General features: G+C 48.2%; 105 protein-coding genes, 6 tRNA genes and 2 pseudogenes (2 of these 113 cut by a window edge). 63 read left to right on the top strand and 50 right to left on the bottom strand.

The annotated features are described in order from the left end of the window. The 4 genes from AC3CIC_RS14135 to nadC form a co-directional block, all read right to left on the bottom strand. Window positions 1-494, bottom strand: partial view of a type II secretion system F family protein gene (locus AC3CIC_RS14135; RefSeq protein WP_488514908.1) — the 5' end (the start) only. Its footprint begins 730 nt before the window's first position; 494 of the gene's 1224 nt are visible here — the first part of the coding sequence; its start codon is at window positions 492-494; the stop codon falls past the left edge of the window. A gap of 11 nt (window positions 495-505) precedes the next feature. Further along, entirely contained in the window at window positions 506-2200 is a 1695-nt protein-coding gene (gene pilB, locus AC3CIC_RS14130) for a type IV-A pilus assembly ATPase PilB (protein WP_488514907.1), read from the bottom strand. A gap of 16 nt (window positions 2201-2216) precedes the next feature. Continuing rightward, window positions 2217-2621 (bottom strand): pilin, encoded by a 405-nt coding sequence (locus tag AC3CIC_RS14125; RefSeq protein ID WP_488514906.1) that lies wholly within the window; start codon window positions 2619-2621, stop codon window positions 2217-2219. 230 nt (window positions 2622-2851) lie between these two features. Continuing rightward, window positions 2852-3757 carry a carboxylating nicotinate-nucleotide diphosphorylase gene (gene nadC / locus AC3CIC_RS14120; RefSeq protein WP_488514905.1) on the bottom strand — a complete coding sequence of 302 codons (906 nt, stop codon included), beginning with the start codon at window positions 3755-3757 and terminating at the stop codon, window positions 2852-2854. Window positions 3758-3952: 195 nt separating this feature from the next. On the opposite strand from nadC, the gene ampD reads away from it, so the two are divergent. The 8 genes from ampD to acnB all read left to right on the top strand — a co-directional run bounded on the left by ampD (window position 3953) and on the right by acnB (window position 19452). Further along, complete coding sequence (gene ampD / locus AC3CIC_RS14115; RefSeq protein ID WP_026024084.1) at window positions 3953-4495, top strand: 1,6-anhydro-N-acetylmuramyl-L-alanine amidase AmpD; 543 nt, start codon at window positions 3953-3955, stop codon at window positions 4493-4495. 311 nt (window positions 4496-4806) lie between these two features. Then, the gene (gene pdhR, locus AC3CIC_RS14110; RefSeq protein WP_016960730.1) at window positions 4807-5580 is read left to right on the top strand and encodes a pyruvate dehydrogenase complex transcriptional repressor PdhR; all 774 of its coding nucleotides are present in this window, start codon (window positions 4807-4809) and stop codon (window positions 5578-5580) included. Between the two features lie 128 nt (window positions 5581-5708). Continuing rightward, the gene (aceE, locus tag AC3CIC_RS14105) at window positions 5709-8372 is read left to right on the top strand and encodes a pyruvate dehydrogenase (acetyl-transferring), homodimeric type (protein WP_394211628.1); all 2664 of its coding nucleotides are present in this window, start codon (window positions 5709-5711) and stop codon (window positions 8370-8372) included. A gap of 13 nt (window positions 8373-8385) precedes the next feature. Next, entirely contained in the window at window positions 8386-10284 is a 1899-nt protein-coding gene (aceF, locus tag AC3CIC_RS14100) for a pyruvate dehydrogenase complex dihydrolipoyllysine-residue acetyltransferase (protein WP_488514904.1), read from the top strand. 241 nt (window positions 10285-10525) lie between these two features. Next, the gene (gene lpdA, locus AC3CIC_RS14095) at window positions 10526-11956 is read left to right on the top strand and encodes a dihydrolipoyl dehydrogenase (RefSeq protein WP_016960727.1); all 1431 of its coding nucleotides are present in this window, start codon (window positions 10526-10528) and stop codon (window positions 11954-11956) included. A gap of 393 nt (window positions 11957-12349) precedes the next feature. Then, on the top strand, window positions 12350-13993 hold the full coding sequence (locus AC3CIC_RS14090; protein WP_488514903.1) for a methyl-accepting chemotaxis protein: 1644 nt from the start codon (window positions 12350-12352) through the stop codon (window positions 13991-13993). Window positions 13994-14359: 366 nt separating this feature from the next. After that, window positions 14360-16630, top strand: coding sequence for a patatin-like phospholipase family protein (locus AC3CIC_RS14085; RefSeq protein WP_488514902.1), 2271 nt, complete (start codon window positions 14360-14362; stop codon window positions 16628-16630). 224 nt (window positions 16631-16854) lie between these two features. Beyond that, window positions 16855-19452, top strand: a complete 2598-nt coding sequence (gene acnB / locus AC3CIC_RS14080) for a bifunctional aconitate hydratase 2/2-methylisocitrate dehydratase (protein WP_026024083.1) — start codon at window positions 16855-16857, stop codon at window positions 19450-19452. 161 nt (window positions 19453-19613) lie between these two features. Here the strand turns inward: acnB and AC3CIC_RS14075 are convergent, their stop codons facing one another. The 3 genes from AC3CIC_RS14075 to AC3CIC_RS14065 all read right to left on the bottom strand — a co-directional run bounded on the left by AC3CIC_RS14075 (window position 19614) and on the right by AC3CIC_RS14065 (window position 23381). Continuing rightward, window positions 19614-20747, bottom strand: a complete 1134-nt coding sequence (locus tag AC3CIC_RS14075; RefSeq protein ID WP_488514901.1) for a glycerate kinase — start codon at window positions 20745-20747, stop codon at window positions 19614-19616. Between the two features lie 29 nt (window positions 20748-20776). Continuing rightward, window positions 20777-22135 (bottom strand): GntP family permease, encoded by a 1359-nt coding sequence (locus AC3CIC_RS14070; RefSeq protein ID WP_394211619.1) that lies wholly within the window; start codon window positions 22133-22135, stop codon window positions 20777-20779. Window positions 22136-22253: 118 nt separating this feature from the next. Beyond that, window positions 22254-23381 (bottom strand): sugar diacid recognition domain-containing protein, encoded by a 1128-nt coding sequence (locus AC3CIC_RS14065; protein ID WP_488514900.1) that lies wholly within the window; start codon window positions 23379-23381, stop codon window positions 22254-22256. A 163-nt stretch (window positions 23382-23544) separates the two neighbouring features. Between AC3CIC_RS14065 and AC3CIC_RS14060 the strand changes: the two genes are divergently transcribed. From AC3CIC_RS14060 to AC3CIC_RS14050, 3 genes are all read left to right on the top strand, one after another. After that, window positions 23545-23922, top strand: a complete 378-nt coding sequence (locus tag AC3CIC_RS14060; protein WP_016960719.1) for a YacL family protein — start codon at window positions 23545-23547, stop codon at window positions 23920-23922. Between the two features lie 283 nt (window positions 23923-24205). Beyond that, window positions 24206-24544 carry a P-II family nitrogen regulator gene (glnK, locus tag AC3CIC_RS14055; RefSeq protein ID WP_002537421.1) on the top strand — a complete coding sequence of 113 codons (339 nt, stop codon included), beginning with the start codon at window positions 24206-24208 and terminating at the stop codon, window positions 24542-24544. A gap of 20 nt (window positions 24545-24564) precedes the next feature. Next, entirely contained in the window at window positions 24565-25794 is a 1230-nt protein-coding gene (locus AC3CIC_RS14050) for an ammonium transporter (protein ID WP_394211614.1), read from the top strand. A gap of 127 nt (window positions 25795-25921) precedes the next feature. On the opposite strand, the gene AC3CIC_RS14045 is transcribed toward AC3CIC_RS14050, so the two are convergent. From AC3CIC_RS14045 to AC3CIC_RS14035, 3 genes are read right to left on the bottom strand one after another with little or no spacing between them, the layout of a single operon-like run. Then, a complete protein-coding gene (locus AC3CIC_RS14045; RefSeq protein WP_102396143.1) occupies window positions 25922-27286 on the bottom strand; it encodes a TRAP transporter large permease in 1365 nt (454 codons plus the stop codon). After that, window positions 27286-27951: a TRAP transporter small permease gene (locus AC3CIC_RS14040; protein ID WP_488514899.1), complete on the bottom strand. Its 666-nt coding sequence runs from the start codon at window positions 27949-27951 to the stop codon at window positions 27286-27288. Before AC3CIC_RS14040 ends, AC3CIC_RS14045 begins: the two co-directional genes overlap by 1 nt. 56 nt (window positions 27952-28007) lie before the next feature. After that, window positions 28008-29012: a DctP family TRAP transporter solute-binding subunit gene (locus AC3CIC_RS14035; RefSeq protein ID WP_488514898.1), complete on the bottom strand. Its 1005-nt coding sequence runs from the start codon at window positions 29010-29012 to the stop codon at window positions 28008-28010. Between the two features lie 197 nt (window positions 29013-29209). On the opposite strand from AC3CIC_RS14035, the gene AC3CIC_RS14030 reads away from it, so the two are divergent. From AC3CIC_RS14030 to AC3CIC_RS13995, 8 genes and pseudogenes are all read left to right on the top strand, one after another. Further along, entirely contained in the window at window positions 29210-30118 is a 909-nt protein-coding gene (locus AC3CIC_RS14030) for an alpha/beta fold hydrolase (RefSeq protein ID WP_488514897.1), read from the top strand. Further along, window positions 30115-31506, top strand: coding sequence for a 3-isopropylmalate dehydratase large subunit (gene leuC, locus AC3CIC_RS14025; protein ID WP_488514896.1), 1392 nt, complete (start codon window positions 30115-30117; stop codon window positions 31504-31506). Before AC3CIC_RS14030 ends, leuC begins: the two co-directional genes overlap by 4 nt. A gap of 1 nt (window position 31507) precedes the next feature. Next, window positions 31508-32107, top strand: coding sequence for a 3-isopropylmalate dehydratase small subunit (gene leuD, locus AC3CIC_RS14020; RefSeq protein WP_488514895.1), 600 nt, complete (start codon window positions 31508-31510; stop codon window positions 32105-32107). A gap of 26 nt (window positions 32108-32133) precedes the next feature. Next, entirely contained in the window at window positions 32134-33015 is an 882-nt protein-coding gene (locus AC3CIC_RS14015) for a LysR family transcriptional regulator (RefSeq protein WP_129494415.1), read from the top strand. A 75-nt stretch (window positions 33016-33090) separates the two neighbouring features. Next, window positions 33091-33348 (top strand): annotated as a pseudogene (locus AC3CIC_RS14010) (ammonium transporter); the annotation flags it as partial. Window positions 33349-33516: 168 nt separating this feature from the next. Further along, a complete protein-coding gene (locus AC3CIC_RS14005; protein WP_016960717.1) occupies window positions 33517-34533 on the top strand; it encodes a Fe(3+) ABC transporter substrate-binding protein in 1017 nt (338 codons plus the stop codon). A 74-nt stretch (window positions 34534-34607) separates the two neighbouring features. Then, the gene (locus tag AC3CIC_RS14000) at window positions 34608-36239 is read left to right on the top strand and encodes an ABC transporter permease (RefSeq protein WP_488514894.1); all 1632 of its coding nucleotides are present in this window, start codon (window positions 34608-34610) and stop codon (window positions 36237-36239) included. After that, a pseudogene (locus AC3CIC_RS13995) lies at window positions 36236-37263 on the top strand (ABC transporter ATP-binding protein). The gene AC3CIC_RS14000 and the pseudogene AC3CIC_RS13995 overlap by 4 nt, the downstream one beginning before the upstream one ends. 99 nt (window positions 37264-37362) lie before the next feature. Here AC3CIC_RS13995 and AC3CIC_RS13990 read toward each other — a convergent pair. Beyond that, window positions 37363-37968 (bottom strand): TetR/AcrR family transcriptional regulator, encoded by a 606-nt coding sequence (locus AC3CIC_RS13990; RefSeq protein ID WP_488514893.1) that lies wholly within the window; start codon window positions 37966-37968, stop codon window positions 37363-37365. Between the two features lie 245 nt (window positions 37969-38213). Between AC3CIC_RS13990 and hpt the strand changes: the two genes are divergently transcribed. After that, window positions 38214-38747: a hypoxanthine phosphoribosyltransferase gene (hpt, locus tag AC3CIC_RS13985; RefSeq protein WP_016960713.1), complete on the top strand. Its 534-nt coding sequence runs from the start codon at window positions 38214-38216 to the stop codon at window positions 38745-38747. Window positions 38748-38811: 64 nt separating this feature from the next. Here the strand turns inward: hpt and can are convergent, their stop codons facing one another. Further along, a complete protein-coding gene (gene can, locus AC3CIC_RS13980; protein WP_394211607.1) occupies window positions 38812-39462 on the bottom strand; it encodes a carbonate dehydratase in 651 nt (216 codons plus the stop codon). A 210-nt stretch (window positions 39463-39672) separates the two neighbouring features. Here can and AC3CIC_RS13975 point away from each other — a divergent pair, with 210 nt between their 5' ends. The 3 genes from AC3CIC_RS13975 to AC3CIC_RS13965 are packed head-to-tail and all read left to right on the top strand — an operon-like array spanning window position 39673 to window position 43033. After that, on the top strand, window positions 39673-41325 hold the full coding sequence (locus AC3CIC_RS13975) for a SulP family inorganic anion transporter (protein ID WP_488514892.1): 1653 nt from the start codon (window positions 39673-39675) through the stop codon (window positions 41323-41325). A 17-nt stretch (window positions 41326-41342) separates the two neighbouring features. Beyond that, complete coding sequence (locus tag AC3CIC_RS13970) at window positions 41343-42266, top strand: ABC transporter ATP-binding protein (protein WP_016960710.1); 924 nt, start codon at window positions 41343-41345, stop codon at window positions 42264-42266. Further along, the gene (locus AC3CIC_RS13965; RefSeq protein ID WP_394211605.1) at window positions 42263-43033 is read left to right on the top strand and encodes an ABC transporter permease; all 771 of its coding nucleotides are present in this window, start codon (window positions 42263-42265) and stop codon (window positions 43031-43033) included. The genes AC3CIC_RS13970 and AC3CIC_RS13965 overlap by 4 nt, the downstream gene beginning before the upstream one ends. A 115-nt stretch (window positions 43034-43148) precedes the next feature. Here AC3CIC_RS13965 and panC read toward each other — a convergent pair whose 3' ends face one another. The 7 genes from panC to sfsA form a co-directional block, all read right to left on the bottom strand. Continuing rightward, window positions 43149-44027, bottom strand: a complete 879-nt coding sequence (panC, locus tag AC3CIC_RS13960; RefSeq protein WP_016960707.1) for a pantoate--beta-alanine ligase — start codon at window positions 44025-44027, stop codon at window positions 43149-43151. A gap of 14 nt (window positions 44028-44041) precedes the next feature. Beyond that, window positions 44042-44836, bottom strand: coding sequence for a 3-methyl-2-oxobutanoate hydroxymethyltransferase (gene panB, locus AC3CIC_RS13955; RefSeq protein WP_016960706.1), 795 nt, complete (start codon window positions 44834-44836; stop codon window positions 44042-44044). A 51-nt stretch (window positions 44837-44887) separates the two neighbouring features. After that, the gene (folK, locus tag AC3CIC_RS13950; RefSeq protein ID WP_016960705.1) at window positions 44888-45370 is read right to left on the bottom strand and encodes a 2-amino-4-hydroxy-6-hydroxymethyldihydropteridine diphosphokinase; all 483 of its coding nucleotides are present in this window, start codon (window positions 45368-45370) and stop codon (window positions 44888-44890) included. Continuing rightward, a complete protein-coding gene (gene pcnB / locus AC3CIC_RS13945; protein ID WP_488514891.1) occupies window positions 45367-46758 on the bottom strand; it encodes a polynucleotide adenylyltransferase PcnB in 1392 nt (463 codons plus the stop codon). The genes folK and pcnB overlap by 4 nt, the downstream gene beginning before the upstream one ends. A 104-nt stretch (window positions 46759-46862) precedes the next feature. Further along, the gene (gene gluQRS / locus AC3CIC_RS13940; protein ID WP_488514890.1) at window positions 46863-47735 is read right to left on the bottom strand and encodes a tRNA glutamyl-Q(34) synthetase GluQRS; all 873 of its coding nucleotides are present in this window, start codon (window positions 47733-47735) and stop codon (window positions 46863-46865) included. A gap of 78 nt (window positions 47736-47813) precedes the next feature. Then, window positions 47814-48263, bottom strand: a complete 450-nt coding sequence (dksA, locus tag AC3CIC_RS13935) for an RNA polymerase-binding protein DksA (protein ID WP_016960702.1) — start codon at window positions 48261-48263, stop codon at window positions 47814-47816. A gap of 120 nt (window positions 48264-48383) precedes the next feature. Further along, window positions 48384-49106, bottom strand: coding sequence for a DNA/RNA nuclease SfsA (gene sfsA, locus AC3CIC_RS13930; RefSeq protein WP_017007180.1), 723 nt, complete (start codon window positions 49104-49106; stop codon window positions 48384-48386). A 161-nt stretch (window positions 49107-49267) separates the two neighbouring features. On the opposite strand from sfsA, the gene hrpB reads away from it, so the two are divergent. Both hrpB and mrcB read left to right on the top strand, forming a co-directional pair. Continuing rightward, window positions 49268-51727 (top strand): ATP-dependent helicase HrpB, encoded by a 2460-nt coding sequence (gene hrpB / locus AC3CIC_RS13925; RefSeq protein WP_488514889.1) that lies wholly within the window; start codon window positions 49268-49270, stop codon window positions 51725-51727. A gap of 11 nt (window positions 51728-51738) precedes the next feature. After that, window positions 51739-54081: a penicillin-binding protein 1B gene (mrcB, locus tag AC3CIC_RS13920; protein WP_488514888.1), complete on the top strand. Its 2343-nt coding sequence runs from the start codon at window positions 51739-51741 to the stop codon at window positions 54079-54081. 116 nt (window positions 54082-54197) lie between these two features. Here mrcB and AC3CIC_RS13915 read toward each other — a convergent pair. Further along, window positions 54198-54273, bottom strand: a tRNA-Thr gene (locus AC3CIC_RS13915). Between the two features lie 73 nt (window positions 54274-54346). Beyond that, window positions 54347-54422, bottom strand: a tRNA-Phe gene (locus AC3CIC_RS13910). Between the two features lie 369 nt (window positions 54423-54791). On the opposite strand from AC3CIC_RS13910, the gene AC3CIC_RS13905 reads away from it, so the two are divergent. From AC3CIC_RS13905 to AC3CIC_RS13850, 12 genes are read left to right on the top strand one after another with little or no spacing between them, the layout of a single operon-like run. Continuing rightward, window positions 54792-55070: an STAS domain-containing protein gene (locus AC3CIC_RS13905; RefSeq protein ID WP_016959641.1), complete on the top strand. Its 279-nt coding sequence runs from the start codon at window positions 54792-54794 to the stop codon at window positions 55068-55070. Window positions 55071-55100: 30 nt separating this feature from the next. Continuing rightward, complete coding sequence (locus tag AC3CIC_RS13900; protein WP_016959640.1) at window positions 55101-55460, top strand: response regulator; 360 nt, start codon at window positions 55101-55103, stop codon at window positions 55458-55460. 22 nt (window positions 55461-55482) lie between these two features. Further along, window positions 55483-57540, top strand: coding sequence for a chemotaxis protein CheA (locus AC3CIC_RS13895; RefSeq protein WP_488514887.1), 2058 nt, complete (start codon window positions 55483-55485; stop codon window positions 57538-57540). Between the two features lie 9 nt (window positions 57541-57549). Then, window positions 57550-58056, top strand: a complete 507-nt coding sequence (locus AC3CIC_RS13890) for a chemotaxis protein CheW (protein WP_016959638.1) — start codon at window positions 57550-57552, stop codon at window positions 58054-58056. A gap of 9 nt (window positions 58057-58065) precedes the next feature. Further along, entirely contained in the window at window positions 58066-58539 is a 474-nt protein-coding gene (locus AC3CIC_RS13885; protein WP_016959637.1) for a chemotaxis protein CheW, read from the top strand. Between the two features lie 5 nt (window positions 58540-58544). After that, on the top strand, window positions 58545-60932 hold the full coding sequence (gene aer2, locus AC3CIC_RS13880) for an aerotaxis transducer Aer2 (RefSeq protein WP_488514886.1): 2388 nt from the start codon (window positions 58545-58547) through the stop codon (window positions 60930-60932). Window positions 60933-60934: 2 nt separating this feature from the next. Continuing rightward, complete coding sequence (locus AC3CIC_RS13875; protein ID WP_488514885.1) at window positions 60935-61786, top strand: CheR family methyltransferase; 852 nt, start codon at window positions 60935-60937, stop codon at window positions 61784-61786. Between the two features lie 44 nt (window positions 61787-61830). Beyond that, window positions 61831-62472: a chemotaxis protein CheD gene (locus tag AC3CIC_RS13870; RefSeq protein ID WP_488514884.1), complete on the top strand. Its 642-nt coding sequence runs from the start codon at window positions 61831-61833 to the stop codon at window positions 62470-62472. Further along, complete coding sequence (locus tag AC3CIC_RS13865) at window positions 62472-63515, top strand: protein-glutamate methylesterase/protein-glutamine glutaminase (protein ID WP_488514883.1); 1044 nt, start codon at window positions 62472-62474, stop codon at window positions 63513-63515. Before AC3CIC_RS13870 ends, AC3CIC_RS13865 begins: the two co-directional genes overlap by 1 nt. After that, window positions 63508-64674 (top strand): methyl-accepting chemotaxis protein, encoded by a 1167-nt coding sequence (locus AC3CIC_RS13860; protein WP_488514882.1) that lies wholly within the window; start codon window positions 63508-63510, stop codon window positions 64672-64674. The genes AC3CIC_RS13865 and AC3CIC_RS13860 overlap by 8 nt, the downstream gene beginning before the upstream one ends. Before the next feature lie 8 nt (window positions 64675-64682). Continuing rightward, window positions 64683-64982: an STAS domain-containing protein gene (locus AC3CIC_RS13855; protein WP_488514881.1), complete on the top strand. Its 300-nt coding sequence runs from the start codon at window positions 64683-64685 to the stop codon at window positions 64980-64982. Window positions 64983-65025: 43 nt separating this feature from the next. Continuing rightward, a complete protein-coding gene (locus AC3CIC_RS13850; RefSeq protein WP_488514880.1) occupies window positions 65026-66717 on the top strand; it encodes a PP2C family protein-serine/threonine phosphatase in 1692 nt (563 codons plus the stop codon). Between the two features lie 275 nt (window positions 66718-66992). Here AC3CIC_RS13850 and AC3CIC_RS13845 read toward each other — a convergent pair. The 7 genes from AC3CIC_RS13845 to mutY all read right to left on the bottom strand — a co-directional run bounded on the left by AC3CIC_RS13845 (window position 66993) and on the right by mutY (window position 70180). Beyond that, window positions 66993-67068: transfer RNA gene (locus tag AC3CIC_RS13845), tRNA-Asn, on the bottom strand. A 52-nt stretch (window positions 67069-67120) separates the two neighbouring features. Further along, a tRNA-Phe gene (locus AC3CIC_RS13840) sits at window positions 67121-67196 on the bottom strand. A gap of 36 nt (window positions 67197-67232) precedes the next feature. After that, window positions 67233-67308, bottom strand: a tRNA-Thr gene (locus tag AC3CIC_RS13835). 47 nt (window positions 67309-67355) lie between these two features. After that, a tRNA-Phe gene (locus tag AC3CIC_RS13830) sits at window positions 67356-67431 on the bottom strand. A gap of 136 nt (window positions 67432-67567) precedes the next feature. After that, window positions 67568-68710 (bottom strand): membrane-bound lytic murein transglycosylase MltC, encoded by a 1143-nt coding sequence (gene mltC / locus AC3CIC_RS13825; protein ID WP_026024012.1) that lies wholly within the window; start codon window positions 68708-68710, stop codon window positions 67568-67570. A 90-nt stretch (window positions 68711-68800) separates the two neighbouring features. Next, window positions 68801-69073, bottom strand: coding sequence for an oxidative damage protection protein (locus AC3CIC_RS13820; RefSeq protein WP_017004548.1), 273 nt, complete (start codon window positions 69071-69073; stop codon window positions 68801-68803). A 15-nt stretch (window positions 69074-69088) separates the two neighbouring features. Then, a complete protein-coding gene (gene mutY / locus AC3CIC_RS13815; RefSeq protein ID WP_488514879.1) occupies window positions 69089-70180 on the bottom strand; it encodes an A/G-specific adenine glycosylase in 1092 nt (363 codons plus the stop codon). 212 nt (window positions 70181-70392) lie between these two features. On the opposite strand from mutY, the gene trmB reads away from it, so the two are divergent. The 3 genes from trmB (at window position 70393) to AC3CIC_RS13800 (ending at window position 72958) form a co-directional block, all read left to right on the top strand. Beyond that, window positions 70393-71109 carry a tRNA (guanosine(46)-N7)-methyltransferase TrmB gene (trmB, locus tag AC3CIC_RS13810; RefSeq protein ID WP_016959557.1) on the top strand — a complete coding sequence of 239 codons (717 nt, stop codon included), beginning with the start codon at window positions 70393-70395 and terminating at the stop codon, window positions 71107-71109. 99 nt (window positions 71110-71208) lie between these two features. Then, on the top strand, window positions 71209-72129 hold the full coding sequence (glsB, locus tag AC3CIC_RS13805; protein ID WP_488514878.1) for a glutaminase B: 921 nt from the start codon (window positions 71209-71211) through the stop codon (window positions 72127-72129). Window positions 72130-72193: 64 nt separating this feature from the next. Beyond that, a complete protein-coding gene (locus AC3CIC_RS13800) occupies window positions 72194-72958 on the top strand; it encodes a DUF2884 family protein (protein WP_394211576.1) in 765 nt (254 codons plus the stop codon). Between the two features lie 139 nt (window positions 72959-73097). Here the strand turns inward: AC3CIC_RS13800 and AC3CIC_RS13795 are convergent, their stop codons facing one another. The 8 genes from AC3CIC_RS13795 to AC3CIC_RS13760 all read right to left on the bottom strand — a co-directional run bounded on the left by AC3CIC_RS13795 (window position 73098) and on the right by AC3CIC_RS13760 (window position 79974). Beyond that, window positions 73098-75050: a DUF3857 domain-containing transglutaminase family protein gene (locus AC3CIC_RS13795; RefSeq protein ID WP_488514877.1), complete on the bottom strand. Its 1953-nt coding sequence runs from the start codon at window positions 75048-75050 to the stop codon at window positions 73098-73100. Between the two features lie 68 nt (window positions 75051-75118). Then, a complete protein-coding gene (gene hemW, locus AC3CIC_RS13790) occupies window positions 75119-76270 on the bottom strand; it encodes a radical SAM family heme chaperone HemW (RefSeq protein WP_394211572.1) in 1152 nt (383 codons plus the stop codon). Between the two features lie 6 nt (window positions 76271-76276). Then, window positions 76277-76876 carry an XTP/dITP diphosphatase gene (locus AC3CIC_RS13785; RefSeq protein WP_017004545.1) on the bottom strand — a complete coding sequence of 200 codons (600 nt, stop codon included), beginning with the start codon at window positions 76874-76876 and terminating at the stop codon, window positions 76277-76279. A 121-nt stretch (window positions 76877-76997) separates the two neighbouring features. Beyond that, complete coding sequence (locus AC3CIC_RS13780) at window positions 76998-77435, bottom strand: DUF4426 domain-containing protein (protein ID WP_017004544.1); 438 nt, start codon at window positions 77433-77435, stop codon at window positions 76998-77000. A 60-nt stretch (window positions 77436-77495) separates the two neighbouring features. After that, the gene (gene yggU / locus AC3CIC_RS13775; RefSeq protein WP_488514876.1) at window positions 77496-77798 is read right to left on the bottom strand and encodes a DUF167 family protein YggU; all 303 of its coding nucleotides are present in this window, start codon (window positions 77796-77798) and stop codon (window positions 77496-77498) included. Between the two features lie 3 nt (window positions 77799-77801). Further along, the gene (locus AC3CIC_RS13770; RefSeq protein WP_029486341.1) at window positions 77802-78371 is read right to left on the bottom strand and encodes a YggT family protein; all 570 of its coding nucleotides are present in this window, start codon (window positions 78369-78371) and stop codon (window positions 77802-77804) included. A 9-nt stretch (window positions 78372-78380) separates the two neighbouring features. After that, the gene (gene proC / locus AC3CIC_RS13765; protein ID WP_017004542.1) at window positions 78381-79199 is read right to left on the bottom strand and encodes a pyrroline-5-carboxylate reductase; all 819 of its coding nucleotides are present in this window, start codon (window positions 79197-79199) and stop codon (window positions 78381-78383) included. Between the two features lie 67 nt (window positions 79200-79266). Beyond that, entirely contained in the window at window positions 79267-79974 is a 708-nt protein-coding gene (locus tag AC3CIC_RS13760; RefSeq protein WP_017004541.1) for a YggS family pyridoxal phosphate-dependent enzyme, read from the bottom strand. A 26-nt stretch (window positions 79975-80000) separates the two neighbouring features. Between AC3CIC_RS13760 and AC3CIC_RS13755 the strand changes: the two genes are divergently transcribed. Both AC3CIC_RS13755 and AC3CIC_RS13750 read left to right on the top strand, forming a co-directional pair. Continuing rightward, window positions 80001-81038: a type IV pilus twitching motility protein PilT gene (locus tag AC3CIC_RS13755; protein WP_016959546.1), complete on the top strand. Its 1038-nt coding sequence runs from the start codon at window positions 80001-80003 to the stop codon at window positions 81036-81038. A 2-nt stretch (window positions 81039-81040) separates the two neighbouring features. Next, the gene (locus AC3CIC_RS13750) at window positions 81041-82156 is read left to right on the top strand and encodes a PilT/PilU family type 4a pilus ATPase (RefSeq protein WP_016959545.1); all 1116 of its coding nucleotides are present in this window, start codon (window positions 81041-81043) and stop codon (window positions 82154-82156) included. Window positions 82157-82189: 33 nt separating this feature from the next. Here AC3CIC_RS13750 and ruvX read toward each other — a convergent pair whose 3' ends face one another. The 7 genes from ruvX to metK form a co-directional block, all read right to left on the bottom strand. Next, window positions 82190-82618, bottom strand: coding sequence for a Holliday junction resolvase RuvX (gene ruvX / locus AC3CIC_RS13745; RefSeq protein WP_017004539.1), 429 nt, complete (start codon window positions 82616-82618; stop codon window positions 82190-82192). Window positions 82619-82628: 10 nt separating this feature from the next. After that, the gene (locus AC3CIC_RS13740; RefSeq protein ID WP_017004538.1) at window positions 82629-83192 is read right to left on the bottom strand and encodes a YqgE/AlgH family protein; all 564 of its coding nucleotides are present in this window, start codon (window positions 83190-83192) and stop codon (window positions 82629-82631) included. A gap of 143 nt (window positions 83193-83335) precedes the next feature. Further along, window positions 83336-84283 carry a glutathione synthase gene (gene gshB / locus AC3CIC_RS13735; protein ID WP_017004537.1) on the bottom strand — a complete coding sequence of 316 codons (948 nt, stop codon included), beginning with the start codon at window positions 84281-84283 and terminating at the stop codon, window positions 83336-83338. A 13-nt stretch (window positions 84284-84296) separates the two neighbouring features. Beyond that, window positions 84297-85028, bottom strand: coding sequence for a 16S rRNA (uracil(1498)-N(3))-methyltransferase (gene rsmE, locus AC3CIC_RS13730; protein ID WP_026024010.1), 732 nt, complete (start codon window positions 85026-85028; stop codon window positions 84297-84299). An 83-nt stretch (window positions 85029-85111) separates the two neighbouring features. Further along, complete coding sequence (locus AC3CIC_RS13725) at window positions 85112-85822, bottom strand: endonuclease (RefSeq protein ID WP_488515919.1); 711 nt, start codon at window positions 85820-85822, stop codon at window positions 85112-85114. 129 nt (window positions 85823-85951) lie between these two features. Continuing rightward, window positions 85952-86443, bottom strand: a complete 492-nt coding sequence (locus AC3CIC_RS13720) for a SprT family zinc-dependent metalloprotease (protein WP_488514875.1) — start codon at window positions 86441-86443, stop codon at window positions 85952-85954. Between the two features lie 106 nt (window positions 86444-86549). Next, complete coding sequence (gene metK, locus AC3CIC_RS13715; protein WP_017004535.1) at window positions 86550-87704, bottom strand: methionine adenosyltransferase; 1155 nt, start codon at window positions 87702-87704, stop codon at window positions 86550-86552. Window positions 87705-88104: 400 nt separating this feature from the next. Here metK and tkt point away from each other — a divergent pair, with 400 nt between their 5' ends. The 7 genes from tkt (at window position 88105) to gcvH (ending at window position 96647) form a co-directional block, all read left to right on the top strand. After that, the gene (gene tkt / locus AC3CIC_RS13710; RefSeq protein ID WP_488514874.1) at window positions 88105-90102 is read left to right on the top strand and encodes a transketolase; all 1998 of its coding nucleotides are present in this window, start codon (window positions 88105-88107) and stop codon (window positions 90100-90102) included. 184 nt (window positions 90103-90286) lie between these two features. After that, on the top strand, window positions 90287-91315 hold the full coding sequence (gene epd, locus AC3CIC_RS13705) for an erythrose-4-phosphate dehydrogenase (RefSeq protein ID WP_488514873.1): 1029 nt from the start codon (window positions 90287-90289) through the stop codon (window positions 91313-91315). A 69-nt stretch (window positions 91316-91384) separates the two neighbouring features. Beyond that, a complete protein-coding gene (locus tag AC3CIC_RS13700; protein WP_488514872.1) occupies window positions 91385-92548 on the top strand; it encodes a phosphoglycerate kinase in 1164 nt (387 codons plus the stop codon). A 226-nt stretch (window positions 92549-92774) separates the two neighbouring features. Further along, entirely contained in the window at window positions 92775-93851 is a 1077-nt protein-coding gene (fbaA, locus tag AC3CIC_RS13695) for a class II fructose-bisphosphate aldolase (RefSeq protein ID WP_016960320.1), read from the top strand. Window positions 93852-94022: 171 nt separating this feature from the next. Next, on the top strand, window positions 94023-94928 hold the full coding sequence (mscS, locus tag AC3CIC_RS13690; protein WP_017006243.1) for a small-conductance mechanosensitive channel MscS: 906 nt from the start codon (window positions 94023-94025) through the stop codon (window positions 94926-94928). 238 nt (window positions 94929-95166) lie between these two features. After that, on the top strand, window positions 95167-96000 hold the full coding sequence (mscS, locus tag AC3CIC_RS13685) for a small-conductance mechanosensitive channel MscS (protein WP_016960318.1): 834 nt from the start codon (window positions 95167-95169) through the stop codon (window positions 95998-96000). Window positions 96001-96254: 254 nt separating this feature from the next. Further along, complete coding sequence (gene gcvH, locus AC3CIC_RS13680) at window positions 96255-96647, top strand: glycine cleavage system protein GcvH (protein ID WP_016960317.1); 393 nt, start codon at window positions 96255-96257, stop codon at window positions 96645-96647. A gap of 73 nt (window positions 96648-96720) precedes the next feature. Here the strand turns inward: gcvH and AC3CIC_RS13675 are convergent, their stop codons facing one another. From AC3CIC_RS13675 to ygfZ, 4 genes are all read right to left on the bottom strand, one after another. After that, a complete protein-coding gene (locus AC3CIC_RS13675; protein ID WP_026023849.1) occupies window positions 96721-96924 on the bottom strand; it encodes a DUF1107 family protein in 204 nt (67 codons plus the stop codon). Window positions 96925-97139: 215 nt separating this feature from the next. Continuing rightward, the gene (locus AC3CIC_RS13670) at window positions 97140-98075 is read right to left on the bottom strand and encodes a LysR family transcriptional regulator (protein WP_488514871.1); all 936 of its coding nucleotides are present in this window, start codon (window positions 98073-98075) and stop codon (window positions 97140-97142) included. Beyond that, window positions 98072-98563 carry an aminoacyl-tRNA deacylase gene (locus AC3CIC_RS13665; protein WP_488514870.1) on the bottom strand — a complete coding sequence of 164 codons (492 nt, stop codon included), beginning with the start codon at window positions 98561-98563 and terminating at the stop codon, window positions 98072-98074. Before AC3CIC_RS13665 ends, AC3CIC_RS13670 begins: the two co-directional genes overlap by 4 nt. Further along, a complete protein-coding gene (ygfZ, locus tag AC3CIC_RS13660) occupies window positions 98553-99533 on the bottom strand; it encodes a tRNA-modifying protein YgfZ (RefSeq protein ID WP_488514869.1) in 981 nt (326 codons plus the stop codon). Before ygfZ ends, AC3CIC_RS13665 begins: the two co-directional genes overlap by 11 nt. A gap of 189 nt (window positions 99534-99722) precedes the next feature. Here ygfZ and AC3CIC_RS13655 point away from each other — a divergent pair, with 189 nt between their 5' ends. The 3 genes from AC3CIC_RS13655 (at window position 99723) to AC3CIC_RS13645 (ending at window position 102306) form a co-directional block, all read left to right on the top strand. After that, window positions 99723-99983, top strand: coding sequence for an FAD assembly factor SdhE (locus tag AC3CIC_RS13655; protein WP_016960312.1), 261 nt, complete (start codon window positions 99723-99725; stop codon window positions 99981-99983). Beyond that, entirely contained in the window at window positions 99955-100362 is a 408-nt protein-coding gene (locus tag AC3CIC_RS13650; protein WP_488514868.1) for a protein YgfX, read from the top strand. The genes AC3CIC_RS13655 and AC3CIC_RS13650 overlap by 29 nt, the downstream gene beginning before the upstream one ends. 135 nt (window positions 100363-100497) lie before the next feature. Beyond that, on the top strand, window positions 100498-102306 hold the full coding sequence (locus tag AC3CIC_RS13645; RefSeq protein ID WP_488514867.1) for a methyl-accepting chemotaxis protein: 1809 nt from the start codon (window positions 100498-100500) through the stop codon (window positions 102304-102306). A 106-nt stretch (window positions 102307-102412) separates the two neighbouring features. Here AC3CIC_RS13645 and nadB read toward each other — a convergent pair whose 3' ends face one another. Further along, a complete protein-coding gene (nadB, locus tag AC3CIC_RS13640) occupies window positions 102413-104029 on the bottom strand; it encodes an L-aspartate oxidase (RefSeq protein WP_016960309.1) in 1617 nt (538 codons plus the stop codon). Between the two features lie 469 nt (window positions 104030-104498). On the opposite strand from nadB, the gene rpoE reads away from it, so the two are divergent. The 11 genes from rpoE to acpS all read left to right on the top strand — a co-directional run bounded on the left by rpoE (window position 104499) and on the right by acpS (window position 113488). Then, complete coding sequence (rpoE, locus tag AC3CIC_RS13635) at window positions 104499-105077, top strand: RNA polymerase sigma factor RpoE (RefSeq protein ID WP_016960308.1); 579 nt, start codon at window positions 104499-104501, stop codon at window positions 105075-105077. A gap of 30 nt (window positions 105078-105107) precedes the next feature. Continuing rightward, window positions 105108-105758, top strand: coding sequence for an RseA family anti-sigma factor (locus tag AC3CIC_RS13630; RefSeq protein ID WP_488514866.1), 651 nt, complete (start codon window positions 105108-105110; stop codon window positions 105756-105758). Window positions 105759-105762: 4 nt separating this feature from the next. Continuing rightward, on the top strand, window positions 105763-106755 hold the full coding sequence (rseB, locus tag AC3CIC_RS13625; protein ID WP_488514865.1) for a sigma-E factor regulatory protein RseB: 993 nt from the start codon (window positions 105763-105765) through the stop codon (window positions 106753-106755). Beyond that, window positions 106752-107246: a SoxR reducing system RseC family protein gene (locus AC3CIC_RS13620; RefSeq protein ID WP_016960305.1), complete on the top strand. Its 495-nt coding sequence runs from the start codon at window positions 106752-106754 to the stop codon at window positions 107244-107246. The genes rseB and AC3CIC_RS13620 overlap by 4 nt, the downstream gene beginning before the upstream one ends. Before the next feature lie 76 nt (window positions 107247-107322). Beyond that, window positions 107323-109119: a translation elongation factor 4 gene (gene lepA, locus AC3CIC_RS13615; RefSeq protein WP_488514864.1), complete on the top strand. Its 1797-nt coding sequence runs from the start codon at window positions 107323-107325 to the stop codon at window positions 109117-109119. Between the two features lie 23 nt (window positions 109120-109142). Beyond that, window positions 109143-110042 carry a signal peptidase I gene (gene lepB, locus AC3CIC_RS13610; RefSeq protein ID WP_488514863.1) on the top strand — a complete coding sequence of 300 codons (900 nt, stop codon included), beginning with the start codon at window positions 109143-109145 and terminating at the stop codon, window positions 110040-110042. Between the two features lie 11 nt (window positions 110043-110053). Next, entirely contained in the window at window positions 110054-110728 is a 675-nt protein-coding gene (gene rnc, locus AC3CIC_RS13605; RefSeq protein WP_016960302.1) for a ribonuclease III, read from the top strand. Next, entirely contained in the window at window positions 110725-111639 is a 915-nt protein-coding gene (gene era, locus AC3CIC_RS13600) for a GTPase Era (protein WP_016960301.1), read from the top strand. Before rnc ends, era begins: the two co-directional genes overlap by 4 nt. A gap of 27 nt (window positions 111640-111666) precedes the next feature. After that, window positions 111667-112380: a DNA repair protein RecO gene (gene recO / locus AC3CIC_RS13595; RefSeq protein ID WP_016960300.1), complete on the top strand. Its 714-nt coding sequence runs from the start codon at window positions 111667-111669 to the stop codon at window positions 112378-112380. Beyond that, window positions 112377-113108, top strand: coding sequence for a pyridoxine 5'-phosphate synthase (pdxJ, locus tag AC3CIC_RS13590; protein ID WP_016960299.1), 732 nt, complete (start codon window positions 112377-112379; stop codon window positions 113106-113108). Before recO ends, pdxJ begins: the two co-directional genes overlap by 4 nt. Further along, on the top strand, window positions 113108-113488 hold the full coding sequence (gene acpS, locus AC3CIC_RS13585; RefSeq protein ID WP_016960298.1) for a holo-ACP synthase: 381 nt from the start codon (window positions 113108-113110) through the stop codon (window positions 113486-113488). Before pdxJ ends, acpS begins: the two co-directional genes overlap by 1 nt. Window positions 113489-113563: 75 nt before the next feature. On the opposite strand, the gene AC3CIC_RS13580 is transcribed toward acpS, so the two are convergent. Both AC3CIC_RS13580 and AC3CIC_RS13575 read right to left on the bottom strand, forming a co-directional pair. Further along, a complete protein-coding gene (locus AC3CIC_RS13580; RefSeq protein WP_016960297.1) occupies window positions 113564-114799 on the bottom strand; it encodes a beta-ketoacyl-ACP synthase in 1236 nt (411 codons plus the stop codon). Next, window positions 114796-115343, bottom strand: the 3' portion of a protein-coding gene (locus AC3CIC_RS13575; RefSeq protein ID WP_488514862.1) for a 3-ketoacyl-ACP reductase FabG2. 178 nt of this gene lie beyond the right edge of the window; the window shows 548 of its 726 coding nt (coding positions 179-726); its start codon lies beyond the right edge, outside the window; its stop codon occupies window positions 114796-114798. Before AC3CIC_RS13575 ends, AC3CIC_RS13580 begins: the two co-directional genes overlap by 4 nt.

The raw sequence follows: 115343 nt of genomic DNA, 5'->3' as shown, positions 1-115343 counted from the left end.
CGGGTATCCTCACTCTTTTCACGATACACGCAGATGCGCGCAAATATTTGTTCTAAACGACCCGTTTGCTCACCCGTTGCCACCAGATCGCAGTAGAACTGATCAAACAGCGTTGAGCTTGACTTCATTGCCTGCGATAACGAGGAACCTGCTTCAATATGGCTATAAATTTGGCCGATGATCAGCTTCATTTCAGCCTTCTTTGATCCTGTTTTCAGTAGTTGCAGGGTTTCTCCCAGTGGCACACCTGCTTCTAACATGGTGGCCATTTGTCGCGTAAATAGTGTGATGTCTTTAGCATTGGCGGTGTTGCGGCGCTTTACCCATGAAGACGGCGAGCGACGCTTGATTTTGATGATGCGAACCCGCTGCTCGGTTAATGAATTTCGGGCATCTTGTTCATTGTAAGCAAGTAATTGGCCTTTGACTTTGGCGCCTTTGGCGGTCGTGCCGCGCCACTGGAATGAATAAAGCTTGCGGGGTTTTGAGGCCATGGTAATTCCCTTTACAGACTAATAACGCGTTGAAGTTCTGCGAGGCTGGTGATGCCTTGATTGAGCTTTTCAATACCGGAAAGCGAGAGCGTGAGCATGCCATTATTGAGGGCGATAGTTTCAAGTTGCGAAGCCGATGCGCCGTTACCAATGGCTTCAGATAGCGTGCGATCGATACGCATCACCTCGTAAATGCCGACTCGGCCAATATAGCCATTATTGCAATGGTCACACCCTTCCGAGTTAGCTTGATAAACGTGATTCAACATTAAGCTGGGGTAGAGCGGCGCCAAAGCGGTCAGTTGGTGATCATCGACTTCGTGAGGCACTTTACAGTGTTGGCATAAACGACGCGCCAGACGCTGGGCGATGATCAATGTCAGTGATGCCGCGAGGTTATAAGGTGCGACCCCCATATTCGCTAGGCGGGTAATGCTTTCTGCCGCCGAGTTGGTATGCAGTGTTGATAACACCAAGTGTCCGGTTTGTGCGGCCTTAATACCAATTTCAGCGGTTTCAAGATCGCGCATCTCACCTACCATGACGACATCGGGATCTTGACGAAGGAAAGCACGCAGCGCCGTGGCGAAATCGAGCTTGATGTCGTTATTAATATTGACCTGATTGATGCCGGGCAAGTTGATTTCTACCGGATCTTCCGCAGTAGAAATGTTGCGCTCGGCTGTGTTGAGGTATTTGAGCCCTGTGTACAGCGACACGGTTTTGCCGCTGCCGGTTGGGCCAGTCATCAAGATCAGCCCTTGGGGTTTATCCAGCGCCGTTAGGTAATCTTGTTTTTGTATTTCGCTATAACCTAGCGAATCAATATCCAGTGCCACACTGCCGCCATCCAATATTCGTAGCACCACCTTTTCGCCAAACAAAGTCGGCAAAGTGGAAACACGCATGTCGATAGATTTGCCGTCCGCCAGCGTTAGTTTAATCCGCCCATCTTGTGGTAATCGGCGTTCAGCAATGTTGAGCTTGGCGAGAATTTTTAAACGAGTCGAAAGGCGGCGTGAAATGCCCACTGGCGGCGTGCCGTGGGTTTGCAATATGCCGTCTAAACGAAAACGAATTTGGTAGCGCTGTTCAAACGGTTCGAAATGAATATCAGAGGCTTGCTTGCGCACGGCATCCATTAACACTTGCTGAATATAACGGCTAACAGGCGCTTCGTCGGTGACCAGTTCATCGGCGTTGGCATCGTCATCGAATTGAGCAAGATCGGCGAGTTCTGAATCACTAACAGATTTTGAATCGCCTTGGCCTGATGCTATCTGCTTACCATAGAGTTTTCGAATCGCGCCCACCAGTTGTTGATGGTCAACCAGAACGGGTTTAATTTGGAGGCCAGTGGTAAAGCGGAAGTCGTCTTGGGCTTCGAGGTTGCTAGGGTCGCTAATAGCCAGTTGTAACTGATTGTTCTCGATTTCAAGCGGTAACGCCTGATGCCGCAGTATTAGATCAGGATTATTAATCTTCTCGGTGGTAAATGTAAAAGGGTAGTCTGAAATTGACTTGATTGGCTCGTCAAAAAGCCGAGAAAGCACTTGTGCCAGCTCTGCACCCGAAAAAAAACCATTTGCAATGATCGCAGCAGGCACAGACGAAGATGTCTGTGCCACTTGGTTTTTGATGATTTCAAACTGCACCTTGCTAAGGCGATTTGCCCGATGAAGGATGGATGCAAGGTTGTTAATCAAGGTATTTAGTCGAAATTTATGGATTCAAAGTTGCATCTCTTGTACATCCATCAATAGTCAAATTCGCGGTCCTTGCCCCAAATGTACATGCCCAAACACCATTTGCATCGCGTGCATACTGTGCAGTAAATAAGCCCGCCTCAGTTATTTGCAGCGTACCGGTTACAGTTGCTTGAGCTTGCACAGTCACACCGTTCAGTTCGCCAAAGTCACCTAGGTCTGCGGCTACGGGAAAGTTATCGCCTTCTTGTATGCTAGTTTCTATTACTGTTCTGAGACTTTTTAGGCTAGCAACCCCAGCAGTTACGGTGCTTTGTTCTTGGAAATCACGATATGCTGGAACCGCAATCGCCGTCAACGCACCAATAATCCCAACAACAATCAATAGCTCAATCAAGCTAAAACCTTTTTGTTTTTTCATTGCCTTTTCTCTCCGTTTTTATGTGCAGCAAAGTGCTGTAGTGGGCTCACAATACGGCGGATTAAGTGGCTAAAACAGCGGATAAAAAGCGATTTTCGAGGGATGAGTTGTCTTTTTTGTAACTGAGATGTTTGTCAGTTCTGGCGGTGTGATTGAGGAATTAATAATGCAGACATAATGTCTGCATTATTAATAATTTAGCGTGTTTTTTGTTTAATAAATTAGGCGTGTTATTTTAAACGCATCGACAGATCCATCGCGCGGATGTGCTTCGTCAGTGCGCCCACAGAAATGTAATCTACACCCGTCTCGGCAAACTCTCGAAGGGTATCTAAGGTCACGTTGCCGGACACCTCTAACGCGATGCGACCTTGGTTCAGCGTCACGGCTTCACGCATCATGTCTGTGGTGAAGTTATCCAGCATCACAATGTCTGCGCCTGCATCAATGGCTTGTTGCAGCTCTTCTAAGCTTTCGGTTTCCACTTCAACGGGTTTACCGGGGTTGAGCGCTTTGGCAGTAGTGACTGCACCTTGAATGCCACCACAAGCAATGATGTGGTTCTCTTTAATAAGGTACGCGTCGTAAACGCCGATACGGTGATTAAAACCGCCACCACAGGTCACGGCATATTTCAGCGCATTGCGCAGGCCGGGAATGGTTTTGCGGGTATCCAGCAAGCGAGTTTTGGTGCCAGCCAGTTTTTCAGCATAACGCGCGGTTTCTGTTGCGCAGCCTGACAGGGTTTGAATGAAGTTCATGGCGTTGCGCTCGCCCGTGAGCAGGGCGCGGGCAGGGCCGCTTAATTCACACAGCACTTGGTTAGGTTCAACCTTGTCGCCATCTTCTACTTTCCACGTGATGCTGACTTCACCGCCTAACTGGCGAAAAACTTCATCAGCAAATGCTCGGCCACAAAATACGCCGTGTTCGCGGGTAATAATGGTCGCGGTAGAGTGAGTGCTGGCAGGGATCAAGCTGGCAGTGATGTCGTACGTTGCATCAACGCTGCCGCCCAAGTCTTCTTTTAACGTATCGGTGACACAACGAATAATGTCGTCATGCAGGTGTTCTTTGAGGTAGGCCAATCGGGTTCGGCTATCATGAATGCGTGACGCGTTAGCTTGTTCTGACATGGTGGTTCCATCACTGATAAATACAGAATATAGACAGGCAAAGCCTGAACGTGTTGTGTGCAAGTTTACCTGCGAGGGAATGAGATTGCGAGGCATGCATTTTTTGAAATCAACCGGTTTAATTGCTAGGGATCTGGTGTGAATACGCTAAAATACAAAGCACTTGTTTACACGGATGAAACACAGAATCATTTCATGCTGACGATTACCCACCACCTTTTGGACAGCGCTTCCTATCTACCCTCCCCACACTGCAACGACAGGCCAGTTTCTGACGATGTGTCATTGCTTGTGGTGCACAACATTAGCTTGCCGCCCGGCGAGTTTGGTGGGCCTTACATTGAGCAATTTTTCCAAGGTGAACTAACCTGTAACACGCATCCGTATTTTGATGAAATTCGTGATATGAAAGTCTCTGCGCATTGCTTGATCAAGCGAGATGGCAGCGTGGTGCAATTTGTTCCGTTTAATCGACGAGCTTGGCATGCCGGCGTATCCGTGTTTGAAGGACGAGAGCAGTGCAATGATTTCTCCATTGGCATTGAGCTTGAAGGGACTGACGACCTGCCGTACACCGATGTGCAATATCAAACACTAGGGAATGTTGCCGCCGCGGTAATGCACCATTATCCCGCGATTACTCAAGAACGTATCACAGGGCACCAAGATATAGCGCCGGGAAGGAAAACGGATCCAGGTCGGTCATTTAACTGGAAGACGTTTCGTGATCACTTATAAAAAATTAAAAACAGCCTAATAGCGTAATGCTGTGTTGACGAGACTGCGTCTTAAATGAAACCACAGTGAAATCGCTAGTCTATTTTCATTGGCTTGACCAAATAAATTGGTCTGACCATTGCGAGTTTGTTGATTAATTGCCATCCCGAGTCTAATTGTAATTTCTATGACGCAAATCAAGTTTACGGTGGACACTTAAGCCGCATTCTGGTAACTTTTTACCTGTTTTGTAATTGGTCTTACCAATTGACAATGTCGGTAAATGGGAAAGGACGCGCAGGCACTCCGGCGCCAAATAACGAAGAAGAACGATGGCTATACAACGGATTCGTCAACCCAAACTGTCAGATGTTATAGAGAAAGAGCTTGAAAGCCTGATTCTAGAAGGGACGCTATCGCCGGGGCAGAAATTGCCACCAGAGCGAGAGTTAGCGAAACAATTTGATGTTTCACGCCCTTCTGTTCGAGAAGCGATTCAGCGATTAGAAGCTAAAAAGCTACTGACTCGAAAACAAGGTGGTGGCACATTTGTTAGCGAGCGATTGTGGCAGAGATTTTCTGAGCCGCTGATTGATTTGCTCGCAGAGCACCCAGAAAGCCAATTGGATTTACTGGAGTCTCGGCACGCTCTAGAAGGGGTTTCCTCTTATTTTGCGGCATTACGAGGCACAGAAGAAGATTTAACGCGAGTGTGTCATTGTCACGATAACATTCGCGAAGCTCAGCAACTCGGTGATATCAAAGCCGAAGCCGCTGCGGTTATGCAATACCTTATCGCGGTGACAGAAGCGTCACACAACGTGGTATTGCTGCACATTATGCGCAGCTTGGCGCCGTTGCTAGAGCACAACATTTTACAGAATTTTGAACTGCTGAATCGACGTGAAGATGTCGTTGATAAAGTCAGTAAACACAGAGCAAACATTGTGCAAGCGATCACGGCTGGCGAACCAGAAAAAGCCCGTCAGGCATCGCATGCGCATTTAGCATTTATAGAAGAAACCCTGTTGGATCTGGGTAGGGAAGAAAGTCGCCGTGAGCGCTCTCTTCGCCGGATTCAACAACGCAAGGACGAGTCGGAATAGCGCGTCCTGAGAGCTTTGTCAGTGTATGTGTCCAATAGGACAACGCCGAAGTAGCTGTCAGGATGCGTTTTTTCAGCTGCGATAACATTAGTTTTGTACGAGTCAATCAACGAAAGGATAGAATCGCCATGTCTGAAGTCATGAAAAATGACGTGGACGCACTTGAAACTCAAGAGTGGTTAGAAGCTCTTGCATCAGTCGTTCGTGAAGAAGGTGTAGAACGTGCCCAGTTCCTACTTGAGCAAGTTATGGAAAAGGCACGCCTTGATGGTGTTGATATGCCAACAGGCATCACCACCAACTATGTGAATACCATCCCTGCGGATAAAGAACCAGCATATCCAGGTGACGTAAACCTGGAGCGTCGTATTCGTTCTATCATTCGTTGGAACGCGATCATGATCGTGTTGCGTGCATCGAAAAAAGACTTGGATCTTGGCGGCCACATGGCGTCTTACCAGTCTGCATCTGCATTCTACGAAGTATGTTTTAACCATTTCTTCCGTGCACCTAACGAGGTGGATGGTGGTGATTTGGTTTACTACCAAGGTCACATCTCTCCGGGTATTTACTCTCGCGCGTTTGTTGAAGGCCGCTTGACTGAAGAGCAGCTGGATAACTTCCGTCAAGAAGTTGATGGCAAGGGTATTCCTTCTTACCCGCACCCGAAACTGATGCCTGAGTTCTGGCAGTTCCCGACCGTTTCTATGGGTCTGGGTCCTATTTCTGCTATCTACCAAGCGCGCTTCCTGAAGTATCTTGAAGGCCGTGGCTTGAAAGAAACTGGCGCTCAACGCGTTTACGCATTCTTGGGTGACGGCGAGATGGATGAGCCAGAATCACGTGGCGCGATTTCATTCGCTTCTCGTGAAAAACTGGGCAACCTATGCTTCCTGATCAACTGTAACTTGCAGCGTCTTGACGGCCCAGTCATGGGTAACGGCAAGATTATCCAAGAGCTTGAAGGCCTATTTAAAGGCGCTGGCTGGAACGTTATCAAGGTTGTTTGGGGCAGCGGTTGGGACAAACTGCTGGCGAAAGACACCACAGGTAAACTGCTTCAGTTGATGAACGAAACCATCGATGGTGATTACCAGACGTTTAAGTCTAAAGATGGCGCGTACGTTCGTGCGAACTTCTTCGGTAAATACCCAGAGACGTTGGCATTGGTCGCAGACATGACTGACGAAGAGATCTTCGCGCTGAAGCGTGGTGGTCATGAGCCGTCTAAGTTATTTGCCGCATTCAAAAATGCCGAGCAAACCTCTGATCGTCCAACCGTTATCCTAGCGAAAACCGTTAAAGGTTACGGCATGGGTGAAGCGGCAGAAGGCAAAAACATTGCACACGGCGTGAAGAAAATGGACATGACGCATGTTCAACACCTTCGCGATCGTCTGGGCCTGCAAGAGCTTGTGTCTGATGAAGACATGAAAGCACTTCCTTACTTGAAGTTGGAAGAAGGTTCAGCAGAGTACGAATACATGCATGCACGTCGTAACGCGCTGCACGGTTATACGCCTAAGCGTTTGCCTAAGTTCTCTGAAGCACTTGTTATTCCAGAAGTGGAAGAGTTCAAACCACTGCTTGATGAGCAGAAGCGTGACATCTCTACCACCATGGCGTTTGTTCGTACCCTGAACATCCTCCTGAAAAACAAAGGTATTGGTAAGAACATCGTTCCTATCATTGCCGACGAAGCACGTACTTTCGGTATGGAAGGTCTGTTCCGTCAAATCGGCATTTACAACCCATCAGGCCAAGAATATACGCCTGAAGATCGCAGCGTCGTTTCTTACTACAAAGAAGCAACCTCTGGTCAGGTTCTGCAAGAAGGTATCAACGAACTGGGCGCCATGTCTTCATGGGTCGCTGCAGCAACTTCTTATAGCACCAATGATTTGCCAATGATCCCGTTCTACATCTACTACTCAATGTTCGGCTTCCAACGTGTTGGCGACATGGCGTGGATGGCAGGCGACCAACAAGCACGTGGCTTCCTTCTGGGCGCAACGGCAGGTCGTACTACCTTGAACGGTGAAGGTTTGCAGCACGAAGATGGTCACAGCCACATTCAGGCGAACACCATCCCTAACTGTATCTCTTACGATCCAACGTTCGCGTACGAGCTAGCGGTGATCATGCAAGACGGTATCCGTCGCATGTACGGCCCAGAACAAGAAAACGTGTTCTACTACCTGACGCTGATGAACGAGAACTATGCAATGCCAGGCATGCCAGAAGGCGCTGAAGAAGGCATTCGTAAAGGTATTTACAAGCTTGAGTCTTATGCGGGTGCAAACAAAGTTCAATTGATGAGCTCGGGCACTATCATGAACGAAGTGCGTAAAGCCGCGCAGATCCTGAGCGATGACTACGGTGTAGCGTCTGACATTTACTCTGTTACCTCATTCAATGAGCTAACGCGTGAAGGTCAAGATGCAGAGCGCTTCAACATGTTGAACCCAACCGCAGAGCAAAAAGTGCCATACATCACTCAAGTGATGGGCTCTGAGCCAGCGATTGCAGCAACGGATTACATGAAAAACTACGCAGAACAAGTGCGTGCGTTCATGCCTTCTGAGTCTTTCAAAGTGCTGGGTACGGATGGCTTCGGTCGTTCAGACAGCCGTGAAAACTTGCGCCGTCACTTCGAAGTTAACGCAGGCTACGTTGTTGTTGCTGCGCTGACTGAACTGGCTAAGCGTGGTGATATTGAAAAATCTGTGGTTGCTGAAGCGATTACAAAGTTCGATATCGACACTCAGAAAGTGAACCCACTGTACGCGTAAGAGGCATATATCAATGGCAATCGAAATTAATGTACCAGACATCGGTGCCGATGAGGTTGAAGTAACAGAAATCCTCGTTAGCGTCGGTGACAAAATTGAAGAAGAGCAATCGCTGATCACTGTTGAAGGTGATAAGGCGTCAATGGAAGTACCTGCGTCTCAAGCAGGTATCATCAAAGAAATCAAAATCGTCGTAGGCGATACGGTTTCTACTGGCTCTTTGATCATGATCTTTGAAGAGGCAGGCGCTGCGGCACCTGCTCCAACTCCAGCGGCTGAAGCGCCAGCAGCACCTGTTGCTGCAGCTCCAGTAGCGGCTGAGCTGAAAGAAGTTCATGTGCCAGATATCGGCGGTGATGAAGTTGAAGTTACCGAAATCATGGTAGCGGTTGGCGACAGCATCGAAGAAGAGCAATCTCTTCTTACCGTTGAAGGCGACAAAGCGTCAATGGAAGTACCAGCGCCTTTCGCGGGTGTGCTGAAAGAAATCAAAGTGAACACTGGCGATAAAGTGTCTACTGGTTCTCTTATCATGGTTTTCGAAATTGCAGGGTCTGGCGCAGCAGTTGCAGCAGCACCTGTGGCGGCGGCTCCAGTAGCAGCACCAGCGGCGGCTGAACTGAAAGAAGTTCACGTTCCTGATATCGGCGGCGACGAAGTTGAAGTTACCGAGATCATGGTAGCGGTTGGCGACAGCATTGAAGAAGAGCAATCTCTGATCACTGTTGAAGGTGACAAGGCTTCAATGGAAGTCCCTGCCCCCTTCGCTGGCGTACTGAAAGAAATCAAAATCGCAGCGGGCGACAAAGTCTCTACCGGTTCTTTGATCATGGTATTTGAGACCGTTGGCGCAGCGGGTGCAGCACCTGCTCCTGCGGCAGCAGCACCCGTTGCTTCTGCTCCGGCAGCCGCGCCTGCCGCTCAAGCTGCTTCTGCACCAGCCCCTGCAGCATCAGCAGATTTCGTCGACAACGACGAATATGCACATGCATCGCCAGTGGTTCGTCGTCTAGCGCGTGAGTTTGGTGTTAACTTGTCGAAAGTGAAGGGTTCTGGCCGTAAGAGCCGCATCCTGAAAGAAGACGTTCAGAGCTACGTGAAAGATGCGCTTAAGCGTCTGGAATCTGGCGCAGCAGCGTCTGCATCAGGCAAAGGCGATGGCGCAGCACTGGGTCTTCTTCCTTGGCCGAAAGTTGATTTCAGCAAGTTTGGTGAAACTGAAACCAAACCACTGTCTCGCATCAAGAAGATCTCTGGCGCTAACCTGCACCGTAACTGGGTAATGATCCCGCACGTTACACAGTGGGATAACGCAGACATCACTGAGCTAGAAGCATTCCGCAAAGAGCAGAATGCCGTGGAAGCGAAGAAAGACACTGGCATGAAGATCACCCCATTGGTGTTCATCATGAAAGCCGCTGCGAAAGCACTTGAAGCGTTCCCATCGTTCAACTCTTCGCTGTCAGATGATGGTGAGAGCCTGATCCTGAAGAAATACGTAAACATCGGTATCGCGGTGGACACACCAAATGGTTTGGTTGTTCCTGTATTCCGTGACGTTAACAAGAAAGGCATCTACGAGCTGTCTGCTGAACTGATGGAAGTGTCTAAGAAGGCACGTTCAGGCAAGCTGACTGCGTCTGACATGCAAGGCGGTTGCTTTACTATCTCTAGCCTTGGTGGCTTGGGTGGTACGGCGTTTACCCCTATTGTTAACGCGCCAGAAGTTGGCATCCTGGGTGTATCTAAATCGGAAATGAAGCCGGTTTGGAATGGTAAGGACTTCGTTCCTCGCCTGATGTTGCCTCTGTCACTGTCATACGACCACCGTGTGGTTGATGGTGCAGAAGGTGCACGTTTCGTAACGTACCTGAACGAGTGTCTATCTGACATTCGTCGTCTAGTACTGTAATACGACACCCGATCAGCGTTCGTCTGCATATGACGAACGCTGATTTGATGTATAGCTCACAGGCTATGGGTTTTTATTTTTCAGCTTGTTAACACGGCTGTAAAATGTGGAGCCAAAACGAGCGGTTGCCAATGGCTAACTACTCGCAGTGAAACAACACTGTTCCTACATAACAGTCCGTCATAGAAAAATAAATTAATCTCTTAGCCTGTCAGGGATATAAGACTACAACGAGGTCAGAATGAGTAAAGAAATCAAAACCCAAGTCGTGGTGCTGGGTTCAGGTCCTGCTGGTTATTCAGCCGCATTCCGTTGCGCGGATTTGGGTCTGGAAACTGTTCTGGTAGAAAAATACAGCACGCTGGGCGGAGTTTGTCTTAACGTGGGCTGTATCCCTTCAAAAGCTTTGCTGCACGTTGCTAAAGTGATTGAAGAAGCCAAAGCAATGTCTGAGCATGGTGTTGTTTTCGGCGAGCCGCAAACCGACATTAACAAGATCCGTGTTTGGAAAGAAAAAGTTGTTAATCAACTGACTGGCGGTCTTGGCGGTATGGCTAAGATGCGTAAAGTTAACGTGGTCAATGGTTACGGTAAATTTACCGATCCTAACACCATCGTGGTTGAAGGCGCGGATGGTGCAACCACCATCAAATTCGACAACGCGATCATCGCGGCGGGCTCGCGTCCAATCGAATTGCCATTTATTCCCCATGAAGACCCACGTATTTGGGACTCAACTGACGCACTAGAACTGAATGAAGTTCCAGAAAAGCTGTTGGTGATGGGTGGCGGTATCATCGGTCTAGAAATGGGTACCGTATACCACGCACTGGGTTCTAAAGTTGATGTGGTTGAAATGTTTGACCAAGTTATCCCGGCTGCGGATAAAGACATCATCAAAGTCTTCACTAAGCGTATCAGCAAGAAATTCAACCTGATGCTTGAAACCAAAGTGACTGCGGTTGAAGCAAAAGAAGACGGCATTTACGTTTCAATGGAAGGCAAAAAAGCCCCCGCTGAGCCTACACGTTATGATGCGGTGCTGGTGGCTATCGGTCGCGTACCAAACGGTAAGCTGATGGACGCAGAAAAAGCCGGTATCGAAGTTGATGAGCGTGGTTTCATCAACGTTGATAAGCAATTGCGTACCAATGTTGCACACATCCATGCAATCGGTGACGTTGTTGGCCAACCAATGTTGGCACACAAAGGTGTTCATGAAGGCCACGTAGCGGCAGAAGTGATTTCTGGTAAGAAACACTACTTTGACCCGAAAGTGATTCCTTCAATTGCGTACACTGAGCCAGAAGTTGCCTGGGTAGGTAAGACCGAGAAAGAAGCGAAAGCAGAAGGCATCAACTATGAAGTTGCTACTTTCCCTTGGGCTGCTTCTGGTCGTGCGATCGCCTCTGATTGTTCAGACGGTATGACGAAGATGATCTTCGACAAAGATACACACCGTGTCATCGGTGGTGCTGTTGTTGGTACTAACGGTGGCGAGTTGCTGGGCGAAATTGGTCTGGCGATTGAGATGGGCTGTGATGCAGAAGACATCGCACTGACTATCCACGCTCACCCAACGCTGCATGAGTCTGTTGGCTTGGCTGCGGAAGTATTTGAAGGTTCAATCACTGACCTGCCAAACGCAAAAGCAATGAAAAAGAAAAAGTAATTATTTTTCGCTGATTTGTTAGAAACGCCTCGATTTTCGAGGCGTTTTTTTTTGCCAATTTGTCACATGCTATTTTGATTAGACTGTCTGTTAATCTGGGGTGGTTAGCTATATTGATGAATTTTGGAAGGAGGCAATGAAAATTAAAAATACATTGTATTTTTTAGTGTGTTATATCAATAATTCTGCATATTATATTTCGTATCAATAGTTTGAGTTGATACCATACGCCATGCCGAATATTGGGTGCTAACGCATATGCTGCTACAGAGGGCGCCCAATGTCTGCCAGATTATTTGGATATTCATAGCCGCGCTTTATTTCGCGAATCGACGCTAGATCCACTTATTTTCCTATCATTTAACGCCGTCATCTATTCGCACTTGAGGAATTATGCAGTTCATTAGTCAACTTTCATTCCGTACCAAATTATTTATTCCCCTTGGGTTTGTTTCAGTCATCTTTACGATTGTGTTGGCGATGACTTACCAAACGTTCGAACGTCAGGTCGCGCTTAATTCGACATTGAATGATCTGCTTAATCCGACGGTTGAAAGTATTGATGATGCTTATCGCGATCTCTATCAAGTGCTAGGCAGTGTTGAAGGTTTGTTGGCGAAAGGCGTGACGCAAGAAATGGTCGAGAAGCAGACGTTTGAGTTTAACGACAACGCACCGAATACCCTTCCTCGTTTGAAAGTTGTACAGCGTGTTATCGATGCGGGCGTGATTGATGTGAGCCATCAAGCGACACTGAATCGTTTGATCAATAATACAGACTCATGGACTTCAGAGCTCGAAAGATTGATCCGAACGCCTGATTCGGCGAGCCGCCAATATGCCAATAGTTATGAAGGCATAGAAGATACATTTGCTCAGTTGCGTGGCGATATTAAAATTCTATCTAAGGCTATTAGTCAGGTATCAGCACAAATTTCTGCAGATATCGATGCGTCTACCATTCAAGCCGAGCGTTTGATTGTTGGCGGCACCATTGGCGCGCTAATTCTCGCGGTGCTTGGCGGTGTTTTACTGTCGAACATGCTACTTAAACCCGTGAAAGAGATGGGTGATGCTCTTGAAAATATTGCTTCAGGTGATGGTGATCTCACGCAGCGTCTGACGGTGCGTTCAACGGATGAAATTGGTCAGCTAGGCGAGTCATTCAATCGCTTCGTCGCTAAGATACAGGCGAGTATTAAAGAGGTCGTTGATGCATCTAATCATGTTCGTGAGCACACTGAACAGATTGAAATCGCCATTCGCAGCAGTGTGACGGAAACGGAAAATCAGCATCGCGAGAGTGACATGATTGCCGCCGCGGTGCAGGAGATGAGCGCAAGCAGCATGCAAATCAGCCAGAATGCGTCGGATGCCGCAGATGCAACAGGCACGGCCACGCAGGAAATTGGCGCAGCGCAGAGCAGTGTTGCTGGCACTGTAGCGGCAATGTCTTCGTTACGCAGCCGTATTGAACAGTCACAGACTATGATCACGTCGTTGAATCACGATGTAGATAGCATTGCGTCAATCGTTGATGTGATTCGTGGTATCGCAGAGCAAACCAACTTACTCGCATTGAATGCGGCAATTGAAGCGGCACGTGCGGGTGAGCAGGGCCGAGGGTTTGCGGTAGTTGCGGATGAAGTGCGTAACTTGGCAAACAAAACGCAACAAAGCACAGAAGAGATCCGCAACATGATCGAACGTCTGGAAACGGGCACCCGAAATGCGGTTTCATCCATGAATGAAAGCAGCGAAGCAAGCAATGACACCGTGTCGCACATTCAACAAACGTCTGAATACCTCGATGCCGTGTCCTCGATGATCATCACCATCAACGATCAAAACGCACAAGTTGCTACTGCGTCATCGCAACAAAAGGCAGTTTCAGAAGACATCAGCCGAAATATTCACGGTATTGTCGAAAATGGTCAGCGTGTTTACCAGAATCTGGGGAGCGTTGAGCAGACATGCGCGGAATTGGCAGACAAGAGCCGTCAGTTAGATAACGTGGTTAGTGGTTTTCGCGTCTAAAAGAGAAATATTCATCTCTCGTTGATAAAACGCCACATTTGTGGCGTTTTTTTATGACTGACATAAAGGGTATTGTTGTTCACGTTATTCCCTCACTTCCTCATTTGCTAATTAACATCAGTAAGACATTTCCCTGATACATAGGTGAGATGATATTGTGTTCCATTCACCCAGAGTCTGTGTGCCATCGTGGTTTGCGTTCGAGGTGAATACGCTAAGTGATTGAAAATAAAAAATCACGTAAACAGTATTACTTAACCTCACAGACCGCCAAATACTCAGAATTCATGTTTTTCTCCATAGTATCGATGGTTCATCGGTGTTAATTACGCGCAAAGAAATATTAACATTGCAAGGCAGCACAACATGTTGATTAGGCTTTTAAAAGGAAGATTCATCGCCACCCTAGTGCTTGCAGTCGCCATGCTGTTTGCATCATTCGCATTTTCACAAGAGAAAATATCTCGTCCTACCGTAGGGTTAGTCTTGGGCGGCGGCGGCGCGAAAGGGGCTGCGCATGTTGGTGTGCTTAAAGCTCTCGAAGAAATGCGGATCCCGGTGGACTATATCGCTGGGACCAGTATGGGGGCGTATGTTGGTGGGCTGTATGCCATTGGTATGACGGCTGACGAAATCTCGGTGCTGATGGAATCCATTGATTGGAACGCCGGGTATCAAGATCGCGTCTATCGAGGAGATCGACGCACGCGTGATAAAGAGCATGAAGATCGCTATAACCTATCAACGAATTTCGGTTTTGACTTCAAAAGCTTAAAAACCCCCCAAGGGATTGTCCAAGGCCAGAATATGATCCGTATTCTGCGTGAGTCTACGGGTAATCTTCCTTCCTTTGAGTCCTTCGATCAAATGGTGGTGCCTTACCGTGCGGTTGCGACGGATATCGAGAGATTAGTTCCGGTTGTGATTGGTGACGGCCAGTTAACAGAGGCAATGCTGGCCAGTATGGCGGTGCCCGGTGCGCTGCCGCCTGTTGAGCTTGAAGGGCGCTACCTTGTCGACGGTGGCTCAGTAAACAACATGCCGGTTGATGTCGCTAAAGCGTTGGGCGCAGACATAGTTATCGCGGTGGATATCAGTACGGATTACAGTCCTGCGGCGGAGCTAGGTTCTTATCTTTCTGTCATGAATCAGCTGGTTAACTATATGGTGCGAAATAGCACCGATCAGCAGATAGCCAATATGAGCGACGACGATATCTTGCTGACGCCACAAGTCGGAGACATGGAAACCACAGAGTTCGATCGTATGCCCGAGGCTTACGAGAAAGGCTATTTGGTGGCGTTTGAACACAAAGACGTGCTCAAAGAGTTGGGCTTAACCTCTGGGCAATATCAGATTTATATCGAGAAAAAACAACGTCGCCGCAGATTGATGGTTTATGGCAATATTTTGTCAGTTGATAACATTATCATCAATAACGATACCAGCTTTTCAGATGACGTCCTCAAAGCCAGATTATCCCTTGAAACGGGGCGAGTGGACTCGAATGAACTTGAGAAATCGGTTCAAAATCTCTACGCCTTAGATCGGTTTGAAACCGTGCGTTATCACCTTGAGCGCCAAGGTGAAGAAAATGTCCTCGTTGTTGATGTTAAAGAGAAAAGCTGGGGGCCAAACTTTGTCGACTTCCGTTTTGCGTTAGAAGACAACTTTGAATCGGATACTAATTTTTCTGCCGGTGTCAGTATCAATAGCACAGGGCTTACTGATTATGGTGCAGAGTTAAGAACGCTCTTTGAGCTGGGCACGGACAAGCGCGCACAGGCAGAGTTGTATCTCCCGTTTTCTGCCGATCAGCTTTACTTTGCGCAAGTGCTTGGTGGATTGGAAGTGCGTGAGCGAGATGCGTATTACCGCTCTGATGAACCCAATTTGGGCGAAGATACATTCACCGTGGACGCTCGTTACAGTGAGGTCATTGCAGATGTTGGCATAGGTTGGCAACCCCAGCTTTGGGGTGAGTTTATGCTGGGTTATCGGTATATCGATGGTGAAGAAGAGTTGGCGGGTGGGTTATCTGAACTCAAATATCAGCGCGAGATGCCTTATATCAGTGTGACGTTAGATGCGTTGGATAATCGTGTTTTTCCGAACCGTGGCGGCTATCTTAATATGTCGTTGGGCTACGCAAGAGATCAATTAGACAGTAGCGAAGGGCGATCAATTGCCGAAGCCAGTGTGCTCAATATCGAGGGCATTTACGCAAAGAACATCGGTAAACATACCGTTTATGGTAAAGCCAAGTACGGCACCATTAATGCGCGAGTCGGAAGCGTTGCCATTGAACCTCATGAATTAGGGGGGTTCCTTAACCTGTCAGGTATACCGCGAGACTCGTTGTGGGCAAACAATATCGCTTTTGGTGCGGTTGTTTATCGATATCGTCTGCTGGATAACGACTTCGGTTTGTTTAAATCTCCTGTTTATTTAGGGACATCTATTGAGTATGGCGGAGTGTGGAACAACCCAGATTTTTCGCTAAAAGAAGTACCGTTTTATGCCGCAGGCAGTATATTTGCGGGAGTTGATTCGCCATTGGGTCCAATCATTGTCGCCTATGGTCGTACAGAAAATGATCTCGATTCGTTCTATTTTATAGTCGGGTCTGATTTTTAAAGGACTGCGAGGAAGGTGAGAGCCACTTTCTCATCGCCAAACCAAATGTTTCATTCCATGGCTGGAATTTAAAATTTGGTTAAAAAGTGATAACATACCAGCTTCGTCATGCAAGGCACTATAGAAAGATAGTTACCCTACGTTTCGTTAAGGTGCCTGCAAGCCGAGCTTAATTCCAAGGATGTCTGGCCGCGATGGTCAGACCGCAATATGAGGAAAACGTCGTGCTTGAAGCCTACCGTAAACACGTCGAAGAACGTGCTGCTCAGGGTATTGTCCCTAAACCACTTGATGCGGATCAAACCGCAAGCCTAATTGCATTGCTCAAGAACCCACCTGCGGGCGAAGAAGCTATTCTTATCGACCTGCTTGAAAACCGTATTCCACCGGGTGTTGATGAAGCCGCATATGTAAAAGCGGGCTTTTTGGCAGCTGTATCAAAAGGCGAAGCAAGCTCACCATTAGTTAGCAAAGAAAAAGCGGTTGAGCTGCTTGGTACCATGCAAGGTGGCTACAATATTGAGCCCCTGATCGACATGCTAGAAGATGAGGCATTGGCGCCAATTGCTGCTAAAGCACTGTCACACACCTTGCTAGTATTTGATTCTTTCTATGACATCGAAGAAAAAGCCAAAGCAGGTAATGCGTACGCGAAACAAGTCATGCAAGCTTGGGCGGATGCGGAGTGGTTCCTGTCTAAGCCAAACGTTCCTGAAAAAGTCACACTGACTGTATTTAAGGTGACCGGTGAAACGAACACCGATGACCTGTCTCCAGCCCCTGATGCCTGGTCACGTCCTGATATTCCATTGCATGCTCTGGCAATGCTGAAAAACGCCCGTGACGGTATCGAACCTGATCAAGCTGGCGTTGTTGGTCCAATCAAACAAATTGATGCTTTGAAAGAAAAAGGTCATCAACTGGTTTACGTTGGTGACGTTGTTGGTACGGGCTCTTCACGTAAATCTGCGACTAACTCAGTGCTTTGGTTTATGGGCGATGACATTCCAAACGTGCCTAATAAGCGCGCGGGTGGTTTTTGTCTGGGCGGTAAAATCGCACCTATCTTCTTTAACACTATGGAAGATGCAGGCGCACTGCCTATCGAGCTAGACGTTGCTAAGCTGAACATGGGTGACGTGATTGACGTCTATCCATTCAAAGGCGAAGTATGTAGCCACGGCACTGACAACGTGTTGTCTACCTTCTCATTGAAAACTGACGTGCTGTACGATGAAGTGCGCGCGGGTGGCCGTATTCCGTTGATCATTGGCCGTGGTCTGACTGATCGCGCTCGTGAAGCAATGAGTCTTTCACCTTCTGAGGTGTTCCGCCGTCCATTACCTGCTGTTGAATCTGATAAGGGCTTCACCCTTGGTCAGAAGATGGTAGGTAAAGCGTGTGGCGTTCAGGGGATTCGCCCTGGAACGTACTGTGAGCCAAAAATGACCACAGTAGGTTCTCAAGACACCACCGGTCCTATGACTCGTGATGAGTTGAAAGATTTGGCGTGTCTTGGCTTCTCTGCTGACCTAACGATGCAGTCTTTCTGCCACACCTCAGCGTACCCGAAACCTGTTGACGTCGTGACTCACCACACACTGCCTGATTTCATTCAGAACCGTGGTGGTGTAGCACTGCGCCCGGGTGATGGTGTTATCCACTCATGGCTAAACCGTATGCTGCTGCCTGATACCGTCGGTACGGGTGGTGACTCACACACCCGTTTCCCGCTGGGCATCTCGTTCCCAGCAGGCTCAGGTCTGGTTGCGTTTGCTGCTGCGACAGGTGTTATGCCATTGGATATGCCAGAATCAATTTTGGTGCGTTTCAAAGGCGAACTACAACCGGGTATCACACTGCGTGATCTGGTCCATGCGATCCCTTACTTTGCGATCAAGCAAGGTCTGTTGAACGTAGAAAAAGCGGGCAAGATCAACGCATTCTCTGGTCGAATTCTTGAAATCGAAGGTGTTGAACATCTCACGGTTGAACAAGCGTTTGAACTTTCAGATGCCTCTGCAGAGCGTTCTGCTGCTGGCTGTACGGTGAAACTGTCACAAGAATCTGTGTCAGAGTACCTTCAGTCAAACATCGTGATGTTGAAGTGGATGATCAGCGAAGGGTATGGCGATCGCCGTACCATCGAGCGTCGTATCACGGCAATGGAATCATGGTTGGCGAATCCAGAACTGATGGAAGCTGACAAAGACGCAGAATATGCAGAAGTGATCGAAATCGATCTGGCTGATATCAAAGAACCTATCCTGTGTGCACCTAACGACCCAGATGACGCGCGTTTGCTGTCTGATGTTGCGGGTGACAAGGTTGATGAAGTCTTCATTGGTAGCTGCATGACCAACATTGGTCACTTCCGTGCGGCAGGTAAATTGCTTGAGAAATTTGGTGGCACCTTGTCGACCCGTTTGTGGGTTGCGCCACCGACGAAGATGGACCGTGATCAGCTAACGGAAGAAGGTTACTACGGTATCTTCGGCCGTGCTGGTGTGCGTATCGAAACGCCAGGGTGTTCACTGTGTATGGGTAACCAAGCGCGTGTCGCTGATAAAGCGACCGTGATTTCTACCTCTACCCGTAACTTCCCGAACCGTTTGGGTACAGGTGCGAATGTTTATCTGTCTTCTGCAGAGTTAGCATCTGTTGGTGCGATTATTGGCCGTATTCCAACGGTTGAAGAATACCTAGAGTACGCGAAGCAAATCGATGCGACGGCAGCAGATACTTATCGTTATCTGAACTTCCACCGTATGGATGAGTACACCAAAAAAGCGGATGAAGTCATTATCCAAACCGCGGTATAAGCATCAGTGGTGAGTCTCGAGAAACGAGACGCTAGATAAGAGAAAGCCTCCAGATTTGGAGGCTTTTTTGTATCGAAGGAAAATCGGACCTAGGGCTTTGAGGCAATGTTTAGATTTCTCATTGCTCTAAAACTTTTCCTAGGGATTAGGACCTGCCCTTCCTAGCACCTTATTTTTATCATTCTCGCCACGTTCTCTGCCGTCAGTTCGACATTTTCTTTTGCGTTAGCCAGTGCTTCTTCCAACGTGCATGCGCCTGAGACCACGCTGAATAGGGCATCTATGCCATGATCGTAAACCACCACGCTGTCTTGGGTAATACTGCCTGCAATACCGATAACGGGCACGCCAAATTGCTTGGCACAGCGAGCGACGCCAATCGGCGTTTTACCGTGAATGGTCTGGCTGTCGATACGGCCTTCACCCGTGATCACGAGATCGGCATCTTTAACGTGTGCTGACAAATCCACGGCATCCATGACGATATTAATACCCGGTCGAAGATCGGCGTTGAAGATCCCCAGCAATGCTGCGCCCATGCCACCTGCAGCACCTGCGCCAGCACGGTTTTTCACATCGCTGTTGAGCTGAGTTTTCATGATCTCTGCGTAGTGTGCGAGGTTGCTGTCCAAGGTGCTTACCATCTCCGGTGTTGCGCCTTTTTGAGGGCCAAACACCGCAGATGCACCTTTTTCACCACACAGTGGGTTATCAACGTCACAGGCTACTTCCAGCTTTACGTTGGCAAGGCGTGGGTCTATTTCTGTCATGTCGATGGTATGTAGATTGGCCAGTGCGCCACCGCCATAACCGATGGCATGACCATCGTTGTCTAGCAGTTTTACACCCAATGCTTGTGCCATACCTGCACCACCATCATTAGTGGCGCTGCCGCCAATGCCGACGATCAAGTGTTTTGCACCATGGTCCAGTGCGGCTTTGATTAGCTCGCCCGTACCATAGCTGGTGGTTTGGAGTGGATTACGCTGAGCAGAGGGCACTAAATGTAGGCCGGAAGCCGCGGCCATTTCGATCACGGCAGTCTCGCCAGTACCGAGTAAACCAAAGAAGCCGTCAGCAGGTAGGCCTAAAGGGTCTGTGACGGTCACATCGACGATGTGACCGTCTGTTGCATCAACTAGAGATTGAACCGTGCCTTCACCGCCGTCTGCCATCGGTAGCTTAACGATCTCTACATCTTTCATCACGCGTCGGAATCCGCACTCAATGGCTGTCGCAACATCCATGGCTGAAAGACTTTCTTTGTAAGAATCAGGGGCAATAACAATTCGCATTTATCGGCTCCAGCTCGATTTAATCACTATTACAGAAAGACGAGGCTAAGAAGATACACGGTGATGATACCCGTTATACCTTGTACTAAGGTTGCGGCAGTCTGCGCGCGGTAAGCGGTACTGACTGACATTTTGCTGAATTGGGTCACAACCCAGAAGAAGCTGTCATTGGCGTGAGAAACGGTCATCGCACCCGCACCAATTGCCATTACGGTCAGCACGCGCCCCATTTCTGAGGCTAGCCCTAGATCGCCCAGCATTGGTGCGACAAGTGCCGAGGTGGTGACAAGCGCCACGGTGGACGAACCCTGCGCCGTTTTTAATGCAGCAGCGACAATGAACGGCATGAACAAACCAATGCCAAATGTTGAAAGGGTTTCACCCAGTTGTGGGCCCACACCCGTTGCTTTCAATACTGCACCAAACGCGCCGCCAGCACCTGTGATGAGCAAAATAGGTGCCGCTGTTTTGATGGCTTCATTGACTTGTGCGGTCAGCGCTGCGCCTTTACTTGGATTCTCTTCATTGGTTTTAATCAATGGAAGTGCAAGGAAGAGGCCGATAACCAAGGCGTTAAGTGGTGAGCCAAGGAATGCGAGAATTTCTTTAAACGAACCGTCGCCAAGTGGAGCACTTGGGTAGTTAGCCACTGAACCCAAACAAATAAGCAGGATGGGGATCAAGATAGGAGAAAACGCCTGTGTTGCTGTTGGCAACACACCATAGCGCGCTTTTAGTTCTTCATAGTTTTCCATGACCTCATCATCTTCACCGCACTCATAGCGTTTGGCGGCGAAGTTGGCCCATGCAAGACCCGCAAGTGCCGTGATCGCGGAAACAAAAAGACCAACACCGATAACCAAGCCGAGGTTGTTGGTCAGCCCTAGATTACCTGCTGCTGCAATAGGGCCTGGTGTAGGTGGAACGAAAGTGTGTGTGGCATAAAGCCCTGTTGCTAATGCAACGCTCATTCCGACCGCTGAAACGTTCATCCGTTTTGTCAAAGAGCGTTTCAATGAGTTGAGAATGACATAACCAGAATCGCAGAAAACGGGGATAGAAACGAGATAGCCAATGAGCGACATGGTGAGGTGAGGAAAGCGTTCGCCCAGCAACTTAATGATGGTATCAGCCATGGTAATGGCCGCACCAGAGCGCTCCAATATGGTACCTATGATGGTACCCAGCATGATAACAAGTCCGATATAACCCAGTATTCCGCCAAAACCACCACTGATGGTTTTCGCGATGTCGCCGAGCGGCAACCCTGACAATAATGCTGTTAAAAAAGCAGCGCCTAATAGCGCCAGAAACGGGTGGATTTTGAACATTGAAGTGGATAGCACAACAAAGGCTATGGCCACGATGAGCACGATAACGAGTTCCATCTAGAGTTCTCCTTGTAGGGGTAAGATAGTTGTTCTTGTTGTTATCGTGTGTATTTTGAGGGTCTGCTAAGTGTAATTCTATGTATGGTTTGACAATAAATAGCGATCAAAACAGTTTCTATTTGTTCATTGATACAATCCATTGTGATGAAGGCTTGATCATGAGTGTTGCGTACAGAATGGCTCTATCTTGAAAGTGGCTGAGTTTCAAACCGGTGCACTCCTCTGCGGTACGTAATCGATAGCGGACAGTGTTAGGGTGAACAAAAAGAGCCAAAGCGGTTTTTCCAATATCACAGTTATTTTCGAACCAAGACACGAGGGTTCTGCTTAAAGGCTCACCTTTGTCCAGCAGTGGCTGGATTGTCGCTAGTACGTAATGTTGCTGCCACTGCTCTGACACTGGGTTTAGCAATGCTAAAAAACGGTGTTGCTCTGTGTGAGCAAGCATAATTTCCTTGGGCAAGCCGTTGAGCAGTGAACAGCTTGCACTAAACTCAGCCGACACATCTTGCGGAGAGTAGGCGGGTTGGCTGAATACCCATCGGCATAATGCTGTCGCCTCTGATTGCTTCACCAGTCTCTCTTGCTGTTTTTTCCAGAATCGATCAATCGACTCTTGCTTCTTTCCTTGCAGAGGAACAAGAAAGACCAGAAGTGCATCGTTGAATCCGGCTTTGAGCATCTGGTCATTTTCTTTCAGTAGCGTTTTTGCTAACTGGCGCTGATCAACGGTCAGTTGATGATGGCAAAGCGCAACACCAAATGGTTGATGAAGATCGATGTGTAATCGAGCCGCAATAGCACTTAATCGTTGGGCGTCTGGTTCGTATTGAAGCCATTGGAGAACTAATTCTTCTTTGCGGATCTCACTCCACTGCAATTGTTCTAGTTCATAAGCATGCTCGACGGTCATTTCAGCTGCCATACGCACGAGCTCACCATACTGTCGAACATCATCCAAGTGCCCCGATATGCCAATCACACCGATGGCTTCTTCTTTGAAGAAGATCGGAAGGTTAACGCCCGGCTTAACGCCATGCATGTTGTGTTGCATGTCTTTGGTGATTTCAATAATTCGGCGCTCAGACATGGCCAAAATGGCCCCCTCGTGACGTTGATGCAAACGGGAAGGGTCGGTAGACGCAATGATGTAGCCACGTTCATCCATAACGTTTAGCGCGTTATTTATGATCTTTATCGCCCGTTGGACAATGGCATGTGCAATCTGTGAGGTAATCTTCATTGATAGCTAGGAGAATTTCGGAAAGTATGGCGTTTACCTTACCTCGCAATGAGAAATAGTGGCGGGTTGCGTATCGATAATGTGAAGGTTGCGGTTCAATAATCCGATTGCATTTTTCCGCTAAATCGAAACAATGAGCGCGCTATTTTGAGGAGCACACCCTGTGGATTACGAATTTCGACGCAATACTTTAGACGACAGCTTTCATGTCACTCTCTCTATGGGACATGAAGCGCTAGGACGTTGGCTCATTGATGAGCTGGCAACAGATCACGCTGAAATTGATAGGGTTTTGGAAAACCTTAACCGTGTCATAAATCATGGTGGCGAGTGGGATCGCCCGGGTAAGGTATTTTTGTTGCAGCTGACACAAGAAGAAGCCGTGGTGCAAGCCAATGCAATGCTGGAAAACCACGATGAAGAAATGCCAGAGCATGATTTTCATACCTATGAAGAAGAAAGCGTGTCTGTTTGCGGACCAGAAGATCTCCTTTTGGTGCTAGAGGCATGGCAAGACTTTATTCGTCGATACGGTCGCTAACACTATGATTTAAGGGTAATACAGCGCGCTGCTGCTGTATGCCCAACTTCCTTTCTAATCCTTGTCTGCTTTTCTCTTCGCCACGTATTGGTGCATCTATTCCCCGCACGCCATTCTCTGCATGAAATTAGTGAACCCTCTGCACCAAGTTAGTGCGAAATGAATTACCGATCAATCTAATTCTTGGTTAAGTTATTGTATTTTAATGATAATAAAAACTGGCACGTGATTTGTTATGTATTTGTACAGAACATCTTAAATACGGTTCTTCAAGGAGACGGGAATGAAACTTATCAATGCGATTATCAAGCCATTTAAGCTCGATGACGTGCGTGAAGCACTCGCCGAAGTCGGCGTGGATGGAATGACGGTATCTGAAGTGAAAGGCTTTGGTCGTCAAAAAGGTCACACAGAGCTGTATCGCGGCGCAGAATATCAGGTCGATTTTCTGCCAAAAGTGAAGCTGGAAATTGCAGCGCACAGTGAAAACGTGGACGAAATTATCGAAGCGATCAGCAAGGCGGCGCAGACCGGCAAGATTGGTGATGGAAAGATTTTTGTTTATGACCTCCAGCAAGCGGTACGTATTCGTACTGGCGAGATGGATGCGGAAGCAATTTAAGGTTTAAGGGAGTACTGAAAATGGAATTATCAACCACTGTGACAGAGTTGCGTTACGCACTCGATACCTTTTTCTTCTTGATTTCTGGTGCGCTGGTGATGTGGATGGCCGCAGGCTTTGCCATGTTAGAAGCGGGCTTGGTGCGTTCAAAAAATACCACTGAAATATTAACGAAAAACGTGTGTTTGTATGCGATTGCCTGTACCACTTACCTTTTGGTGGGCTACAACATCATGTATGTCGATAACTCTGAAGGTGGCTGGTTGCCGTCATTAGGCATGTTGATTGGCGTACAAAGCGAAGGCGCGGATCACTCTCTGGCTTCTGACTTCTTCTTCCAAGTTGTCTTCGTTGCAACGGCAATGTCTGTGGTTTCTGGCGCGGTTGCTGAGCGCATGAAACTGTGGGCTTTCCTGGTTTTCTCAGTGGTTCTGACTGCCTTTATTTACCCAATGGAAGGTTACTGGACATGGGGCGGTGGCTTCTTGTCAGAAGCAGGCTTTAGCGATTTCGCTGGCTCAGGCATCGTTCACATGGCAGGTGCTTCTGCCGCATTGGCGGGTGTGTTGCTGCTAGGTGCTCGTAAAGGTAAATACGGTAAGAACGGTCAAATATATCCAATTCAAGGCTCAAACCTGCCATTGGCAACCTTGGGTACCTTTATCCTGTGGTTCGGTTGGTTCGGCTTTAACGGCGGCTCACAGCTGATGATTTCAGATTTTGAAAACGCGACAGCGGTGGGTCAAATTTTCTTGAACACCAATGCTGCGGCAGCGACAGGTGCTTTGGTTGCGCTGGGTGTCTGTAAAGCAACGTGGGGCAAAGCTGACTTGACCATGGTTCTGAATGGCGCCTTGGCGGGCTTAGTCGCCATCACTGCTGACCCATTGTCACCATCGCCAGTTGCGGCCTTGGTTATCGGTGGCTTAGCAGGCGCATTGGTTGTTATCAGTATCGTTGGCCTAGATAAAGTGAAGATTGATGATCCAGTGGGTGCAATTTCAGTGCACGGTACGTGTGGTTTGTTCGGTCTGATGGTCGTGCCATTCAGCAATGCAGATGCATCGTTTGGTGCACAGTTGTTCGGTGCGGCAGTTATCTTCGCTTGGGTATTTGGTGCAAGCCTCGTGGTCTGGGCTGTACTGAAAGCCACCATGGGTATTCGTGTCACTGAGGAAGAAGAGCTTGAAGGCATGGACTTCCACGATTGTGGTGTGGATGCTTACCCTGAGTTCGTCAGCGTGAGATAAATCGTACAAATAACCGAGCAAAAAGCCTCACATCCTAGCGGTGTGGGGCTTTTTTTGTTTGTGCTTCATTTGGTTGACGTTGCACACTATTTGCTAATGTACGCCTTCCACGATCCGATAAACGATATCACTGTGTGACAATTTCTGGCCCCATAAACGTGTTGGGTAGGAAGGTTGAAAGCCATGGGATATAGGTGACCATGATGAGGAAGACGAACAAGACTGCCAAGAATGGAAGCGATGCCTTCACGACCCGCATCATCGGCATACCTGCCACCCCTGAGGTCACAAATATGTTGAGCCCAACCGGGGGCGTAATCATTCCGATTTCCATGTTCACGACCATGATGATGCCAAGGTGAATGGGGTCAATCCCCAGTTGAATCGCGATAGGGAACACCAAGGGGGCAACGATAACCAGCAAGCCTGACGGTTCCATAAACTGACCACCAATCAACAGGATCACGTTGACAACAATGAGAAAGACAACCGGACCAAACCCTGCAGATAACATTGACTCCGCTATCTGTTGTGGGATTTGCTCATCCGTCAGCACATGCTTCAGGATCAGCGCGTTCGCAATGACGAAAAGCAATGTCACTGCCAGCTTGCCACCTTCAAACAGCGTTTTTTGTGTGTCTTTGTGGAAAAGGGCCGTGATTAAGGTCTGTGGTTTCTTCCAGACACTGTCACCGCTTTCAGCCAATGGCCCCATATCTTTATAAATGAACGTCGCGATGAAATAGGCATAAACTGCAGCAACGGCTGCGGCTTCTGTTGGGGTGAAAATACCGCCATAGATACCACCGAGAATGATAACGATCAGGAATAAGCCCCACCCCGCTTCTCGTGCTGAATCAAAAACTTCTTTCCAACCCTTCCATTCTCCTTTTGGAAGGTCTTTCACTTTGGCAATCACGTAAATGGTGAGCATCAACATGAAACCCGCTAACAATCCAGGAATAACACCTGCCAAGAACATACGGCCAACTGACACCTCCACTGACGCGGCATAAACAACCATGACGATGGAAGGCGGGATCAAAATACCCAATGTCCCCGCGTTGCAGATAACGCCAGCAGCAAAGTCTTTTGAATAACCCACCTGACGCATCGCAACAATCACAATGGAGCCAATGGCAACAACGGTAGAAGGCGATGAACCTGAAAGTGCAGCAAACAACATACAGGCAAAAACACCCGCAATGGCTAGACCACCTGGCAAATGACCCACACAGGCGATAGAGAAGCGGATAATGCGTTGGGCAACGCCCCCTGTCGTCATAAAGGACGAGGCGAGAATAAAGAATGGGATTGCTAGAAGGGTGTAATGGCCTTCAAAGGCCGAAAACAGTGTTTGCCCAACAGAGGCCAGCGAGCTGTCTGAAAACCAGAGCAGGAACAGAATTGAGGACATTCCCAGTGAGACGGCGATCGGTACACCGACAAGCAGAAGCCCAATTATCAAAATAAATAGTAATGCGACGTCCATTAGTCTGCTTTCCCCACTTGTTCGCGAATTTCTTCAAGTTCATCTTCCACTTCATGGCTCGCAATAATGCGGTCCGTTTTACCCGTCCAGATCATCCAAAATGCCTGGCAAAAGCGCACCAAGAGGAGAAGCATGGAAAGAGGTAATATCAAGTAAGGAATAAAGCGTGGGATTTTTTCATAGGGTTCGCCTTCATTGAAAATGTCGGCCAACCATGCAAAGGTTTCCGGCATGGGAATGTCATTCACTTCATACCACCCTTTTTCTCTGAATTTATCTTCAAACCCTGTGGGGAACCAGCGCCCCTCAGTAGCGGGTAAGTTGGCAAAGTTAGCCCAATAATCCCAACTGCCCTTCAAGAGCAAAAAGGCAAAACCAATACAGGTAAATGCAGCAAACAGACCCAGTGCTCTTCTTACTTTTTCGGGGAATAAATTGATGAGAACATCGACGCCAAGGTGTGCCCCTTTTTTGACGGCGTAAGATGCGCCAAGCAGAACTAACCAGGCGAAGAGAAAGACTGTGAGCTCTAGGGCCCACAAGATATTCGAATTAAATACATATCGTGCAATAACATTGGCGAACGTCAGTGCTGTCATTAGACCTAAAATGCCAGCGATAACTTTTTCTTCGACAACGTCTGTAAAACTGGATTCTGTTTTCATCACAGTACTCCTGAAAAAGACAGGGGGAGTCCTAGGACTCCCCCTTAAATCGAAGACTAATATTTGGCGTTGATTTGTTGGGCGGTATCAATACTGTCCTGACCAACGTCTTTTGCAAATTGTGTCCAAACTGGCTTCATGGTATCGACCCATTCTTGGCGTTGCGCCTCAGTCAGCTGACGGACTTCTTCTCCGGTATTCAACACGTGCTGGCGGGCAGCTTGGTTGACTTTAAAGCTCTCAGAATTCCGTTGGTCGGTGACTTCCTGCAGGATTTGCAAGAACTGAACGCGCGTTCCTTCATCAAGGCTATCTAACCAGTCAACGGATGCCACAACGAGGTAGTCGAGAACGCCATGGTTGGTTTCAGTGATGCCATCTTGCACTTCAAAAAATTTCTTACCGTAGATGTTTGACCAAGAGTTCTCCTGACCATCAACCACGCCTTGTTGAAGGGCGCCATACACTTCAGAGAACGCCATTTTCTGAGGAGATCCCCCGATAGCTTTCATTTGTGCGACTAGCACGTCAGATGACATAACACGGAATTTTAGGCCGTCAGCATCTGTGGGGGTGATAAGCGGTTTATTCGCTGACATCTGTTTCATGCCGTTGTGCCAGAATGTTAGCCCCTGAAGACCACGGCGTTGCATGCTGTCTTTGAGCTTTTGACCCGTTTCAGAGGATTGAAACTCATCCACTGCCTCAATGTTCTTAAACATGAATGGCAGATCAAAGATGCGGAATTTTTTTGTGAATTTTTCAAACTTTGAAAGAGAGGGGGCAGCAAGCTGGACGTCACCTTGCAAGAGCGCTTCCAATACTTTGTCGTCATTGACCAAGGTAGAATTCGGAAAGACCTTCATGCAGGCTATGCCGTTCATTTCTTCATTGACACGCTTTTCTAACAAGGACGCTGTGATGCCTTTTGGGTGACGGTCTGTGTTGGTTACGTGTGAGAATTTAATGACAGTTTCGCCACTGTCACATTCTGCAAATGCGTCTGTTGCACCTAAAGAAAGCGTACCTGCGACGAGTGCGAAGATAAATGTTCTTTTCATTTTGACCTCCCTGGTCATTTCTCAACAATCAACGTTGGCCTCTAGGTCAGAGGCCGGATTCTGTTTGGAGACATCTCAAAAGTAGCAACAGGGAGAGAGAACGTTAAGTCGTTTAAACTGTTCAGTTATTACGAATAATAACCACCTATAGTTTTGTTATTGTTGTTAGTGTCGAAGATAGTAACAAAGGCAAAAATATGTTTGATGGCTTCACGGAAGAATATGTAAATACAGCAGACGTCCGACTATTTGTGCGTCGGGGAGGACTGAAATCTGCCCCCCCATTGGTTTTGCTGCATGGTTATCCGCAAACCTCTGCAATGTGGCACTTGGTTGCTCCTCTTCTCTCTGACTTTTATCAGGTTATTTGCCCAGACCTTCGCGGCTACGGGCGCTCGGACAAACCAGAGACTGATGATCAACACCTGACGTATTCCAAGCGTGCGATGGCCAATGACATTGTGCAGCTCATGGTTGAATTGGGGCATGATGAATTTTATGTCGGTGCCCATGATCGTGGGGCTCGGGTTGCGCACCGTTTAGCGCTGGATCACCCAGATAAAGTCAAGGCAATGGTTCTTCTTGATATTGCGCCAACACGGGAAATGTATGCCCATGCGGACAGTCAATTTGCTAAGGCATATTGGCATTGGTATTTCCTCACACAGAGTGATCCCTTCCCTGAAACATTGATCGGAAATGATCCTGAAACTTTCTGGAAACTGAAATGTTTCAATCAGGCGGGTGGGGATAATCCGTTTGCACCTGAAGCACTGGCTGAATACCTCGCAGCATTTAATGACCCTGCAGCAATTCATGCGAGCTGCGAGGATTATCGCGCTGCCGCAACGATCGATATCGATCATGACAATGAAGATGACGGACGGAAGCTCAGTGTTCCCACTGAAGTGCTCTGGGCAAAACATGGCGTCATTGAGCGTTGTTTTGATGCAATGGATCTTTGGGATAAACGAGCGTCTCACATCAGTGGTCGCGCCGTTGATGCCACGCATTATATGGCAGAAGAGGTGCCCCAAGAGATTGCCGATAGTTTCATTTCTTTCTTCAATCAATTTTCAAATGAGCGAAAGGACATCGCACAATGAATAAAACCCTGTATGACAAACTGGTCGACGCACATACCGTATGTGAACTGCCCGATGGCGACTTACTGGTCTATGTCGATTTTCACATTATGAATGAATACACCAGCCCACAAGCCTTTTCGGGACTCACTACCAAACATATTGGTGTGCGTAAACCCGAAGCGCACCTCGCTGTTGTTGATCATGTCAATGCGACGAAGAGCCGGGAACATCATGATGAAGCGTCAAAACTGCTGATCGAAAATCTAGAAAAGAACTGTAAAGACCATGACATCGCGTTTTATGGACTGGGTGATCCTCGTCAGGGCATTGAGCATATCGTTGTTCCTGAGCAAGGGTTGGTTGCGCCAGGAATGCTTATCGCCTGTGGTGACAGTCATACCACGACATATGGTGCGTACGGTGCGCTAGGTTTCGGCATTGGTACGTCGGAAGTGGAACATGTGCTTGCCACGCAAACGCTTCGATACAAGCGATTGAAAACTATGCGGGTAGATATCGTTGGTGAAACTCAGCCAGGCGTTACTGGCAAAGATATCATCATGCATGTGGTGAAAGTCATTGGTGCTGGTGGTGCAAATGGCTATGCCGTTGAATTTTCAGGTGCTGCAATCCGTGATTTGGAAATGGCCGGTCGGATGACAGTGTGTAACATGGCCGTAGAACTAGGTGCACGTGCAGCATTGATTGCAGCGGACGAGAAGTCTTATGAGGCAGCCAATGGAAAACCGCAAGGCGCTAACCTTAAATATGATTCTGAAGAATGGTCTTCTGATTGCGGTGCTGAATTTGACAAACATGTCACCATTGATGCCTCTGACATTTCCCCGTTGGTGACATGGGGAACAAGCCCAGACCAATCTGTTTCTGTTAGTGGAACTGTCCCCACAGAAGATGATATGCCAACACCCAAGGCGAAAGCTGGCCTTAAGCGCGCGCTTGAATATATGGGGTTAACGCCGGGTCAGAAGGTCAGTGATATCGAGATCAATACCGCCTTTATCGGATCATGTACCAATAGCCGAATTGAAGACCTTCGCAGTGCGGCTGCGGTTGTTAAAGGACGTAAGGTTGCGAAGGGTGTAGAGGCCATTGTTATTCCCGGCTCTGCATTAACACGTTTTAATGCAGAAACAGAAGGCTTGGATAAAATCTTCATTGATGCAGGGTTTGACTGGCGACCAGAAAGTGGATGCTCCATGTGTCTGGCCATGAACAATGATATCGCCAGAGATGGCGAGCGCATTGCTTCATCCACCAACCGAAACTTTGAAGGCAGGCAAGGGCGCGGTGCTCGCACCCATTTGATGGATCCAGCTTTGGTGGCAGCCTCCGCGATTGCAGGGCGTTTAGTGGATGTTAAAACGTTAGAAGAAATGGGTGAGTGAGATGAATATTAAAGGACAAACCGCGCCTCTACCGATGGCAAATGTAGATACCGACGTCATCATGCCCAAGCGTTTTTTGATCACCATTACTCGTGAAGGACTCGCAGACGGAGCATTTGCTGATTTGCGTTTTGATGATAACGGTGCCCGTCGCCCTGAATTTGTCTTAAATAAACCGGAATGGAAGAATGCGTCGATCTTGATTGTGGGCGATAACTTTGGTTGCGGGTCTAGTCGTGAACATGCGGTGTGGGGAATGATGCAACTGGGGGTTAAGGCCATTATCGGCACCGAGTTTGCCGGCATTTTCTACGACAATGCGCGTAAAAACGGCTTGGCTTTGCCAATGGTAACGGCTGAAGAACGTGACAAATTGATTGAACTGGCTTCTAATTCAGAAGGTTACGATATTGAAATTGATATTGCTTCCCTCAAGATCATAGGTAAAAACGTGAATGTTGATTTCACCATGGATCCAGCAACTCAGCGAGGGTTGATCGAAGGTCGTGATGATACGTTGGATACGCTGAAATTGGTGTCAGACATTCAAGCCTATGAAGCAAAGCTGAATGACAATCAGCATGTCAGCGTCCAACAATAAATAGGTATACGGGATAGGTGGGGCTATTGGATATTAGGCAATTAGAGTGTTTTGTGGCTGTTGCTGAAGAGCTACATTTTCGCCGTGCTGGCGAACGTCTTGGGCTAAGCCAATCAGCGCTGTCTGAACGTGTTGCTGCACTGGAATACGAAATTGGCGCACCGCTGTTTTTCCGTACCACGCGACAAGTCAGCCTGACGCAAGTAGGTGCGGGCTTTCTTGGCGATGCCAAACGTATTTTGAATGATGTTGAAACGTCACTTTCTAAAGCAAAGCACAACGTTGGGGCTGCGTTAAAAAACATTAGAGTGAGCGGTGTAGATGAAGCTATCTCGATGATATTACCCCGAGCATTGCTCGAGTTTAGGAAAACAAACCCAGATGTTCATGTGCAGGTATTAGAGATTTCATCCTCTGATAAACATACACAAGAACTGGTTAATCATCGCACCGATATTGCTTTCGTCCGCACACCACCAGATGACGAATATATCACCAGTGAGTTGCTTCAACGCCAAGAGGTGATGGTTGTTTTATCGAATAGCAACCCTCTGTCAAAAGCAAAGTCACTTAAGACAACCGATTTGGTTGATGAAGCATTTGTTGGTTACCCCAAACATGCACGACCTATTCTTCACAATATGTTGTGGCACAATTTTCGTAAAATTGGCGTTCAGCCAAAAGTCACCTGCGAAATTATCGATAAATCGACCATGCTTCAGTTTGTCATCAATGGCCTCGGTATTGCTTTGACCCCTGCATGGGTTAAAAGCATCGCACCCAAAGGCGTCTCCTTCGTTCCATTTGATGCTGATGACGAAAAAATCGAGCTTTATGTCGCCTATCGAAAAGCGAGTAACTCGCCAACAATCGAAGATTTTTTGAAGGCAGTAAAAGTCGTCATCTGATTTAAGATATTCACCCAACGCTAGGCTCAAACATACCGCTAGCTGCCTTGGGTGTGTTTATCCTTTGGTTCCTTTGGCGCAATCTCAGTGCACGGTACGTGTGGTTTGTTCGGTCTGATGGTCGTGCCATTCAGCAATGCAGATGCATCGTTTGGTGCACAGTTGTTCGGTGCGGCGGTTATCTTCGCTTGGGTATTTGGTGCAAGCCTCGTGGTCTGGGCTGTACTGAAAGCCACCGTGGGTATTCGTGTCACTGAGGAAGAATAGCTTGAAGGCATGGATTTCCACGATTGTGGTGTGGATGCTTACCCTGAGTTCGTCAGCGTGAGCTAATATTTAACGCTAAACGAGTTCGCTTTAACTCAATAGCTAGCCCTGCATTGCAAAATGCGGGGCTTTTTTTTGCTTTTCGTTCATGCACATTTTGTTGCACCGTAAATAAGGATGTGTATACTAATCGCATTGATAAACGTTCTCATTACAGTTTAGGAAAGCCAAGGAATGAAAAATTTGCTGTCAGCATCGGCACTGATGCTAGGAGTTTTAGGCGCGGGCGCGGCAAACGCTGCGGAAGAAGTGAATGTCTATTCTTACCGCCAGCCATTTTTGATAGAGCCAATGCTAGACGCGTTCACCAAAGAAACCGGTATTAAAGTAAACGTGAAGTTTGCAAAAGAAGGTTTGGCTGAAAAGCTTCAACAGGAAGGCGAATACAGCCCAGCCGACGTATTGCTGACGGTGGATATTGCTCGCTTGAAAGAATTGGTCAATAAGGATTTGATCCAATCTGTTGATAGCACTGTGATTGATGAAAACGTTCCTTCACAGTTTCGTGATAGCGATGATCGTTGGTTTGCACTGACGTTGCGCTCTCGCAGTGTTTACTCTTCACGCGACCGTGTTGGTAAATTAGGCGACGATTTTGACTACATGGATCTCGCTAAGCCTGAATGGAAAGGAAAAATCTGTACTCGCTCAGGTAAACACCCATACAATGTGTCCCTTGTTTCATCTGTGATAGCAAATCACGGCGAAGCAGAAGCAAAGGCATGGCTCGAAGGCGTAAAAGCTAACTTGGCACGTAAGCCACAGGGCAACGACCGAGCGCAAGTTAAAGCCATTTCCGAAGGTCTGTGTGACATTTCTCTGGGCAACAGTTACTACCTCGGCAAAATGCTGGCTGATGAAAAACAGCACGCGTGGGCTGAAGCAGTTTATCTGAACTACCCAGGTCAAAATGCGCAAGGCGCTCACGTTAACGTGAGTGGCATGGCCATGGCGAAATTCGCACCTAATAAAGATAATGCGCAAAAACTGATGGAGTTTTTGACGTCAGACGTGGCACAGAAAATGTACGCGGAACTGAACTATGAAGATCCAGTTAAGCCGGGCGCAGCAAGCTCTGAGCTGGTGGCATCATGGGGCGATTACCGTGCAGACAAACTGCCTCTGGAAACCGTTGCAGAGAATCATGAGAAGGCGATGAAGCTTCTTGATGAAACGAAGTTTGATTTGTAATCGCTTCGATCTAAGCGGTTAAGGGGGAGCAGTGTTCCCCCTTGCTGCACTCTGACGCCAATTTGTAGTAGGCAATGTTAGAACAGAACCGATTTTTGAAAACCAGCAGCTGGGTATTATCCTTACTGCTGGTTTTGCCGATTTTAGCGATCTTCTATACCGCGATAGGTGAATCCGACCAAGTGTTTGGTCACCTTATGTCGACGGTAATGGGTACCTATACCCTCAATACTGCCCTTTTGGTTGTTGGCACCGTGGGTTTGTCACTGCTCATGGGGATCCCTTCAGCTTGGTTAATGGCCAACTATTCGATACCCGGTGACCGCTGGCTTCAGTGGGCACTTGTACTGCCACTCGCGATGCCAGGCTATATCGTGGGTTATATCTATACCGATTGGTTTGATTTTGCTGGCCCCATTCAGATGTTTCTTAGAGACATAACTGGGTGGACATCTGCCGCGCAATATTGGTTTCCTGATTTAAGAACCTTGCCAGGTGCGTGTTTTGTACTGTCACTGGTTCTGCACCCATATATCTATTTGCTCGCTCGCGCTGCGTTTATGGAGCAAAGCCTGACGCTCACCCAGTCTGCTCGTTTAATGGGATGCTCGCCGCTGCAAAGCTTTTTCCGTATTTCTCTACCACTTGCGCGTCCAGCCATTGCGGTGGGTGCTTCTTTAGTAGCGATGGAAGCGCTTGGAGACTTTGGTACCGTCAGCTATTTTGCCGTGAGTACACTAACGACCGCGGTATACGATACGTGGCTGGGTTACTCCAACCTTAATGCGGCAGCAAAAATATCGGCCATGATGTTGGTGGTGATTTTCTTGCTGATAAGTGCCGAGCGTTACAGTCGCCGCAAGCAAAAACTGTTTAGCCAGAATGTGTCGCCAGACAAGATCGCCAAAACGCCATTACAAGGGAAGTACAAATTCCTCGCGACGATATGGTGCTGGGGATTGTTTGTGATCGCTTTTGTTGCCCCGTTGGCTCAACTTGTCATTTACGCGTGGGATTACCATGCGAGTAGCTCGATACAAGATTTCGCGCAATACAGCGTAAACAGCTTATACGTGTCTACTATTGCAGCAGTTGCGGCATTGGTTATCGCGCTTGTCGTTAATTTTTATCGCCGCCTTGCTGGCAATGCGGTCAGTAGCATTCCGATGCGTATGGCATCACTGGGTTATGCCGTGCCAGGAACAGTATTGGCCATTGGTGTACTTATCTTTTTGACCAGCGCCGATCATCTTATTAATGACATTGCCAAAGCGATGGACTGGGGCAGGCCAGGGCTGCTCTTCTCTGGCACCATGTTTGCGTTGTTAATGGCGTTTGTGGTGCGATTCAGTGCCGTGGCGATTGGCAGTGTGGAATCAAGTTTAGCGAAAGTATCGCCCTCGTTAGATATGGCGGCGCGAACCATGGGCTGCAACGTGCGTGGGATGATCCAGCGTGTGCATTTACCGCTTGTTCGTCGAGGGTGTTTGATTGCGATGTTATTGGTGTTCATCGAGTCGATGAAAGAGCTGAATGCTGCGCTGTTACTGCGCCCGTTCAACTTCGAAACGCTGGCGACTTTCGTGTTCAACTATGCCTCGGATGAGCATCTTGAATATGCAGCGTTGCCCGCGGTGCTTCTGGTACTGGTAGGGCTTGTCCCCCTGATCATGATTAACCGTTCTTTGGAGCAAAGCCACTCATGAGTGATGCGCTAACTGTTAGCAATTTAATCTGTCGTTACAATGGTCAGGCCGTGTTAAGCGACTTGTCGTTTAGCGTTGAAAAAGGCGAGATTGTCTGTTTGTTGGGTGCCAGCGGTTGCGGCAAGACGACATTGTTGAAAGCGATTGCAGGTCTGTTGCCATTAGATAGCGGAAAGATGACCATCAATGGCCGCCCGATCGTGGACGATCACCTCAACGTTCCTCCTGAGCAACGCAATATTGGGATGATTTTTCAAGATTACGCTTTGTTTCCTCACCTGACCGTGGCTGAAAATGTTTCTTTTGGCCTCTCCGGCTGGAAGAAAGCTGATGTGATGGCACGGGTGCAAGAAATGCTGGTGTTGGTGAAGCTGGAGGGATTGGAAAGTCGCTATCCGCACCAATTGTCTGGCGGTCAGCAGCAACGCGTTGCGATTGCTCGTGCACTGGCGTGTAAACCTGACCTTTTATTGCTAGATGAACCTTTTTCAAATATTGACACGCAAGTGCGTCATAGCTTGATTAAGGAAATTCGTAAAATTTTCAAAGAGCAGGGCGTGACGGCGATCTTTGTGACACACAGTCGAGAGGAGGCGTTTGCTTTCGCCGATAAGCTGGCAGTGATGAATCATGGTGTGATTGAGCAATATGGCAATGCCACCACCTTGTATTACCAGCCAAGCAGTCGCTTTGTGGCTGATTTTCTTGGTCACGGTTCGTATGTACCCGTATCACTGAATGGTGACAACTCGATGAGTACTCCATTTGGTGAGTGTCCATTGAGCACGCTGAAAATGAAACCATGCTCGAATGGCTCATTCGTCCACAAAACCTGACCATTTCATCCGATGCATCGGGTGAAGGGGTCGTGATAGATGCCCAGTTTATGGGAGACAGTTGTCGCTATCTGGTGAAAGTGAATGACCAGACATTGATGGTGTATTCAAACCAGTTACTGGAAATGGGCGATACCGTCAATCTCAATATCCGTCCACACCCGCCTGTCTTGTTTGCTTCGCAGTAAATGTTCACGGTATATAATGTGCAGACAAAAGAAAACCGGCGAATAGCCGGTTTTTTTAATTAAGCACATTGGTTTACTGCTTAGTACTTAATATTTCGCTTATTTACTGCAAAGCATGTCTATGTAGCCTTCAGCCTGACGGGTCAATGCGTCCTTGTCAGGTTGCTGATGGGCTTGCAAATAAAGTATGTAACATACGCCATCGAACATCCGAGCCATTTCCATGGGCTCTCGATTAGCAGGCAGTATTTTTGATGCAATGCCTTGCTCAAACAAACTTGCGTATTGCTCCAGAACGACGTTCTTGCCGTTGACAAAGTTTGGCCAAATATCCTCACGAATGGAGGTGCTCCATTCAAACCAGACTTTGAGCCACTCTTTATCGTCTAATGCCGCATTGATTAATGCTGATGCGACGTGAGATAGGGATGCATGTGCATCGCCGTTGCCAAGTTTGATATTGTGGGAAATGAGTTGTTGAAACTCTTTTTCCGCTTGGTTGAGTACAACATCAACCAACTCTTCACGGGTTGAAAAATAGTTAAATACGGTAGCCACAGAGACATTTGCCATATCGGCGATGTCTGCATGCCCTGCGCGTCCGATGCCGCGCTTTGAAAACACCTCAAGCGCATATCCGAGCAGTTGTTCTTTTCTCTGCTCCGGCGACAATCGGGTTCTTGTACGTCCACTTGAAGTAGCCATCCTGGTTCCTGCCAACTTTAACTCGCTAATAATTTTTGCAATTTGCAATATTTATATAGGTTTAATGTGATATTTAACAACTGCTTGCGAAGTGTACAACAGCAACAAGTTGCAGAACAACGAACTGTCCATATAAAGCGTCGAAATTTTGACGTGTATCGAGAGTAGGCGTCGAGTTTGCACAGTGATAGAATACTCAACCTCATTTACACAGGTAGTCAGGCGGAAAACCGTCGAGGTTTATAATGAAACATACCGTAGAAGTGATGATTTCAGAGCAGGAAGTCCAACAGCGCGTGAAAGTGCTAGGCGCTGAAATTACAGAACACTATAAAGGCTCTGAAGATTTAGTGATGGTGGGCCTATTGCGTGGCTCATTTGTTTTTATGGCAGATCTTGCTCGCGCCATAGAATTGCCACATACCGTTGATTTTATGACAGCCTCTAGCTATGGCAACGCGATGGAAAGTACGCGTGATGTGCGTATTCTGAAAGATTTGGATGATGATATTAAAGGCAAAGACGTGCTTTTGGTCGAGGACATCATCGATACAGGGAATACGCTGAGCAAAGTGTGTGAAATCTTGTCTATTCGTGAGCCTAAGTCTATTCGCATCTGTACCTTGCTAGATAAACCTGAGCGTCGCGAAGTGGATGTTCATGTTGATTGGTATGGCTTTAAAATCCCAGATGAATTTGTTGTGGGTGTAGGTATCGATTACGCTCAGAAATATCGTCATCTGCCATATATTGGCAAAGTCGTTCCATTGGAAGATTGATGGCATGAAAAAAGCGACCACGTTGGTCGCTTTTTTGTATTCACTTTTTATTTCGTTGCTTCGGCTATTTGTTGGGGATCAACTCAGCCATTGCATCTTCATACACCGCTTCTAACGTTTTAAGGCTGTTGGCATTCATACCCAAGTCTTTTAACACGCCATCGCTGATATCATAGAACCAGCCATGTATTTTGACGTCCTGGCCTCGCTCCCATGCTGATCGAAGAATGGTGGAGTTGCCAAGGTTGTATACCTGTTCCGCTACATTTATTTCGCACAGCCTGTTGCCTTGCTCTTCAATGCTGAGGGAGCTTAAGTAGCTTTTATGCTTGCGGTAAATGTCACGAATATGAAGGAGCCAGTTGTTAATTAGCCCAAGTTCAAGGTTTTCGATTGCGGCATGAACACCACCACAACGGTAATGACCACAGATAATGATGTGTTTGACTTGGAGAACATCCACTGCATATTGCACGACGGACAGGCAATTCAAATCAGTATGAATGACTTGGTTGGCGACGTTTCGGTGAACGAAAAGCTCACCAGAATCTAAGCCAGTCAGCCGCTCTGCGGGAACACGACTGTCTGCGCAACCAATCCATAAGTATTCTGGATGTTGTGATTGAGCAAGCTCGGCAAAGTAAGCCGGACTGTCTTCCTTGATGGTTTTTGACCATTTCACGTTGTTCGCAAAAAGCTGCTTAATTTGTGCCATGAAGGCTCCCCTCAAAACGTGCGCTGCGAGACACTATACACCACTCAAGATCATAATTAGATACAATTTAACACTTCCTTCTCAACATATTAGCTCCTCTTACCAGCATTAGCATTGGTATAACAGATCCCTCAAATTGTGTTTCATCGGTATACTAGCGGCGCAATTCGGTGGCTTGCCGAAAAAGGAAGTAATAAAAGGGAGCAAGTTGTGAATTTTGACCGATTCAAACAATGGAGCCTAAAAGGTGACATTTTTGGTGGTGTAACGACCGCGATTATTTCTTTACCTCTCGCACTCGCATTTGGTGTGGCGTCGGGAGCTGGCGCTGAAGCGGGCTTATGGGGCGCAATTCTCGTTGGATTATTTGCCGCTCTGTTTGGTGGTTCATCAAGCCTGATCTCAGAGCCTACAGGGCCGATGACAGTGATCATGACGGCAGTATTGACGTCGATGATGGCGCGTTATCCGGAAACAGGGTTGGCCATGACCTTTACTGTGGTCATGATGGCAGGTGCATTTCAGGTGCTTCTCGGCACCCTCAAGCTGGGCAAGTACATCACGTTAATGCCCTATAGCGTCATATCCGGTTTTATGTCGGGTATTGGTGTCATTCTAATTTTGCTGCAAATCAGCCCGCTCATGGGGCACGCAGCGCCGGCAGGAGGGGTGATCGGGACACTTCAGTCCTTTCCTGATACCGTTGCTAACCTTAGTTTCAAAGAGCTATTTCTAGGGCTTTCGACCCTTGCCATTCTTTTCCTTTTCCCCAAAAAATACCGCCGCTACGTGCCTGCTCAATTAGTGGCGTTGGTACTCGTGACCTTGCTTTCACTCATGTTGTTCGACCTCGACAGTATTCGCCGTATTGGTGAAATTCCTACAGGTCTACCTTCAATGGTCATGCCCACCTTTACGCCAGAAATGCTCACAACCATGGTGATTGACGCGCTGGTTCTAGGCACGCTCGGTTGTATTGATACCTTGCTGACTGCGGTTATCGCGGATTCATTGACTCGTGAAGAGCACAACTCAGATAAAGAGCTTCGTGGTCAAGGCATTGCAAACATGATCTCGGGTCTGTTTGGTGCATTGCCTGGCGCAGGTGCCACCATGGGAACTGTGGTGAATGTGCAGGTGGGGGCGCGTTCACCGCTTTCGGGAATCGTTCGCGCTTTGATCCTTGCTGCGGTGGTATTGGTGGCCGGCTTTTTAACCGAACCGATTCCAATGGCTGTGTTGGCGGGTATTGCTTTGTATGTCGGTATCAACATACTTGATTGGAGTTTTTTGCAACGAGCGCACAAGGTCAGTTTGCATCAAACCGCCATCATGTATGGAGTGATGGCATTGACTGTGTTTGTGGATTTGATTGTGGCGGTGGGGCTTGGGGTTTTTATCTCCAACATCGTGATTATTGAGCGTTTGAGTCGCGAGCAGGCCAAGCAAGTGAAAGCCATCAGTGATGCCGATGATGATGATGTGCCCCTTAGTGAAGACGAACGGGCGCTATTAGACAGTTCTGATGGAAAGGTGTTGTTTTTCTATCTGTCCGGCCCAATGATCTTCAGCGTATCAAAAGCTATTTCGCGGCAACATGCCCGAATTGGTGAATATCGTGTCATGATTTTGGATTTGAGCGATGTGCCTCTGATCGACATGACCGTTGGTCTTGCGCTTGAAAATGCCATCAAAGATGCCCGTGAAGTGAACTGCACCGTTTTTCTTTTATGTCCTCATCAGCAAACAAGAGAGCAATTGGAACGCCTTCATGTGGGTGATTGGGTCAATGATGCGCACACGTTCGACTCTCGTCACGACGCATTGCATGCCGCAAAGCGGTTAACGGAAGTCATGCCTTAAAAGAATTAAAACTATTTATGAAAGCAATCGAGATAGATAACCTGATCAAAGTGTATGGCAAGGACGTTCATGCACTTAAAGGCGTGTCGTTATCGGTACAACAGGGTGATTTTTATGCCCTGCTGGGCCCTAACGGCGCAGGAAAGTCCACCACCATTGGCATTATTAGCTCTTTGGTGAATAAGACGTCCGGCAAAGTGAAAATTTTTGGTTACGACATTGATACTCATCTTGTTGATGCCAAAAGGCAGCTTGGCTTGGTGCCGCAAGAGTTTAATTTCAACCAATACGAAAAAGTTGAACAAATTCTTCTCAACCAAGCGGGATACTACGGCGTTGATCGTGCCGAAGCGAAAGTGCGTTCGAAGAAGTACCTAACACTGCTGGATTTGTGGGAGAAGCGTGATGAACCTTCTCGAACGCTATCTGGTGGCATGAAACGTAGGTTGATGATTGCGCGTGCATTGATGCATGAGCCTAAGCTTCTTATTCTTGATGAACCCACAGCGGGCGTTGATATCGAATTACGTCGCTCAATGTGGACGTTTTTGAAGGAAATCAACGAGCAAGGTATCACCATTATCTTGACCACCCATTACCTCGAAGAGGCGGAAATGCTGTGTCGAAATATCGGCATTATTAACCGTGGAGAGTTGGTGGAAGATACGTCGATGAAGGCGCTGTTGAAAAAGCTGGATGTGGAAACCTTCGTGTTAGACCTTGCGCCAGACAGCAAGGTGACGAAGTTAGAAAACGTAAAGTGGCAGCAAGTTGATGACCACACGTTGGAAGTGGAAATCCATAAAAACACGGGGTTGAATACGGTGTTTGCACAGTTGTCAGAACAAGGTATCCAAGTGCAATCTATGCGAAACAAAGCGAACCGATTGGAAGAACTCTTCGTGAATTTAGTGCGCAACAGCGAGGGGACTTCTGCATGAACAAAGCCTATTGGGTCGCTTTTAAAAGCTTGCTGATCAAAGAAATTACGCGATACAGCCGCATTTGGGTGCAAACCTTGGTACCCCCCGCCATTACCATGACCTTGTATTTCGTTATCTTCGGTAACCTTATCGGTAGCCGCATCGGCGAGATGGGCGGTTTTAGTTATATGGCGTATATCGTGCCGGGTTTGATCATGATGTCGGTGATCACCAATTCATATTCGAATGTCGCCTCGTCATTCTTTAGCACCAAAATGCAGCGCAACATTGAAGAGCTAATGGTCGCGCCTGTGCCGAATTACATCATTATCGCGGGCTATGTGGGCGGCGGAGTGAGCCGTGGTTTGGCCGTTGGGCTTATCGTGTCGGTTGTATCGATGTTTTTTGTCGATCTGAACATCGCTCATCTTGGCGTGATTGTCGCGACAGTGTTGCTCACGTCGATCTTGTTTTCTCTCGGCGGTTTGATTAACGCGGTGTATGCGAAAACGTTCGATGACATCAGTATCATTCCAACGTTTATCCTTACACCGTTGACCTACCTTGGCGGTGTATTCTATTCGCTGTCTCTGTTGCCTGAATTTTGGCAAAGCGTTTCGAAGCTAAATCCTATTGTTTACATGGTGAATGCTTTCCGTTATGGCTTCTTGGGCGTGTCAGATGTGAGTATCTATACCTCATTTTCCGTGCTAATTGGGGCGATTGCTGTGCTGTATACCATCGCGTGGTATCTCATTAGTCGAGGTATTGGTTTAAGAAGCTAGTCACCAGAAATCACAACATGAGTTTGCATCAACGGGTGCGTTTGATGCGAAAAAGCAAAAACCGCCTTTCGGCGGTTTTTGTTTATCTAGTGTTTATTCGGTGTTGCGCTTTGCATCACTCTTCGCTGTCATCGCTGATGGGCGGCGCTAAGTCCACACTCAGGTTGTCGATGAGACGCACTTGTCCAAGCATGCACGACGCAAGGATAACCGCTTTGGAAGACTGCTCCACGATAGGCAACAGAGTATGAGCATCACGAATGAAAATGTCATCGGGCTCCAAGCCTGCGGCTCGAAGTTGGTCGTTGCCATCAAGGATCAATTCACTGTAATCGGTGCGACCACCGCGCATTTGGCTGCTCATCCAACGAAGTGTTTTGGCGAGTACGGGCGCACGTTGACGCTCGTCAACCGTCAAGCGAGTGTTTCGACTACTCATTGCCAGACCATCCATTTCACGTACCGTGGGTACGGGAACAATCTCAACTGGCATACACAGGTCGTTGACCATTTTGTTGATCACGGCAAGTTGTTGGTAGTCTTTCTCACCAAAGCAGGCAACATCAGGCTGAACCATGTTAAATAGCTTGCTGACGACCGTCGCGACACCTTTGAAGTGTCCTGGTCGTGATGATCCTTCAAGAATGCTCGAAAGGCCAGGTACATCAACAAATGAGTGTTGTTCCATGCCATTGGGGTACATCATCTCTGGGGATGGTGTAAACACCACTTCTACCCCTTCGCTGTTTAGCTTGGCAACATCTTCATCTAAGGTACGAGGGTAGGCCGCTAAATCATCTGCTTTGTCGAATTGCATAGGGTTGACGAAAATGCTGACTACCACAATATCGGCGTTTTCACGCGCTCGTCGAACCAAAGTTAGGTGGCCATCGTGAAGATGCCCCATGGTAGGGACGAATGCAATTCGCTGCCCGTCACGACGCCATTGAAGGATCTGATCTCGTAGTGGGGCAATGTCAGCGATCACTTGCATAAATTCAGCATTCCTTAATTAAACGTCTGCTCTGGGCCAGGAAACTCGCCAGTTGCAACTTCTTCGATATATCGCGAAACGGCTTGACGCATGTCGCCTGTGCTCGCGAGGTAGTTTTTTGAAAAGCGCGGAATGTAGTTGGCTGAAATGCCAAACATGTCGTGCATCACCAGAATTTGACCATCGGTCGCGTTGCCCGCGCCAATGCCAATCACAGGGACGCGCACGGCGTCAGTGATACGTGCGGCTAAGGCTTTAGGTACGCATTCCAGCAAAATAACTTGTGCACCTGCTTTTTCTAATGCCAAAGCATCTTGTACCATTTGCTCGGCTTTGACTTCGTCACGACCTTGCACTCTGAAACCACCAAAAACATTGACAGATTGAGGCGTTAGACCAAGGTGAGCACACACAGGTACGGCACGCTGAGTCAACATGGTTACGGTCTCGGCAAGCCAAGCACCGCCTTCCAGTTTCACCATATTGGCGCCAGCCTTTATTAATTCGGCGGCATTAGCGCAGGCTTGCTCTGGCGTGGCAAAAGACATGAAAGGCATGTCAGCCATTAGGAGGCAATTTGGGCTTCCTGCACGAACGCTGCGCGTGTGGTAGGCAATTTCATCAACGGATACGGTCAGGGTGTCACTTTTACCCTGCAAGACCATACCGAGTGAATCGCCAACAAGCAGGACGGGCATTTCTTGTGCTTCAAAAAGTTGAGCAAAGCTAGCATCATAAGCCGTTGCCGAGGCAAATTTACGTCCCTCTTGCTTCCATGCCATTAAGGTATTTATCGTAATTTTTTTCATATCGTCTCCCAAACCCTGCTTGCTATGGTGTTGATGCTGAGGCTTTTGTGCTTACGCGATAGCAGTCAGACCGTTCTTATCCGTGACGGCGACTAAATCGGCGACAGCACTGCCATCGGGCAGGTGCAAGTCAGGGGCTATTTCGGCGAGAGGGAAAAGCACGAATTCCCGTACTTTCATCCCGTAGTGTGGAACGGTTAACCGTTCACTCTCTAGTTGGACATCACCATAAAGGAGAATATCCAAATCTAGTGTTCGTGGTCCCCAGCGCTCATCTTTGCGCTCTCGACCAAACGCCAACTCAATACGTTGTGTGTGATCAAGAAGATCCAACGGAAGCAGTTTGGTGTCAATAGAAACCACTGCATTCACGTAATCAGGTTGGTCTGAGGGACCCATCGGCTTACTACTATAGAGCGATGAACAAGCAGTCAGTTGGCTGTCCGGTAGCTGCGACAGTGCTTCAATAGCACACTGCGCTTTTTCTACCGGATTACCCAGATTGCTGCCTATCGCTATGTAAGCTCGGATCATGATTCTTGGGTCGGCTTCCGGCGACGCGGCTTGGCTTTACGACGACGGCGTACTTTCTTGGCCGAGCTGGCTTTGTTCAGCACTTGCACCATGTCGTTACGTCCATCACGGTCAGCTTTTTGGAAGTCATCCCACCACTGCGCCAGTTCTTGCAACTGACCGCCTTCGATTTCACCACGCATCTCAAGGAAATCAAACGCAGCGCGGAACTTGTTTTGTTCCAGTAGCTTGTATGCGCGAGTGCCAGAACGACGGCTCAGGCGAAGCTGAAGTTGCCAGATGTCTCGGATCATGGCGGTAAATCGACGTGGAATAGCAATGCTTTTAACTTGCTCGTCCAGTATGTCGTTTGCCGCGACCATAAAGGCATCGTAGTAACTTAGACCGCTTTCGAAGGCAATTTCTTCCGCGCGAGTTTCTAGCGGGTACCATAGCATCGCGGCAAACATAAAGGCCGGATTGATACGTTGTTCGCTAGCAACACGTTCATCTGTTGATTTCAGCACAAGCTCTATCATTTGCTCGCACTTGCTGTTGCGATCTTCGGTGAAGTGTTCACTCAAGATAGGAAACAGCGGCGTAAATAGATTGAAATCACGCAACAGTTTGTAGGTCTGTGAACCGTAACCAGACTGAAGTAGTTTCAAGCTTTCTTCAAACAGACGCGCAGCGGGAATATCCCGCAACAAATGAGCCAGCGCTGGAATTGGAGCAGCAGTGGCTTCATTCACGGTCATGTCTAGCTTGGCAGCAAAGCGCACGGCGCGAAGCATGCGAACCGGATCTTCACGATAGCGTGTTTCTGGATCGCCAATAAGGCGTATCACGCGATTGTTAAGGTCTTCAACACCGCCAGCATAATCGCGTATCGAGAAATCGTCGATGTTGTAATACAGGGCATTAACGGTGAAGTCGCGGCGTTCGGCATCTTCATCAATAGAGCCATAGACGTTGTCACGAAGTAGCATGCCATCATTTGATTGGCTGGCATTCTTCTCGCCCTTTTCACTTTTTTCACCTTTCTCACCTTTCTCGCCCTTTTCGCTGCCGTGGTGTCCACGGAACGTTGCCACTTCAATGACATCTCGTCCAAAAAGGATATGAGCAAGGCGGAAGCGACGGCCGACTAAACGGCAGTTACGGAAAAGCTTACGCACCTCTTCCGGGGTCGCATTGGTTGCGATATCGAAGTCTTTTGGTTGCGTATTTAGCATTAAATCACGCACGCCGCCGCCAACAAGATATGCCTCAAAACCCGCTTTATTCAGGCGGTAAAGCACTTTCAGCGCATTTTCGCTGATACCTTTTCTTGATATACCGTGCTCTTGGCGAGGAATAACTTCAAGCTTTAGGTCAGTAACCTCGCGTGTTTTGTTATCGCGATTCAATACCTTACGGCAAAAGCTGGTAACTCGATTAAAGATAACTCACCTCGTATTTGACAGGTCGGTCTATAAAAACGACGGCATATCATATATCACGCCCTCGCATTTTAGAAAGCTGTAATCACTTCCGTGGCAATTGGCAATTTACGGATCTGCCAATTTTCGATGCCCCAAAGTAACAATTCTTCCCTATTCGCACCGTGTAAATCGACGGGAACGTGATGACCTAAAAAGGCCATTGCCGCTTCCAATGCTGGGCCTGGATTTGCATTGTCGATTGCGGGTGCGTGGTTTTGTTTAGAAAGCTTATTCCCGTCAGCGTTGAGTGCAAGTGGCAAATGCAAATAACTGACAGGGGATGCGTCGAGTTTCTGATAAAGAGAAACTTGTCTGCCAGTCGGCTCGATCAGATCGGCGCCTCTGACAACTTCGGTCACACCTTGATAAATATCGTCCAGGACAACAGCAAGATTATAAGCGAATAAACCATCACGACGTTTGATTATAAAATCTTCTGTCGCCATGGTGCTATCCATTTGTATGGTGCCATGTTTGATGTCGATGAATTCAGCAACGGGATTATCGATACAAATACGTACGGCGGAATGTTCGCTATTTAAGGTTCTATGGCGACACGTACCGAGGTAAATTCCACCTGAATCCTTGATTTGTCTGCGTGTACATTGGCAGAAGTAGGCGTTTCCATCATTCAGCCACGTCTCGATTTGAGATTGATAGGTGTCATAGCGTGTGTGTTGATACAACACGGTGTTGTCCCAATGCAAACCGTAGGCATCTAGCGTGTGTAAAATCGCGTCGGCGGAGCCTTTTACTTCACGAGGTGGATCAATGTCTTCTATACGTACTAGCCAATGCCCTTGATTGGCACGTGCTTGCAAGTAACTGCCGAGAGCAGCGACCAGTGATCCAAAATGGAGAGGACCTGAAGGAGAAGGGGCAAAGCGCCCGACGTACTGCATGGTGATTTAACCTACCGTAAAAAGGAAAAAGGGAGCATCCGCTCCCTTTTTGCCATTAATCTCGATGAAGCGGTAGGCTTAGCCTGCCATTTGCTTCTCTTTGATCTCTGCCAAAGTTTTGCAATCGATGCACATATCTGCGGTCGGGCGAGCTTCAAGGCGGCGAACGCCAATCTCTACACCACATGAATCGCAGAAGCCGAAATCGTCGTCTTCCAGACGTTGCAATGTTTTGTCAATTTTCTTGATCAGCTTACGCTCACGGTCACGGTTGCGTAGTTCAAGGCTGAATTCTTCTTCTTGTGCAGCACGGTCTACTGGATCAGGGAAGTTTGCAGCTTCGTCTTGCATATGGTGCACAGTACGGTCAACTTCTTCTCTGAGCTGGTTGCGCCACGCTTGGAGGATTTTACGGAAATGATCTACTTGTAGATCATTCATGTATTCCTCGCCAGCCTTCTCTTGGTAAGGTTCTAACCCAGCCGTAGCCAGGATGCCTAGCGATCTTTTAACTTTGCTTTCTGGCATGTAAGCGTTCTCCTAAATACACCCTGACCTGCTTGGTCAAAAGAGGGCGGTATCTATATCAGAAACCCTATAGTGAGGCAATCTTTGTTTTTGCCTCATGTAATCCCAGTGTGAAGATGTCTACATTTTTTCTCGAAACTGGGAAAACAGGACCCTATTATTTATGCTCATCATCTCTGATGAGAGTGAGGCTTGATAACACAGAATTTCTACACCAAGCGACTCAGCTTCTATAAGTAACTGATTATAGACCGCATCTATATGTTTTGCAGGTGAAACCTTGTCAATGCCAGAGTGAAGCACTGCGAAGAGGAGAACGGCACGTTTTCCTTGTTGCGCCAAGGTTGCTAATTCTCTGAGGTGTTTTTGGCCTCGCGTTGTGACTGTATCGGGAAAATAGCCCTGATCATTGTCTTCGAGTAATGTGACACTTTTCACTTCTATATAGCAGTCTTCTCGCGTCGGGGATTGCAACAAGACATCGATTCGGCTTTTTTCTTCTCCGTAAGCCACTTCAGTTCGAAGGGTGGGGTAACCTTCAAGCTCTTTTATTGCACCTTCTTTTATTGCCTCAACAACCAAACGGTTTGCCTGCGCAGTGTTGACGCAAATCATATGGCCCGCTTTTGTTTCAGTCAGCTCCCAACTGTTTGGGTATTTGCGCTTCACGTTATCTGATGTGGAATACCACACTTTGTCGCCCGGAGTCGCACAGCCTGTCATTGCCCCAGTATTAGCGCAATGAATAGTACGTTCACTGCCATCGGGCAATTGCACGTCAGCCAGAAAGCGTTTGTAGCGGCGAAGTAGGGTCGCTGATTTTAAAGCGGGTTCAAATTTCATGGACGTCCTTGCTGTGCGAATGAAATACGCATTGTAATCCTGACAGTGCTCTGCGATTGGGGCAGCGAATACAGTGTCTTCGTTTTGGTGGTATCTGAACCCTGCATCTTGAAGTGACTCGGGTATACTCTGCAGGTAATTCTGACACAAAGGCTTTTGATTTGTCACAGCTCCCCATCGATAGCGTCCTTGATGACGTGATATCTGCATTGCACACTTGTTCACATGTGATTTTACAAGCACCGCCGGGTGCGGGTAAGTCAACACGCTTGCCACTGGTACTGCTAGAGCGAGAGGTTTTCGACGGAAAAATTATCCTGCTTGAACCCCGTCGTCTTGCCGCGCGTAACATTGCTCGCTTTCTCGCATCGCAACACGGAGAGCGAGTCGGCGAAACCGTTGGCTTGCGCGTTCGCGGTGAAACCCGTGTAAGTGACAAAACTCGCATTGAAATTGTCACCGAAGGGGTGCTGACAAAAATGATCCAATCTGACCCTGAGCTTGAGGGTGTCAGCTTGGTGATTTTTGATGAATTCCATGAGCGAAGCTTACATGCTGATTTGGCGCTAGCACTCTCACTGGATGTTCAAGCGGGGCTGCGCGATGACCTGACCTTACTGGTGATGTCTGCCACGCTCGATAGCGACGCGTTAAGTGGGTTGTTACCTGATGCTGCCGTTGTGTCTTCTGAAGGTCGAAGTTTTCCTGTCGAGGCCCGCTATTTCACAATTGCTCGCCAGTACGGTTATGAAAGTGCCGTTGCCAGTGCAATAGCCAAACTCATTAATAAAGAGGAAGGTTCGGCACTGGTCTTCTTGCCGGGTGTGGCAGAAATCAAACGCACTGCCAGTGCGCTGGCTGAAATCGTCCCAAGTCATGTGATGATTTGTCCTTTATATGGGCAGCTTTCCGCCAACGAACAGCAAGACGCGATTGCGCCAGCGCCCAATGGCAAACGTAAAGTGGTACTGGCGACCAATATTGCCGAAACCAGTTTGACCATTGAAGGTATTCGCTTAGTGGTGGATTCAGGCCTAGAGCGCGTTGCGCGGTTTAATCGTAAATCTGGGATCACCAAGCTGGAAACGGTTCAGATTTCTCGCTCATCCGCCATTCAGCGAATGGGGCGAGCAGGGCGATTATCCGAGGGGATTTGCCTTCGTCTATATAGTGAAGATACTTTCCAGCGTATGCGAGCCGTGCCTGATCCTGAAATTGTCACCAGCGATCTGATGCAACTGGTGTTGGAGGTGGTGCTGTGGGGCTGTGGTGCGCAAGATTTGCAATGGCTTGACCTTCCGCCCACGGCACATTGGCAGCAAGCCGTTAAGCTACTTCAGCAATTGGGCGTACTTGATACAAATAGTGCATTGACCGCCAAAGGCAAGAAGGTGGTGGCGTTTGGCACGGACGCACGACTCGGGGCCATGCTTTATACCGCCAACATGCTGGGGGATGACGCTATTTCAACGGCATGTTGGCTGGCTGCTTGGGCAGAAGAGCCACTTCGTGGAAAGACAGAGCCTGACTTAAGACTGCAACTTTCCATGATTGCTGCGCAGAAAGGACCGCATCGACAACGGGCTTCTCAGCTTGCGGGCCGTTTGGGGGCAACATTGTCTTCAGACATTAACCCACATATCTTGCCTGTGCTGGCGGCGTCGGCGTGGCCTGACCGTATCGCTAAATCTCGAGGCAACAATGGTCGCTTCTTGTTAAGTAACGGCCATGGTGCGCAGATCGATGCCGATCATCCGCTCTCAGGCGAAGAAGCTTTGATCGCCGTTGATCTTATGAGTGTGTCGCAAGGCGATAGCCGTATTTTTACGGCATGCAGAGCTGACTTTTCAACGCTACAAACCCTGCAGCCTTCACTGTTTTCTCAGCGAGAGTGGGTAGACTGGGATGATAAAAAAGGCGCATTGGTCGCGGAAATGCAAATGTGCTGTGGCGAGATTATCCTGTCACGCAAACCCATCACTCAGCGAAACGATGAGATGATGACGCAAGCATTACTGCATGCCATCAAACGAAAAGGTTTGGCTTGTTTGGATTTGCCGAAAAAAGCGGAAAGTCTGTTGGTCCGTGCGCGTTGTGCACTGGCGTGGCAACTGCCAATTAGCCTGCCTGCGCTTGACGAGGAAAGCATGCTTTCTTCGTTGGATGAGTGGCTAGCGCCTTTTATGACGGGCGTGCGCTCAATGAAGGATCTGAAAAAAGTCGATATCTTTAGTGCGCTGGAAGCGTGGTTTGGTTGGACGACGACCAAAGAGCTGAACCGATTGTTGCCAGAAACTTATCAAGTGCCAACGGGGTGTCGACACGCTATTCGTTATCAGCTCGATCAAAAACCAACGCTCGCGGTGCGTATGCAGGAAATGTATGGGCAGGCGCAGTCTCCAGCGATTGCTGATGGCAAGGTGACTTTGCTGGTGGAATTACTGAGCCCTGCGCAACGCCCTTTGCAGATCACGCAAGATCTCGCGGGCTTTTGGCAAGGCACATACCGTGACGTGCAAAAAGAAATGAAGGGTAGATACCCTAAGCATGTTTGGCCTGATGATCCTGCGAATCATCAGCCGACGACATTAACCAAACGCCATTTTAAACCGGACGCCTGAACCCCACATTCATGACTAAACAGACTCCCAAGAAAACCACGAGCCGCACGCGTAAACCTTCGACGCCCGCGGCCAAGAAGAAAAAAACGCCACCGTCAAAAGGCTGGGGCAAGAAACTGCTGTCTCTGGGCTTTAAGTTAGGGCTGGTGGGTATCGCAGCCCTCGCCATTCTGGGTATTTACCTTGATGGGAAAATTCGCGACCGCTTTGACGGACAGATCTGGCAACTGCCTGCGGTGGTTTATGGACGAATATTACATCTAGCGCCTGGCGATTCGGTGGATATCACCACCTTAAAGCGTGAATTAGACCTGCTCAATTACAATAAAGTGCGTTCACCGACTCGTGCTGGGGAATATTCTGCTTCCAAAACACGCGTCGAAATTATTCGTCGTCCTTTCGAGTTTGAAGATGGGCCAGAGAGTGCACAGCATGTGATGCTAACGTTTGACGCGCAAGGTGTTACCTCTATTAAACAACTCGATAGCGGCAAACAACGCGGCTATTTGCGCATTGAGCCTAAACTGCTCGGCATGATGGAGTCCAACACTGACGAGCAACGTATCTTCATGCCTCGTGAGCGTTTCCCTGAATTTTTGGTTGATGCTTTGCTCACAACCGAAGACCGTGATTTCTACCACCATGACGGCGTGTCGCCATTAGCCATCGCTCGCGCCATGGTCGTAAACTTGAAAGCAGGACGTACTGTGCAAGGTGGTTCAACCTTGACGCAGCAGTTGGCTAAAAACCTGTTTCTCACCCGTGACCGCACCCTGTGGCGCAAAGTGCAGGAAGCGTACATTGCGATCATTCTCGATTATCGATATAGCAAAGACCGTATTCTGGAAGCCTATCTCAATGAAGTCTATTTAGGTCAAGCGCGTGGGCAGGCGGTACATGGTTTCCCGTTAGGGGCAAGGCTCTATTTCGGTCGTCCGATCGAAGAGCTACGTATTGATCAATTGGCGATGCTGGTGGGCACGGTAAAAGGACCGTCTTACTATAACCCTTGGCGCCACCCTGAACGTGCGCAAGAGCGTCGAGATCTCATCTTACGAATGATGATGGAAAATGGTGTGCTGACTGCCAACCAGTATGCGCAAGCCGCTGCGCGTAAACTCGATGTGCAGAAATCGCCAAGCCTTAATAGCAGGCAGCCCGCTTACTTTGAGCAGCTGACGCGCGAAATTCGTGAGCGAGTCGGAAGTGACTTCAACCCTGAAAGTGGCCTCCGTGTATTCAGTACCTTAGATCCACTGTCACAGTCGTTGATTGAAAAGACCGTGGTTAACAAGGTTAAGGCGCTGAAGAAGGTGGCTGGAGAGGAATTGGAAGCCGCCGTTGTCATTGCTGATCGCCAGAGCGGTGAAATCCGCGCCATGGTGGGCGGCAGTCGTCCCGGCTATGCGGGTTTCAACCGTGCGCTGAATGGCAGTCGCCAGATTGGTTCGTTGTCCAAACCAGCGGTTTACTTAGCCGCATTGTCCCAGCCTGATAAATATAACCTTGCGACACCACTTGATGACAAGCCTTTGGTGCTCAAAGGCGATCAAGGCAGCGAATGGCGTCCGCGTAATTACGACAGAAAATACCGTGGTCAAGTGCCTTTACTTCAAGCATTAGCGCACTCTTATAACATACCTACCGTTAATCTTGGCTTGGCGTTAGGGCTAGATAAGGTCGTGTCCACCTTTGATGATTTGGGCGTGAACCCAGATCAGATAACCCGCGTACCTTCATTACTGCTAGGTGCATTTACCTTAACGCCGATGGAAGTCACGCAAATGTTCCAAACGCTAGGCAGTGGTGGACGCAAGGCAGAACTGACGGCACTAAGAGCTGTCGTTACCCTAGAAGGCCAAGTGCTTTATCGCAATTGGCCTAAATCAAGCCAAACGCTACCTGAGCAAGCCAGTTGGCTGACCATGTACGCCATGAAGCATGTTGTCAAAGAAGGTACGGCACGATATCTCAATACGTCTCTTGCTTGGGCGTCATTGGCAGGGAAAACGGGGACCACAGATAAAAACCGAGACAGCTGGTACGTCGGTATTGATGGGCGCGAAGTGGTGACGGTATGGTTGGGGAGAGATGACAATAAGCCGACGAAACTCACCGGCTCTTCGGGTGCATTGCGTGTTTACACCGATTACATCACGGCGAGACAGCCAAAAAAGCTCATTTTGAATTGGCCTTCAGAAGTCACTAGCGTGCCGTATCAAGTACAGGAAGGACAATACGTGACGAATTGCTTTAGCAAACAGAAATTACCAATGTGGGATCCGAAAGGATACTGGCGCAAGCGTTGTGATAAACCGGATCCGGTGGGTTGGTTTAATAGTTTGTTTGATTGAGGCTTTAAACTACGAATAACAGACCCTAGGAAAGGAAAGTCCTAGGGTTTGGTAAGCGAAGATATTCAAAATCCAGATACGAAAAAGCCTCGTCAATGACGAGGCTTTCGTAAAGATGGTGCCGGCTACCGGAGTCGAACTGGTGACCTACTGATTACAAGTCAGTTGCTCTACCAACTGAGCTAAGCCGGCACACAAACTTTGGAAACGTTGCTTCTTCGTGAAGACCATTTCCTCGTAACCGCTAGTAGCGATTACTAAAAGATGGTGCCTCGAGGCGGAATCGAACCACCGACACGGGGATTTTCAATCCCCTGCTCTACCGACTGAGCTATCGAGGCAACGAGCGCTATTAAATAGGAGAGGCGCGTTCTTGTCAAAATAATTTCGCCTAATATCGTCTGACTGCTGCTTTTTTGCTTGATTTGTCGCTAATCCGACCACTGTGATTTTTCTTTGACCTGCTTTCATTGTTTTGTGGGTGATAAAATAATAGTGACATGTCTATTTTTGCTTCCAAACTAAACGATTAGCTTTTATTTCATTGCTATACAAAATTTCTGGTCGTCAAAATCCTCAATAAATCCCTACTGTTTGTCTTACTTTAAATCCAATTGACTAAAAAACTTTCATTTTTCCCATTATTGCTACACTTACAGAGACATAAATATTTCCGACGTAAGTCAACAGGAATGAGAAGGAATTCTGCGATGGGATTCTCATTGGGAGAACAATTAGACATTACGCAGGTTATGGGTCTTAAAGACCGCCTGCAAGTCGAATTGGAGCAGTCTGAAAACTTGCTAATCGATGGTAGCGAGGTCTCACGCGTTGATGCTCCGGGGCTGCAGCTCCTCTTAACCGCCAAAATCTTGTGCCACAACCAGTCCATTACATGGAAGTGGGAAGGTGCATCGGACGAGTTAATTGGAGCAGCGAAGACATTGGGGTTGGTTGAGCCTTTAGGCTTGGTCGATTTTGCTGAATAGTTTTTCACGTAGTTCAATCAGGGTGACAGTATGCGAAAGATACTAGCTGCAGACGATTCTGTTTCAATTCGTCAAATGGTAAGCCACACGCTTAAAGAAGCAGGATACCAAGTGGAAACTGCAAACGATGGCGCTGAAGCACTTTCAAAAGCCAAATCGGGCCAATATGACGTCATTATTTCAGACGTGAATATGCCAAACATGGACGGTCTCGAATTTGTTCGTCAAGTTCGTGCAGTACCGCAATATAAATTCACACCCATTTTGATGCTGACGACTGAAACGTCTGCAGAGAAAAAGAGCATGGGCAAGTCTGCTGGTGCAACAGGTTGGATTGTTAAACCGTTTAACCCCGATACCCTTCTGAAAACGTTGCAACGCGTTATCTAAGTGTTCAAGCAAGGAGATCACTATGGCTTTGGACATGGACCAACTGCGCCGGATTTTCTACGAGGAGTGTCGTGAGAACCTTGAAATCCTTGAGCGAGAACTGCTGTCACTCGATCCTGATGGCGACATCGATCTTGATGTTATTAATACCATTTTTCGGGCGGCTCACTCAATCAAAGGTGGTGGAGCGACCTTTAATCTCAATGAGATTAGCCAGTTTACTCATGTCATGGAGACATTACTCGATGAGGCGAGGGAAGGTAAGCGTCGTCTAGACTCAAGCACCATCGATCTCTTCCTGAAAGGCGGCGACTGTATCAACAGCATGTTGATTGCATATGAAACGAATTCAGATTTCGATCATGTGTTAAGAGATGCGCTCACCGACGAGCTGAACAAACTACTCGATTCTGGTCGTGCAGATAAGGCATCACCTGTTGTTGCAGATGAGCCAGAGCCTTCTACAGCCAGAGAATTAGAGGGTGACGGGGACTGGATTGTTCTGTTTACGCCTCATAAAGACATGTTCTTTTCTGGCAACGATCCGGTACGAATTCTTCGTGAGCTTTTTGAACTCGGCGTTCATTGTAACGTTGAGTGTTTAACCGATGCACTTCCTACGCTCAGTGAGATGGAACCAGAAATGTGCTACCTCAGTTGGCGCATTACCGTGGAAGGTCATATTGATATCGCGCTGGTTGAAGAGATTTTTGAATGGGTCGAAGACGAATGTGATTTAGCTATTTCGCGCACTCAAAAAGAGCCCGATGAAGCGCTGGATGTTACTGCGTCTTCTGCCGAAGCGGAGCCTGTTGCGCCAAAACCTGCAACTGCAGCCAAGCCAGCTGCCAAACAAGCCGCGACTAAATCTGATGCGGTGTCTTCGATTCGGGTTGAGATCGACAAAGTCGATAACTTGATCAACCTCGTGGGTGAATTGGTCATCACGCAATCTATGTTGACGGAACTCAGCCAGAACTTTTCAGAGAGCAAGATTGAGCGTCTGCAAGCGGGGCTTGATCAGCTATTGCAAAACACCAAAGAGTTGCAAGAAAGCGTACTCAATATTCGTATGCTGCCGATCAGCTTTGCATTCAACCGTTTCCCGCGCCTGATCCGCGATTTGTCGGCTCAACTTGGAAAAACGGTGGAACTTGTCATTGAAGGCGAACAAACCGAACTGGATAAAACCGTACTCGAAAGGATCACCGATCCGCTGGTGCATTTGGTCCGTAATGCGGTTGACCACGGTCTTGAACTCCCGGACGTGCGTGCTGATAAAGGGAAATCAGAAACGGGTCGCGTGTCGCTTTATGCCTATCACCAAGGTGGCTCTATTGTCATTGAAGTGCGCGACGACGGTGCTGGACTAAACAAAGAAAGAGTGTGGAAAAAAGCCATCGAAAAAGGGCTTATCCATCAAGATACCGCATTGGACGACTTAACCAATCACCAAGTGTACAACTTGATCTTCGCGCCAGGATTTTCAACGGCAGATGTTGTGTCTGATGTATCAGGTCGAGGCGTCGGGATGGATGTGGTGAAGCGTAACATCGAAGATTTAGGTGGGCATATTGAGGTCGATTCAGAAATTGATGTGGGCAGTGTATTCCGCATTAGTTTGCCGCTGACCTTAGCCATTCTCGATGGACAACTTGTGAAGCTTGCTGACCAAGTCTTTGTGGTGCCGCTGATCTCAATTATTGAATCAATTCAGATTGAATCTGAACGCGTAAAAGTCGCGACAGGTGGCGTTGAACTCTATCGATTACGAGATGAGAACATTCCGATATTGCGCCTTAAAGAAGAGTTTGGACTCGGAGAATCTGGCGCACTGGACAAGCAACTATTGTGTCTGGTTGAAGCGAGTGGCAACCGCGTTGGCTTGTTGCTCGATGAAATGCTTGGCCAGCAGCAGGTTGTGATTAAGAGCCTTGAGTCTAACTATACCCGTGTGAATGGCGTCTCGGGTGCCACCATTCTTGGTGATGGTTCCGTGTCCCTCATTCTTGATATTCAGGGACTGATGACTGGCTTTTTGAGTCGAGTCGCCGATACAAACAGCCACATAGCGGCGTAGGAGGAGAGCATGACAAATCAAGCTCTGGCGGCCACAGACGTGAATGATGAACCGGTAGATGGTCAAGACCGCCTTAAGGGATCCGATTTCCTCAGTTTCGATTTAGCGCACGAGTTGTATGGGGTCGATATACAGGCAGTGGAAGAGATCCGTGTTTGGGAATCACCCACTGTGATTCCTCGCTCTCCTGAATTTGTTCTTGGGGTCATTAACTTGCGCGGCATGATCGTGCCCATTATGGATTTACGTGTCCGGTTTAACATCGGTGTTGTGGAGTATTTACCGACAACCGTGGTGCTTATTCTGAAAGCGGGTGAATCCGCAGGCAATCGAATGATGGGTGTTGTGGTGGATGCGGTCTCTGATGTGATTGATCTCGGTGATAAGAGTTTAATTCCGCCCATTGGTGATTCACAGGTGATGCCTTTTGTTAGCGGCTTGCTGAACGTGGATGCCCAAGTGATGAGTCTGCTGGATGTCGATGCCTTACTCAGCATTGAAGGGCTAGTTCACTAAGGAGGCGTTATGTCAGAAGAGGTGATGGAGTACCTGAGTTTCATGATAGATGACGAAGAATATGGACTCAACATCCTTGATGTGAAAGAGGTCCGTGGCTGGTCTGATATCAGAAAACTACCCAACAGTGAGAGCTATTTGCTGGGGGTGCTTGAGTTGAGGGGAGAGTACATCCCCATTATCGATCTCAGGCAAAGATTCAATATGCCCCCTTCCGTTTTAAGTAAGACGACGGTGGTGGTGATTGTCCGAAATGCAGAAGGACAGTCTTTGGGAATAATTGTCGATGCAGTCGCTGAGGTATATCAGCTATCGGCGAGTCAAATTAAGGCGGCACCCGGTTTTGTCAAAATTGACGAGCGATTCATTGAAGGAATTGCCTCTGTCAGTGGAAACCACGTGGTGTTAATACAACTTGAACGACTATTTGATTTCGACGTGTTGCATGAAGTAACGCAGCCAGATCTGGTTAGCGAGGATTGACGATTATGTCTTGGTGGAAAAAAGAGGCTGTAACTGAAAACACACAACAAGAGCAGGGATTAAAGGCGCATATTGTATCCGCGCTTGATACTGCTCAGACGGCATTGATGATGGTTGATAGGGACTTCAAGGTCTTCTACGTCAACAAAAAATCAGTGGAACTGCTTAAAACGCACGAAGATTTGTTCCGCTCACAGTGGCCTACTTTCCGTGCAGAGAAAGAGTGGATTGAAGGAACATGTATCGACTTGTTCCATAAAAATCCGGCTCATCAAAGGCAGATGTTGTCTAATCCCGCTAACTTGCCACACGAAACGATCATCAAGGTGGGAGAAGTGTCACTTCGTCTCGTCGTTGGTGCCGTGATCGATGCAAGTGGTGACTACGTGGGCAACACATTGGAATGGGACGATGTGACAGAAAAGATCCTTGCCGATACCGAGCGCGCTCGTCTTCGCGCTGCAATCGATCAGTCATTGACGGCCATGGTGTTGATCGATCGTGACTTGAGCATCACTTATATCAATGAACAGACCTTGACGTTGTTTAAGAAGCACGAAGGGTCTTTCAAACAAATGTGGCCCGGTTTCACTGCGACCAGCGATTGGTTAATGGGGCGCTGTATTGATGAGTTTCACAAGAACCCAGCGCACCAACGTCAGTTGTTGTCCAGTCCAGGAAATCTGCCGTACAAGACGGATATCAGCGTTGCTGATCTTAAGATTGAGCTTAATGTAGCAGCCATTGTTGATGCCAGCGGCAATTACATCGGGAACAGCCTCGAGTGGCGTGATGTTACTCAACTGCGTGAACGTGAAATCGAAGTAGGGCGTCTCGTGTCTGCTGTTGAAGGTATGACCACCAATATCATGATGGCAGATAAAGAAGGCAACATTACCTATTACAATCCAGCGCTTAAGAAGCTACTGGGTAAGCGCGAAGACGATTTACGCAAGTTTTTCCCTGGGTTTCAGGCCGATAAACTTAACGGGGTGAACATCGATATTTTCCACAAAAACCCCGCGCATCAGCGATCCATTATTAACAATCCAGATCGCTTGCCCCATACCGCTCAGATTCAAGTGGGCGAGTTAGAGTTCACCTTAACGTGTATCGCCATGTATGACTCGGCAGGTAACTACATTGGTCCAGCTCTGCAGTGGGAAGACATCACGGAGCAAATGGCGGGTCAGCGAGATGTTCAGGGATTGATCAAAGACGCGTCAGAAGGACGTCTTGGTTCTCGTATGGATACCAACAAATACTCTGGCTTTATGGCCATCCTCAGTGAGGGCGTCAATGGCCTGCTCGACAACATGGTCGAGCCGATGAATAACTGTCGCGATGTGATGAGTAAGGTGTCCGAAGGTAATCTTAAGGTCAACATGCCAGAAGATTATAAAGGCGACTTTGCGGCGCTCAGTAATGCGGTGAATACGTCCATTACCAACCTGCGTGACATGGTTGAGAAAATCACGGCATCGTCAGCGCGTGTCGCTTCTGCGTCTGGTGAAATCGCGGAAGGTAATAGTGACCTTAGCGAACGAACCGAAGAGCAGGCAGCAAGTCTCGAAGAGACCGCCGCAAGCATGGAAGAAATGACCTCAACGGTTAAACAAAATGCCCAGAGTGCTAATTCAGCCAACCGCTTGTCACAAGATGCGAGCACCAAAGCACAGAAAGGTGGGGAGGTAGTGAAACAAACCGTCTCAGCCATGGGCGAAATCAACAAAGCCAGTAAGCGTATTTCAGACATCATTAGCGTGATTGATGAAATTGCTTTCCAGACTAATCTTCTTGCACTCAATGCGGCGGTTGAAGCAGCCCGAGCCGGTGAGCAAGGTCGTGGATTTGCCGTGGTTGCAGGTGAGGTTCGTAATCTTGCTCAGCGCAGTGCAGGGGCGGCAAAAGAAATCAAAGATCTTATCAAAGACAGTGTTGAAAAAGTCTCAGAAGGGTCACGTTTGGTGGATGAGTCGGGCGGGATGTTGAATGAGATTGTTGATGCGGTAGGTGAAGTGTCGACCTTGATAGGCAAGATCAATTCGGCCAGTCAGGAGCAAGCAACTGGCATTGATGAAATATCGAAAGCGATTGTGAAGATGGACGAAATGACGCAGCAAAATGCCGCCTTGGTTGAGGAAGCATCTGCCGCGAGCCAGTCCCTTCGCGATGAGGGGAGTGAACTGCTCAATCTGATTGGTTTCTTCCAAGTCGACAACACGCGTACAGGGCTTAACAACCCCAATGCGGGTCAAATAAAAAGCTTCCAGCAGCCAGCTGCGCAGACACCAGTAATGAGAGCTCCGTCAGCACCGCCACCGATGAAAAAAGTGGCCAACGGGTCAGCGCCTTCTGCGGCGTCTTCTGATGATGATTGGGAGGAGTTCTAACGGTGGACGCAATTCAGGCGCTGAGTCAAATTGAAGAGCAGCGTGAGTTTGAGTTCACTGCTGATGACTTCACTTACATTCAGGAATTTATGCTCAGAGAAACGGGGATTTCACTCTCTGAGCGTAAAACCTCAATGGTATATGGAAGGCTTGCGAGGCGGCTTCGTCGTACGGGGATCACTAACTTTCGCGACTATTTCGCCCGTGTTAATAGTGATATGGACGAGAGAATTGCGTTTGTTAATGCGCTAACGACGAACAAAACACAGTTCTTTAGAGAGAAGCATCACTTTGATTTTCTCACTAACACCATGGTGCCAGAATGGCAAAGCCAGAAAAAGCGACGTATTCGTATCTGGTCTGCTGGGTGCTCTACGGGCGAAGAGCCCTACACCATAGCATCAACGCTCGCAGCCAGTGGTCTGCTAACGCCGAGCTATGACTGCAAAATATTGGCGACCGATCTGGATACACAAGTGCTAGAGGTTGGTCGAAATGGCACCTATGGCATCGAAGCGAGCAAGGCGATTCCTGCCGCTATGCTTCATCATGGATTTATCCGTGGTAAAGGCAAGAAGCAGGAATTATTGAAAGTGAAACCGTCAGTTCAGAAAGCGATAACGTTTAAACAGCTTAACCTAACCGCAGCTTGGCCTCATAAAGGGCCATTAGATGCCATATTTTGTCGAAACGTAATGATTTATTTTGAGAAGGATATGCAGCAGCAGCTGATTTATCGTTTTTGGGAAAAACTTGGCAGTGGCGGCATTTTATTCATCGGTCACTCTGAAAGCATCGGGCAAATGGGCAGTCGATTTGAGAACTTGGGTCAAACCATGTTTCGCAAGCCTTAATCGCAGTGACTGTATCTTCGAAATAACCGCGAACTGAGCGTTGTATGCATAAGATCCTGGAGCTTACCGGTTGTCCTATAGGGGCGGGTGCAAGGCGATTTTTCCACCCCGGAAAGCAAATGATGATGGTGAAAATTCAGCCGGGAGAGGTGTATGTCACCTCTGAGCGTGAGCTGATAGCGACGGGGCTAGGTTCCTGTATATCTGCCTGCGTGTGGGATCCATTCATTGAACTGGGAGGCATGAATCACTTTATGTTGCCTTTTGGCGACGCCGACAATATTGAAGGCTGGGACCCCACACAGTGGCGGTCAAATGCAGCCCGCTATGGTAACTACGCGATGGAGTTGTTGATCAATACCATGATTCAGCAAGGTGCGATTAAAAGTCGTCTGCGCGTGAAGTTATTTGGTGGCGGGATGGTGATGGGTAAGCAAGCAAGTATTGGTGAGAAGAACATTGCGTTCATTCGTAACTATGTACAAAGCGAAGGATTGAATGTGATTGGGGAAGACATGGGAAGTGAGTTTCCGCGCAAAGTCGTCTTTGATCCAATGACAGGCAAGGCTTGGGTTAAGAAACTCAGAGGCTACCGCGGTGAAGTTGAAGCGGAAGAAACCAACTATAAACGCCGTCTGGTGTCTGAAGCAAAACGCGACGATGGCGAAAATGCGGAGCTATTCTAATGGGTAAGCGAGTACATAGAGTACTGATCGTTGATGACTCTGCTGTTTTTAGAGCATTGCTTAGTGATGTTATCAATTCAGATCCTCAGCTCGAAGTCGTGGGATTGGCAGTTGACCCTTTTGAAGCTAGAGAAAAAATTAAAAAGCTCAAGCCTGACGTGGTCACATTAGACATTGAAATGCCCAAAATGGATGGGGTGCAGTTCCTGCGTAACTTAATGCGTCTCCATCCCATGCCTGTTGTCATGATTTCGACGCTGACACAGCATGGCGCCGAAGCCACGTTAGCAGCACTGGAAATTGGCGCGGTGGATTACTTCCCCAAGCCGACAGAAAACGTCGCGTCAGAAATGAGTAACTACCGTCAGTTGGTGGTAGAAAAAGTCAAAATGGCGGCAACGGCAAACATCGCGGGTGCTGTGCACCGAACGCCATCTGAAATCAGTGTATCTGGTCGTCAGTTGAGCTCTGCTTACGACATCATCGCTATCGGTGCATCTACCGGTGGTACGGAAGCTATTCGTAACGTGCTAGAAGCGTTGCCGGACATGATGCCTCCGATTGTGATCACTCAGCATATCAAAGCGGTCTTCAGTAAGTCATTCGCCGAGAGGTTGAATCGTGCATCCAAACTTCAGGTGGAAGAATTAGCGTCAGACAGAGCGCCATTAGTTAACGGTCGTGTTTATGTCGCACCGGGCGATCAGCATTTACAAGTGGTTAAACGATCTGGGTGTTACTACTGTACACGATGTGACAGTGAACCGGTTCAACGGCATAAACCTTCGGTTGATGTGATGTTCTCATCTATTGCTCAAGCTGCTGGTGGACGCTCGCTATCGGTCCTATTGACGGGAATGGGACGAGATGGCGCGCAAGGTATGTTAGAAATGCGACAAGCAGGTGCGTTAACCGTTGCGCAGGATGAACAGAGCTCCGTGGTGTGGGGTATGCCGCGTGCAGCGATTGAAATGGAGGCGGCACAGCAGGTACTTCCGCTGGATAAAATTGCCACGTACTTAGTGGGTAAAGTTTATGGATAGAACAATATCGACATCGTTTATTGCTGTTTTAGCTATCGCGGCCAGTGCTGTGCCGCTTTTCCTTCAGCAAACACCATTGAGCATCACATCGTCTGTGATTGTCATTATATCTATCGCTTATTTGTGGCGACAGCAATATGTAGAAAGCCATTTACAAGAGGAGCCTGACACTTCTCTGGAGAATAGTTCTGTGTCGTGCGAATCCACCGCTATCTTGCACAAGATACATAGCATTTTGAATCTTGAACTGGTGCCGATTCGGGAGCAGTTGGATCGTCAGCAGGAAGTTATCGACGACTCGGTTCATAACCTTAACTCCAGTTTCTTCGGCATGGAGCGGGCGGTGAGTGAACAGGCGTCGCTGTCCAAGCGTATGGTGGGTGAGCTTCTCAATAATACCGAGAGTGAATTTAACTTAACCAAAGTTTTGCCAGAGACAGAAAAAGCGATAGATCAATACATTGCGCTGTTGGTGACGGTTTCAGAGAAAAGTATCACGGCGATTCACTGTATTCACGATATGTCCGCAAAGTTGGATGCAGTGTTTAACCTGCTTGATCAAGTACAGGCTATGTCAGATCAAACTAACTTGTTAGCACTTAATGCAGCAATCGAAGCGGCAAGGGCGGGCGAGCTTGGTCGGGGGTTTGGTGTGGTGGCATCTGAAGTGAGAGATCTTGCCAATCGCACGTCGACACTGAATAGCCAAATTAACAAGGACATCAACCTCGCTCAAGACACAGTGAAGCAAACCAGTAAGATTGTCGGAGAGATTGCGACGCTGGATATGACCACTTCTATTGAGTCTAAAACACGCATTGAAGCGTTATTGAAAGGGGTTCAAGAAGTTAACCGACAGGTCACGTTGGAGATTGGCAAGGTAACGGAAAAAGGTGAAACGGTTCGCGGCGAAGTGTCCAAGAGTATTCAAGGGCTTCAGTTTGCTGACATCGTTTCACAGCAAGGACAGCATGTTCTGAGCAATCTTCATATTTTGGAAGACTTAAATGCACTGATTATTGAGAGCTTAGCGGCCGACGAGGTTGATTGGATTGCATTACACAAAGCTGTTGATGAAATCGAAGAAATGGCGGGCTCTGCAGCGAGAGCGCCGGCAAAACAAATGTCTGCTGATGAAGGCGACATAGAACTGTTTTAGGAGACGGTATGGCTATCAGTCGTGAAGAAAGAAATGACGGAAAATCTGTTGTTATCCATGTGAACGGACAGTTTGATTTCAGCGTGGTGCAGGAATTCCGCGATGCGTATCAAGATTGTCAGGGCAAAGAGATCATCGTTGATTTCCGTGGTACGGAATACATCGATAGTGCGGGGCTTGGGATGTTGCTCAATATGCAGACCTTCTTAAACAAAAAAGAAGGGGACATTCGTTTAACCAACACTATGCCTCAAATCAAGCGCGTGCTGGTGATTGCGCGCTTCGAAAAGAAATTCATCATTGAGTAATTTAAATGATTAGCTGTCGTTGTCATCATTAAGGGGATAGCGTGTGAAAGTACTTATCGTTGAAGATGAAATTTCACTGCAATGTTTCCTCGAGCATGTGCTCAAAGATGAATTTGATGAATTATTCATTGCTGATAATGGTCAGATTGCACTGGATATGCTCGAATCAATGGATGAGCTGCCCGATATCGTCATCATGGATGTATTGATGCCAGAGATGGACGGTTTCGAGGCAGCTAAACAGATCCGAATGCGGTATAAAAGCGCGTATCTTCCCATTATCTTTTTGACTGGGATTACAGATAACGACGCGTTTAATCGCTGTATGACGCTCGGTGATGACTTCCTAACGAAACCTATCAGTCGCACCACCATTGTGGCAAAAGTCCGTGCTCATTGCCGCAATGTGCGCCTTTATAACGAAGTGGCCGTTCAACGCGACAAGCTAAAGCACTTTCAAGCCCACACCCTCTACGAACACACCATGGCAGAAACGATATTCAGTAATCTGATGCAAGGCTGTTATCAGGAAGCTGAAGGGGTGAGTTTTTACACTAGCTCCTACACCAACTTCAATGGTGATGTGGTGTTGGTGACGCCAAGGCCACAAGGCGGAATTTACGCGATGTTGGCTGATGCGACAGGTCATGGTTTGCCTGCGGCCATTTCTTCGATACCCGCAACGAAAGCCTTTTTCGCGATGACCAAGAATGGTTTCGCGTTGGGTGACATTGTCAAAGAAATGAATTCAACCCTGAAAACCTTTCTACCACCAGGCATGCTAGTAGCGGCCAATTTGCTGGAAGTGTCGGCCAATGGTTTAGACATTAATTGGTGGGGTGGGGGTATGCCAGATGGCTACATTATTGATCGTCATGGTGAGATTAAACAACGACTACCTTCTGCGCACATGGCATTGGGCGCGATGGACTCTGATGAGTTTGAAGCCAACCTTGTTGCCCTGACTCTGGAAGAAGGCGATAAGCTGTTCTTCTTCACTGACGGTGTGACTGAAGCGCGAAATGCTGAGGGGCATGAACTGGGGGAAGAAGGGCTAGAAGCCTTGATCTCGACGCCCTGCACCAATGTAATCGACATGACTCGTGAGCATGTGGCGCAATTCACCAGTGGTGGTGGCGTTGGCGATGATATGTCTATGCTAGAACTGACTGCGCCGATACGCAGTCGTATTGAACAACAGCCGGGTGACCCTGATTATTATGACCGTCGATCCCCCGCGCAACTCAATGTGTACTTTGGTGCCAAAGAACTTCGCAAAGTAAACCTGGTTGGTGAGGTGAGGCGAATGCTCAAGGGAACGCTTGGCAGCAACATTGATTTGGATTTGATGTGCACCGTGTTATCTGAATTGACCAACAACGCATTAGAGCATGGTTTGTTGAAGTTAGAATCCAGTTTGAAATCCGATGATGATGGATTTCTGGATTATTATATGGAGCGTCAATCTCGTTTGGAAACACTGGATGCTTTTGCTTATATGGAAGCGGGTATCTCGTTTAATCCGACCAAACGTGAACTCAGTTTTTACGTCACCCATAATGGCGAGGGTTTTTGGGTCGATGATATCGACAGCACGTTAGAAGAATCACTGGCACGATGTGGACGCGGCATTGCACTGGTCACCGAACTTTGCGAGTTCTTTACCTATGAAGACGAAGGGAGAACCGCCAGAGGCATGTATAAGCTTGCTTCCGGTATGGAATACAACCGTTAGGGGAGTGGAGCGGCAAAGCCGTTTAATGACACGCTAAAAAGTCCTGCCAATGTGCAGGATTTTTTGTCTGCGCTTTTTGTTAGGATTGCGACAATCAGTGCAGCGTCCTGAAAAAAAGGCGAAAAAAAACCAGTCCGAAGACTCGGTTTCTTAAAGTGGCTCCCCCTTCAAGACTTATCGGGGACGCCTAGTCGGGCCCGCCTAGGGTTGCGACAAATCGCGAAGCGATTAACACATACAAAAAAGGCCTCGTCTTTCGACAAGGCCTTATAATGTGGCTCCCCCTGCAAGACTTGAACTTGCGACATACGGATTAACAGTCCGCCGTTCTACCAACTGAACTAAGGGGGAATTGCTAGGAACCAATTTAGCCGAAGCTGAATCAATTACCATTCTTGCAATATGGTGCCTCGAGGCGGAATCGAACCACCGACACGGGGATTTTCAATCCCCTGCTCTACCGACTGAGCTATCGAGGCTTTGATTAAAGAGTGAATCACTCAATATCAAAATAATGGTGCCGGCTACCGGAGTCGAACTGGTGACCTACTGATTACAAGTCAGTTGCTCTACCAACTGAGCTAAGCCGGCACACAAACCTTGGAAACGTTGCGTACTTAACACCATCTCACTAAATATGGTGCCTCGAGGCGGAATCGAACCACCGACACGGGGATTTTCAATCCCCTGCTCTACCGACTGAGCTATCGAGGCAACGAGGTGCATTAAACGGATTTTGATGGTTTCCGTCAACATCTTTTTGAAAAAAAAACGCCAAATAGGACTGTTTGATGGCTTTTTCATCGTTTTGATTTAAAAGCGCTCTGCTTTTCGGATGTTGACTACGGTTTTACTGCATTGCGCGAAACTCTTTTTGGTAATTAGTCACTTTCTGTAAGTAGCGTCGCGACTCCGAAGATGGGTGTTTATTGGTCAAAGCCCAATAAACTTGGTTCGGTTGCAGTCGATTGAGATCATTCATTGCTCGTTTTCGGTCGGACTTATGGAAGGTTTTGAGCACATTGCCTGCGCCACCATTGTACGCTGAGATCATACTGTAGTGTTTCGACAGTGGATCGTTCACGTCTTTCAGGTAACGTGTTTTTAAAATATAGAAATACGCCGCACCGGTATCAATGTTCTTGGCGGGATCAAATAAATATTCAGGAGAAGGCTCACCGCTGCGCTTCTTGACGAGCTTGAATACATCACGCCCGGCTGTTTTCGGCACGACTTGCATCAGACCATAAGCATTTGCCCAGCTGACTGCGTATGGGTTGAAGCTGCTTTCTGTTTTGATGATGGAGTAAATTAACTCTTCAGAGATACCGTAGCGTTTTGCGGCATCACGGATCAGGTCGGCATACTGGTAGCGCCGCTTACTGGAGTGATCAGATACCATCGGGATCTGCACATAAAACACTTTCTGAAAGCGCAGTGATTTGGTTTTAACCTGTTTTTCAATCAGGTAGTCAGCATAGCGGTTAGCGCGCCATTCCCATGCGATCTCTTTGCCGTCCTGATCGAGGATCTGGCCTTGCAAAAATGGACGCCCTTCAAGTTGCACGTCGGCAGCAGAATACAAATCAACCGAGGCTGGGTCATTCGGCGTCAGCAAAGTGGTGATGATGGCCTGCTTTAGGTGCTGCGTTGGCTGCGTGGTCGCGACGGTTTCAATGGTGACCAGACCATTGGTGAAATCAACACGGGCACGACTGAGGTAGTTATCCGTGTATTTCACATAATCACTTTTACCGGACACGTAGATTTCGTTTTGTCCCCAACGAACTTCGATATCTCCGGTGAAATTGTTGATCAGCTTGTCTAGGGAGGCGAAGTCTTTCTCAAATTGTCCCGGCAAAGGCGCCAGATTCTTTGCAAAACGGTTAGTCGTACCGTAATCGACCTGGTAAACAGATTCGATCATTTCGCGGCTGCAACCAGAAAGAGAAAGAACAATCAGCAATGAAATTAGCAAGCGAAGAGTTTTCATGAGGTCCATACATTGAAAAAGCATCCATGATTAGCGTAATCAGGATGCTTTTATTTACAAAGTGTTGAAGCGAAATTGTGAGCTAGCGTCTTACTCGGATGGCGGGGTGTAGCCCTCGATCACAGTATCGTGCCCTTCAAACAGGTATTTCACCATTTCTTCTTCGAGCAGTTTGCGGTGGTCTGCATCCATCATGTTGAGCTTTTTCTCGTTGATCAACATGGTTTGTTTACTTTGCCACTGCGCCCACGCTTCTTTCGAAATATTGTCAAAAATACGTTTGCCAAGGTCGCCCGGATAAAATTGGAAATCTAATCCCTCTGCGTCTTTTTTCAAACGCAGGCAAAAAACAGTACGGCTCATCATTAAGCTCCAATATTATAATTTTCCGGCATTTGCCGAAGTCTGAAATTCTCTGGTTAGGCTTTCTAGTAACTTCTGCACGGGGGCAGCAAGCCCAACTTTTGCTGGTTGAGATAAGTTATACCAAAGGCCGCCTTTCCCTTCCATGATCCCGTTTTCCCCAATATTTTCGGGTTTACTATGAAGTTTGACGCGAAAAGGGACGATATCAAGGTGAAAATGGCTGAACGTGTGACGAAAAGCGGTGAGTTGCTCAGGCTTGTCAAATTCATTACTCGGTAATTTACCTTGAATGAAATGGGGGGCGTCGCTTTCTTGGGTTTCTGGTAAGCACCATAAGCCTCCCCATAACCCTGTGGGTGGACGCTGCTCGAGCCACACTTGGTCTTCATACTGGAAAAGCACAAAGCAGGTTTCTTTTTCAGGAATGGTCTTTTTCGGCTTTTTACCGGGGAAATCCGCCTGACGGCCAAGGGAGTTAGCTTCACAGCTATAATTGACTGGGCAAATTTCACACTTTGGTTTGCTACGGGTACAAATCATCGCGCCCATGTCCATCATGGCTTGATTGTAGCGTTGCACACCCTCTGCAGGAGTATTCTCTTCTGCCAGTATCCAAAGGTGGTTCTCGACAGGCTTTTTACCTGGCCAGCCTTCAACAGCAAAATGGCGCGACAGGGTACGTTTTACATTGCCGTCCAAAATTGGGTGATGTTGACCCAGTGACAGCGAAAGTACTGCGCCGGCGGTTGAGCGGCCAATGCCGGGCAGAGCCAACACTTCGTCAATATGGGTTGGGAATTCGCCCTGGTAGGTCTGAGCAATCTGCTGTGCTGCTTTATGGAGATTGCGCGCCCTTGCGTAGTAGCCAAGGCCTGTCCAAAGGTGAAGTACTTCATCGAGTTCAGCGTCAGCCAGATCGGTGACCGAAGGGAAGCGCGCCATGAAACGCTCGAAATAAGGGATCACGGTGGCGACTTGGGTTTGCTGCAACATGATCTCTGAAAGCCAAACGTTGTAAGGCGTTTTCTCTTGCTGCCATGGCAGGGTTTTACGGCCGTATTTGTCATACCATGTCAAAATGGCATCGGAAAAAGACTGACTCACTATGAATGCTCTTTTGTTATCTTTATGGGTGATAGGTTATCGTCGCGCATTCTATCAATGAATGGCTGGGATTGCTGAAAAAGACAGCGATCTTGACGCGACAGAGAGAAAGATCTCAGTAGGCGGCGCACAAGGCTTGCACCGAGGCGTTATCTTTGGATAATGCGCGATCCGCTTAACTTTTCTTCATTATTGATTGCAGGCAAAAGACCATGACTGAAGTCACCAAAACCGAACTGACCGAAGAAGGTAAAATTCTTCGTAGAATCAGAAGCTTTGTACGTCGAGAAGGACGTCTGACCAAAGGTCAGGAGCAAGCAATGAACGAATGCTGGCCAACCATGGGTATCGACTTCGAAGAAAAGAAGCTGAACTGGGTTGAGGTATTCGGTAATGACAATCCGGTGGTACTTGAAATCGGTTTTGGTATGGGTGCATCGCTGGTTGAAATGGCGAAAAATGCCCCAGAAAAAAACTTCATCGGTATAGAAGTACACAGCCCAGGTGTGGGCGCTTGCCTAATGGCTGCACGCGATGCAGGTATCACTAACCTGCGTGTGATGTGTCATGACGCAGTGGAAGTGTTCGAGCACATGTTGCCTGAACTGAGCCTGGATACGGTTCAACTGTTTTTCCCAGACCCATGGCACAAAACGCGTCACCACAAACGCCGTATCGTGCAGGCTGATTTTGCTCAAATGCTACGTAGCAAGCTGAAAATTGGCGGTATTTTCCATATGGCAACAGATTGGGAAAACTACGCAGAGCATATGGTTGAAGTGATGGACGTAGCGCCGGGGTACAAGAATACCGCAACGGATGGTTCTTACATTCCTCGCCCTGATGAACGTCCACTGACCAAGTTTGAAGCACGTGGTCATCGTCTAGGTCATGGCGTGTGGGATATGAAATACGCACGTAGCGAATAAGACAAAACTCATACCCTTCTTGCGACGCTGCATTGTAATGTAGCGTCGCATGTTTAAAGCCAACCTTGTGTTGGCTTTTTTTGACCGTTGGAGAACGCCATGAAACCCACCCCACAGCTGTTGAACGACATTCTGGAAGAGGTCCGCCCATTGATTGGGCAAGGACGTGTTGCGGACTATATTCCTGCTTTGAAGGAAGTCTCAGCCAATAAACTCGGGGTGGCGGTGTGCTATAACGACGGCGAAATTATTATGGCAGGTGATGCTGACGAGCCGTTTTCTATTCAGTCTATTTCAAAGGTGTTGAGCCTGACTTTAGCGCTGCAAAATTACAGCCCTGAAGAGATTTGGCAGCGGGTAGGAAAAGAGCCGTCAGGTCAGGCGTTTAATTCGATGATCCAGCTTGAAATGGAACAAGGGATCCCTCGAAATCCCTTCATCAATGCTGGTGCACTGGTGGTCTGTGACATGCTGTATAGCCGCCAATCAGCACCACGTCAGCGGATGCTGGAATTTGTTCGTCAGTTGTCGGGTAACGACCATATTTGTTACGACAAAGTGGTGGCAACATCTGAAATGGATCATAGCGACCGCAATGCGGCTATTGCGTATTTGATGCGTGCTTTTGGCAATTTTGATAACGCGGTGATGCCGGTGTTGGCCAATTATTTTCACTATTGTTCACTGCGCATGAGCTGTGTGGATTTGGCAAAAACGTTTAACTATTTGGCAAACAAAGGACTTCCTTTAGGCGCAGAAAAAACAATTGTCAGCCAGACTCAGAGTAAGCAGGTTAATGCCCTACTGGCGACCTGTGGTCTTTACGATGGTGCGGGTGAGTTTGCTTATCGTGTGGGTATGCCGGGGAAATCGGGTGTTGGCGGCGGGATCGTTGCTATTGTTCCGGGTGAAATGTCCATCACGGTATGGTCGCCAGAGCTTGATCAATCAGGTAACTCGCTGGCAGGAACGGCAGTATTAGAGCTGCTTGCCGAGCGCATCGGACGTTCAATTTTCTAACACTTGGATGGGTTATCGCGATGGGATGTCGTGGTCGTTTCATCCAGTGACACGGAGAATGATTATGGGTAGTGGAAGTCTGTCTTACGCATTGCGCGTTTCTTGTTTTGTTATGGCATTTTTGCCGTTTTATGTTGCCGCTGAGAGCTGTCGTCCTGAACTGCATGGTGACATTGCAATTAAAGCCGACAATGTGTTGATTGAGAGTAATAACAACAAATTTCGCATCGATCCTAAGGGTAATCTTTTTTTTGATGTTCATCGCGTGGCGTTGAGCGAAGCGCAACGAGCCTCGTTAACGGAGTACAACAAAACGATACGCAATGATTTACCATTTATTGGGCGATCGTTGTCTGAGGAGCTACATACGTCGTGGCTGGCTCTCGATGGTGTGCTCTCGGCAGAACTTGGCGAAAGAAGTGCATTACGTGGTGAAGTGGGACAATTTCACCAACACTTGCAGAATCAGGTCAGCACTTCTCTTTATGATCTCGACCGATCTCCTCAGCTCAAGCATCAGGCGTTAACCACGGCAGTGCGTGAACTTGAAGCCAGCGTCCCTCAGTTGATTGCTACGGTTTCCAGCCGAGGTTTGATGGACATAGCGATGTTGAGTGAAGGCAAAAGCAATAAGATGCAGTTCATTTCGCAAAAGATGGCGGCATTACAGAACAAGCTCGCGGACGAAGTGAGGTTGCAACGTGACCGAACCTTAGACGTTCAGCAGGAAGTGTGTCAACGCTTCGCGCAGTGGCAGGTTCAGGAAGCTGAAATCGCCTCCTTGATCCCCGCTCTTTCAAGCTGGAAGACGGTTACTGTACGCAAATAGTCTGTGGGTTGGCGTGAAGCATGTGCTGATCTCTGAGACCTAACATTAAAAAGCGCGGTGAGTTGTCTCACCGCGTTTTTTTGTGTCCGCCGTTCTGTCGGATTAACTATTAACACCAACACCAACACCAACACCAGTACTAAGGCTGATAGCTAAACTCATAATCCACGCTTTGCCATGCTTCATCGATATGTCGCATGTATTGACGCAGTTCGCTCGCATCAACATGGCGTTTTTTGGCGCGATAATAATAGTCTGCTTCGACATAGGTTTTATCGAGCAGCACGTCACCGGGGCCTGAAACTGCTTTTAGCGAACTATTAAACTCGAAATAGGGGCTATTGATCGCATGATCTGATGGATCAATGCTCCACGTTTCGGGCAGGCTGAGCGTGATTTTTTGACGAACGGCCCCCTCAGAACCGAACCGAAACGGCGTTTTACGACGGATAAGATCCGGTTTGGTGAGATAGTCATCGACGATGTCACCCGAGATTACAAACGAGTAGAGATCGTCAGTTTTCGACCAGAGATCTTCAATCACATAGGCTTCATTGACCGTGACTTCGTTGTTGTTCTTGTCGTCCTCGACGCTGAGTGGACGCAGGAAATCCAACCCACCGAAAAATCCCGCATAGTAATTCGCATACTCTTCGCCTAGCTCTCTTAGCGGCTTGGACTCGAGATAACGACGCCAGCGCTCAGCTTCAAACCCACGATAGATGGTTTTTACCGTGAGGTAACTTGGCTGACTCGCATGGTTCACCACGTAGCGCTGTTCAATGTCTTGTGACACGGGGATGGCAGGTGGCAACATGGCCACCAAATCGTCCGCACCAGGCTTTAATACCAGTGCGTAACCAAGGCGTGATTGCGCCAGTGTTTCAAGCTGATCACCCTGATGGGTGCGAGTGGCATCAATCCACCAAGATTGGTCCTTGTATTCCATCTGCACAATGACGTGATTAAAGCTGAAAGGCGCAGCAGGCTGCTGTGGCAGTTCATCTCGCCAAAAGGTATCCACTAATGCAGGGTGGGCATTGACGCCCATAGCGCCAAGCAAAGAAATCAGCAGCAAGGCCTTGTCTTTGCAATCACCGTAGCCTTGGGACAGGATTTGGCGCGGTGGGCGTGGTTGGTGAGAGCCGATGCCATTTTCTATGCCTAAGTAGCGAATATTGTTTTGCACAAAGTGAATGGCTGCGACCACTTGCTGATCAAGATCGTCAGGGTGTGTTTGCTTGATCTTGTTCGCTAATGTTTGAACGTCACGATCACTTGGTGATGCTTGATACAAAGGCAGTGCCCAGTTCACCACGTCTTTCCAATTGTTGTAGCTAGAGACATGCAAATATGGGTAGGGGTTGTACCAGCGTGGCTGCTCAGGCTCATCAAAATCATACAAGCCGTTTTGTTCTTGATATCGGTATTCACGCACCGTTTTTTGCGTGGTTTCTGTGAGCGTACCTTTGCCTTTATTGTCCAAATTAGTGACGGTGATAGGGCTGTCTTCCGGGACTAAAATGCGAGCATTGACCAGTGCGACAGTGGATGCCCACCCTGTTTTGACATACCACTCTCGGTTGTCGCCAAACACCGGATTAAAGCCCGTAAGGGTGTAGCTAAAATCAATAATGTCGCCCACCTGTATATCATTGAGCACAATATGCAGAGTTTCATCACCGTTGTAGAGCAAGGAATCTAGGTCGACTTCGCGTTTGAATTGGGCGGTTTTTGCTGTGTTTTTTCGGTCAAAGGTTTGGCCATCACGCACGATTTCCAAACGATGAAGTTCCACACTTTGGTAGCTGGGATCAAAATCGATAGAGATTTGTGAGCCAGATTCCACCCCTTCAATGGAGACGACTTTGCTGGTGTAGCGTTTGTATTCAACAGGGGATTGGGAGACCAGATTAAGTTGTCTATCGACCAGCAGAAACTGCTGATCATAGTGATGGCCTGCGGGATCAAACGCAGGAATGTCGACGATGGGTTTAATCCAACCAGGGAGCGGCGCAAACCGCCCCTTTTGAGCAAGGGCGGTTTGCGGCAATAACATCAACACAAATAGGGCAAACAGATACTTCTTCATCTACAACGCTGTCCTTAGCTTTACCTGAGCGTTAGCGCCTCAGGGACAAGGCAGCGTTCGTGCTGCCTTTACTCGTTGATGAAGACGGAAAGAAGATCGTTCAGGAACAGGCGGCCTTTGGCAGTCACTTGCCAGTGGGTCTCGGTTTCGCTCAGCAACCCTTGCTCGATGGCTTTTTCAATGGGTGTTGCAATCACATCCAGTGATAAGCCTGTACGTGCAGAGAAGTCAGCTTTTGGACACGGCTCAACCAAGCGGAATCTGTTCATGAAAAACTCAAACGGCATTTCATCAGCTTCCACTATATGCAATTCGCTGAGGTATTCTTTCTCAGTATCGAGATATCCGCGCGGGTGTTTCACTTTTACTGTGCGCTGTATGGTATTGATGCCAGAAGTAATTTTGCCATGCGCTCCACAACCAATGCCCAGATAGTCACCAAAACGCCAGTAGTTAAGATTGTGCTGACACTGATAACCCGGCTTGCTGTAACCCGAGGTCTCGTATTGCACATAACCTGCATCAGTGAGCAGTTGATGGCCTTGCTCGAAGATGTCCCACAGGTCGTCATCGTCAGGCAAAACCGGCGGTTTCGAATAGTACTGAGTATTGGGTTCAATGGTGAGCTGATACCAAGACAGGTGCGGAGGGTCGAGCTCAATCGCTTGCTTGAGATCGCTCAAGGCGCTTTGCAAGGTTTGGTCGGGCAACCCGTGCATCAAATCTAAGTTAAAGCTGTTCAATCCCGCTTCATGAGCCAGTTTGGCCGCACGCTTGGCTTCTTCTGATCCATGAATTCGACCCAAGCGTTCAAGCTTCGCGTTGTCAAAGCTTTGAACGCCCACCGAGATGCGGTTGACGCCAACGCTCTGGTAAGCAATGAACTTGTCAGCTTCCACTGTGCCGGGGTTGGCCTCCATGGTGATCTCAATGCCTTCTTTGAACGGGATCAGTGCATCGATACCGTTTAAAAGACGTGAGATCTCTTGTGGTGACATCAAGCTCGGTGTACCACCGCCAATGAAGATCGAATGCAGATGACGACCACTTACGCCATCAAAACGGACTAAGTCTCGTTGCAAATCGTCCAGCAGAGCAGAGATATAATCTTGCTCTGGGATCTCGCCTTTTAGTGTGTGCGAGTTGAAATCGCAGTAGGGGCATTTCTGCACACACCAAGGGATATGCACGTAAAGACTTAATGGGATTTGAACAGCCATGATGAATTACTTCTTCTCTTGACGCATCGCGGCGAACAGTTTCTTCAGCGCCTGACCGCGGTGCGATATTTGTTTTTTCATTGCAGGCTCAAGGTTCGCCAAGGTGCAATCGTGTTCTTTGACATAGAAAACCGGATCGTAGCCAAAGCCATGTGAACCTGACGCTTCACGTGCAATAGAGCCTTCGAAGACACCATGACACACCAGTGGTGTTGGATCGTTAGCGTGACGCATGTAAACCAGTACGCAATGGAAGCGAGCAGAACGTTGATCATCTGGTGCATCAGCCATGCATTCTAGTAGCTTTTCTAGATTGGCTTGGTCGCCTTTGCCTTCACCCGCATAACGTGCGCTGTATACGCCGGGTGCGCCATTTAAATAATCCACTTCCAAGCCCGAGTCATCAGCAATCGCTGGCAAGCCAGTTTCTTTGGCGGCATGACGTGCTTTGATGATGGCATTTTCGATAAAGGTGGTGCCGGTTTCTTCGGCATCAACCACGGCAAACTCGCTTTGCGCCATGACATCCAGACCAAAATCTTGCAGCAAATCGGCCATTTCTCTTACTTTGCCTGCGTTACCTGTCGCCAGAACCACTTTCATCATTTTCGTCTCCTCTTGGGTGGTCGCCGATAAAAAATGGCGCCACGAATGGGCGCCATAATACCGGATTGCCACGTGGTGTCATCTTTCGATCTTAGCAAGACGTACCCACATGTGCTGTTGCTCAGTTTTCGTAAAAGATTTGCTGGAACGTCAGCTTGCCACTGCGATTCCCCTCGGCATTGATATCAATATTGAAGGTGACGTTTTCTTCATTAGCAATGCGAACTTCCGCCAGATAATAAATGGCATTCCCTTCGCGGACTTCACGAAATTCTAAGGGTTTGGTGGTGCCTAGCAAATTACGCGCATTACCGGAAATGTTCGCGGTCAGTGCAGGCTTGCCTGATTGATTCTTATCTAAGATAGCGATGTTGATCAGTGCGTTGGCACTGCTGCGTTTAATGCCATAAGCCTTCGCAACCGCAGGAGGAATAAAGGTGGCGTTGAGCGCAGAGTAGTGCACTTCCAATGACCCCATGTCTTTCGACTGTTCCGCTTGTGATAGCGGCGATATCAGCAGCAACAAGGCGCTGACGATAGAGAGTAACAGAGGTTTCATGACAGAGTTCCTTGTTTGGTGGAGTAGGCGCACGGTGAAGTTAACGGTGCACTTACTGATTTACTGTTTGGAGGAGGGGATCAGATTGCTGATAGCCTCAGGGTAAATGACCGGATTTTTCACCCTTACTTGCTTGTGTCTGCCTAACTCGCCTTTTTCGATCGCGATGTGGCCTTTTGCGACTTTGAATTGTTTGGAGAGAAACTTGGTGAGATGGGCATTGGCTTTGCCATCAACCGGTGGAGCAGTAATGGCGAGTTTGATTTCCTCGCCATGTATTCCCATCCACTGGTCACGGCTTGCTTTAGGCTGGATATACAATCTTAGGATTAAATCCTCGTTATCCAGCCATGCAGTACTCATTAATTATAGTACGAACCACAGGTTGCCAAAGTAAGGGCTGAGCAGGTCACCGATGAAGAAGTTCAAGAACTGCAATACGATAAACAGAACCAGTACACTCAAATCCAAACCGCCCATCGATGGTAGTACGCGACGAATAGGGGCCACTAGAGGCTCCGTCAACTGAACCATAACAAACTCAATCGGGCTTTTACCTTGGCTGACCCAGCTCAGGATTGCTCGCAGGATCAATACCCAAAACAGCAAACCACCCGCGGCTTTCACCAATGCAATCAATCCTATTAGCAGGTAGGAAAGATCAAACGGTGGCATGCCACCTGAAGCGATCATTTGCAGAACAAAAAACTTGGCGACACACAACACGAACGCAAACAGCACCGTGGCAAAATCAAAGTTACCAATTGATGGAACGACTCGGCGTAATGGTGCAACGATAGGTTGCGTCGCTTTAACGACAAACTGACTGAATGGGTTGTAAAAATCTGCGCGTGCCCATTGCAGCCAAACTCGAAGCAACACCACCATAATGTAGAGGTCGAACAGTGTTGAAACGAGGAAGTTCATTGAGTTCATAAATTAGCCCTAAAATAGCGATTCCATTTCTTCAGCACGACGAACAGCGGCTTGCATGGCCTCTGATACAGTCTCTGAAAGTTGGTTGTTATTAAATACACTCAGTGCCTGAGCGGTGGTGCCGCCTTTTGACGTTACCTGTTCTCTTAAGGTTGCCAGTTCAATATTGGGGTTGGCAACCACCATTTTAGCTGCGCCGAGCGCGGATTGCTGTACCAACGCGCGTGCAGTTTGTTTATCAAAGCCTTGGCGCTCAGCTTCTGCCTGCATTGCTTCCATAAACAAGAAGAAATAGGCAGGTGCACTGCCAGCGGCAGCGATAATAGCATTGATGCCAGATTCTTCGCTGACCCAACAAATTTTTCCGACCGCTTGCAGCAGATCTCCAGCAAACTGACGATCAAGTTCTGTTACTGATTCTGGAGCATAAAGCCCACTCATACCTTCTCCAACCAGTGAAGGTGTGTTTGGCATCACACGAACAAGGTTAAGTGGCGCGCTTGCCATGTCTGACAAGCGTGCGACAGAAATCCCTGCGGCGATCGATATAGCCAGTTTCTTGCTCCAATCAATCTCCGTCATGCTCGCCAGCAATTCTTCCATGCCTTGCGGTTTCACGCCCAGCACCACGACATCCGCTTGCTTTGCACTGGCAATGGCATCTTCATTGGCGTTGATGCCAAAGCTATCGCGAAAGGCGGCGCTTTTCTCTGGCGTGCGGTTAACCGCTGTCAGAAGTGAGGCGGGGTAGCCCGATTGAATCAAACCCGCAATGATTGAGCGAGCCATGTTGCCCGCGCCGATAAAGGCAATGGTGCGTTGTTCCATCAAATGATTCCTTGTGTCTGGCAAGCGGTGATTGGCTTACCTGATGTATTCATATGGCGAGGATGCTTCACTCGCCACGGTTGCTGTAATCGCGCGCGCCAAAAAGGGCGGTGCCGATACGAACCATGGTGCTGCCCGAGGCAATTGCGGCGTCCATGTCGCCACTCATTCCCATCGAAAGGGTATCAAAGTGTGGGCGCGTCGCTTTCATCTCTTCAAACAATGCCACTAATGGCGCAAAGGCGACCATTTGTGCATCGTGATCACTTTCGGGCTGAGGGATACACATCAGGCCGCGCAGTGTGAGATGAGGAAGTTGGTCGATTTCATCTGCCAGCGCTTTCACTTCTTCAAAACCAGTGCCTGATTTTGACGCTTCGCCGCTGGTATTGATTTGGATCAGTACTTGCAGCGGGGGCATGTCATCTGGGCGCTGTTCACTCAATCGCCGTGCAACTTTGCTGCGATCAACGGAATGCACCCAATCGAAATGTTCGGCAATTAGGCGTGTTTTATTGGATTGAATCGGGCCAATAAAATGCCATTCCAAATCAGAATGAAGCGGGCGGAAGTGAAGGATTTTATCCACCCCTTCTTGTACATAGTTTTCGCCAAACTGGCGATGCCCAGCGGCTGTCGCATGTGCGATAGCTTCAATGGGTTTGGTTTTGCTTACCGCCAACAGTTGCACGCCAGCGGCGTCTCTCCCGCATTTTTGTGCGGCATTGTCTATTTGGCGGGTGACCTGCTCTAGGTTTTGTTTGATACTACACATGGCTAATTCTGCGAGGAAACGGATTAATGGATATTACTGAATTATTGGACTTTAGTGTAAAGCATAATGCCTCAGATCTACATCTTTCTGCGGGAGTGCCTCCGATGGTCCGCGTTGATGGTGATGTTCGAAAGCTTAGCCTGCCTGCACTCGAGCACAATGACGTGCACCGCCTCATCTTCGATATTATGAACGATGCCCAGCAACGAGAATTTGAGCAAAACCTTGAAGTGGATTTCTCGTTTGAACTGGCATCTGTTGGCCGTTTCCGTGTTAATGCATTCCACCAATCACGCGGTTGCGCAGCGGTGTTTCGAAACATCCCATCAAAGATCCCAACGCTAGAGGCCATCAATGCGCCTTCGGTGTTTGAGCAGTTTGTTAACTATCAAAAAGGACTCGTGCTCGTTACTGGGCCAACGGGGTCAGGTAAATCCACGACGTTGGCTGCGATGGTAGATAAGATTAACCGTGAACAACATCGTCATGTGTTGACGATTGAAGACCCGATTGAATTTGTCCATGAGCAAAAAAGTTGCTTGATCAACCAGCGTGAAGTTCACCGAGATACGCATTCATTTAATAACGCGCTTCGTTCCGCATTGCGTGAAGACCCAGATGTCATTTTGGTGGGTGAGTTGCGCGACAGAGAAACCATCAGCCTTGCGTTGACCGCCGCTGAAACGGGTCACTTAGTGTTTGGCACCTTGCACACGTCGAGTGCCGCGAAGACGGTTGACCGGATTATTGATGTGTTTCCTGGTGCGGATAAACCGATGGTGCGATCCATGTTGTCAGAATCGCTACGCGCGGTGGTATCGCAAAAACTGATTAAACAGGTCACTGGCGGGCGAGTGGCTGCCCATGAAGTGATGATTGCGACGCCTGCCATTCGAAATCTGATTCGTGAAGACAAAGTGGCGCAGATGTATTCGATGATCCAGACAGGCTCTGGTATGGGCATGCAAACCATGGAGCAATCACTGCGCAACTTGATGATGCAGGGTGTGATTGATAGCAGCGAAGCCAACAAGGCGTTAGATAGCTCAGGGACAGGTTTTTAACGATGACAGATCAGACGCCCCTTTTTCAATTGCTTGATGCCATGCTCAATCAACGTGCATCAGATTGCTATATCACTGTGGGTGCGCCTTGCATGCTGCGTGTTGATGGCAGCTTAACGCCCAACGGTGAAACGTTAGATCTGAGTGGGGTGAAGGCATTGATATCGCAAGCGATGGATACAGACACACATCGGAAATTCATGGAAGAGCGTGAGGCCAACTTTGCTTTGGTCACCGAATCAGGCCGTTTTCGTGTCAGTGCGTTTTGGCAGCGAGATTTGCCTGGCATGGTGATGCGACGTATTGAAACCAAGATCCCAGAGATCCAAACGCTAGGCTTGCCAGATGTGATTCAGGATTTGTCGATTGCCAAACGTGGGCTGGTATTGATTGTGGGCGCAACGGGGTCGGGGAAATCGACATCTATGGCGGCCATGCTAGGGTTTCGCAATACTCATCGCAGCGGCCATATTCTGACGGTAGAAGATCCGATTGAGTTCATCCATCCGCATAAAAAATGCATTGTGACACAGCGTGAGATAGGTATTGATACCGAGAGCTATGAAGTGGCGCTAAAGAACTCGCTGCGTCAAGCGCCGGACATGATCATGATTGGCGAGATCCGCACGAGAGAGACCATGGAATATGCCATGCAGTTTGCGGAGACGGGTCACTTGTGTATCGCCACCCTTCACGCAAATAACGCCAATCAGGCACTCGAACGTGTATTGCATTTGGTGGCGAAAGAGCGTCGTGAACAATTCCTGTTTGATTTGTCACTTAATCTCAGGGGCATTCTAGCGCAGCAGTTGGTGCCTGATATCAGCGGTATTGGTCGTCATGGCGCATATGAGTTATTGCTCAATACTTCCCATGTTTCTGATTTGATCCGTCGTGGTGAATTGCACGAGCTTAAAGCGTGTATCAGCAAGGGCGAAACAGCGGGTATGTGCACCTTTGACCAATCACTGTTTACGCTTTATCAGGCAGGAAAAATCTCGAAGGAAGAAGCGTTACATCACGCTGATTCTCGCAATGAACTGAAGCTGATGATGAAAATGGCAGAGCAATCCTCGAGTTCGCTGTCACTTGCCGATGTTAGTATCGAAGGCTCGTAAGTAAACGAAAAAAAAGCGCCATCAGGCGCTTATTTAACTGTACTGATTTTCAAGCCAGCTTTCGACAATGATAACCGCGGATTGGCAGTCAATGTTTCCCTTGCCCAATGCGCGATACCCGCCGTGTTCAAAAAGTGAAGAACGCGCCTCTGTTGTGGTGAGACGCTCATCATGCAACTCGACATCAACGCCAAAACGCCCTTTTAGGCGATTGGCAAATTTGCGTGCGCGAGGTGTGATGCTTTCTAGTTCACCGCCTTGTAAATCAAGCGGTAAACCCACCACCACTAAATCGGGTTTCCATTCTTTTAAGATCGCTTCAATGGCGTCCCAGCTTGGGATGCCATCTTTTGCTTTCAGTGCCTTAAGCGGTTGAGCGGTGCCAGTAATGGTTTGGCCAATCGCGATGCCAATACTTTTTGTGCCGTAATCAAAGCCCAGCACAGTTTGAATGTTACTCATTGGATGTCTCTTATGCGTGTCCGATATCGGACGAAAGATTGAGCGCAGTGATGCCCAATTGCTTGAGTGCTTTTTCCCAACGCTCATTGATTGGGGTATCGAAAATAACGGTAGGGTCAGCTTCAATGGTGAGCCAACTGTTTTCAGCCAGCTCCTGTTCGAGTTGCCCCGCGTCCCAGCCTGAATAACCCAGCGCGACAATAAACTGCTCAGGTTCATCGTTAGTGCCTAAGATACTCAGAATATCTTTCGATGTGGTCACTGTCAGTGCATCAGACAGTTGAATGCTAGAGCCGAACTCTTGCCTGTTTTTGTGCAGAACAAATCCGCGATCTTCTGATACAGGGCCGCCAAATAAGACAGGCTGATCGAGGCTCACTGGGTGGGTGACATGGCTCTCGCGCTCTACCTCGATTTGTTCAAGCATGTTGGCGACCGAGATATCGATGGGCTGGTTAATCACCAGTCCCATTGCACCGTCCTCATTGTGCTCGCACACATAGATAACACTGTGCTTGAAACGGTCATCTAACATACTGGGCATTGCGACAAGGAAATGATTTTTAAAGTTCATGATGCCCTTCCACTGCTGAGATGCGTCGGCGTAAAGCGACTGATATACAGGTGCTGTGAAATAATGATGCTTAGTTCAGTATGAGCGGTAAGTCAGAGAAAGTCAGCCTCGCGCAGCCGAAACTACGCGAGGTTGTGTGCGGATTATTTTTGTAGACGCGCTTCAATCGCGTCCATCAACTTACCGCTGATATTAATATCAAAGGCCGCTTCAATTTCACGGATACAGGTTGGGCTGGTCACGTTAATTTCAGTCAGCTTGTCACCGATAATATCCAAACCTACAAATACGAGGCCTTTCTCTTTTAGCGTTGGCGCAACGGCGCGTGCGATTGCCCAATCGGTATCGCTCAGAGGGCGGGCTTCACCACGACCCCCAGCAGCCAGATTACCGCGGGTCTCGCCTTTGGCGGGAATACGCGCTAGGCAGTATGGCATTGGCTCGCCGTCCACCACCAGAATGCGTTTATCACCGTTACTGATATCTGGCACAAAGGTTTGCGCCATGCAGTAGGTGTTACCAAGGTTTGTCAGAGTTTCGATGATCACTGACAAGTTTGGGTCGCCCTGCTTAACGCGGAAAATCGATGAGCCACCCATACCATCTAAGGGCTTGAGAATGATGTCGCCGTGTTTTTCATGGAAAGCTTTGATCTGATCAGCACGACGTGTCACCAAAGTGATCGGCGTATGCTCAGGGAACCACGCAGTGAACAGCTTTTCATTGCAGTCACGCAGACTTTGCGGTTTGTTGACGATAAGACAACCTTCCACTTCAGCGCGCTCAAGAATGTAAGTTGCGTAGATGTATTCGGTATCAAAAGGCGGATCTTTGCGCATCAAAACAGCATCAAGATCAGCAAGAGCGATCTCTTGCTCACTTTTCACTTCAAACCAGTTGTCTGGGTTTTCTTCCAGCGTCACGATTTTAGTGCGTGCCAATGCTTTGCCTTGTTCTAGCGACAAGTCGTGCATCTGCATGTAGTGAATTTCCCAGCCACGCTTTTGCGCTTCTAGCATCATGGCAAAGGAAGAATCTTTTTTGATATTGATGGATTCGATTGGATCCATCACTACGCCCAGTTTGATCATGTATTGTCCTTAATTAGCCGAGATCGCCAAAGCGAACCTGTAGGGCGGTGATCGCCGTTAATGCTGCGGTTTCTGTTCGCAACACGCGCGGCCCTAATAAGGTTTCTTCGAAACCAAATTCGCGCGTTTTTTCAATTTCGTCTGCTGACAATCCACCTTCAGGACCTATGAGCAAACGAACGCGCTTGACCGGTTCTGGCAGTGTATTGATTGAGTATTTTGCACGTGGATGCAGGTTGAGTTTCAGCCCATCAAAGTCTTCAGTCGTCCACTCTTCCAGCGCCATCACGGGCCGAATCTCTGGCACGATGTTACGACCACTTTGTTCACAGGCCGCAATCGCAATTTTTTGCCATTGCTGCAGTTTTTTATCGAAGCGCTCCGCGTTGAGTTTGACACCACAACGTTCTGAGATCAGCGGCGTGATGACATTGACGCCCAGCTCAACAGATTTCTGAATGGTGAATTCCATTTTGTCACCGCGGCTGATCACCTGACCAAGGTGTAAATCCAGAGGCGATTCGATACTGCGTTCAACACGCTCAACCACATCAACAGCGACAGATTTCTTGCTCGTTTCAGCAATGACGGCGGGGAATTCAGCACCACTGCCATCAAACAGCAGGATTTCCTGACCAATTTGCATTCGCAATACGCGTCCAACATGGTTTGCAGCGTCTTCACTAAGAGAGACGCGGCCATTGTCGGGCAGACGTTCAGGATGGAAAATTCTAGGGATACGCATGATGGTCGTTTCGTTGTTAATAATGAGCAGCAGTGTATCACGCTGCTGCCTCACGATTGTAGTGTTGCTCGCCTTCAGCTAGATCAGAGACCTGCTTTCTCGCACGATGCTTTCACGAAAGGATTGTGGTTACCTTGCGCTTTGGCTATTCGACGGTCACGCTCACATTCCCAATCCGTAACAGGGTAGGTTTTATCCCACGCATTCATGAGCTTTTTCTGTGCTGACGCCAAACGAAAGTCATACTGTTGATTCATGTACTGGTAGATACGTGCAATGGCGCCACGGCTTTGCGCGGGTGGATCGACCGCGCGCTGTTTGAAATCGACCTTCATTTCGCATTGTCCGTAAAATGCGCCTTTGTTTCCGTTCCATTGTGAAAAACGATAGTTAGAGCGGTCGCCGTTCACTTCGCCAATGGCAGGGACCAGATTGTGCAGATCCGCTTCCATTAAACGAAAGGCTATGTCTGTTCTGCCGCAATTCTTGCGTCCGCCGTCTTGCCAGCATTGGCGCTGGTGGCCAAATTGCCAAGCGGGAACGACATGTTCCCATTCAATGCGGCTAGCACGTTTTAATTGCTTACGCACTTGGTAACCACATTCATCTAATTGCGGCACGCCCTTCTTCCCTTTCCACTCAATGTCACAGCCACAGTAAAAAGAGGTGGGATAATCCTGATAGATTTTTTGCGCGATGCGTTTGGCTTTCGAAAAGGATTGTGGATGCTCAGGAGCAGACATCGCCAGTGGTGATATCAACAACGCAGAAAGCAGCAAGAGATACTTTTTCATCATGAAACAAAGTCTTTTTGGAATTAAGTACTTTGATTATTGCAGATGTATGCGAGTTAAATCTCACTAAAATAGTGTTAATTGAATAACTTGTTAATTGAGGGAAAAGTGGCAATTAACGCATTCGCGTTAGAATGCTGAAGGTTTCCACATCAGGGGCTGTTTACAACGGCGGCACATGTACTGCACTTGCTGGCGCTGTACCTTGTTGTGACGACGCACAGATAAAGGGATGACGTCACATTGGCATTGATAAGGAAAGGTTTTGCCTTCCACGGATTTGATGTCAAAGCTATGCGTGGTTTTAGGTTGAACATCAAAGACCTGTGACATAACGGCTTGCCACTCTTTGCCGTGCGGGCGAACACGTCCGAATCGCGCAAAGACAATTAAATGACTGACTTCATGGGGAACCACTTCGTTAATAAATGCTTCTGGGTTTTCGGCCAATAATACGGGATTGAAGCGAAGCTGCCAGCGTTGAAGCAGCGCCATTCCCGCCGTTTTTCCCCGAATATCAAAACGGATCGCAGGCACCGCAAAATCTGCCTTTAAGGTCTGGCTTGCTTGATAAATGCATTCGCTTACGCGTCGGGTAATACGGTAGTGGAGTTCGTTCATCGCTTTGGCAAAGTTAAGTGGTGACAGCGGCTAGGGTAAAGAGAGGCATGAAAAAAGGGAAGCCGAAGCTTCCCTTTTCTTAATCTGTGGTGCTGCGTGGTCGCGATTATTTGATGTTCGCGAAATCGCGTAATGCTGCCACTTTGTCCGTTTTTTCCCATGGGAATTCTTCACGACCGAAGTGACCGTATGCTGCTGTCTTTTTGTAGATAGGTTGCAGCAGGTCAAGCATCTCTTGCAGGCCATATGGGCGCAAGTCGAAGTTTTGGCGAACCGCTTCGATGATGATCTCTTGAGACACTTTTTCTGTGCCGAACGTTTCAACCATGATAGATGTTGGGTCAGCGACACCGATAGCGTAAGACAGTTGGATCTCACAGCGATCAGCCATGCCAGCTGCAACGATATTTTTAGCAACATAACGTGCTGCGTATGCTGCTGAGCGGTCAACCTTCGATGGATCTTTACCAGAGAATGCACCACCGCCGTGACGCGCTGCGCCGCCGTAGGTATCGACGATGATCTTACGACCTGTCAAACCACAGTCACCCATTGGGCCACCGATAACAAAACGACCGGTTGGGTTGATGAAGTATTTGGTGTCTTTGTTCAACCATTCAATCGGTAAAACCGGTTTAATGATTTCTTCCATTACCGCTTCGCGCAAGTATTCAGTCGTGACTGAATCGCAATGCTGAGTCGAAAGAACAACCGCATCAATACCAACAATCTTACCTTGGTCATATTGGAAGGTAACTTGTGATTTAGCGTCTGGACGTAAGAAATCTAGTTTGCCGCTCTTGCGCACTTCCGCTTGCTTTTTGACCAGCAGGTGAGAATAGGTAATTGGCGCAGGCATAAGAATAGGGGTTTCGTTGGTTGCGTAACCAAACATGATGCCTTGGTCGCCAGCGCCTTGATCTTTAGGATCTGCTTTATCAACACCTTGGTTGATGTCTGGCGATTGCTTACCAATGGTATTCAATACAGCACAAGAGTCTGCATCAAAGCCCATGTCAGAATGTACATAACCAATCTCACGCACGGTTTCACGTGTGATTTCTTCGATATCAACCCATGCTGACGTTGTTACTTCACCGCCAACCATCACCATGCCAGTTTTGACGTAGGTTTCACACGCCACACGTGCTTTTGGATCCTGCGCCAAAATTGCATCAAGAACGGCATCAGAAATCTGATCTGCAATTTTGTCTGGGTGGCCTTCTGATACAGATTCAGAAGTGAACAGGTGCTTAGCCATAACGTTTTCCCTAATGAGTAAATACCAATTTCAGCAGTGTGTTAAACGTGTGCTGACTGCCGTTGGTATAAAATTGATATCGAATATACGTTTAAAGGTATAGATGCTTTTCCATCTGGACGTCTATTCTACGTCACGAGATTGATAAATCAACCCCACGGTTTGTCCGCCTAAAAGGGAAACGTTTGCGTTGGTCATCCTGTAATTACAAATAGATGCGGCACAAACACGCTAGATAGGCGCAGTTTCCTATAAAATCAGCCATGTAAAACGTTTGCAGAGGAACGGGAGTCTTGCGACAATACGACCCCGCCGACTTCTGCGATCTGGCCATCTACGAATAAAAGTATTGCGCCTGATTGCATATAAAACAAAACGTCTATTGATCTCAGGAGCAGACATGTCTTCCCGCAAGGTTTTAGCAAACGCGATTCGTGCACTAAGCATGGACGGTGTACAACAAGCCAACTCTGGTCACCCGGGCGCCCCAATGGGCATGGCTGATATCGCCGAAGTACTGTGGCGCGACCACATGAACCACAACCCGCAAAACCCTGAATGGGCTGATCGCGACCGTTTCATCTTATCCAACGGTCACGGCTCAATGCTGATTTACTCTCTGCTTCACCTGACGGGTTACGACCTCTCAATTGATGATCTGAAAAACTTCCGCCAACTGCATTCAAAAACCCCAGGTCACCCTGAATACGGTTATGCACCGGGCATTGAAACCACCACAGGCCCACTAGGCCAAGGCATCACCAACGCTGTTGGTATGGCGATGGCAGAGAAATCACTGGCAGCGCAATTTAACCGCGACGGCCATGCTATCGTTGACCACAACACCTTTGTGTTCTTGGGCGACGGTTGCTTGATGGAAGGTATCTCTCATGAAGCATGTTCACTGGCGGGTACGCTAGGTCTTGGCAAGCTGGTGGCGTTCTGGGATGACAACGGTATTTCTATCGATGGTCATGTTGAAGGCTGGTTCACTGACAATACGCCTCAGCGTTTTGAAGCGTACGGCTGGCATGTTATTCCAGCAGTAGACGGTCACGATGCCGATGCAATCAATGCGGCGATTGAAGCAGCAAAAGCAGAAACAGGTCGTCCAACCCTGATCTGTACGAAAACCGTGATTGGCTTTGGTTCACCAAATAAAGCTGGCACCCACGATTGTCACGGCGCACCACTAGGCGCTGACGAAATCGCAGCGACACGTAAACAGCTTGGTTGGGAGCACGGTCCGTTTGAAATCCCTGCTGACGTTTACGGCGCATGGGATGCCAAAGAAGCTGGCGCGGCGAAAGAGTCTGCGTGGAATGAAAAACTTGCAGCTTATGAAGCGGCATACCCAGAGCTTGCTGCTGAATTCAAACGCCGCGTAAACGGCGAACTGCCAGCAGAATGGGAAGCGAAAGCGAGCCAAATCATCGCTGATTTGCAAGCAAACCCAGCCAACATTGCATCACGTAAAGCGTCTCAAAACGCGCTAGAAGCGTTTGGTGCCATGCTACCAGAATTTATGGGCGGCTCTGCTGACCTTGCGCCTTCAAACCTCACCATGTGGTCGGGTTCGAAAGCCGTGACTGCTGAAGACGCATCCGGTAATTACATTCACTACGGTGTGCGTGAGTTCGGTATGACAGCGATCATCAACGGCATCGCGCTGCACGGTGGTTTTGTACCTTACGGCGCAACCTTCCTGATGTTCATGGAATACGCGCGTAACGCAATGCGTATGGCTGCGCTGATGAAAATTCAGAACATCCAAGTGTATACCCATGACTCGATTGGTCTGGGTGAAGATGGCCCAACACACCAGCCGGTTGAGCAAATCGCCTCACTGCGTCTAACGCCAAACATGAGCACATGGCGTCCATGTGACCAAGTGGAATCTGCGGTCGCTTGGAAACTGGCGATTGAGCGCAAAGATGGTCCAACGTCGCTGATCTTCTCGCGTCAAAACTTGGCACAACAAGATCGCAACACACAGCAAGTGGCTGACATCGCTAAAGGCGGTTACGTGCTGAAAGATTGTGTGGGCCAGCCAGATCTTATCTTGATTGCAACCGGTTCAGAAGTTGAGCTGGCGGTTGAAGCGGCTGCGCAAATTTCTGCTGAAGGTAAGCAAGTTCGCGTGGTATCTATGCCAGCGACAGACGTTTATGACAAGCAAGATGCGGCATACCGTGAATCAGTACTGCCTTCAGATGTGACCGCTCGTGTTGCAATTGAAGCGGGCATCGCTGACTTCTGGTACAAGTACGTTGGCTTTGACGGTCGTATCATCGGCATGCACTCTTTCGGTGAGTCTGCACCAGCAGGCGAGCTGTTCAAGATGTTCGGCTTTACCGTTGAAAACGTGGTAGAGACGGCGAAAGAGCTACTTGCATAACTGACGATGTCAGGTGTTCGAACGTCAATATTTAGCCCCGCTTTTGCGGGGCTTTTTCTTTTTGATATCTGAACGAATCAATCAGAAGTTTTGATGAGAGACCAGTCACATTCTACGTGCGTATTTTACGTGCTTGAGATAGACTGTCCGCCGTATTTCATTCACGACTCAGATGGTCAGGGACATGGCATTACGCGTTGCAATTAATGGATTTGGTCGAATTGGCCGTAGTGTGCTTCGCGCACTTTACGAGAGTGGCCGAAGAGACAAAATTGACATCATCGCTGTCAATGAACTCGCTGAGCCTGATGCGATGGCGCATCTTCTGCAATATGACACCAGTCATGGTCGATTTTTTAAAAAAGTCTCCAATAGCCAGGAGTTTCTTTTTGTCGGCGACGATAAAATTCGCATCCTTCACTTAAGTGACATTAATCTGGTTCCTTGGCGTGATCTAGACATCGACATCGTGCTCGATTGCACGGGTGTTTATGGCAATCGCGAACATGGTCAAGCCCACCTCGATGCTGGTGCGAAAAAAGTATTGTTCTCCCATCCTGGTAGTAATGACTTAGATAACACCATCATTTTTGGTGTGAATGAAGACTCCTTGAAAGCCAGCGATCGCATTGTTTCCAATGGTTCTTGTACCACTAACTGTATCGTGCCTGTGATTAAGGTGCTTGATGAACAGTTTGGTATTGAGTCTGGCACCATCACCACCATTCACTCTTCCATGAATGACCAGCAAGTGATTGATGCTTATCACCCTGATTTGCGACGCACCCGTGCTGCGAGTCAGTCAATTATTCCTGTCGACACCAAATTACATTTGGGAATTGGAAGAATCTTTCCGAAATTTTCTGACAAATTTGAAGCGATTTCGGTTAGAGTTCCAACGATTAACGTCACTGCAATGGATTTAAGCGTCACAGTTAACACGAAAGTGAAAGTTAATGACGTAAATCAATCACTCGAAGAGGCCGCTCGGTGTACATTGAACGGCATTGTAGATTATACCGAGGCACCACTTGTCTCGATAGACTTTAACCATGACCCTCACAGTGCCATTGTCGATGGCTCGCAAACACGAGTAAGTAACCACAATTTGGTGAAGATGCTGGTGTGGTGTGATAACGAGTGGGGATTTGCTAACCGGATGCTTGATACCGCGTTAGCCATGGATGCAATTTCAAGTGGCTCGAAGGCTTGAGTCACGGTTTTTATTTTGTAAAAACCAAAGCAAATTTTTTATTTTTGCAACTTTAGAGAGAGGACGAAAATGTCTGTAATCAAAATGGCCGATCTGGATCTGGCTGGCAAACGTGTATTTATCCGAGCTGACCTAAACGTACCGGTTAAAGAAGGTAAAGTAACTTCTGATGCACGTATTCTTGCATCTCTGCCAACGATTAAGCTTTGCCTAGAAGCTGGCGCGAAAGTCATGGTTACTTCTCACCTTGGTCGTCCAACTGAAGGTGAGTACGCGGAAGAATTCTCTCTGCAGCCTGTCGTTAACTACTTGAACGACGCGCTTGATTGTGACGTTAAACTAGCAAAAGACTACCTGAACGGCCTAGAGCTGAACGCGGGTGAGCTAGTGGTTCTAGAAAACGTTCGTTTCAACAAAGGCGAAAAGAAAAACGAAGACGAGCTGTCTAAAGCTTACGCTGCACTTTGTGATGTGTTCGTGATGGATGCATTCGGTACTGCGCACCGCGCACAAGCATCGACTTACGGCGTAGGTGTATTCGCTCCTATCGCATGTGCAGGCCCTCTTCTAGCGGCTGAACTTGAAGCACTAGGTAAAGCGATGGACAACCCGGCGCGTCCGTTGGTTGCTATCGTTGGTGGTTCTAAAGTTTCTACCAAGCTGACTGTTCTTGAGTCTCTATCTAAAATCGCTGACCAACTGGTTGTTGGCGGTGGTATCGCGAACACCTTCATTGCAGCTGAAGGCCACAACGTGGGCAAATCACTGTACGAAGCGGATTTGCTAGATACAGCTAAAAAGCTAATGAAAGAATGTGCAATTCCAGTTGCAACTGATGTTGCATGTGCGAAAGCATTTGACGAAAACGCAGAAGCTGAAATCAAGAACGTTGCTGACGTTCAAGATGACGACATGATTTTCGACCTAGGTCCTGAATCAACTGCGGCGCTTGCTGAAATCATCAGCAACGCGAAAACCATCCTATGGAATGGCCCTGTTGGCGTATTCGAGTTCAAAAACTTCGAAGCGGGTACGGCGGGTATTTCTAAAGCAATCGCTGAATCTGCTGGCTTCTCTGTAGCAGGCGGTGGTGACACATTGGCAGCTATCGACAAGTTCGGTATCAAAGCTGATGTTTCTTACATCTCGACTGGCGGTGGTGCATTCCTTGAGTTTGTTGAAGGTAAAGTACTTCCAGCTGTTGAAATGCTAGAAGCTCGCGCAAAAGCATAATATAAAAAACGGGGGTTGTTACCCCCGTTTTTTATGCATCTTATCTTGCGACTAATGTCCGGTTTGATGCAGACACCAAACCGAAAAATTAATGTGTTTGGTGAGACGTTTGGGTACAATGCGCAGCGCTGATCGCAAACGTTTGCCGATTTAGCTGAGTTGGTCGGGATATGGCCAGCTTGGTACTGATTCATTCAAAGACTACAGAGTAAATAGGACTATTGTTATGTCTAAGATTTTTGATTTTGTAAAACCTGGCGTTATCTCTGGTGACGACGTACAGAAAGTGTTTGAAATTGCTAAAGAGAATAAATTCGCTCTTCCAGCGGTAAACGTAGTAAACACGGATTCAATCAACGGTGTTCTAGAAGCTGCTTCTAAAGTTAAAGCACCTGTTGTTGTTCAGTTCTCTAACGGTGGCGCAGGCTTCTTCGCTGGTAAAGGCGTTAAGCTAGAAGGCCAAGGTGCACAAATCCTTGGTGCTGTTGCTGGCGCAAAATACGTTCACGCAGTTGCTGCGTCTTACGGTGTTCCCGTTATTCTGCACACTGACCATGCTGCTAAGAAATTGCTGCCATGGATCGACGGTCTGCTTGACGCTGGTGAAGCGCACTTCGCTGAAACTGGCAAGCCACTGTTCTCTTCACACATGATTGACCTGTCTGAAGAATCACTAGAAGAAAACATCGAAATCTGTGCTGCATACCTTGCTCGCATGGAAAAGATGGGCATGACGCTAGAAATCGAACTGGGTTGTACTGGTGGTGAAGAAGACGGCGTAGACAACTCTGATATGGACGCGTCTGAGCTTTACACTTCTCCAGAAGACGTTGCATACGCATACGAGAAACTGAGCGCTATCAGCCCACGTTTCACTATCGCAGCATCTTTCGGTAACGTTCACGGTGTTTACCAAGCGGGTAACGTTGTTCTTACTCCAACTATCCTGCGTGATTCTCAAGCTTACTGTGCTGAGAAATTCGGTATCGCTCCGAACGCATTGAACTTCGTATTCCACGGTGGTTCTGGTTCTTCTGAAGCAGAAATCCAAGAGTCTATCGGTTACGGTGTTATCAAAATGAACATCGATACTGATACTCAGTGGGCAACGTGGGACGGTATCCGTACTTACTCTGCTGATAACTTTGATTACCTACAAGGTCAAATCGGTAACCCAACTGGCGAAGCTGCGCCAAACAAGAAGTACTACGATCCACGCGTATGGCTACGTGCTGGTCAGGCTTCTATGGTTACTCGTCTTGAGAAAGCATTTGCTGACCTGAACGCAATCGACGTTCTGTAATTTAGTTTTTTAAAAAAACAGGTTACAAAAGATCTAGAAACCCGCTAAATTTAGCGGGTTTTTTTATGACTGCATTTCAGTCATACCCTGAACCACCTCACGTGACTGGATGCCATCTGATGGTTTCTCGTTGCGTGAGGTGGTTTTGTTTTTGTACTAGTGAGAGAAACGATGACCGAACAAAATGCCGTACTTGTTGTTGAACAAACAGCACATGAAGCCATGAGCTGGTTGGCTTCGAACCAAGAATTGATGATTCAATATGCCATGAATGTGCTGACAGCACTGACTATCCTGCTTATCGGTAACTGGATAGTGAAGAAGGTCGCCGGATCTGTGGCGGTAGTATTGAAGAAGCGCGAACTGGATCAGACAGTTGTCGATTTTATCGAGAACATGGTGCGTTACGTGATGTTTGCGATTGTGCTGATTGCAGCGCTGGGCCGCTTGGGTGTTCAAACAGCCTCTATCGTCGCTGTAATCGGTGCTGCTGGCTTAGCAATTGGTTTGGCACTACAAGGCTCACTGTCGAACTTTGCGGCGGGTGTGTTGATTGTGACGTTCCGTCCGTTCAAGTCAGGTGATTATGTTGAAGTGGGCGGCGTGGCGGGTTCTGTTGCCTCGATTCAGATTTTCTCGACTGTATTGACGACGCCAGATAACAAGATGGTCGTTGTGCCAAATGGGACGGTTATTTCCAGCCCAATCACCAACTACTCTCGTCATGAGACACGTCGTATTGATTTTATCATTGGTGTTTCTTACAAAGCGGATTTGCAAAAGACGAAAGAAGTACTGACCCGAATTGTTAATGCTGATGAGCGTGTTTTGCAAGATCCTGAGCCAACCATTGGTGTGCACGCGCTGGCTGATTCATCGGTGAACTTTGTGGTTCGCCCTTGGGTTAACACCGCAGATTACTGGGCGACTTACTTTGACTTGATGCAGGCGATCAAAGAAGGTCTCGATAAAGAAGGGATTGAAATTCCATTCCCACAGATGGATGTGCATTATCACGCCGCCCTTGTGAATGCGAAAGCGAAGGAAAAAAGCAAACCCGTCGCTGAAATGGCATAAAGACAGCATATTGACGTGGAGCCCTGCCCTTTGGTAGGGCTTTTTTATGCGTGTCATCCCGAGAAGTCACAAATAGATCAGTGTGGGTGTTTTAAATTTGAGACAGTATTTTTTACTGTTTAAACTGTACACTCTGCTCTGATTTTTCTGGTGCGGATTGATCCGGAAATGAGAGGCTCTTGTTGTCGACTCTCAGGGAAATCGACCAAACTACAAAACAACTATCAAGGGAATCGCAATGGAAAATGCAACTAATGAAGCCTTGAATTGGTTTACTGCAAACCAAGATCTGCTGCTTCAATACGCGGTGAATGTTATATCCGCGCTCGTTATTATCATTATCGGTAATTGGGTCGTTAAAAAGATTGCCGGTACCGTCGCGAAAGTGTTACGCAAGAAAGACCTCGACAATGCTGTTGTTGAATTCGTGCATACCTTTATTCGCTATTTACTATTCGTTATTGTCCTGATTGCCGCGCTGGGTAAATTGGGTGTTCAAACCGCATCTGTGGTTGCTGTTATCGGTGCTGCAGGTCTTGCTGTTGGCTTGGCACTGCAAGGGTCGCTGTCAAACTTTGCTGCGGGCGTATTGATTGTTGCATTCCGTCCGTTTAAATCGGGCGACTACGTTGAAATCGCGGGTGTAGCAGGTTCAGTAGACTCAATCCAAATTTTCTCGACGGTATTGAAAACGCCTGACAACAAAATGATCGTTGTGCCTAACGGTGGCGTTATCTCTAGCCCAATCACCAACTATTCACGTCATGATACCCGTCGTATCGACTTCGTTGTTGGCGTTTCTTATAACGCGGATTTGAAAAAAACCAAAGATGTACTGACACGCGTATTGGCGGCAGAGTCACGTCTTCTTGCTGAGCCTGAGCCAACTATCGGTGTGGTTGAGCTAGCCGATTCATCGGTAAACCTTGTGGTACGTCCTTGGGTGCGCACTGGTGATTACTGGCCGGTTTACTTCGATTTGCTGCAAGCTATCAAAGAAGCATTGGACGAAGAAGGAATAGAAATTCCTTTCCCTCAAATGGATGTTCATGTGCAAAAAAGCGAAAGCTAATACTTAGCTAAGTGAATAAAGCGCCAATGGCAGTTATGTTGTCATTGGCGTTTTTTTGTTTGGATTGGGCGGTATTCTGGACTGTCGCTGAATCAATGTTTGAGACAAGGGTTGATCGAGTTAAAACAATTGCTTCTTGTGTAGTGATTTTCCTTGCGATTAGGCGAAGGCTTTCCTACCTTGCGTATCTGATGTTGTGCGCTTTTTTAAGTCACCGACAGTTTGCAGCACAAATTTATGAAGGAACCTGATTTATGAGTGATATCCCATCTGAGTTAAAATTCGCGGCATCCCACGAGTGGGTTCGACCTGAAGGCAATGGTGTGTATACCGTAGGCATTTCTGACCATGCTCAGGCAATGCTGGGTGATATGGTCTTCGTTGATTTACCAGAGGTGGGTGACACCGTAAATGCGGGTGATGATTGCGCCGTTGCTGAATCAGTAAAAGCGGCCTCAGATATTTATTCGCCGCTGACGGGCGAAGTCGTCGCGGTCAATGAAGATTTGGAAGGCTCTCCGGAGTACGTCAACACTGACGCTTACGGAGATGGTTGGTTGTTCCAAATTCGTATCACCGACGATTCGGAACTCAATGAGCTTCTTGATGCACAAGCGTATCAAGAAAACCTGGAAGAAGAAGAGTAGTCCAGTTGAAACAATAAAAAAACACCGCGCAATGCGCGGTGTTTTTGATCAAGCGAAGTGTTTGAAGCACTAATTAGCACTGCTCTTTCAAGCGTCGGATCTCAGCATTAATTTCCTTTACGGTACGATAATGCTCAAAATCCGCGTCTGATTGCGCCTGCACCATTCCCTGATGAAAGTCGAAATCTCCGCGGCCATCAATATAAATACGTCCGTTAAACAACCGATAGACGTGTTTGGCGATGAGAGTCGGGAAATAACGATTAAACATCCGCATTCGCAGTTCCTTTTCTTTTTTATTATTGTGCCTCCCGGCACGGCTAGCCAACATCCTTTATTCCAGTGATTAATTCTGGAATTTTGGCGGGCTGCATTATAACGACGCGGGCATGACCACAATGTGACAGCTAAGACACTTGATCGAATAAAATGAGGATTAAGCGAATGAATTTGGGATAGGTCACATTCTAGATAACTAGACACTTGGTTTATTTATCTGGCACGTAAATCTTGCACTTGTTGGCGGACGGTTTGATGAATGGTTTGACGAGTCCATAGATTCTTAGCACTGTTGGCATGTTTCTTGTGCCAAATCTGGCGGATAACAAAATTGCTGACATCGACGGGCGCAGGGCTGATCGCGAGCGTAGTGTTGAACATGTCCAGTTTTGCCATCAGCTCTGCAACGGTGCAGATGAGGTTTCTACCTGACAGTAAATGGCGAACAGTAAGAAAGCGCTGTGAGCCCATCACAACCTGCCTATCACACCCAAAGGCTTTGAGTGTGTCATCGACTGGGCTACTAAGCTGCCCATCCACAGTAACAAGCGCGTGGGGTGTGGTGATGTAGTCATCCAATGTCAGTGGGCTTTTTAGCGCCGTCGCGACAGGATCGAATAAACACACGTGGCGCTCCGTGTAGAGATCTTCCATACGCAGCGTAGGGTCGTGCGTTTCCACTGCACCTAATACCACATCGATCTGATCCGCTTTCAAAGCTTCGCGATAATTGACGCGATCGACGGGGCGGCAACTCAGTTGGCAGTGCGGCGCTTGCTGGCGAAACACATCAAACAGTGCAGGGGCAAAGACGAGCTCTGCATAATCAGTCAGGCCAATCCTCACCACGCCTTGATATTGTGATGGCTCGAATGCCATAGGTGTCAGCACGTCACTGGCGATGGTTTCTAATAGTTGGGTGATGACGGGCTCCAGTTCTATCGCCCTTGCTGTCGGCAGCATTTCGTTGCCTTGACGGTGGAACAGTGGGTCATCAAGCAGGGAGCGAAGACGGGAGAGGTTGTGGCTCATGGCCGATTGCCCAATGGACAGCTTTTCGGCCGCGCGAGTGACACTGCGTGTTTCCATTAGCGCGGAGAAAGCCACCAGTAGGTTTAAATCCACACCACGCCAATTTACGCGACTCATGAGCTTGGCGTGCCCTCACGGCAAATGTCGGCCACCACAGGTTGGCACAGGGCAATGAGATCTTGATAAGCCAATTCAATGCCTGCCAATGGCGAACCACTGCTGATATTGACATGTTCAAATTCGCTGAGAAAAGGGTCGAAGAAAATCGGCATCGCCCCCAATACTGCAATAGGCGTGATCATGCCCGGCGAATAGCCAGTAATGCTTTGAACATGGGTGCTATCAACACAGGTCATGCGACGACAGCCTAGCAATGCGCGTACTTTTTTTGGATCCACCGACGCTGTGCCCGGTAAGCAGGCTAATGCGTACTGGCCGCCCATGTCGCGCAACAGCATCGATTTCACTAATTGGCGAGGGTCAACGCCGCGTTGATCTGCGGCGTCTAATATCGTGGTGGCTGCACGTTGATGCGGCAGTATGCGATGTGCAATGTCATTGTCACGCAGCATCACAACGATAGGTGTATTAAGATCAGGCATCATCTTCTAGGCTGTAAGGCATGTCAGTTTTGTGCCATAGCGAATCAGTGTCTGGCAGGCGGAATTGGCTGTCATCTTCCAAATTATTTGGCAGCACGACCAGTGCTAGTGCCTGACCATCATCAAAGCGGTAACCTGAAAGCACAGTGCCACCGGTACGCCAGTTTTCACCCACGCTGCGATCAAATACATCACCAGATTTTGGTGATTCATTGGCTTCACCTTGCAGTAAATACGCCGCACGTTTATTGATACCGCGATACTTGGCACGAGCAACGGTTTCTTGCCCTGTGTAACAGCCTTTTTTAAAGCTAATGCCATCCAATGCCTGCAGGTTAAGCGCCTGAGGAATGAATTCGTTGGTGGTGATATCGGTGATAGCAGGGATTGCGCTGCGAAGTTCACACAAATCCCACACGCTGTTGTCGCTCAATACTGCGCGCTCACCGAGCTCATTAATGATGTTGTCGGCTTCTTCTGCATCGACAGCTAATAGCCAGCGATTGGCTTCAATTTTAACGGCAGTGCCGGTTTGAGTTGGTCGCACGTCGCCATCGCCCAAAAAGCGAGATTGCATCGCGTTATCGGCTTTATCGCCAACAACACCAATGAGAACTTGTTCGCTTAGGGTGACGGTGATTTTAGAAAACACAGCGTATTTTTTGATTTCAGCTAACTGCTTTTCGGCAATTGAAGCCGGTTGGGTATATGCGATGCCTTCACCGTGATGGAAAAGGCGCATGACTGACCATACTTTGCCTTTTGCGTCACACTGTGCGGCGAGGGTTGAGCGGTTCTTTTCTAATGACACCAGATCGCAGGTCAGTTGACCTTGAAGATAGCTGATGGTGTCTGCACCCACTGCGGTAATCAGTGCAATATGGTCAAGCGCGATCACTGACAGTGCAGGAAGAGCGCTGTCTGAAGAAAGTGGGAGTCGAGGAAACGTGTGCGTTTGGTACCAAGTTGTCATGGTGTCTCTCGCTAAAAAAACGGATTCGTTATGGTAATGCGGTCTGCAAGGAATGTCAGCATTAACTCTTTATGTAAGGGTGAGTTACCTAGATCACAAGGTCAACACCCTTACATCGGCAGTAATAGCGCCTAAGTAAGGGCACTGATACTATTTGGCTTGTTATGTTTGACACTGAATGAGGTAATCATGCTGACCGCCGAAGATAAACCGCGGATCAAATGGGCATGCCGTCGTGGCATGTTAGAGCTGGACGTGATCATTATGCCGTTTTTCGAAGAGTGTTTTGATGACCTGACACAGGCAGAAAAACAGGATTTCGTGACGCTGCTTGAATGTGATGACCCCGATTTGTTTTCTTGGCTAATGGGACACACCCGCAGTGCGTTGCCAGCACATGCGACAATGACGGATAAAATCATTGCACATAACCGCAGCAAATTGCGTTAACACACGGCTCCAGCGCTCTCGATGGTTGCGCTGGGGGCTGTTTACTCTCTATGTCTCTCTGGTGATGTTACTCTTCGTTGCTTCTGCGTTTCCTCTTGAAGCCAAAACTCTCATGCTTGTGTTTCTATTGTCTGACTTGATGCGTCGCCTTAAGCATGTCGGTTCAATGACTGGCAATATGCAATTGCACAGTAGTGGCCTTTGCCGCTATCAAGGCAAAGATTATGATGTTTCACGTATCTTTTTGTTTAGCAGACATTTAATTGTTTTAGATCTTAAACGCCATCAGTGTCGTCTTCGTTTACCACTGGCTGCCGATGCGTTCTCTCATGACACTTTTCGCCATATTAGTCGGGTCTGCCTTGTGCTGAAAAGCTGATCAACTTCACGTTTATTGAATATTTAACGTACGCCATCCCTAAACGAATCATTGAGCCCGCCGATAACAAGCTATACAGCCATTTGTCTTGCTTTCGATACGCTGTACCCACGAAGTCTATAGGGAAGGGGTGACATGAAAATTAGAACCAAGCTTTATTCACTGACCGCATTTTCTGCGGTGTCTTTGGTCTTGTTTGCCCTTGTCGGCTGGCAGGCTTCGGAGCGTATGGTTGACTTGAAAACCAAATTGACACTTGTTGGCGACCTGGAAGTTCAATTGCTCAACATGCGAAGAAATGAAAAGGATTTTCTGTCTCGTTTAGACAGTAAATACATTGATCGGTTTGAAGCGAATGTCACGGAGTTTGACGCATCGCTTATTCAGTTGCAGCAAGAAGCAGACGCCTTGGATCTGACGTTGCCTCAAATTGGCGAGGTCAAACAAGCGATGAAGAATTATCGTGATGGCTTTATTGACCTTACTGAAGGCTACAAAGCACTCGGGTTGAATCGAGAGTTGGGCACGTGGGGCGAATTAACCGCGGCTAATACCGCGTTGCTTTCACAGCAACAAAACAATGCTGAAGTGGAATATCTCGTTACTTTGGTTCGTCTGCTGGTGGCAGATACGTCAATGGCACGTTTTGATGAATTTAAGGCGATTTGGACTGATGTGTCGTCACGTGTTAATAGTCCATTACTGACTAAACAAAAGGCATTGGTTGAACGTTATATGCAGTTAAACGGTACGGTCGGATTGGATCATCAATCGGGTTTGTTGGGTAATATCCGCGGGCAAACTCATCAGGTTGAACTTGATTTTGATGCGATGCGCGGGCAGCTTACCGATGAACTGAACACGTCAACCCGTTCATTGGCAGCATCAACAGGTTCGGTACTGATGTTGGTTTTTTTACTGCTCATTTCAATCAGTATTTGGCTAAATCGCGATATTCAGCGTCGCCTTAGAACGCTTACCAGCACCATGGAGCAGGTCGCTGCGGAACGCGATTTAACATTGCGTGCGAATGCCGACGGTGATGATGAAATCGCCGTTGTGGCAACAGATTTCAATACGGTACTTGAGCATTGTCAGACCTTAATTGCTGGCGTGAAAATGTCGATCACGACATTGAATGCAACAGCGTCAGATGTTCAAAAACGTAGCTCCCATGCGGAAATCTCCCTTGATAAGCAGCATTCAGAAGCGGAAATGGCCGCCACTGCTGTTAACGAAATGGAAGCAACCATTCGAGAAATTGCATCAAACACCGAAGCGGCGGCATCAAATGCCGATCAAAGCCTATTACGCGCACAGAAAGGCCATCAAACCGTTCAAGCAACACGTAACGCTATTGTCACGCTGTCAGAAGGACTAGGTATCGCCAATAGTGATATTCATAGCTTGGTCTCGCTGTCTCAACAGATTGGCAGCGTGGTTGATGTCATCAAAGATATCTCGGAACAGACGAACTTGTTGGCACTGAATGCAGCGATTGAAGCGGCACGTGCAGGCGAACAGGGCCGAGGTTTTGCCGTAGTGGCGGACGAGGTTCGATCTTTGGCAACGCGTACCCATAAATCGACCGACGAAATTGCGACCATGATTTCGTCATTGCAGCAGCAGACTAACCACGTTGTGGATCGAATTACGTCTTGCCAAAACGACAGTGAAAAATCGGTAAGTTATGTCGAAGAGGCGGCGACAGAGTTGGATAACATCATCGTCGACATGCAGCAAATCATGGACATGAGCACGCAAATTGCAGCGGCGATTGAAGAACAAAGCATGGTAGCGAAAGAGGTGAACCTGAACGTACACGCCATTCAGGACATCACTTCCTCTAACACCGCTGCGACCAGTGAAAATGCACGCGCAGCGGCACGTGTTGCAGAGCAGAGCAAAGAGTTGGAATCTGCTATCGCCGCATTTCGTTCCTGATGTCTCGCCCCTCACTGTGAGGGCGCTAAATCGTTGATGGATGGCGACTCACTGAATTCAAGACAACAAAAAGCCCTCACGTAGAGGGCTTTTTCATGTCAGTCAGTTAGCACGGAAAGTCGGGGACCAAAATGGTTGGGCCACTGTTTTCGACTTTGTCAGGATAATCAAGAGTGTAATGCAACCCGCGACTTTCTTTACGCGCCATGGCGCAGCGCACCATCAGCTCTGCAACTTGCAGTAAATTACGCAGTTCTAGCAAGTTGTTGGATACGCGGAAGTTACTGTAATACTCGTTCGTTTCTTGTTTCAATAACTCAATACGACGTAGCGCGCGTTCAAGACGCTTGGTGGAGCGAACAATGCCCACGTAGTCCCACATAAACAGGCGCAGTTCATGCCAGTTGTGCTGAATAACGACTTCTTCGTCAGAGCAAGTGACGAGACTGTCATCCCAATGTGGTACAGATGGTGGCACTTCGGCTGATGCGGCATTTTCGCCAATGTGCATCGCTGCTGCCCATGCATACACCACGCATTCCAGTAATGAATTTGATGCCATGCGATTAGCGCCATGAAGCCCTGTGTAGCTGACTTCACCAATAGCATAAAGACCTTGAAGATCGGTCTGACCGTTCTTATCGACCATCACGCCGCCACAGGTATAGTGAGCCGCTGGCACAATAGGAATCGCGTCTGTGGTTAAATCAAAGCCATAGGTGAGCAACTTTTCATAAATAGTGGGGAAATGCTTCATGACAAAGTCAGGGTCTTTGTGACTGATGTCGATGTACATGCAGTCAGCACCCAAGCGCTTCATTTCAAAATCGATAGCGCGTGCGACGACATCTCTTGGCGCAAGCTCGGCACGCTCGTCAAAATCAGTCATAAAGCGAGAACCATCGGGTCTGCGCAAATACGCGCCTTCACCACGAAGTGCTTCGGTGATCAGATAGTTTCTGGCTTCAGGGTGGAACAAACAGGTGGGGTGAAACTGATTAAATTCAAGATTGGCGACCCGACAGCCTGCACGCCATGCCATGGCGATACCATCGCCTGAAGAGACGTCTGGGTTCGAGGTGTATTGATAAACCTTCGAGGCACCGCCTGTGGCAAGTACTACAAACTTAGCGCGGACAGTTTCAACCGCTTCTCGATCTCGGTTCCACACGTAGGCACCCAGTACGCGATTCGCCCCTGAGATACCGATTTTTTTACGGGTGATGAGGTCAAGGGCATTGTGGCGCTCAAGCACCTTGATGTTTGGGTGCTGCATGACATTTTCTTGCAACGATGTTTGTACGGCCATACCTGTTGCATCGGCAGCATGCAGAATGCGTCGATGACTGTGGCCACCCTCACGAGTGAGGTGAAATTTAGGTTCGTCACTCTCGCTGTTTTCTTCGCGATCAAAAGGGACGCCACCATCAATCAGCCATTGCACACATTCTTTGGCGTTTTCTGCGATAAAGTGCACGATGTCTTCGTCACACAGGCCATCGCCAGCGATTTGTGTATCCTCAACGTGAGATTCAATGGAATCGCTTTCGTCAAAAACAGCGGCAATGCCACCTTGTGCGTAGTAAGTTGCCCCTTCACTGCTTGGGCCTTTGCTTAACACCATCACTTTTTGTGTCGGCGCAAGATGCAGTGCTAGGGATAAACCCGCGGCACCACTGCCAATAACCAGTACGTCACAGATGTGTTCTGGGTGTTTGCTCATTGATTATGTATTCCTTTCTCTCAAATGAAGCTGCACAAATCCGCCTGCTGTCATTTGAAACAACGAGATATTCAGGTGGTTTGGTCAGTTTACACTAATCCTGCAGACCGTAGAATGCTAAGTGGGCCGAGCGTTAGATACTCGTTATATTCACAGAGATAAGGATATGGCGAGACGCAGTGGTTACAGAGTCACCATGCTATCTGGTAGACTTTGCGAGCTGGATCGGATCATGAGACGAATCCCGCCTTTTTAGGGAACTTTATATTACCGTATCACTCATACACTTTGCTCACTCTTTACGACGTGTCGTTTTTTTTAAATTTAGTGGCAGCAAAGTGACAACGAGCGAAAAGAAATACCAAGTGCTGACGGTCTTCTGACGTTTTACTGTGACACTTTATCGTGTGAATAGCGTTATTGCGTTAAAGAAGCGCATTGGTATCAATAATAAGGAGAAGGCGCTCGAATGAGCGAGCAGTTAACTGATCAAGCCTTAATAGAGCGCGTACAGAACGGCGATAAACAGGCGTTTAATCTGTTGGTCATCAAATATCAGCATAAGGTAAGCAACCTTATCTCTCGCTATGTGAACAATAGCGGTGATGTCCCCGATGTCACTCAAGAAGCCTTTATCAAAGCTTATCGAGCTTTGCCTGGCTTCCGAGGTGAAAGCGCCTTTTATACGTGGTTGTATCGCATTGCAGTCAATACCGCGAAGAACTATTTGGTCGCCCAAGGACGCCGTCCACCAGCCAGTGATATTGATGCTGAAGAAGCTGAAAATTATGAAAATGGTGGAGCACTGAAAGAAATATCGAACCCTGAGAACCTTATGTTGTCAGAACAGTTGAAGCAGGTGGTGTTTAGTACGATTGAAGCCCTGCCTGAAGATCTGAAAACGGCCATTACACTGCGCGAAATCGACGGCTTGAGTTATGAAGAGATTGCAGAAGTAATGGACTGCCCGGTAGGAACGGTACGCTCGCGTATTTTCCGCGCCAGGGAAGCGGTAGACAAACGTGTTCGTCCACTCATGAACCAGTAACAGTTTTAACTGTTGAAAACGGTGAAATAAATGGCTGAAAAAGAAAACCTTTCCGCATTGTTTGATGGTAACGAGATAGATCAGGCGCTGATTGAAGCGCTAGAAAATGATCCGTCTGCGCAAGAAGCATGGAAAAGCTTTGCCGTTACTCGCGATGTCATGCGTGGAGATGCGCCGAAAAATCCGAATTGGGATATCGCCGCCAGTGTGGCCGCCGCGTTAGACAGTGAGCCAAGCTATGGCTTACAAACATCGGATGCGCAAACTGTAGATACGGTAGTGACACCGAATGTCGTGCCTTTGCAGGAGTCTCAGCCGACACCTCAGACGGCGAGAAAATCGATGCCGTCTTGGTTGCAGCAGCTCACGCAAGTGGGCATGGCAGCGGCCGTCTCACTCGCTGTGATCGTGGGTGTTCAGCAATACAATGGTGGCTTTGATGCCAATACGACGCTGGCCGACTCTCAACCGCCTGTACTGCAAACCATTCCGCTTGGCGGATCGGCAGAGCCTGTGAGCCTTAGCCGAGATTCGATGCAGAGCAACCCTTCGGAAGCTTTGGTGATGGAGCAACGTCGTCGAGTGAATGCGATGTTCCAAGACTATGAGTTGCAGCTGCGCCTCAATGCTGATGAAATCATTGACCAAGGCGTGATGCTAACACCTGACATGAGCAAATAGATTGATGAAAGCTTTCCTGATCGGTGCTGTTGCACTGGTCAGTCTGGTCGCCAATGCCTCGACGGAAGAAAATCCCGCCGGGGCATTGCTACATCAGATGGGCCAGGCCACCGAGCAACAGAACTACGAGTTATCCTACATATTGGTGCGTAAAAATAGCATCGAACCACTTCGTTTCCGTCATGCACTGGTTGAAGGCGAGTCATTTGGTCACATCGCTTATTTGAGTGGTCCTCCGCGTGAAGTCATTCGCCGTGGCAATGAGATCAGCTACTTCGAACCGGGCATCGACCCTTTTACCATTGAAAGTAGCCAAATGGTTGCGCCGCTTCCTGCCATTATGCAGGCGGACATCGAACATCTTTCGACCATGTACGATTTTGTGCCATTGGGCAGAGCGCGAGAAGCAGGCGTTCCTTGTGACGTGGTACGTGTGTCTCCTAAAGACGGTGAACGCTACTCGTATGTGTTGTGGATAGACCAAAGCAGTAAGCTACTAGTGCGTGCTGATTTGCTCGACCGCGATGGTGATCCCATTGAGCAATATCGCGCGCTATCATTGGTCATTTCTCCGCAAATCAGCGAAGGCATGAGTACGTTGGCAGCACTTGAATTGCCACCCGTGGTGCAGGTACCCAAGTCTTCTGATTCGGTATTGAAATGGCAAGTGACTGGCTTGCCTGAAGGCTTTACGCCAATTTATCAGAACCGTCACCGTTTGCTGATCACGGAGCGTCCGGTAGAAAGCCAGATGTTCAGCGATGGCTTGTTTAGTTTTTCTGTGTACTTGGCGGAAGCGGACAAGATGTCAGTGAGAGAGCAATTGGTTCGCAAGGGTAGCCGTACACTACATAGCCATGTGGTGGGCAATGCGGAAATTACGATTGTAGGTGACATTCCGCCTGCGACAGCAAAAAAAATCGCAGAGTCAGTTAAGTTATCTCCAGCTGACGAAGCATCGGTTGATTCTGCAGTGAGTGAGAATCAAACCCCATGATCAAGGCGTTGGCTGAAGTGACTGGCAATGGTGACGGTTATTTAACCGTCCGTTGTCAGCAGAAAACCAGCTGTGGCAGTTGCGCGTCAAAAAGCAGCTGCGGCACGGGCATTGTCAGCAACGCATTGCCGGGAAAGGTGCTCGATATTCGGGTGCCTTCCGCCAAATCAGTGACAGTCGGTAGCCTGATAGAAATTGGTCTAGAGGAACAAACTGTCCTCAGATCAGCAATGCTGGTCTATATTCTGCCTTTAATGTTTGCCATTGCAGGTGCGGTATTGGGCCAGTTTTTGTCTACTCTACTGTCCGTTGGCGAAGGTATTGTTATCTTGCTATCAGCTCTGGCAGGTATTGCGGGTGTTGCTGTAGCACGCCATTTTTCGCACAAGCTCGAGCAGGATACACGCACCACACCGACGCTTTTACGCGTGCTCGGTGGCGCAGTTGGCAGTGCGGCGGTGATAAATGCCGCAACTGATGATAGCGACTAGCCGTTAATTTCGGTAGAATCCCGCCACTTGATCGAGAGATCCTCCAATTTTCACTAACGAGTTAGTCACACCATCTATGAAGCACATTCGTAATTTTTCGATTATTGCCCACATTGACCACGGTAAGTCGACCCTATCAGACCGTTTAATTCAGGTTTGCGGTGGTCTTACTACACGTGAAATGGCAGCGCAGGTTCTTGATTCTATGGATCTAGAACGCGAACGTGGTATCACCATCAAAGCACAAAGTGTGACGCTGAATTACACAGCAAATGACGGGGAAACCTATCAGCTGAACTTCATCGACACCCCAGGGCACGTTGACTTCTCTTATGAAGTATCACGTTCTTTGGCAGCCTGTGAGGGTGCTTTGCTGGTGGTTGACGCGGGTCAGGGCGTAGAAGCTCAGACACTCGCTAACTGTTATACAGCTATCGAGATGGACCTAGAAGTCGTTCCTATCTTGAACAAAATCGATTTGCCAGCCGCCGACCCTGATCGCGTAGCTGAAGAAATTGAAGATATCGTTGGTATCGATGCCACTGAAGCCGTTCGCTGTTCTGCGAAAACAGGCTTGGGTGTAGATTTGGTACTCGAAGAGATCGTGAGAAGTGTCCCTGCGCCAGAAGGTGACCCAGAAGGGCCGCTGCAGGCGCTGATCATTGACTCATGGTTTGATAACTACTTGGGCGTGGTTTCTCTGGTTCGCATTAAAAATGGCGAACTGAAGAAAAACGACAAGATCAAAGTCATGAGCACGGGCCAAATCTGGGGTGTTGATCGCATCGGTATCTTCACACCAAAACAAACGGATACCCAAGGTCTGCGTACTGGTGAGGTAGGCTGGGTTGTTTGTGGTATTAAAGACATTTTGGGCGCACCTGTGGGTGACACCCTGACGCAAGCGAAAAATGGCGCAGAAAAAGCATTGCCTGGCTTTAAGAAAGTGAAGCCTCAGGTTTATGCGGGTCTGTTCCCTGTTTCGTCTGATGATTATGAGAACTTCCGTGACGCGCTGGGCAAGCTGAGCCTGAACGATGCATCGCTATTCTATGAGCCAGAGAACTCGGCGGCTCTGGGCTTTGGTTTCCGTTGTGGTTTCCTTGGCATGCTGCACATGGAAATCATTCAAGAGCGTCTTGAGCGTGAATACAACCTTGATTTGATCACTACTGCACCAACCGTAGTGTATGAAGTGAAGAAGACCAACGGTGATGTTATCTATGTCGATAGCCCAGCGAAGCTGCCGGCGACGAACGACGTAGAGATCATGGGTGAACCCGTTGCCCGTTGTCATATCTTGGTGCCATCAGAATACCTCGGTAACGTGATTACCTTGTGCATTGAGAAGCGTGGTACGCAGGTAGACATGGTTTACCACGGTAACCAAGTGGCGCTGACGTATGACACTCCCATGGCGGAAGTGGTTCTCGACTTCTTTGACCGTTTGAAATCAACCTCACGCGGTTATGCATCACTGGATTACAACTTCCAGTGTTACCAAGAGTCAAACATGGTGCGTGTAGACGTATTGCTTAACGGCGATAACGTGGATGCATTGGCCATCATCACGCACAAAGATCATGCTCAAACACGTGGTCGTGATTTGGTTGAGAAGATGAAAGAGTTCATCCCGCGTCAGCAATTTGATATTGCAATTCAAGCGGCGATTGGCACTCACATCATTGCGCGTTCGACGGTGAAACAGCTGCGTAAAAACGTAACCGCTAAGTGTTACGGTGGCGATATCAGCCGTAAGAAGAAACTGCTGCAGAAACAGAAAGACGGCAAGAAGCGCATGAAGCAGATCGGTAACGTTGAACTGCCTCAAGAAGCCTTCCTTGCCATTCTGCACGTAGGCAAAGACAAGTAATAAAAGGATTTTAAGGGAACATAATGGCTAATACTTTCTCGCTGATTCTGGTGCTTATTACCCTGTTTACAGGGATTATTTGGGCATTGGATAAATTCAGATGGGCGCCTAGGCGTCAGCAAAAAGCGGCAGAGACGCTCAATCTAGATAGCAGTGAGATAAGTGCGGAGCAGGTGGCCCAGATTGCCCCTCAGCCAAGCTGGGTGGAAACCTTCGCGTCTGTGTTCCCTGTCATTGGTCTGGTGTTGGTTTTGCGCTCGTTTATTTACGAGCCATTCCAAATCCCGTCAGGCTCAATGATGCCAACTTTGTTGGTGGGCGATTTTATTCTGGTTGAGAAATACGCATACGGCTTGAAAGATCCTGTTTTCCGCCATCAATTGGTGGAAACGGGGAAACCAGAGCGCGGCGATGTGGTGGTGTTCAAATACCCACCACAGCCGAGTATTGATTATATCAAGCGCGTGGTGGGCATGCCGGGCGATACGGTTCGCTACAGTGAAGAGAAACGTCTGTGTATTCAAAAGCAAGGCGAGTCTGTTTGTGAACTGGTGCCGGTTGATGATGTTCACAAAAGTGAATTCACTCAACGTGGCGTGAACCTTATCCAAGCACAAGAACGCTTGGGTGAAGAGCCTCACGAAATTTTGGTGAACCCTTACATGCCAAACCAAACAGGTCAGTACTATCCGACACCAGGCTTAGGTGAATGGATCGTGCCAGACGGTCAGTACTTTGTCATGGGCGATAACCGTGACAACAGTAAAGACAGCCGCTTCTGGGGTTTTGTGCCTGAAGCCAATCTGGTAGGTAAAGCCGTTGCTATCTGGATCAGTTTCGAATTTGACGAACAAGGCGACAGCTTCCTGCCGTCTTGGGTACCTGTCGGCGTGCGATTTGATCGTATCGGTGGCATTGATTAACTTGGAAAGACATGACAACACCTACAAATAGATTACAACGTCGTATCAGTTATGAATTTAACGATGCGGCGTTTCTTAGTCTCGCCCTGACACACCGAAGCGCCAGTGGAAAACACAATGAGCGTTTGGAGTTTCTGGGCGATTCTATTTTGAGTTTCGTTGTTGCTGACGATCTCTACCATCGTTTCCCGAACGTTGATGAAGGCGACATGAGCCGCATGCGTGCAACCTTAGTTCGTGGTAACACGCTGGCCGAATTGGGCCGCGAGTTTGAACTAGGTGATGTGCTGCAGTTAGGTCCAGGTGAGTTGAAAAGTGGTGGTTTCCGCCGTGACTCTATTTTGGCTGATGCTGTAGAAGCGATCATTGGTGCTATCTATCTCGACAGCGATCTGGAAACGGTACGTGGGACGATACTGGCTTGGTACAAGCAACGCCTTGATACCATTATGCCGGGTGTGAACCAGAAAGATCCAAAGACACGTTTGCAGGAATTCCTGCAAGGACGTCGAAAGCCGCTGCCTGCCTATAATGTAACTAAGGTGCACGGTGAAGCACACAACCAGCAATTTACGGTTGAGTGTGAAGTAGCAGGTCTGGAACGACCTGTAGTAGGTAAAGGCAGCAGTCGTCGCAAGGCTGAGCAAGCGGCTGCCGAACTCGCATTGCAAAAGCTGGACTCATGACTGACACACTGCAAATCCACCACTGTGGCTTTATTGCCATTGTAGGTCGCCCTAATGTGGGCAAATCCACGCTTCTCAACCGTCTGGTTGGCCAGAAGCTGTCTATTACCTCGCGCAAACCACAAACCACACGTCACCGCATTATGGGTGTCGATACTCGTGATGGTTATCAAGCTGTGTACGTGGATACGCCAGGACTTCACATTGAAGAGAAGCGTACCATTAACCGCCTGATGAACCGCGCTGCGGCGAGTTCTCTGACCGATGTTGAACTGGTACTTTTCCTTGTTGATGGCACCCAGTGGACTGCCGATGATGAGATGGTATTGAATAAGCTGAAGAAATCGGAATTACCGACCGTTCTGCTTATCAACAAAGTCGACAACGTTAAAGAAAAAGGCGAGTTGTTCCCGCACCTTCAGGCACTAAGCGAAAAGATGGATTTCGTGGATATGATCCCCGTGTCTGCCAAGAGCGGTACCAATATTGATGCGGTAGAAAAACTGGTTCGTAAGCACTTGCCAGAAGGCGAGTGGTACTTCCCTGAAGAGTACGTGACCGACCGTTCACAGCGATTTATGGCATCTGAAATTATCCGTGAAAAGCTGATGCGTTTTACGGGTGATGAATTGCCATACTCGGTCACTGTGGAAATCGAGCGTTTTGATTACAATCCTGCGACAGATGGTTTTGAAATCAACGGGCTGATCTTGGTTGAGCGAAATAGCCAGAAGAAAATGGTGATCGGCAAAGGTGGCGATAAAATCAAAACCATCGGCCGCGAAGCCCGTCTGGATATGGAAGGATTGTTTGAGCGTAAGGTTTACCTTGAGCTTTGGGTGAAAGTGAAATCGAACTGGGCAGATGACGAGCGCGCCTTGCGCAGTCTTGGCTACATCGACGATCTTTAATCACCACTAAAATACATCAGGAGCAATATGGAAGGCTTGCAGCGCTGCTTTGTTCTGCACTCACGACCTTATAGTGAGACCAGCCTGATCCTAGATGTATTCAGCGAAACCCACGGGCGTGTCAGCATAATGGCAAAAGGCGCCCGTGGTAAGCGCTCTCCCCTTAAGGGCGCACTCCAACCTTTTACCCCCTTATTGATGAAATGGTCCGGTCGCGGTGAAATGCGTACGCTTCGCCATGCGGAAGCGATGGGCCTCGCTATTCCCCTTGCTGGTAATGCTTTGTTTTCCGGTTTTTACCTCAATGAAATATTGAGCCGCGTTGTCGAACCTGAAACGGGTTACCATCAGCTGTTTTTCGATTACGTGACCGCGTTGACAGAGTTGGCGCAGCACGCCAACCCAGAACCTGCTTTGCGCCGCTTCGAATTAGCCTTACTCGATTCATTGGGGTATGGCGTTGATTTTCTCAACTGCGCTGGTAGCGGTGAGCCTGTCGATGAGAACATGACGTATATTTTTCGAGAGCAACTTGGCTTTGTTGCGTCATTGATGAAAAGCAATAATCTGACGTTCACTGGCAGCGATTTGAACGCATTGGCAACCCGACAATTCTCCACGGCAGATCAGCTAAAAGCGGCGAAGCGCTTTACACGGCTGGCACTCAAGCCTTATCTTGGCTCCAAGCCTCTAAAAAGCAGAGAGCTATTTTCGTTAAGAACAAGGAAATTAACGCAATGAATACCATTTATCTGGGCGTCAACATTGACCACGTCGCCACCGTTCGTAATGCACGTGGCACCAAATATCCTGATCCTGTGCATGCGGCCGAGATTGCTGAGCGTGCGGGCGCGGATGGTATCACTGTGCATTTACGCGAAGATCGTCGCCACATCAAAGATCGCGATGTTTATATCCTACGAGACACGCTACAAACGCGCATGAATCTTGAAATGGCCGTGACGGACGAAATGGTTGCTATCGCATTGGATGTGAAACCTGCGTACGTGTGTCTGGTGCCAGAGAAGCGTGAAGAACTGACTACCGAAGGTGGTTTGGATGTTGTTGGGCAGCTTGAAAAAGTGAAAGCGGCGACACAAACGCTGACCGAGGCAGGCATTAAAGTTTCACTATTTATCGATGCTGACCGCGCACAAATTGATGCAGCAAAAGCATGTGGTGCGCCGTTTATTGAGCTGCACACTGGCAGCTACGCAGATGCCGAATCTGAAGAAGAGATGCAGGCTGAGCTGAAAAAAATCGCTGCGGGTGCGAGCTACGCCGCAGACCAAGGTATTAAAGTGAATGCAGGCCATGGCCTGACTTATCACAACGTGACGCCTATCGCTAAGATCCCAGAGATCTACGAGCTGAACATTGGCCATGCAATTATTGGTCGCGCTGTGTTTGACGGTTTGCCAAAAGCGGTCGCAGACATGAAAGCCATTATGCAGGATGCTCGTCGCTAATGGCGGTTGTCGGTTTAGGGACTGACATTGTAGAAATCGCGCGACTTGAGAAAGTGATTGCGCGAACGGAAGATGCGTTCGCAAGACGCGTCCTCACAGACAGTGAAATGGAAAAATACAGCAGCAGTAAGTTTCCAGCTCGCTATTTGGCGAAGCGTTTCGCCGTCAAAGAAGCGGCAGCCAAAGCGCTGGGAACAGGGATTGCGTGCGGTGTGACTTTTCATGATTTTACGGTGAGTAATGATGAGTTAGGTAAGCCGATAGTGAGCTTTTCTGGCGTAGCCAAACAGTTGGCGGATGAGCGCGGTGTCACTCACGTCTTGCTGACTATTGCCGATGAGAAGCGGTATGCAGTGGCGACCGTATTACTCGATAAATAAAATGCTCGCTGAAGAACAAAAACGCCCGTGATATTGGTAAATATCGCGGGCGTTTTTTATTGCATCAAACGGCAATTATTCAGGTGTGTATCGCTTGAAGATGATGGACGTGTTCACGCCACCGAAGGCAAAGTTATTGCTCATGATGTACTCGCAATCAATATGACGTTCTTCGCCACGAATATAGTCTAATTCCCCACAGGCTGGGTCAATATTGTCTAGATTCAGCGTTGGGCTAAACCAGCCCTCATTCATCATTTCAATGGACAACCATGCTTCAATCGCCCCACAAGCACCCAAAGTATGTCCAAAATAGCTTTTCAGGGAGCTGATAGGCATGCGTGGGCCAAACACATTGGCGGTGGCTTGAGATTCAGCAATATCACCTTTACTTGTTGCTGTGCCATGCGCCGAAACGTAACCGACTTTATTTGCAGAAATCCCTGCATTTTTTAACGCTTTCTCCATGCATATCTGCATGGTTTCCTTTTTTGGGTCGGTGATGTGTGCGGCATCGCAGTTACTCGCAAAGCCGACGATTTCAGCATAGATCGTTGCACCACGGGCTTTCGCATGTTCGTACTCTTCAAGCACCAAACTGCCTGCACCTTCACCAATGACAATGCCATCTCGGTCTATATCAAATGGACGAGGCGTCGAATTCGGCGCCTCGTTCTTTTGACTCGTCGCATAAAGAGTATCAAATACCGCTGGCTGCGTTGGGCAAAGCTCATCGGCGCCGCCAGCGACCATTGCCGTTTGATATCCGTGTTTGATCGCTTCGAAGGAATACCCAATTGCTTGGCTACCGGATGTACATGCACTGCTTGTTGGAATCACTCGGCCGCGTAATCCAAAAAACAAACCCACATTCACGGCCGTGGTGGCGGGCATCATTTGCACATAGGTATTGGCATTGATGGCTTCCGTGGTTTTTTGCTCCATCATGATAGAAAAAGCACGGGAAGGTGGAGTACTGCCTGTTGACGATCCAAATGCAACGCCTGTTTCACCATTTGTCAGGATATCCATCCCGAGTAGACCGGATTGTTGCAGGGCGAGATCAGAGGCAACGGTAGAATATTTCGCCACCAGTCCCATGCTGCGAACTTGTTTACGAGTGTAATTGGGCGGCAAAGAAAACGCATCAAGTGGAGCGGTTAGGCGAGTGTTTAAGCCCTGATATTGCTCTAGGTCTGTATTGTATTTAACTGCATTTTTGTGTGACTTTAAACGAGATGATACCTCGTCCCAATGGTTGCCGAATGCAGTGACACCTGCCATTCCTGTTACTACTACGCGTCGGTTCATCGTAATCCTCCATTGACTGAAATGACCTGTCGAGTGATATAACTTGCCGCGTCAGACATCAGGAAATTGACCAAACTGGCCACCTCCTCTGGAGCGCCCATACGATTCAGCGCAATATCAGGCAGCGCTTTATCGATGACATGTTGTTTAATCATGCCCGTTTCAATTAGGCCAGGTGCGACACAGTTTACCGTGATGTTGCGCTTGCCCAGTTCCATGGCAAGAGCTTTAGTTGCTCCCATAATCCCAGCTTTTGCCGCGCTGTAATTGGTTTGTCCAGGGTTTCCCATTAATCCTGATACCGATGACATTGTGACAATTCGGCCACCTTGACGCAGCCTGATCATTGGCATAATGCAGGGGTGTAAAACGTTGTAAAAGCTGTCTAGATTGGTGTGAACGACGCCATCCCATTCTTCTTCAGTCATCGCTGGAAAGGCGGTATCTGCCGTTACACCCGCATTGTTAACAACACCGTAATAGGCGCCAAACATTTCGATGTCAGACTCTAATACCGCGCGACATTCATCGCGATAACGAAGAT

It is taken from the genome of Enterovibrio sp. QJM3NY_24, assembly GCF_057786035.1.
This window is presented reverse-complemented; position numbering and strand designations above follow the sequence as displayed.

Bases quoted from the DNA above. Each gene is read 5' to 3' on its own strand.
- AC3CIC_RS14125 (WP_488514906.1), bottom strand. From the start codon at position 2,621: ATGAAAAAACAAAAAGGTTTTAGCTTGATTGAGCTATTGATTGTTGTT.
- nadC (WP_488514905.1), bottom strand. From the start codon at position 3,757: ATGTCAGAACAAGCTAACGCGTCACGCATTCATGATAGCCGAACCCGA.
- ampD (WP_026024084.1), top strand. From the start codon at position 3,953: ATGCTGACGATTACCCACCACCTTTTGGACAGCGCTTCCTATCTACCC.
- pdhR (WP_016960730.1), top strand. From the start codon at position 4,807: ATGGCTATACAACGGATTCGTCAACCCAAACTGTCAGATGTTATAGAG.
- aceE (WP_394211628.1), top strand. From the start codon at position 5,709: ATGTCTGAAGTCATGAAAAATGACGTGGACGCACTTGAAACTCAAGAG.
- aceF (WP_488514904.1), top strand. From the start codon at position 8,386: ATGGCAATCGAAATTAATGTACCAGACATCGGTGCCGATGAGGTTGAA.
- lpdA (WP_016960727.1), top strand. From the start codon at position 10,526: ATGAGTAAAGAAATCAAAACCCAAGTCGTGGTGCTGGGTTCAGGTCCT.
- AC3CIC_RS14090 (WP_488514903.1), top strand. From the start codon at position 12,350: ATGCAGTTCATTAGTCAACTTTCATTCCGTACCAAATTATTTATTCCC.
- AC3CIC_RS14085 (WP_488514902.1), top strand. From the start codon at position 14,360: ATGTTGATTAGGCTTTTAAAAGGAAGATTCATCGCCACCCTAGTGCTT.
- AC3CIC_RS14075 (WP_488514901.1), bottom strand. From the start codon at position 20,747: ATGCGAATTGTTATTGCCCCTGATTCTTACAAAGAAAGTCTTTCAGCC.
- AC3CIC_RS14070 (WP_394211619.1), bottom strand. From the start codon at position 22,135: ATGGAACTCGTTATCGTGCTCATCGTGGCCATAGCCTTTGTTGTGCTA.
- AC3CIC_RS14065 (WP_488514900.1), bottom strand. From the start codon at position 23,381: ATGAAGATTACCTCACAGATTGCACATGCCATTGTCCAACGGGCGATA.
- glnK (WP_002537421.1), top strand. From the start codon at position 24,206: ATGAAACTTATCAATGCGATTATCAAGCCATTTAAGCTCGATGACGTG.
- AC3CIC_RS14050 (WP_394211614.1), top strand. From the start codon at position 24,565: ATGGAATTATCAACCACTGTGACAGAGTTGCGTTACGCACTCGATACC.
- AC3CIC_RS14045 (WP_102396143.1), bottom strand. From the start codon at position 27,286: ATGGACGTCGCATTACTATTTATTTTGATAATTGGGCTTCTGCTTGTC.
- AC3CIC_RS14040 (WP_488514899.1), bottom strand. From the start codon at position 27,951: ATGAAAACAGAATCCAGTTTTACAGACGTTGTCGAAGAAAAAGTTATC.
- AC3CIC_RS14035 (WP_488514898.1), bottom strand. From the start codon at position 29,012: ATGAAAAGAACATTTATCTTCGCACTCGTCGCAGGTACGCTTTCTTTA.
- AC3CIC_RS14030 (WP_488514897.1), top strand. From the start codon at position 29,210: ATGTTTGATGGCTTCACGGAAGAATATGTAAATACAGCAGACGTCCGA.
- leuC (WP_488514896.1), top strand. From the start codon at position 30,115: ATGAATAAAACCCTGTATGACAAACTGGTCGACGCACATACCGTATGT.
- leuD (WP_488514895.1), top strand. From the start codon at position 31,508: ATGAATATTAAAGGACAAACCGCGCCTCTACCGATGGCAAATGTAGAT.
- AC3CIC_RS14005 (WP_016960717.1), top strand. From the start codon at position 33,517: ATGAAAAATTTGCTGTCAGCATCGGCACTGATGCTAGGAGTTTTAGGC.
- AC3CIC_RS14000 (WP_488514894.1), top strand. From the start codon at position 34,608: ATGTTAGAACAGAACCGATTTTTGAAAACCAGCAGCTGGGTATTATCC.
- AC3CIC_RS13990 (WP_488514893.1), bottom strand. From the start codon at position 37,968: ATGGCTACTTCAAGTGGACGTACAAGAACCCGATTGTCGCCGGAGCAG.
- hpt (WP_016960713.1), top strand. From the start codon at position 38,214: ATGAAACATACCGTAGAAGTGATGATTTCAGAGCAGGAAGTCCAACAG.
- can (WP_394211607.1), bottom strand. From the start codon at position 39,462: ATGGCACAAATTAAGCAGCTTTTTGCGAACAACGTGAAATGGTCAAAA.
- AC3CIC_RS13970 (WP_016960710.1), top strand. From the start codon at position 41,343: ATGAAAGCAATCGAGATAGATAACCTGATCAAAGTGTATGGCAAGGAC.
- AC3CIC_RS13965 (WP_394211605.1), top strand. From the start codon at position 42,263: ATGAACAAAGCCTATTGGGTCGCTTTTAAAAGCTTGCTGATCAAAGAA.
- panC (WP_016960707.1), bottom strand. From the start codon at position 44,027: ATGCAAGTGATCGCTGACATTGCCCCACTACGAGATCAGATCCTTCAA.
- panB (WP_016960706.1), bottom strand. From the start codon at position 44,836: ATGAAAAAAATTACGATAAATACCTTAATGGCATGGAAGCAAGAGGGA.
- folK (WP_016960705.1), bottom strand. From the start codon at position 45,370: ATGATCCGAGCTTACATAGCGATAGGCAGCAATCTGGGTAATCCGGTA.
- gluQRS (WP_488514890.1), bottom strand. From the start codon at position 47,735: ATGCAGTACGTCGGGCGCTTTGCCCCTTCTCCTTCAGGTCCTCTCCAT.
- dksA (WP_016960702.1), bottom strand. From the start codon at position 48,263: ATGCCAGAAAGCAAAGTTAAAAGATCGCTAGGCATCCTGGCTACGGCT.
- sfsA (WP_017007180.1), bottom strand. From the start codon at position 49,106: ATGAAATTTGAACCCGCTTTAAAATCAGCGACCCTACTTCGCCGCTAC.
- mrcB (WP_488514888.1), top strand. From the start codon at position 51,739: ATGACTAAACAGACTCCCAAGAAAACCACGAGCCGCACGCGTAAACCT.
- AC3CIC_RS13905 (WP_016959641.1), top strand. From the start codon at position 54,792: ATGGGATTCTCATTGGGAGAACAATTAGACATTACGCAGGTTATGGGT.
- AC3CIC_RS13900 (WP_016959640.1), top strand. From the start codon at position 55,101: ATGCGAAAGATACTAGCTGCAGACGATTCTGTTTCAATTCGTCAAATG.
- AC3CIC_RS13895 (WP_488514887.1), top strand. From the start codon at position 55,483: ATGGCTTTGGACATGGACCAACTGCGCCGGATTTTCTACGAGGAGTGT.
- AC3CIC_RS13890 (WP_016959638.1), top strand. From the start codon at position 57,550: ATGACAAATCAAGCTCTGGCGGCCACAGACGTGAATGATGAACCGGTA.
- AC3CIC_RS13885 (WP_016959637.1), top strand. From the start codon at position 58,066: ATGTCAGAAGAGGTGATGGAGTACCTGAGTTTCATGATAGATGACGAA.
- aer2 (WP_488514886.1), top strand. From the start codon at position 58,545: ATGTCTTGGTGGAAAAAAGAGGCTGTAACTGAAAACACACAACAAGAG.
- AC3CIC_RS13870 (WP_488514884.1), top strand. From the start codon at position 61,831: ATGCATAAGATCCTGGAGCTTACCGGTTGTCCTATAGGGGCGGGTGCA.
- AC3CIC_RS13865 (WP_488514883.1), top strand. From the start codon at position 62,472: ATGGGTAAGCGAGTACATAGAGTACTGATCGTTGATGACTCTGCTGTT.
- AC3CIC_RS13860 (WP_488514882.1), top strand. From the start codon at position 63,508: ATGGATAGAACAATATCGACATCGTTTATTGCTGTTTTAGCTATCGCG.
- AC3CIC_RS13855 (WP_488514881.1), top strand. From the start codon at position 64,683: ATGGCTATCAGTCGTGAAGAAAGAAATGACGGAAAATCTGTTGTTATC.
- mltC (WP_026024012.1), bottom strand. From the start codon at position 68,710: ATGAAAACTCTTCGCTTGCTAATTTCATTGCTGATTGTTCTTTCTCTT.
- AC3CIC_RS13820 (WP_017004548.1), bottom strand. From the start codon at position 69,073: ATGAGCCGTACTGTTTTTTGCCTGCGTTTGAAAAAAGACGCAGAGGGA.
- trmB (WP_016959557.1), top strand. From the start codon at position 70,393: ATGACTGAAGTCACCAAAACCGAACTGACCGAAGAAGGTAAAATTCTT.
- glsB (WP_488514878.1), top strand. From the start codon at position 71,209: ATGAAACCCACCCCACAGCTGTTGAACGACATTCTGGAAGAGGTCCGC.
- AC3CIC_RS13800 (WP_394211576.1), top strand. From the start codon at position 72,194: ATGGGTAGTGGAAGTCTGTCTTACGCATTGCGCGTTTCTTGTTTTGTT.
- AC3CIC_RS13795 (WP_488514877.1), bottom strand. From the start codon at position 75,050: ATGAAGAAGTATCTGTTTGCCCTATTTGTGTTGATGTTATTGCCGCAA.
- hemW (WP_394211572.1), bottom strand. From the start codon at position 76,270: ATGGCTGTTCAAATCCCATTAAGTCTTTACGTGCATATCCCTTGGTGT.
- AC3CIC_RS13785 (WP_017004545.1), bottom strand. From the start codon at position 76,876: ATGATGAAAGTGGTTCTGGCGACAGGTAACGCAGGCAAAGTAAGAGAA.
- AC3CIC_RS13780 (WP_017004544.1), bottom strand. From the start codon at position 77,435: ATGAAACCTCTGTTACTCTCTATCGTCAGCGCCTTGTTGCTGCTGATA.
- yggU (WP_488514876.1), bottom strand. From the start codon at position 77,798: ATGAGTACTGCATGGCTGGATAACGAGGATTTAATCCTAAGATTGTAT.
- AC3CIC_RS13770 (WP_029486341.1), bottom strand. From the start codon at position 78,371: ATGAACTCAATGAACTTCCTCGTTTCAACACTGTTCGACCTCTACATT.
- proC (WP_017004542.1), bottom strand. From the start codon at position 79,199: ATGGAACAACGCACCATTGCCTTTATCGGCGCGGGCAACATGGCTCGC.
- AC3CIC_RS13760 (WP_017004541.1), bottom strand. From the start codon at position 79,974: ATGTGTAGTATCAAACAAAACCTAGAGCAGGTCACCCGCCAAATAGAC.
- AC3CIC_RS13755 (WP_016959546.1), top strand. From the start codon at position 80,001: ATGGATATTACTGAATTATTGGACTTTAGTGTAAAGCATAATGCCTCA.
- AC3CIC_RS13750 (WP_016959545.1), top strand. From the start codon at position 81,041: ATGACAGATCAGACGCCCCTTTTTCAATTGCTTGATGCCATGCTCAAT.
- ruvX (WP_017004539.1), bottom strand. From the start codon at position 82,618: ATGAGTAACATTCAAACTGTGCTGGGCTTTGATTACGGCACAAAAAGT.
- AC3CIC_RS13740 (WP_017004538.1), bottom strand. From the start codon at position 83,192: ATGAACTTTAAAAATCATTTCCTTGTCGCAATGCCCAGTATGTTAGAT.
- gshB (WP_017004537.1), bottom strand. From the start codon at position 84,283: ATGATCAAACTGGGCGTAGTGATGGATCCAATCGAATCCATCAATATC.
- rsmE (WP_026024010.1), bottom strand. From the start codon at position 85,028: ATGCGTATCCCTAGAATTTTCCATCCTGAACGTCTGCCCGACAATGGC.
- AC3CIC_RS13725 (WP_488515919.1), bottom strand. From the start codon at position 85,822: ATGAAAAAGTATCTCTTGCTGCTTTCTGCGTTGTTGATATCACCACTG.
- AC3CIC_RS13720 (WP_488514875.1), bottom strand. From the start codon at position 86,443: ATGAACGAACTCCACTACCGTATTACCCGACGCGTAAGCGAATGCATT.
- metK (WP_017004535.1), bottom strand. From the start codon at position 87,704: ATGGCTAAGCACCTGTTCACTTCTGAATCTGTATCAGAAGGCCACCCA.
- tkt (WP_488514874.1), top strand. From the start codon at position 88,105: ATGTCTTCCCGCAAGGTTTTAGCAAACGCGATTCGTGCACTAAGCATG.
- epd (WP_488514873.1), top strand. From the start codon at position 90,287: ATGGCATTACGCGTTGCAATTAATGGATTTGGTCGAATTGGCCGTAGT.
- AC3CIC_RS13700 (WP_488514872.1), top strand. From the start codon at position 91,385: ATGTCTGTAATCAAAATGGCCGATCTGGATCTGGCTGGCAAACGTGTA.
- fbaA (WP_016960320.1), top strand. From the start codon at position 92,775: ATGTCTAAGATTTTTGATTTTGTAAAACCTGGCGTTATCTCTGGTGAC.
- mscS (WP_017006243.1), top strand. From the start codon at position 94,023: ATGACCGAACAAAATGCCGTACTTGTTGTTGAACAAACAGCACATGAA.
- mscS (WP_016960318.1), top strand. From the start codon at position 95,167: ATGGAAAATGCAACTAATGAAGCCTTGAATTGGTTTACTGCAAACCAA.
- gcvH (WP_016960317.1), top strand. From the start codon at position 96,255: ATGAGTGATATCCCATCTGAGTTAAAATTCGCGGCATCCCACGAGTGG.
- AC3CIC_RS13675 (WP_026023849.1), bottom strand. From the start codon at position 96,924: ATGCGGATGTTTAATCGTTATTTCCCGACTCTCATCGCCAAACACGTC.
- AC3CIC_RS13670 (WP_488514871.1), bottom strand. From the start codon at position 98,075: ATGAGTCGCGTAAATTGGCGTGGTGTGGATTTAAACCTACTGGTGGCT.
- AC3CIC_RS13665 (WP_488514870.1), bottom strand. From the start codon at position 98,563: ATGATGCCTGATCTTAATACACCTATCGTTGTGATGCTGCGTGACAAT.
- ygfZ (WP_488514869.1), bottom strand. From the start codon at position 99,533: ATGACAACTTGGTACCAAACGCACACGTTTCCTCGACTCCCACTTTCT.
- AC3CIC_RS13655 (WP_016960312.1), top strand. From the start codon at position 99,723: ATGCTGACCGCCGAAGATAAACCGCGGATCAAATGGGCATGCCGTCGT.
- AC3CIC_RS13645 (WP_488514867.1), top strand. From the start codon at position 100,498: ATGAAAATTAGAACCAAGCTTTATTCACTGACCGCATTTTCTGCGGTG.
- nadB (WP_016960309.1), bottom strand. From the start codon at position 104,029: ATGAGCAAACACCCAGAACACATCTGTGACGTACTGGTTATTGGCAGT.
- rpoE (WP_016960308.1), top strand. From the start codon at position 104,499: ATGAGCGAGCAGTTAACTGATCAAGCCTTAATAGAGCGCGTACAGAAC.
- AC3CIC_RS13630 (WP_488514866.1), top strand. From the start codon at position 105,108: ATGGCTGAAAAAGAAAACCTTTCCGCATTGTTTGATGGTAACGAGATA.
- rseB (WP_488514865.1), top strand. From the start codon at position 105,763: ATGAAAGCTTTCCTGATCGGTGCTGTTGCACTGGTCAGTCTGGTCGCC.
- AC3CIC_RS13620 (WP_016960305.1), top strand. From the start codon at position 106,752: ATGATCAAGGCGTTGGCTGAAGTGACTGGCAATGGTGACGGTTATTTA.
- lepA (WP_488514864.1), top strand. From the start codon at position 107,323: ATGAAGCACATTCGTAATTTTTCGATTATTGCCCACATTGACCACGGT.
- lepB (WP_488514863.1), top strand. From the start codon at position 109,143: ATGGCTAATACTTTCTCGCTGATTCTGGTGCTTATTACCCTGTTTACA.
- rnc (WP_016960302.1), top strand. From the start codon at position 110,054: ATGACAACACCTACAAATAGATTACAACGTCGTATCAGTTATGAATTT.
- era (WP_016960301.1), top strand. From the start codon at position 110,725: ATGACTGACACACTGCAAATCCACCACTGTGGCTTTATTGCCATTGTA.
- recO (WP_016960300.1), top strand. From the start codon at position 111,667: ATGGAAGGCTTGCAGCGCTGCTTTGTTCTGCACTCACGACCTTATAGT.
- pdxJ (WP_016960299.1), top strand. From the start codon at position 112,377: ATGAATACCATTTATCTGGGCGTCAACATTGACCACGTCGCCACCGTT.
- acpS (WP_016960298.1), top strand. From the start codon at position 113,108: ATGGCGGTTGTCGGTTTAGGGACTGACATTGTAGAAATCGCGCGACTT.
- AC3CIC_RS13580 (WP_016960297.1), bottom strand. From the start codon at position 114,799: ATGAACCGACGCGTAGTAGTAACAGGAATGGCAGGTGTCACTGCATTC.